Annotated in this window: 76 protein-coding genes and 2 tRNA genes; 31 read left to right on the top strand and 47 right to left on the bottom strand. The window is 72.3% G+C overall.

The genetic code is table 11. From position 1 onward, the window contains the following. Nucleotides 1–87: 87 nt before the first annotated feature. On the bottom strand, nucleotides 88–957 hold the full coding sequence (locus tag HBH26_RS16005) for an acyltransferase family protein (protein ID WP_168135649.1): 870 nt from the start codon (nucleotides 955–957) through the stop codon (nucleotides 88–90). 410 nt (nucleotides 958–1367) lie between these two features. On the opposite strand from HBH26_RS16005, the gene HBH26_RS16010 reads away from it, so the two are divergent. After that, nucleotides 1368–2267: an ATP-grasp fold amidoligase family protein gene (locus tag HBH26_RS16010; RefSeq protein WP_168135650.1), complete on the top strand. Its 900-nt coding sequence runs from the start codon at nucleotides 1368–1370 to the stop codon at nucleotides 2265–2267. 11 nt (nucleotides 2268–2278) lie between these two features. Here HBH26_RS16010 and HBH26_RS16015 read toward each other — a convergent pair. Beyond that, nucleotides 2279–2352, bottom strand: a tRNA-Gly gene (locus tag HBH26_RS16015). 80 nt (nucleotides 2353–2432) lie between these two features. Here HBH26_RS16015 and HBH26_RS16020 point away from each other — a divergent pair. Further along, entirely contained in the window at nucleotides 2433–3377 is a 945-nt protein-coding gene (locus tag HBH26_RS16020) for a DUF4886 domain-containing protein (RefSeq protein WP_209308618.1), read from the top strand. Further along, nucleotides 3377–4273, top strand: a complete 897-nt coding sequence (locus HBH26_RS16025) for an endonuclease/exonuclease/phosphatase family protein (protein ID WP_168135651.1) — start codon at nucleotides 3377–3379, stop codon at nucleotides 4271–4273. The genes HBH26_RS16020 and HBH26_RS16025 overlap by 1 nt, the downstream gene beginning before the upstream one ends. A gap of 36 nt (nucleotides 4274–4309) precedes the next feature. Here the strand turns inward: HBH26_RS16025 and recN are convergent, their stop codons facing one another. Next, nucleotides 4310–5962, bottom strand: coding sequence for a DNA repair protein RecN (recN, locus tag HBH26_RS16030; protein ID WP_168135652.1), 1653 nt, complete (start codon nucleotides 5960–5962; stop codon nucleotides 4310–4312). A gap of 76 nt (nucleotides 5963–6038) precedes the next feature. Next, the gene (locus HBH26_RS16035) at nucleotides 6039–7019 is read right to left on the bottom strand and encodes an outer membrane protein assembly factor BamD (RefSeq protein ID WP_168135718.1); all 981 of its coding nucleotides are present in this window, start codon (nucleotides 7017–7019) and stop codon (nucleotides 6039–6041) included. A 109-nt stretch (nucleotides 7020–7128) separates the two neighbouring features. Here HBH26_RS16035 and HBH26_RS16040 point away from each other — a divergent pair, with 109 nt between their 5' ends. Then, complete coding sequence (locus HBH26_RS16040; RefSeq protein ID WP_168135653.1) at nucleotides 7129–7953, top strand: class I mannose-6-phosphate isomerase; 825 nt, start codon at nucleotides 7129–7131, stop codon at nucleotides 7951–7953. Nucleotides 7954–8023: 70 nt separating this feature from the next. Then, on the top strand, nucleotides 8024–9199 hold the full coding sequence (locus HBH26_RS16045) for a glycosyltransferase (RefSeq protein ID WP_168135654.1): 1176 nt from the start codon (nucleotides 8024–8026) through the stop codon (nucleotides 9197–9199). On the opposite strand, the gene HBH26_RS16050 is transcribed toward HBH26_RS16045, so the two are convergent. From HBH26_RS16050 to yajC, 4 genes are read right to left on the bottom strand one after another with little or no spacing between them, the layout of a single operon-like run. After that, a complete protein-coding gene (locus HBH26_RS16050; protein ID WP_168135655.1) occupies nucleotides 9187–9564 on the bottom strand; it encodes an MTH938/NDUFAF3 family protein in 378 nt (125 codons plus the stop codon). The two genes, HBH26_RS16045 and HBH26_RS16050, sit on opposite strands and share 13 nt — an antisense overlap. A 6-nt stretch (nucleotides 9565–9570) precedes the next feature. Continuing rightward, on the bottom strand, nucleotides 9571–10542 hold the full coding sequence (gene secF, locus HBH26_RS16055) for a protein translocase subunit SecF (RefSeq protein WP_168135656.1): 972 nt from the start codon (nucleotides 10540–10542) through the stop codon (nucleotides 9571–9573). 16 nt (nucleotides 10543–10558) lie between these two features. Further along, entirely contained in the window at nucleotides 10559–12160 is a 1602-nt protein-coding gene (secD, locus tag HBH26_RS16060) for a protein translocase subunit SecD (RefSeq protein ID WP_168135657.1), read from the bottom strand. A gap of 13 nt (nucleotides 12161–12173) precedes the next feature. Then, entirely contained in the window at nucleotides 12174–12512 is a 339-nt protein-coding gene (yajC, locus tag HBH26_RS16065; protein ID WP_168135658.1) for a preprotein translocase subunit YajC, read from the bottom strand. A 166-nt stretch (nucleotides 12513–12678) separates the two neighbouring features. Here yajC and HBH26_RS16070 point away from each other — a divergent pair. After that, nucleotides 12679–12755, top strand: a tRNA-Pro gene (locus HBH26_RS16070). A 104-nt stretch (nucleotides 12756–12859) separates the two neighbouring features. Here the strand turns inward: HBH26_RS16070 and HBH26_RS16075 are convergent. Beyond that, entirely contained in the window at nucleotides 12860–13141 is a 282-nt protein-coding gene (locus HBH26_RS16075) for a hypothetical protein (protein ID WP_168135659.1), read from the bottom strand. A 138-nt stretch (nucleotides 13142–13279) separates the two neighbouring features. Between HBH26_RS16075 and HBH26_RS16080 the strand changes: the two genes are divergently transcribed. From HBH26_RS16080 to HBH26_RS16095, 4 genes are all read left to right on the top strand, one after another. Further along, nucleotides 13280–14068 carry a DUF1206 domain-containing protein gene (locus tag HBH26_RS16080; RefSeq protein ID WP_168135660.1) on the top strand — a complete coding sequence of 263 codons (789 nt, stop codon included), beginning with the start codon at nucleotides 13280–13282 and terminating at the stop codon, nucleotides 14066–14068. Nucleotides 14069–14098: 30 nt separating this feature from the next. Then, nucleotides 14099–14461, top strand: a complete 363-nt coding sequence (locus tag HBH26_RS16085) for a hypothetical protein (protein ID WP_168135661.1) — start codon at nucleotides 14099–14101, stop codon at nucleotides 14459–14461. 82 nt (nucleotides 14462–14543) lie between these two features. Further along, entirely contained in the window at nucleotides 14544–15368 is an 825-nt protein-coding gene (locus HBH26_RS16090) for a D-alanyl-D-alanine carboxypeptidase family protein (protein WP_168135662.1), read from the top strand. A gap of 64 nt (nucleotides 15369–15432) precedes the next feature. Continuing rightward, nucleotides 15433–15651, top strand: coding sequence for a hypothetical protein (locus HBH26_RS16095; RefSeq protein ID WP_168135663.1), 219 nt, complete (start codon nucleotides 15433–15435; stop codon nucleotides 15649–15651). A 23-nt stretch (nucleotides 15652–15674) separates the two neighbouring features. Here the strand turns inward: HBH26_RS16095 and HBH26_RS16100 are convergent, their stop codons facing one another. From HBH26_RS16100 to HBH26_RS16135, 8 genes are all read right to left on the bottom strand, one after another. After that, the gene (locus HBH26_RS16100; RefSeq protein WP_168135664.1) at nucleotides 15675–16355 is read right to left on the bottom strand and encodes a response regulator transcription factor; all 681 of its coding nucleotides are present in this window, start codon (nucleotides 16353–16355) and stop codon (nucleotides 15675–15677) included. A gap of 1 nt (nucleotide 16356) precedes the next feature. Then, nucleotides 16357–19038 (bottom strand): sensor histidine kinase, encoded by a 2682-nt coding sequence (locus HBH26_RS16105; protein WP_168135665.1) that lies wholly within the window; start codon nucleotides 19036–19038, stop codon nucleotides 16357–16359. Then, nucleotides 19038–19610, bottom strand: coding sequence for a potassium-transporting ATPase subunit KdpC (gene kdpC, locus HBH26_RS16110; RefSeq protein ID WP_168135666.1), 573 nt, complete (start codon nucleotides 19608–19610; stop codon nucleotides 19038–19040). Before kdpC ends, HBH26_RS16105 begins: the two co-directional genes overlap by 1 nt. 12 nt (nucleotides 19611–19622) lie before the next feature. Next, a complete protein-coding gene (kdpB, locus tag HBH26_RS16115; RefSeq protein ID WP_168135667.1) occupies nucleotides 19623–21650 on the bottom strand; it encodes a potassium-transporting ATPase subunit KdpB in 2028 nt (675 codons plus the stop codon). An 11-nt stretch (nucleotides 21651–21661) separates the two neighbouring features. Next, nucleotides 21662–23380 carry a potassium-transporting ATPase subunit KdpA gene (gene kdpA, locus HBH26_RS16120; protein WP_168135668.1) on the bottom strand — a complete coding sequence of 573 codons (1719 nt, stop codon included), beginning with the start codon at nucleotides 23378–23380 and terminating at the stop codon, nucleotides 21662–21664. A 10-nt stretch (nucleotides 23381–23390) separates the two neighbouring features. Next, nucleotides 23391–23480, bottom strand: a complete 90-nt coding sequence (gene kdpF, locus HBH26_RS16125; RefSeq protein ID WP_168135669.1) for a K(+)-transporting ATPase subunit F — start codon at nucleotides 23478–23480, stop codon at nucleotides 23391–23393. Between the two features lie 117 nt (nucleotides 23481–23597). After that, complete coding sequence (locus HBH26_RS16130; protein ID WP_168135670.1) at nucleotides 23598–24443, bottom strand: TorF family putative porin; 846 nt, start codon at nucleotides 24441–24443, stop codon at nucleotides 23598–23600. A 127-nt stretch (nucleotides 24444–24570) separates the two neighbouring features. Then, entirely contained in the window at nucleotides 24571–25650 is a 1080-nt protein-coding gene (locus HBH26_RS16135) for a patatin-like phospholipase family protein (RefSeq protein WP_168135671.1), read from the bottom strand. A gap of 200 nt (nucleotides 25651–25850) precedes the next feature. Between HBH26_RS16135 and glf the strand changes: the two genes are divergently transcribed. Further along, a complete protein-coding gene (glf, locus tag HBH26_RS21080) occupies nucleotides 25851–28151 on the top strand; it encodes a UDP-galactopyranose mutase (protein ID WP_275402982.1) in 2301 nt (766 codons plus the stop codon). Between the two features lie 2 nt (nucleotides 28152–28153). Further along, nucleotides 28154–30304, top strand: coding sequence for a sugar nucleotide-binding protein (locus HBH26_RS21085; protein ID WP_209308620.1), 2151 nt, complete (start codon nucleotides 28154–28156; stop codon nucleotides 30302–30304). On the opposite strand, the gene HBH26_RS16150 is transcribed toward HBH26_RS21085, so the two are convergent. Further along, on the bottom strand, nucleotides 30288–32486 hold the full coding sequence (locus HBH26_RS16150; RefSeq protein WP_168135672.1) for a glycoside hydrolase family 3 N-terminal domain-containing protein: 2199 nt from the start codon (nucleotides 32484–32486) through the stop codon (nucleotides 30288–30290). The genes HBH26_RS21085 and HBH26_RS16150 overlap by 17 nt on opposite strands. A gap of 159 nt (nucleotides 32487–32645) precedes the next feature. Between HBH26_RS16150 and HBH26_RS16155 the strand changes: the two genes are divergently transcribed. Both HBH26_RS16155 and HBH26_RS16160 read left to right on the top strand, forming a co-directional pair. Next, complete coding sequence (locus HBH26_RS16155) at nucleotides 32646–35249, top strand: TonB-dependent receptor domain-containing protein (protein ID WP_239024870.1); 2604 nt, start codon at nucleotides 32646–32648, stop codon at nucleotides 35247–35249. 76 nt (nucleotides 35250–35325) lie between these two features. Then, entirely contained in the window at nucleotides 35326–37401 is a 2076-nt protein-coding gene (locus HBH26_RS16160; RefSeq protein ID WP_168135674.1) for a hypothetical protein, read from the top strand. Here the strand turns inward: HBH26_RS16160 and HBH26_RS16165 are convergent. After that, complete coding sequence (locus HBH26_RS16165) at nucleotides 37343–38008, bottom strand: DUF6445 family protein (RefSeq protein WP_168135675.1); 666 nt, start codon at nucleotides 38006–38008, stop codon at nucleotides 37343–37345. The two genes, HBH26_RS16160 and HBH26_RS16165, sit on opposite strands and share 59 nt — an antisense overlap. Beyond that, the gene (locus HBH26_RS16170) at nucleotides 38005–39540 is read right to left on the bottom strand and encodes a tryptophan halogenase family protein (protein WP_338057437.1); all 1536 of its coding nucleotides are present in this window, start codon (nucleotides 39538–39540) and stop codon (nucleotides 38005–38007) included. Before HBH26_RS16170 ends, HBH26_RS16165 begins: the two co-directional genes overlap by 4 nt. Before the next feature lie 28 nt (nucleotides 39541–39568). On the opposite strand from HBH26_RS16170, the gene HBH26_RS16175 reads away from it, so the two are divergent. The 4 genes from HBH26_RS16175 (at nucleotide 39569) to HBH26_RS16190 (ending at nucleotide 44448) form a co-directional block, all read left to right on the top strand. Further along, nucleotides 39569–39910 (top strand): hypothetical protein, encoded by a 342-nt coding sequence (locus tag HBH26_RS16175; RefSeq protein ID WP_168135676.1) that lies wholly within the window; start codon nucleotides 39569–39571, stop codon nucleotides 39908–39910. A gap of 65 nt (nucleotides 39911–39975) precedes the next feature. Beyond that, nucleotides 39976–41931, top strand: a complete 1956-nt coding sequence (locus tag HBH26_RS16180) for a TonB-dependent receptor plug domain-containing protein (protein WP_168135677.1) — start codon at nucleotides 39976–39978, stop codon at nucleotides 41929–41931. Between the two features lie 82 nt (nucleotides 41932–42013). Next, nucleotides 42014–43027, top strand: a complete 1014-nt coding sequence (locus HBH26_RS16185; protein WP_168135678.1) for an NAD-dependent epimerase/dehydratase family protein — start codon at nucleotides 42014–42016, stop codon at nucleotides 43025–43027. 53 nt (nucleotides 43028–43080) lie between these two features. Beyond that, nucleotides 43081–44448 (top strand): cation:proton antiporter, encoded by a 1368-nt coding sequence (locus HBH26_RS16190; protein WP_168135679.1) that lies wholly within the window; start codon nucleotides 43081–43083, stop codon nucleotides 44446–44448. On the opposite strand, the gene HBH26_RS16195 is transcribed toward HBH26_RS16190, so the two are convergent. The 8 genes from HBH26_RS16195 to HBH26_RS16230 all read right to left on the bottom strand — a co-directional run bounded on the left by HBH26_RS16195 (nucleotide 44417) and on the right by HBH26_RS16230 (nucleotide 56086). Further along, on the bottom strand, nucleotides 44417–45478 hold the full coding sequence (locus HBH26_RS16195) for a substrate-binding domain-containing protein (protein ID WP_168135722.1): 1062 nt from the start codon (nucleotides 45476–45478) through the stop codon (nucleotides 44417–44419). The two genes, HBH26_RS16190 and HBH26_RS16195, sit on opposite strands and share 32 nt — an antisense overlap. Nucleotides 45479–45483: 5 nt before the next feature. Next, nucleotides 45484–46986, bottom strand: a complete 1503-nt coding sequence (locus HBH26_RS16200; protein ID WP_168135680.1) for a tryptophan halogenase family protein — start codon at nucleotides 46984–46986, stop codon at nucleotides 45484–45486. Beyond that, the gene (locus HBH26_RS16205) at nucleotides 46983–47993 is read right to left on the bottom strand and encodes a cupin-like domain-containing protein (protein WP_168135681.1); all 1011 of its coding nucleotides are present in this window, start codon (nucleotides 47991–47993) and stop codon (nucleotides 46983–46985) included. The genes HBH26_RS16200 and HBH26_RS16205 overlap by 4 nt, the downstream gene beginning before the upstream one ends. Next, nucleotides 47986–48696, bottom strand: a complete 711-nt coding sequence (locus HBH26_RS16210; RefSeq protein WP_168135682.1) for a SapC family protein — start codon at nucleotides 48694–48696, stop codon at nucleotides 47986–47988. Before HBH26_RS16210 ends, HBH26_RS16205 begins: the two co-directional genes overlap by 8 nt. Beyond that, nucleotides 48693–50225 (bottom strand): tryptophan halogenase family protein, encoded by a 1533-nt coding sequence (locus HBH26_RS16215; protein WP_168135683.1) that lies wholly within the window; start codon nucleotides 50223–50225, stop codon nucleotides 48693–48695. Before HBH26_RS16215 ends, HBH26_RS16210 begins: the two co-directional genes overlap by 4 nt. Before the next feature lie 67 nt (nucleotides 50226–50292). Then, entirely contained in the window at nucleotides 50293–53313 is a 3021-nt protein-coding gene (locus tag HBH26_RS16220) for a TonB-dependent receptor (protein WP_168135684.1), read from the bottom strand. A gap of 215 nt (nucleotides 53314–53528) precedes the next feature. Then, the gene (locus HBH26_RS16225) at nucleotides 53529–55217 is read right to left on the bottom strand and encodes an amidohydrolase family protein (protein ID WP_168135685.1); all 1689 of its coding nucleotides are present in this window, start codon (nucleotides 55215–55217) and stop codon (nucleotides 53529–53531) included. Continuing rightward, on the bottom strand, nucleotides 55214–56086 hold the full coding sequence (locus tag HBH26_RS16230; RefSeq protein ID WP_338057439.1) for an NAD(P)-dependent oxidoreductase: 873 nt from the start codon (nucleotides 56084–56086) through the stop codon (nucleotides 55214–55216). The genes HBH26_RS16225 and HBH26_RS16230 overlap by 4 nt, the downstream gene beginning before the upstream one ends. A gap of 51 nt (nucleotides 56087–56137) precedes the next feature. Between HBH26_RS16230 and HBH26_RS16235 the strand changes: the two genes are divergently transcribed. Next, a complete protein-coding gene (locus tag HBH26_RS16235) occupies nucleotides 56138–57379 on the top strand; it encodes a threonine ammonia-lyase (protein ID WP_168135687.1) in 1242 nt (413 codons plus the stop codon). A gap of 106 nt (nucleotides 57380–57485) precedes the next feature. Further along, a complete protein-coding gene (locus HBH26_RS16240; protein ID WP_168135688.1) occupies nucleotides 57486–58262 on the top strand; it encodes an arginyltransferase in 777 nt (258 codons plus the stop codon). Nucleotide 58263: 1 nt separating this feature from the next. On the opposite strand, the gene HBH26_RS16245 is transcribed toward HBH26_RS16240, so the two are convergent. Beyond that, nucleotides 58264–61602 carry a trifunctional glycoside hydrolase family 18/polysaccharide deacetylase/glycosyltransferase family 2 protein gene (locus HBH26_RS16245; RefSeq protein WP_168135689.1) on the bottom strand — a complete coding sequence of 1113 codons (3339 nt, stop codon included), beginning with the start codon at nucleotides 61600–61602 and terminating at the stop codon, nucleotides 58264–58266. A gap of 111 nt (nucleotides 61603–61713) precedes the next feature. Between HBH26_RS16245 and HBH26_RS16250 the strand changes: the two genes are divergently transcribed. Beyond that, nucleotides 61714–62484 carry a ZIP family metal transporter gene (locus HBH26_RS16250; RefSeq protein WP_168135690.1) on the top strand — a complete coding sequence of 257 codons (771 nt, stop codon included), beginning with the start codon at nucleotides 61714–61716 and terminating at the stop codon, nucleotides 62482–62484. Nucleotide 62485: 1 nt separating this feature from the next. Here the strand turns inward: HBH26_RS16250 and HBH26_RS16255 are convergent, their stop codons facing one another. Next, on the bottom strand, nucleotides 62486–63382 hold the full coding sequence (locus tag HBH26_RS16255) for an AraC family transcriptional regulator (protein WP_168135691.1): 897 nt from the start codon (nucleotides 63380–63382) through the stop codon (nucleotides 62486–62488). A gap of 150 nt (nucleotides 63383–63532) precedes the next feature. On the opposite strand from HBH26_RS16255, the gene HBH26_RS16260 reads away from it, so the two are divergent. Beyond that, complete coding sequence (locus HBH26_RS16260) at nucleotides 63533–64252, top strand: SDR family oxidoreductase (RefSeq protein WP_168135692.1); 720 nt, start codon at nucleotides 63533–63535, stop codon at nucleotides 64250–64252. 8 nt (nucleotides 64253–64260) lie between these two features. On the opposite strand, the gene HBH26_RS16265 is transcribed toward HBH26_RS16260, so the two are convergent. From HBH26_RS16265 to HBH26_RS16280, 4 genes are read right to left on the bottom strand one after another with little or no spacing between them, the layout of a single operon-like run. Beyond that, a complete protein-coding gene (locus HBH26_RS16265; RefSeq protein WP_168135693.1) occupies nucleotides 64261–64899 on the bottom strand; it encodes a response regulator transcription factor in 639 nt (212 codons plus the stop codon). Between the two features lie 23 nt (nucleotides 64900–64922). After that, nucleotides 64923–65396 (bottom strand): hypothetical protein, encoded by a 474-nt coding sequence (locus HBH26_RS16270; protein WP_168135694.1) that lies wholly within the window; start codon nucleotides 65394–65396, stop codon nucleotides 64923–64925. Nucleotides 65397–65429: 33 nt separating this feature from the next. After that, nucleotides 65430–65759, bottom strand: a complete 330-nt coding sequence (locus HBH26_RS16275; protein ID WP_168135695.1) for a hypothetical protein — start codon at nucleotides 65757–65759, stop codon at nucleotides 65430–65432. A 13-nt stretch (nucleotides 65760–65772) separates the two neighbouring features. Beyond that, a complete protein-coding gene (locus tag HBH26_RS16280; RefSeq protein ID WP_209308622.1) occupies nucleotides 65773–66282 on the bottom strand; it encodes a helix-turn-helix domain-containing protein in 510 nt (169 codons plus the stop codon). Between the two features lie 155 nt (nucleotides 66283–66437). Here HBH26_RS16280 and HBH26_RS16285 point away from each other — a divergent pair, with 155 nt between their 5' ends. After that, a complete protein-coding gene (locus tag HBH26_RS16285) occupies nucleotides 66438–67739 on the top strand; it encodes an Hsp70 family protein (protein ID WP_168135697.1) in 1302 nt (433 codons plus the stop codon). A gap of 16 nt (nucleotides 67740–67755) precedes the next feature. Here HBH26_RS16285 and HBH26_RS16290 read toward each other — a convergent pair whose 3' ends face one another. Further along, nucleotides 67756–68757: a glycoside hydrolase family 3 protein gene (locus HBH26_RS16290; RefSeq protein WP_168135698.1), complete on the bottom strand. Its 1002-nt coding sequence runs from the start codon at nucleotides 68755–68757 to the stop codon at nucleotides 67756–67758. Between the two features lie 91 nt (nucleotides 68758–68848). Between HBH26_RS16290 and HBH26_RS16295 the strand changes: the two genes are divergently transcribed. After that, on the top strand, nucleotides 68849–69703 hold the full coding sequence (locus HBH26_RS16295) for a MipA/OmpV family protein (protein WP_168135699.1): 855 nt from the start codon (nucleotides 68849–68851) through the stop codon (nucleotides 69701–69703). Between the two features lie 88 nt (nucleotides 69704–69791). Here HBH26_RS16295 and HBH26_RS16300 read toward each other — a convergent pair whose 3' ends face one another. Both HBH26_RS16300 and argS read right to left on the bottom strand, forming a co-directional pair. After that, nucleotides 69792–70532, bottom strand: a complete 741-nt coding sequence (locus HBH26_RS16300; RefSeq protein WP_168135700.1) for an SPOR domain-containing protein — start codon at nucleotides 70530–70532, stop codon at nucleotides 69792–69794. Next, nucleotides 70532–72259, bottom strand: a complete 1728-nt coding sequence (gene argS / locus HBH26_RS16305) for an arginine--tRNA ligase (protein WP_168135701.1) — start codon at nucleotides 72257–72259, stop codon at nucleotides 70532–70534. The genes HBH26_RS16300 and argS overlap by 1 nt, the downstream gene beginning before the upstream one ends. 164 nt (nucleotides 72260–72423) lie before the next feature. Here argS and HBH26_RS16310 point away from each other — a divergent pair, with 164 nt between their 5' ends. After that, nucleotides 72424–72714: a hypothetical protein gene (locus HBH26_RS16310; RefSeq protein WP_168135702.1), complete on the top strand. Its 291-nt coding sequence runs from the start codon at nucleotides 72424–72426 to the stop codon at nucleotides 72712–72714. A 32-nt stretch (nucleotides 72715–72746) separates the two neighbouring features. On the opposite strand, the gene HBH26_RS16315 is transcribed toward HBH26_RS16310, so the two are convergent. The 4 genes from HBH26_RS16315 to HBH26_RS16330 form a co-directional block, all read right to left on the bottom strand. Continuing rightward, nucleotides 72747–73547 carry a transglutaminase family protein gene (locus tag HBH26_RS16315; RefSeq protein ID WP_168135703.1) on the bottom strand — a complete coding sequence of 267 codons (801 nt, stop codon included), beginning with the start codon at nucleotides 73545–73547 and terminating at the stop codon, nucleotides 72747–72749. Between the two features lie 124 nt (nucleotides 73548–73671). Continuing rightward, nucleotides 73672–74607, bottom strand: a complete 936-nt coding sequence (locus tag HBH26_RS16320) for an alpha-E domain-containing protein (RefSeq protein WP_168135704.1) — start codon at nucleotides 74605–74607, stop codon at nucleotides 73672–73674. Continuing rightward, on the bottom strand, nucleotides 74607–76085 hold the full coding sequence (locus HBH26_RS16325; protein WP_168135705.1) for a circularly permuted type 2 ATP-grasp protein: 1479 nt from the start codon (nucleotides 76083–76085) through the stop codon (nucleotides 74607–74609). Before HBH26_RS16325 ends, HBH26_RS16320 begins: the two co-directional genes overlap by 1 nt. Nucleotides 76086–76172: 87 nt before the next feature. Continuing rightward, nucleotides 76173–78170 (bottom strand): protein-disulfide reductase DsbD family protein, encoded by a 1998-nt coding sequence (locus HBH26_RS16330; protein WP_168135706.1) that lies wholly within the window; start codon nucleotides 78168–78170, stop codon nucleotides 76173–76175. A 167-nt stretch (nucleotides 78171–78337) separates the two neighbouring features. Between HBH26_RS16330 and HBH26_RS16335 the strand changes: the two genes are divergently transcribed. Then, the gene (locus HBH26_RS16335) at nucleotides 78338–79972 is read left to right on the top strand and encodes an alkaline phosphatase family protein (RefSeq protein WP_168135707.1); all 1635 of its coding nucleotides are present in this window, start codon (nucleotides 78338–78340) and stop codon (nucleotides 79970–79972) included. Nucleotides 79973–79999: 27 nt separating this feature from the next. Here the strand turns inward: HBH26_RS16335 and HBH26_RS16340 are convergent, their stop codons facing one another. Then, entirely contained in the window at nucleotides 80000–80920 is a 921-nt protein-coding gene (locus HBH26_RS16340) for a right-handed parallel beta-helix repeat-containing protein (protein ID WP_168135708.1), read from the bottom strand. A gap of 125 nt (nucleotides 80921–81045) precedes the next feature. Here HBH26_RS16340 and HBH26_RS16345 point away from each other — a divergent pair, with 125 nt between their 5' ends. Continuing rightward, nucleotides 81046–82470: an aldehyde dehydrogenase family protein gene (locus HBH26_RS16345; RefSeq protein ID WP_168135709.1), complete on the top strand. Its 1425-nt coding sequence runs from the start codon at nucleotides 81046–81048 to the stop codon at nucleotides 82468–82470. 336 nt (nucleotides 82471–82806) lie between these two features. On the opposite strand, the gene HBH26_RS16350 is transcribed toward HBH26_RS16345, so the two are convergent. Both HBH26_RS16350 and HBH26_RS16355 read right to left on the bottom strand, forming a co-directional pair. Further along, the gene (locus tag HBH26_RS16350) at nucleotides 82807–86925 is read right to left on the bottom strand and encodes a translocation/assembly module TamB domain-containing protein (protein WP_420824996.1); all 4119 of its coding nucleotides are present in this window, start codon (nucleotides 86923–86925) and stop codon (nucleotides 82807–82809) included. After that, nucleotides 86925–88877: an autotransporter assembly complex protein TamA gene (locus HBH26_RS16355; RefSeq protein ID WP_168135710.1), complete on the bottom strand. Its 1953-nt coding sequence runs from the start codon at nucleotides 88875–88877 to the stop codon at nucleotides 86925–86927. The genes HBH26_RS16350 and HBH26_RS16355 overlap by 1 nt, the downstream gene beginning before the upstream one ends. A gap of 98 nt (nucleotides 88878–88975) precedes the next feature. On the opposite strand from HBH26_RS16355, the gene HBH26_RS16360 reads away from it, so the two are divergent. Then, a complete protein-coding gene (locus HBH26_RS16360; RefSeq protein WP_168135711.1) occupies nucleotides 88976–89146 on the top strand; it encodes a hypothetical protein in 171 nt (56 codons plus the stop codon). Here HBH26_RS16360 and HBH26_RS16365 read toward each other — a convergent pair whose 3' ends face one another. Then, entirely contained in the window at nucleotides 89147–89767 is a 621-nt protein-coding gene (locus HBH26_RS16365) for a S24 family peptidase (protein WP_168135712.1), read from the bottom strand. Nucleotides 89768–89856: 89 nt separating this feature from the next. On the opposite strand from HBH26_RS16365, the gene HBH26_RS16370 reads away from it, so the two are divergent. Genes HBH26_RS16370 through HBH26_RS16380 form a run of 3 tightly spaced genes read left to right on the top strand, consistent with a single transcriptional unit; the run spans nucleotide 89857 to nucleotide 91556 of the window. Then, the gene (locus HBH26_RS16370) at nucleotides 89857–90030 is read left to right on the top strand and encodes a hypothetical protein (RefSeq protein ID WP_168135713.1); all 174 of its coding nucleotides are present in this window, start codon (nucleotides 89857–89859) and stop codon (nucleotides 90028–90030) included. After that, on the top strand, nucleotides 90027–90329 hold the full coding sequence (locus tag HBH26_RS16375; protein WP_168135714.1) for a hypothetical protein: 303 nt from the start codon (nucleotides 90027–90029) through the stop codon (nucleotides 90327–90329). The genes HBH26_RS16370 and HBH26_RS16375 overlap by 4 nt, the downstream gene beginning before the upstream one ends. Before the next feature lie 24 nt (nucleotides 90330–90353). Beyond that, nucleotides 90354–91556 carry an MFS transporter gene (locus HBH26_RS16380; protein ID WP_239024872.1) on the top strand — a complete coding sequence of 401 codons (1203 nt, stop codon included), beginning with the start codon at nucleotides 90354–90356 and terminating at the stop codon, nucleotides 91554–91556. Between the two features lies 1 nt (nucleotide 91557). Here the strand turns inward: HBH26_RS16380 and HBH26_RS16385 are convergent, their stop codons facing one another. Continuing rightward, the gene (locus HBH26_RS16385; protein WP_168135715.1) at nucleotides 91558–92346 is read right to left on the bottom strand and encodes a hypothetical protein; all 789 of its coding nucleotides are present in this window, start codon (nucleotides 92344–92346) and stop codon (nucleotides 91558–91560) included. Further along, entirely contained in the window at nucleotides 92316–93542 is a 1227-nt protein-coding gene (locus HBH26_RS16390; RefSeq protein ID WP_168135716.1) for a TIGR04063 family PEP-CTERM/XrtA system glycosyltransferase, read from the bottom strand. The genes HBH26_RS16385 and HBH26_RS16390 overlap by 31 nt, the downstream gene beginning before the upstream one ends. Nucleotides 93543–93787 lie beyond the last annotated feature (245 nt).

Consider the following 93787-nt stretch of genomic DNA (forward strand, 5'->3'; position numbering starts at 1 on the left):
AATACCAGCATCCCGATCTCGCCGCCTGACACACCGCCAAGCGAGCAGCCTAGACCACCGGGATGAGGGGTCCTTTTTCGACGCCGATCACCCCGCTACCGGGGTCCCTTTTCCACGCCGATCCACAAACGTCATGGCGATCAGCAAGGCCACGCTACCGAGATTGTGGACGAAGGACGGCAGGAACGGCATCGGCGCCAGGCTGATCGCCAAGGCGGCCGCCACGAAGAGCCACTGCGGCATCGGCCGGCCCGCCAGCGGCAGATCGGCCGAATGCCGGCTGTGCCCCTTCAGCCAGGCGCCGAAGATGCCGCCCATGATGAAGTTGAGGACCAGCGGGTCCGTGACGATATAGTCGATGTTCACCCAGCTGAGCCGCTCGGCGTGGAAGCCGGTCACCCACGCCGCCAGGACGGGAACGCCGATCACGACGCATAGCGCGACGAGCAGGCGGGTGCCGTTGAAGAACAGCAGGCACGCGGCAAACACCACGTAGAAGTACATCTCGTAGACGAGGGTCCACGCCTGGCCGATGAACATGCCGTTCCGCTCGCCCGGCAGACCGGGCAGCAGGAGGTAGTTGCGGATCACCGCATCGGGCCACACCCTCACCCACAGGTGGCGCAGAAAGCCGGAACCCGCTGCCGCCGCCGCTACGATCATCGCCAGCAGGATGGACAGCCAGAGGACGTACACCGGATAGATGCGCTCCACGCGGGCGCGGAGGAACAGGGCAGCGGGCCGCGCCCCTGGCGTTGCCTGTCTGGTCGTGAGCACCATCAGCATGCCGCTGAGACAGAAGAAGGCCATGACGCCCAGGTGCGCCAGGTCCCCGATGCGCAGGATGTCGCGCAGACCGACGCCATTCTCCGGCGAGTGCCAGACGTGATTTGCTACAACAGCCGATGCAGCGATGCCGCGCAGGATCTGGAGAGCGGGATAACGATGCTTGTCCATCACGTAACCGGTAGCATGTGCCACTGACGCGGCAAGCAGATAGCCCGCGAAATCGGTGACCCCTTAGGTTCATCGCAGCGTCCACCATAGCGCCGTGCTGCTGTAATTGTAGAAATCTCATGATTTTCGCTGGAGCGACTTGTAAGGAATTTGCATCGCGGTGCATCCAGGCACAATCCACGACCAAGCGACGTGCTACGATTATTCTACTATTTCAGTACGATATGTGCGGTCGCGCTCTGACCAAGGATCCGGATGGGCAAGCGATGAGCCGGGTCGAGCCTGTCCTGCCGCCCGCGGGTGAGGAGGCGAATTCCGCTCGCCTGTCGTCATCGCGCCGATTGAACAGGGTGGCCTGCCGCCGCTAGCGACGCTACCCCCGCGCCGCAGCGACGCAGATCGCCGGGGGGATGATGAAGCGGCAATCGAGATGGTGGACGGCGGCCGAGCGGCTGGCCGGCAAGGTGTCCGACCGGCTATACCTGTCGATCCGCTACTATCGCCGCTTCGGACGGTGGCCCGCGCTGAAACCGCCGGCGGCGTTCAGCGAGCATCTGCTGGCGTTCAAGCTGGCATCGCGCGGCGACGCGCGGCTCCCGGTCATGAGCGACAAGGTCGCGGTCAAGGCCTGGGTCGCCGAGCGGCTGGGCGAGCGATACGTCATCCCCACCCTGTGGTCTGGCGCCACGCTGCCGCCGCGGGAGGACAGGATCTGGCCGATGCCCTACGTAATGAAATCGGCCCATGGGTCCGCGCAGACGATCTTCGTGCGCGACGAGGCCGACCAGCGCTGGGACGAGATCGAGGCCAAATGCGCGGGCTGGCTCGACGTCGACGAGGGATATGGCCGGCAGGATCGCGAGTGGCATTATGCCGCGATCCGGCCGCAGATCATCGTGGAGCCGCTGATCGGCGAGGACGGCGTGCCGCCGCCCGACTTCAAGTTCTTCACCTTCGCGGGCCAGGTGGGGATGATCGAGGTCGACATCTGCCGCTTCTCCACCCATCGCCGCTATCTGCTCGACCGGAACTGGGAACCGATGCCGTTCCACTTCAAGGTCCTGCCGGGACCCGATCCGCTCCCCCGCCCCGCCAACCTCGACCGCATGATCGAACTTGCCGAAAGAGCCGCTGCGGGCCTCGATTTCGTGCGCGTCGATTTCTACGACACACGCGACGGTATCTTCTTCGGCGAGGCCACGTTCTTTCCGGCAGGCGGGAACGGGCGGTTCATCCCGCCGGAAGCCGATTTCGTCGTCGGCAAGATCTGGACCGACCTCATGGCCGGGCGGGCCGAGGGTGGACGGTGAGGCCGGATCGGTGGAGCGGGTAGCGGGAATCGAACCCGCGTATTCAGCTTGGAAGGCTGCTGCACTACCATTGTGCTATACCCGCCCGCGCCCCCGCCCTTAGCGGAGAGCGTCGGCGCTGCCAAGCGGTTGACCGGTGGCGGCGGACACGGAAAAGGCGAGGCGATGCCGATCGCCCTCCGCGCCCTCCTCCTCGCCCTCCTGATCGCCGCCCCGGCCCGGTCGCAGCAGGTGCCCCTCGTGGTGCCGCCAAGACCGGTGACGCCTCCCGTCGTCGTGGCGGCCCCGCCGGTGACCGCGGCGACGCGGACGATCGTGTTCGTCGGCAACAGCTTCACCTTCGGCGCGCTGACGCCGGTGGAGCGGTTCCGCGCCGATACGGTCACCGACCTGAACGGCACCGGCGTCGGCGGCGTGCCCGCGCTGTTCAAGGCGTTCACGCTGGCCGTGGGGCTCGACTATCGCGTCAGCCTGGAGACGGTTGGGGGGGCGGGGCTGGACCTGCACTGGACGGAGAAGCGCGCGCTGCTCGACCGCGCATGGGACGTCGTCGTGCTGCAGGGCTACAGCACGCTCGATCGCGAGAAGCCGGGCGACGGCGCGTCGCACAGCCGCCACGCCGGATTGCTGGCGCGCATGGCGGAGGCGGCGAATCCGAAGGTGCGCGTGGAACTGGTCGCCACCTGGTCGCGCGCCGACCAGGTGTGGCAGCCCGAGGGCCATTGGTACGGCGAGCCGATCGAGCGGATGGCGGACGATCTGCAGCGCGCGACGGTGCGGGCGGTGCGATCGTCGCGCGCGATCGACGGCGCCATTCCCGTCGGCCGCGCGTGGAACCGCGCCTTCGCGACCGGGCTGGCCGATCCCAACCCGTACGACGGGATCGACGCGGGGCAAATCAGCCTGTGGGCATCCGACCAGTATCACGCCAGCACCGCGGGCTATTACCTGTCCGCGCTGGTGATCTTCGGCAAGGTGACGGGCCGCGACCCACGCTCGCTGACCCGCCACGAGCGCGCCGCGCGCGAGCTGGGGCTGCCGCCCGAGCAGGTCGCCGCGTTGCAGGCGATCGCGCACGACACGCTGCGTCGCGACGGGCGAGCGCGGTGATGCCGACGTGGCGTCGGCCGGGCGCGGTGATGCCGACGTGGCGTCGGCCGGGCGCGGTGAGGCCGACGCGGCGCGCGTGCCTGGGCGCCGCGGCGGCCGCGCTGCCTTCGGCGGTGTTCGCGACACGATCGCGGGCGCCGATGGCCGCGATGACCTTCAACCTGCGCGTGCCGGTCGACACCGCGCCCGAGCGGCGGTGGGAGGCGCGGCTGCCGGTCGCCGCGTCGTTGCTCCGCCGCCACGCGCCCGACGTGGTCGGCACGCAGGAGACGCTGCTGCGACAGGTCGGGGACCTGATCGACGCGCTGCCCGCCTATGGCTGGATCGGGCGAGGCCGGCGCGGCGGCGACGCCGACGAGCATATGGCGATCCTCTATCGCCGCGACCGCTGGCGCGTGGCGATGCAGGGGGACTTCTGGTTCTCCGACACGCCGCGGGTGCCGGGCAGCATGGGGTGGGGCAACGTCTATCCGCGGATGGTGACCTGGGCGCTGCTGGCGGGGCGCGGCGACGGGCGGCGCTCATACGTGGTGAACACGCACTTGCCCTATCGGGCGGAGGATGCCGCGGTGCGGACGCGCTGCGCGCGCATGCTGGCAGACTGGATCGCGGCGCTGCCGCGCGGCGTGCCGGTGGTGCTGACGGGCGACTTCAATGCCGCGCCGGACGAGCCCGCGCACGGCGTGCTGACGGCAACGCTGGCCGACGCCCGCGTCGTCACCGCGGTGCGCGAGGGGCCGGACGCGACATTCCACGACTTTACCGGGAAGGCCGACCGGCGCATCGACTGGATCCTGTGCCGCGGGCTGACGCCGCGTCGATGCGCGACGCTGACCGACCACGCGGGGGCGGTGTGGCCGTCCGACCACTTTCCGGTGCTGGCGGAGTTTGAATAAGGGAGGCGTGGTCGAAGGCGAAGCGAAGGGACGGCGTCAACTCTCCAGCAGCCGCGCCGCCTGCGCGCGGGCCTCGTCGGTGACGGTGGCGCCGGACAGCATCCGCGCGATCTCCTCGCGCCGCTCCCCCGCGTCGAGCGGGCGGACGCCGGTGCGGGTGACGATGCCGTCGGAGGACTTGGCGATCAGCAGGTGCGCCGCGCCGCGCGCCGCCACCTGCGGGCTGTGCGTGACGACCAGCAGCTGCGCCTTGTCCGCCAGCCGCGCCAGCCGGTCGCCGATCGCGCTCGCCACCGCGCCGCCGACGCCGCGGTCGATCTCGTCGAAGATCATCGTCGCGGCGCCCCCCTCCTCCGCCAGCGCGACCTTCAGCGCCAGGATGAAGCGCGACAATTCGCCGCCCGACGCGATCTTCGCCAGCGGGCCGAACGGCGCGCCCGGGTTCGTCGCGATCTCGAACTCCACGCGGTCGCGGCCCGCGGCGGACCAGTCGCTCTCCGCCAGCGGCGCCACCACGGTGCGGAAGCGCGCGGCGTCCAGCCTCAGCGGCGCCAGCTCGCCCGCCACCGCCGCGTCCAGCCGCGCCGCGGCGCGCTCGCGCTCCGCCGACAGCGCCGCCGCCGCCGCGGCATAGTCCCCGCGCGCGGCGGATACCCGCGCCTCCAGCCCGGCCAGCCCCTCCTCGCCCGCGTTCAGCCGGTCGAGGTCGCCGCGCAGGCGATCGGCCAACGCGGCGAGATCGTCGGGCTGGACGCGATGCTTGCGCGCCATGCCGCGCAGGTCGAACAACCGCGCCTCGTCCTCCTCCAGCGCGCGCGGGTCGAGCATCAGCGCGGAGGCGGCCTCGCGCAGCCGCTCCTCCGCCACCGCGCCCTCGATCACCGCGCGATCCACCGCGGCGAGCGCCTCGGCGAAGGCGGGATGATCCTCCCGCACCCGCTCCAGCACGCGTGCGGCCTGGCGCAGGTGCGACATGGCGCCGTCTGCGCCGTCGAGATGCGTCTCGATGGCGGACAGGTCGTCGGCGACCTTCTCGGCGCGCTGCATCAGGCGGCGGCGCTCCGCCAGCGCCTCCTCCTCGCCCGGCTCGGGCGCGAGCGCCTCCAGCTCGGCGACGGCGTGCTCCAGCCACTCGCGGTCGCGCTGCGCGGTGTCGATCGCGGTGCGCGCGGCGGCCAGCTCGCCCTCCGCCGCGCGCCACAGGCCGTGCGCGCGCGCCACGCCCGCGGCGTCGGTGCGCGCATAGGCGTCCAGCAGCGCGCGGTGCCCCGCGGGCGCCAGCAGCCCGCGGTCGTCGTGCTGGCCGTGGATCTCCACCAGCCGCGCGCCGATCTCGCGCAGCAGCGCGGCGGAGGCGGGCTGGTCGTTGACGAAGGCGCGGCTGCCGCCGTCCGCCTTCACCAGGCGGCGGACGATCAGCGGCTCGCCCGGCTCCACGTCCAGGCCATTCTCGTCGAGCAGCGCGATCACCGCGGCGGGCGCGTCGAACGTGGCGGTGACGACCGCCTGCGCCGCCCCGCTGCGCACCAGCCCGCTCTCGCCCCGGCGACCGAGTGCGAGGCCGAGCGCGTCGAGCAGAATCGACTTGCCCGCCCCCGTCTCGCCGGTCAGCACGCCGAGCCCGGCGCCGAACTCCAGCTCCAGCGCCTCGATCAGCACCACGTCGCGAATGGAGAGGGCGGTCAGCATCGGTGGCCGTCCTTAGCGCAATTTGCGGACGCGGTTACCCTTTTTGTTCTGCCGTCGCCGCGCCGCCGCCAGCGCGCTAGGGCGTCGGCGTGGTCGCGGCGTCGCTGGCGGTGCCGACGCCCGTTTCCGGCGCCTCGGCGTCGCCGCCGGTCGTCGCCGGCGTCGGTGCGGTGACCGCGCCGGTGGAGGGTGCGACCGCCGTCGCCTCGCCCGGCGGGCCCTTGGGGGCGGCATTGCCGACGACCACGGGCGCGCCCGGCGCCAGCGGCGCGATCGGCGTCGCCGGATTGTCGCGCATCAGCTTGTAGGCGCGACCGTACCAGTCGGAACCGGGGTAATTGGCGCCAAGGACCGCCGCCGCCTTCTCCGCCTCGCCGCGCACGCCGAGCGCCAGGTAGGTCTCCGTCAGCCGCATCAGCGCCTCGGGCGCGTGGGTGGTCGTCTGATAATCGTCGATCACCTTGCGGAAGCGCAGCGTCGCCGCCATCCACTGCCGTCGCCGCTCGTAGAAGCGGCCGATCTCCATCTCCTTGCCCGCCAGATGGTCGCGCACGAGGTCGACCTTCAGCCGCGCGTCGGCGGCGTAGCGGGTGTTGGGATAGCGGCGCACCAGCTCGCCCAGCGCATCCTGCGCCTGCGCCGTGATCTTCTGGTCGCGCGTCACGTCGCCGATCTGCTCGTAATAGCTGAGCGCGATCAGGTAATAGGCGTAGGGCGCGTCGCGGTTGCCGGGGTGGACCGACAGGAAGCGCTGCGCGCCCTGGATCGCCTCGGTATAGTCGCCGTTGAGATAATAGCTGAACGCGCCCATCAGCTGCGCCCGGCGCGCCCACACCGAATAGGGGTGCTGGCGCTCCACCTCGTCGAACAGCGCGGCGGCTTCCTTGTAGCGGCCGCTGTCCAGCCGCCCCTTCGCCGCGGTGTAGAGCGTGCCGACGTCGCGCGCCACGTAGGGAAGGTCGGTACGGGCGCCCCCGCCCCGCGCGCATCCGGCGACGGTGACGGCGGACGCGGCGAGCAGGCCCCATACGATCGGGCGGGCGAAGGAGGTACGCATCATCGCCGCCTTAGCGCAGGCCATGGCCCCGCGCCAAGCCTTCCGTCGCGCCGGAACGGCTGGCATGGAGGGCGCGTTTCCCGCCGATCCCCGCACCGAAGGAGTTCCGATGCCCGCCACCCTGCTCGCCACCAAGCGCGTCGAGAAACCGTGGGGGCGCCACCACCTCTATCCCGGGTTCGCCGACCCGGCGCCCGACGGCGAGCCGATCGGCGAGGTGTGGTTCCAGTCGCCGCATCCGGAAGAGCCGGAACTGCTCATCAAGTATCTGTTCACCAGCGAGAAGCTGTCGGTGCAGAACCATCCCTCGGACGAGGAGGCGCACCGCCGCGGGCTGCCGCGCGGCAAGGACGAATGCTGGACGATCCTGTCCGCCGAACCCGATTCGACGATCGCGATCGGTCCGCTGGCGCCGCTGACGAAGGACGAGCTGCGCGAGAGCGCGCTGGACGGGTCGATCGAGCACAAGCTGGACTGGAAGCCGGTGAAGGCCGGCGACTTCTTCTACTCGCATTCCGGCGTCATCCACGCGATCGGCGCGGGGTTGACGCTGATCGAGGTGCAGCAGAACAGCGACACCACCTACCGCCTCTACGATTACGGCCGCCCGCGCGAGTTGCACCTGGACGACGGCGTGGCGGTGGCGGACCTCGAGCCGTGGACAGCGCCCGCCGCGCCGGGCGAGGTGGCGCCGGGGCGCACGATCCTGGTCGAAGGGCCGAAGTTCGTGCTGGAACGCTGGACCGGGGGCAAGCGCGACATCGCGCTGCCCGAGGGCAAGCAGGGCTGGCTGGTGCCGATCCGCGGCGAGGGCGTGGTCGGCGGGGTGGCGTGGAAGGCCGGCGAGTGCGTTCTGGTCGAGGGGCCGGAACTGCTCCACGCCAGCGAGGATGCGGACCTGCTGTTCGCCTATACGGGCACGGCGCGGCTGTAGCGGGCGCCGGCCTGATGGCCCGGTGTCGCGCCGAAGGCGGGAGTTAACCGCTTCTCGCTACACCCGCGCGATGCTGCGCGTCGTCACGCTCTCCTCGCTGTTTCCCGACGCGAGCCGGCCGAACTTCGGCGTGTTCGTCGAGCGGCAGACGGCGGCGCTGGCCGCCGTTCCGGACACCGAGGTGCGCGTCGTCGCCGGCGTCGGCCTGCCGCCGCGACCGTTGACGCGCCACCAGCGATACCAGACGCTCGCCGCCCTGCCCGCGCGCGAGACGTGGCACGGGCTGGAGGTGGACCGCCCGCGCTTCCTGGCGCTGCCGGGCACCGCGGGCCGCTTCCACGCGGCGGCGCTCGCCCGCGCGGCGGCGCGGGTGCTCGATCCGCTGGCGGGGACGTTCGACGTCATCGATGCGAGCTTCTTCTTCCCCGACGGCGTCGCCGCGGTGGGGCTGGGGCGGCGCTACGGCGTGCCCGTGTCGATCAAGGCGCGCGGGGCGGACATCCACCATTGGGCGCGCGCGCGCGTCACGAGGGCGCAGGTGCGGCGTGCCGGCCTCGCCGCGGACGGGCTGCTCGCGGTCAGCGCGGCGATGCGCGAGGACATGGCGGTGCTGGGCCTGCCGCGCGAGCGCATCCGCGTCCATCACACCGGCGTCGACCATCGGCGCTTCGCCCCGGCGGATCGCGACTCGCTGAAGCGCGCGCTCGGCGTGGCGGGGCCGCTGGTCGTGTCGGTGGGCGCGCTGATCCCGCGCAAGGGACATGACGTGACGATCGAGGCGGTCGCCGCGCTGCCGGACGTGACGCTGGCCATCGCGGGCGAGGGACCCGAGCGCGCCGCGCTGGAGCGGCTGGTGCGGCGGCTCGGCATGGGCGATCGCGTCCGGCTGCTCGGCGGCGTGGCGCATGACGATCTGTCGCGCTGGCTGGCGGCGGCGGACGCGATGGCGCTCGCCTCCTCCTCGGAGGGGCTCGCCAACGCCTGGGTGGAGGCGCTGGCGTGCGGCACGCCGATCGTGGTTGCCGACGCGGGCGGCGCACGCGAGGTGGTGACGGCGCCGTCCGCGGGTCGCATCGCGGCGCGCGAGCCGGCGGCGTTCGCATCGGCGCTGCGCGCGCTCATGGCCGATCCCCCGGCCCCGGCGGTGGTGCGGACGCATGCCGCCGGCTTCACCTGGGAAGCGAATGGCGCGGCGCTGCGCGACCACCTGGCCGGGCTGGTCGCCCGGGCCGGTCAGAGGGGGTAGAGCGCCGCCGCGATCTGCCGGTCCTCCGCGCGCAGCACGCCCCAGGCGCGCGCGGCGGCGCGGCTGTCCATCGCCTCCACGCCGATTCCCTGCGCCTCCAGCGCGCGGACCAGCGCGCGGGGCGGGTGGCGCAGCTCCCGGCCGGTGCCCAGCAGCACGAACTCGGGTGCGGGATCGAGGATCGGTGCCAGCGCGGCGACGTCCAGCGCGTCCAGCGCGGGCGGCGTCCACGCGTCCGCGCGCACCGGCGTCAGCAGCAGCGCGGCGTAGACGCCGGTCACGCCCTGCGCGTCGTCCACCTTGAAGCCCTGCGCGGACAGGCCGTTGACGACCGGCCCGGCGGGCTGCGCCTTATCGATCCGCACGCATCGTCATCCGCGCGGGCCGACGCGTTCGGCCTGGTCGATCGCGCCCCTCGGCCGCTCGTCCGCCGCGCCCGGTTCGGCGCGCAGGCCGAGCGTGATGAGCAGCGAGGAGGAGACGTAGATCGACGAGTAGGTGCCGACCAGGATGCCCAGGATCATCGCCGCGGTGAAGCCGCGCAGCACGTGCCCGCCGAGGAAGAGGAGCGCGAACAGCGCCAGCAGGATCGTGACCGAGGTCATCACCGTGCGCGGCAGCGTCTCGTTGACGCTGAGGTTGATGATCTCGCGCATCTCCATCCGGCGATAGCGGCGCATGTTCTCGCGGATGCGGTCGTCGATCACGATCTTGTCGTTGATCGAATAGCCGATGATGGTCAGCACCGCGGCGACGATGTTCAGGTCGAACTCGAACTGCGTGATCGCGAAGAAGCCCAATGTCATCAGCAGGTCGTGGACGATCGCGACGATGGTCGACACGCCGAACTGCCACTCGAAGCGGAAGATCGCGAACAGGCCGATGCCGAGGATCGCGAGCACGACGGCGAGCGCGCCGTTGCGGATCAGCTCCCCCGATACTTTGCCCGACACCGTCGAGTAGCGGCGGAACTCGGCGCCCGGGAACGCCTGTCCCAGCGCCGCCTCCACCTTCTTCACCGCGGCGTTGGTCGCACCCTCGTTGCCGCCCTGCTGCACCGGCAGGCGGATGGTGATGGTGCGCGGGTCGCCGAAGGTCTGCAACTGCGCCTCGCCCACGCCCTGGCGATCCACCACCTCACGCACCCGGTCGAGGTCCGGCTTCTGCGCGAACCGCTCCTCGATCATCAGGCCGCCTTCGAAGTCGACGCCGAAGTTCAGCCCCTTGTAGAAGGTGATGCCGAGGGCGAGGACGCTGAGCAGCAGCGTCAGGCCGAACGCGAGCCCGCGCAGGCGGACGAAGTCGATGTTCGTGTCGTCGGGGACGAGTTTCAGGAGTTTCATTGTCCTCGCTCCCGCCTCAAATCGTAATCGTCTTGGGCTTGGCGCGGCGCAGATATTGCGCGACCAGCATCCGCGTGAAGAGCACGGCGGTGAACACGCTGGTGGCGATGCCGATCAGCAGCACCACCGCGAACCCCTTCACCGGGCCCGATCCCAACACGAACATGATGACGCCCGAGATGGCGTGGGTCACGTTCGCCTCGAAGATCGTGCGGCTGGCTTCCTTGTAGCCCAGTTCCACCGCCTGAACGACGTTGCGCCCGCGACGGCGTTCCTCCCGGATGCGCTCGTTGATCAGCACGTTGGCGTCCACCGCGGTGCCGATCGTCAGCACGAAGCCGGCGATGCCCGGCAGCGTCAGCGTGCCGTTGATGAGCGCGAGGACGCCGAGGATGATGAACACGTTGATGACGACGGCGAGGTTCGCGTAGACGCCGAACCGGCCGTAGGTGACCAGCATGAAGGCGACCACCAGCGCCACGGCCACCGCGGAGGCGAGGATGCCGGCGCGGATCGAATCGGCGCCGAGGTCCGGCCCGACCGTCGATTCCTCGACGATGCGCAGGTCCACCGGCAGCTTGCCAGAGCGCAGCGCGATGGCGAGCTGGTTCGCGCTCTCCACGGTGAAGCCGCCGTTGATCGCGGCGCGACCGCCCAGGATCGGCTCGTTGATGTTCGGCGCGGAGATGACGCTGTTATCCAGGATGATCGCGAACGGCTTGTTCACGTTCTCGCGCGTCACGCGGGCGAAGCGGCGGCCGCCCTGCCCGTCGAAGGTGATCGACACCTGCGGCGCGTTGGTCTGGGGGTCGAACTCCTGCCGCGCGTCGGAGAGCATGTCGCCGGTGATGATCGCCGAGCGCTTGACGGCGATCAGCGGCAGCCCGCCGGGGTTGTTGGGATAAGGCAGCACCTGGCTGCCCGCCGGCGCCTGCCCCTTGGCCAGCTGCGCCGGATCGGCGTTCACGTCGACCAGCTTGAATTCCAGCTTGGCCGTCTTGCCCAGCAGGTCCTTCAGCGCCTGCGGGTTCTGCAGGCCGGGCACCTGCACGACGATGCGGTTGTTGCCCTGACGGATGATCGTGGGCTCGCGCGTGCCCAGTTCGTCGATGCGGCGGCGCACCACCTCGGTCGCGAGGTCCATCGCGCTGTTCACCGCCTGCGTCAGCCCGGCGGAGGTCGGCGTCAGCACGAAGCGGCTCGAATCGACGACCTGGATGTCCCATTCGCGCTGGCCGGTCATGCCGGCGCCGCTGCCGGTGATCGACAGCAGCCGCTCGCGCGCGGCGTCGACCTGGCTGGGATCGCGCAGCAGGAAGGACAGCTTGCCGCCGCGGCTGGAAATCTCGCCGATCTCGATGCGCGGGTCCTGGCGGCGCATCTCCGTCTGCACCTGCTCGCGCATCTGCTCGACCCGGCTGGCGGCGACGTCGTTCGTGTCCGCCTCCAGCAGCAGGTAGCTGCCGCCGGCGAGGTCGAGGCCCAGGTTCACCCGCGGGGGGGTGATGCCCCACCCCTGCGTGTAGCGCTCGGGCAGGAAGCTGGGGATCGACAGCGAGACGAGCGTGACGATCACCAGCCAGATGCCGACGACCTTCCAGCGCGGGAAATCCAGCATGGGTCGGCTCGCCTCAGTCGTTCGCCGGCTTGCCGCCGGGCGCCGTGACCTCGGCCAGCGTCGCCTTCACCACGCGGACGCGGGTGTTGGGCGCGATCTCGACCTCCACCGTATTGTCCTCCACGCGCGTCACCTTGCCCAGCAGCCCGCCGGCAGTGACGACCGAATCGCCCTTCTTCACCGCGGCAACCGACGCCTGGAGCGCCTTCATGCGACGCTGCTGCGGACGGATCATCAGGAAATAGAAGACGATGAAGACGAGGAACAGCGGCGCGAGGCCGATGATGCCGCCGAGGGCACCACCCTGCGCGGCACCGTTGGCCGCTTGCGCGTAGGCGGGGGAGATGAGCATCTATATCCCGTGCATGACGAGGGCGCGGGCGTCGGTGGACCCCCGCATGAAGCGTCGAGCCGCTATCATCCCTTCCGCCATGGCGCAACACGCGCCCGCCGACGGCCTTGTGGCAGCGACGCCGCTTGCATCCGCGCCGGGCTGCGCGTAGAGGCGCGCGCTCGGTCGGGGCGTAGCGCAGCCTGGTAGCGCATCACACTGGGGGTGTGGGGGTCGCAGGTTCGAATCCTGTCGCCCCGACCAATCAATCATTCGGCAGGCGGCCGGGCGGCCATTCCCGCCGCGCGGCGGTATCGGGCGGATCGGGCGCGCGCCGTGGTGGCGCGCGACCGATCCGCCTGCGCGCGTCACATGCGGTTGAGAACGGGAACCGCCCGGTTCTCCACGCGCGCGTCGTCGTTGTCGTCGGCGGCGTCGGCGGCCTCGTCGGCTGCGTCGCGGACGTTGTCGGCGCGGTCCTCCAGCGCGTCCTCCACGGCCTCGTTGCCGGCGCGGTCCGCCTGGTCCTCCAGCGCGTCCGCGCGGTTCTCGCCGGCCGCCTCGATATTGTCCGCCGCGCGGTCGTCGGCGTTGCCGCCGCAGGCCGCCAGCGTCAGCAGCGCGGCCGCACCGGCCAGTTTGATCGCCATTCGCATCATCCGTTCCCCTGTTCGCCGCTCCTGTCGCGGCCCTCGTCAATGATCGCCGTGGAGCCGCGGTTCCACCGGCGATCACCCGCGGCGGAACGGCTGGCGCCAGCCGCTGTTCTGCGAAGCGAAGGAGATCGCATGAACGCCAGCGCGCGCCTGACGGCGCTGACCCGGATCGGCTTCGCCACGCGCGGGCTGCTCTACCTCGTCATCTCGCTGCTCATCCTGCGCACCGGCCGGGCGGAGGACCCGAGCGGGGCGATCGCCTATCTGGGGCGCGGCGGCGGGCAGGTGCTGCTGGCCGTGATCGCCGCCGGGCTGACGGCGTACGGCATCTGGCGGCTGGCCGATGCGACGCTCGACATCGAGCGGCACGGCGCGGATCGCAAGGGCGCGATGGAGCGCGCCGGCGCGGGCGTCAGCGGCGCCATCCACCTGTTTCTCGCGTGGCAGGCGGTGCAGCTGATGCGCGGCGCGGCATCGTCGGGCGATGGCACGCAGGAAGGCGCGCGCACGGCGCTGCAACTGCCGGGCGGCTGGGTCCTCGTCCTCGTCGGCGCGGCGCTGCTGGCGGCGCTGGGCGCGGTGCAGCTGGCGAAGGCGGCGAAGGGATCGTTCCTGCGCTACCTCGACCCGTCGGTCGCCTCGCGGTCCTGGGTGCGGTGGAGCGGCCGGGCGGGCTATGCCGCGCGGGGCGCGGTGTTCCTTCTCAGCGGCTTCCTGCTGGCGCGGGCGGGCATCGAGGAGCGGGCGGGCGAGGCGGGCGGCATGGCGCGCGTGCTGTCGTGGCTGACCAGCCCGTTCGATCTCGTCATCGGCGCCGGGCTGCTCGCATTCGGGCTCTTCAGCCTGGTCGAGGCGCGCTACCGGCGATTGCACGACGTGCCGGTGGACGGCGCGATCCGGCGGGCGACGGGCTGGCGCTGACGCGCCGTCCGCACAGACGAGGGGAAGGGCGTGAGCGACGCGGCGGTGGCATGGGACGGCGGGCGGGTGCGCACCTGGCTGGAGCGGCGGTCCGCCGCGGCGCGACTGGACCAGGCCGCCGCCGACCGGCGCGGGTACGAGGCGCAGGACGATTACGACCGGGCGGCGGCGGAGGAATGGGTGTGCCGGGCGTTGCAGGCGGGCGCGCATGCCGACGACCAGGCGGCGTTCGCGGCCCGCATCGCGGCGCTGCTGCGGCAGGAGGATTACGCGACCACGGGCATCTACGACGACCGCCGCTTCGACCGGAATGTCCGCGCCCACCTGCGCGCCATCGCGAAGATGACGAAGGCGAACGACGGGTTCGCGAACACGCTGCGCTATCGCCGCTGACCCGAGCGACGTTGCGGCGCCGCGGCCATTCGCTAAACGCCGGTCCTTCCCCGTTCACGCAGGATCGTACACGCAGCGCACGATGAACGTCCGACAACATCTGACACGGCTGCTGCTCCTCCTGGCCGCGGCGACCGCCCTCGCCTCTCCCGCGTTCGCCGCCGCCCCGGTGTCGGAGGTGGTGATCGATGCCGCCACCGGCCGGACCCTGTACGCCGCCCGCGCGGAGCGGCGGCGCCCGCCGGCGTCGCTGACGAAGATGATGACGCTGCTGCTGACGTTCGAGGCGATCGACGCCGGCCGCCTCCGGCTCGACAGCCAGGTCAGGATATCGCGGCGCGCGGCGCGGCAGCCGCCGTCCAGGCTCGGACTGGCGGCGGGGCGCACGATCGGCGTCCGCGCGGCGATGCGGACGGTCGCCGTCATCTCCGCCAACGACGTGGCCGTGGCACTGGCCGAGCGGGTGGCGGGGAGCGAGCCCGCCTTCGTGCGCGCGATGAACCGGCGGGCGCGGCAGCTGGGCATGGCGGACACCCGCTTCGGCAATGCCAGTGGCCTTTCCCCCGGCGGCGGCATGACGACCGCGCGCGACATGGCCACGCTCGCGCGGTACATCGTGCGGCGCCACCCGGCCCGCTACGCGATGTTCTCGGCGCGCTCGATCCGCTGGAACGGGCGAACGCGGCCGAACCACAATCGCCTGCTCGGCCGGGTGCGCGGCGTCGACGGCGTGAAGACGGGCTATACGGTGCCCGCCGGCTTCAACCTGGCCGCGTCCAGCCGGCGCGGCGACCAGCGCGTGATCGTCGTCGTCCTCGGCGCACGGACGGCGGAAGCGCGCGACCTGCTGGTGTCGAACCTGCTGGAGAGCGGCTTCTCCGCCCCGCGCGGGCGGAAGCGACGGTGATCGCGGCGGCGGCACCTGGCGGCCGCGCGTTCGTTGCCGCCGTACCGCGAACAAGGGGATGAGGATGCGCTTCGTTCAGATCGAGATCCTGCCCGCCGGCAAGGCGCTGGTCGACATCGACAAGCTGACCCATGCGGTGCCGCAGGACGGGGGCACGCGGCTGTTCCTGGGCGCGCAGCACCTGGACGTGCCGCACACGCTGGACGAGCTGGAGAACGTGCTGGCCGGGCGCGAGCGCGGCGACGCCGGGGAGCGCGGCGGCGCGGGCTTCCACGTGCGCTGAACGCGCGCCGTCCCGCGCGCGACCTACCGTGCGGCGAGCAGGCGGTAGCCGACGCCGAGTTCGTTGGCGATCACGCTGCCGATCGGCCCGGGTGCCTCCAGCTTCTGCCGCAGGTTGCGCACGACGATGCGCAGATACTCGATCCGCGCCTCGTCGTCGTCGGCCCAGGCGGCGGCGATGATCTGCTTGTGCATGACGACGCGGCCGACCTGGCGCGCCAGCAGCGCCAGCACGTCATACTCCTTGCGCGTCAGGTGCACCTCCTCGCCGCCGCGCCGCACCAGCCGCCGGTCGAGGTCGATCGACAGGTCGCCACGCGCCGCCACCTGCGCCGCGGCGGCGGCGGGGCGACGATGGCGCAGCGCGGCGCGCAGGCGGGCGAGCAACTCGTCGGTGTCGAACGGCTTCGTCACGTAATCGTCGGCGCCGAGGTCCAGCGCGGCAACCTTCTCCTCCGTGGCGTCGCGCGCGGACACGACCAGCACCGCGGCCCCGCCGGCGCGCAGCAGCGGGATGAGGCCCAGGCCGTCGCGGTCGGGCAGCCCCAGGTCCAGCAGCACGGCGTCGGGATGGTCCGCCGCGCCGCGTGCCAGCGCGTCGCGACCGTCGGCCGCCTCCACCACGGCATGGTCGGCGCGGACCAGCGTGTTGCGCAGCAGACGGCGGATCGCGGCATCGTCGTCGACGACGAGAACAATGGCCATGTCAGTCCAGCGCCTCCGGCACGGGGTCGCGCACCACCAGCGGCGAGGGGAATACGAGCGTGAAGGCCGCGCCGCCCCCATCGGCGCGGTTGGCGGCCGCCACGCCCATGTCCATCGCCGCCGCGAACGCCTTCACGATGGCGAGGCCCAGGCCCGTGCCGCCGCTCGCCCGGTCGGAGCCCTGCAACCGGCGGAACGTCTCGAACACCTCCTCCTCGCGCCCGGGCGGCAGGCCGGGCCCGCGGTCGAGGATCGACAGGCGGATCTCGCCGAAGCGGTTGCGCCCCTCGATCACGATCTCCCCCGCGCGCTCGCCGTGCCGCCCGGCATTGTCGAGCAGGTTGAGCAGGCAATGGTGCAGCAGCCGCGGGTCGGCACGGACCAGCGGCAGATCGGGTGGCACGTCCAGCAGCACCGCATGGCCCTCCAGCGCGCGGCGCGCGTCCTGCGCGGCGCCGGCGACCGCGTCGCTGAGGTCGACCGGCTCCACCGCCAGCCGCAGCGCGCCCGCCTCCACCCGCGCCATGTCGAGCAGGTTGTCGACGAAGCGGTTGAGCCGCGCCGCCTCGGTCTCGATCGTCGCGATCAGCTCCGGCGAGGCGCCCTGGTGCAGCTGCGCGGACGCGGCGATCACCGCGGTCAGCGGGGTGCGCAGGTCGTGGCTGACCGAGGACAGGAGCGCGGCGCGCAGCCGGTCGCGCGTGCGCACGGCGTCGACGTCGCGCATCTCCGCCTCCAGCCGCAGCCGCTCGATGACGAGCGTCGACTGGTCGATCAGGCTGCTGAGCAGGGGCAGCTGGTCCGCGCGCACCGGGGCGCCCGCGCGATCGCTGGCGACGCCCAGCACGCCCAGCACGCGGCCGCCCGCCGCCAGCGGCTGGAACAGCCACTCCGACGCGGCTAGCGTGCCCGATCCCCTGCCCGCCGGCCCGCCGGTGTCGAGCGCCCAGCGCGCCGCGGCGACGTCCACCGGACCGAGCCGGTAGTCGGGATCGCTGGCGGCGAGGATCGTCGGCCCTCCACCGACGTCCGCGTCGCCGCCGGGGCGGAGCAGCAGCACCTGCACGTCCAGCAGCCGGCAGATGTCGTCGCAGATCATCTGCGCCGCCTCCCGCGCGTCGTTGACCCCGGCGATGCGGCGCAGGAACCCGGCGAGCGTCGCGTTGGTGCGCGCGCCGCGGGCGGCGAGATCGGCCTGCGCGCGCACCCGCGCGGTCAGCTGGCTGGTGGCGACGGCGACGCCGAGGAGGACCACGATCGAAACCAGGTTCTCCGGATCGCTGACCGTCAGCGTGCCCGTCGGCGGCAGGAAGAAGAAATTGTACGCGAGGCTGGACGCGATGCCGGCGAACAGGCCGGTACGCAGGCCGAACAGGCTGGCCGCCGCCATCACCGGCAGCAGGTAGAGCAGCGCCACGTTGCCGAGGTCGAGGACGTGGAACAGCCCGCTCGCCACCGCCGTCACCGCCGCGACCAGCGCGGTGGCGACGACGTAGCCCGTGCGCGAACCCCACGATCCCCCGCGCTTCGCCGCCGACGACGGGCCGGCCGGCGCGTCGGCGGCCAGCGACAGGACGTGGACGGTCACGCCCGGCGAATCGCGTACCAGCCGGTCGACGACGGAGCCGTGGCGCCACTCGAACCAGCGCGAGCGGCGCGACTTGCCGAGCACCAGCTGCGTCGCGCGCGCATCGGCCAGGAAGTGGCGGATCCCCTCCACCACGCTGGGCGCGGGCACGGTGGCGACCGCGCCGCCCAGCTGCGCCGCCAGCGTCATCGTCGCGGCGACGCGACGGTGCTGCGCGTCGGTGAAGGCGGCGGCGCGCGGCGTCTCGACGAACAGCGCGGTCCAGGGGCCGTGCAGGCCGTCCGCCACCCGCTTGGCGGCGCGGACCAGCGCGTCGGCGCCGGGCAGCTCGCCGATCGCCACGACGATGCGCTCGCCCCCCGCCCATGTGCCGCCCAGCCCGAGCGCGCGCACGTCCTCCAGCATCCGCGCATCCACCGCCTGCGCGGCACGGCGCAGCGCCAGTTCGCGCAACGCCGACAGGTTGGAGCGCGAGAAGAAATGGTCGAGCGCGCGCGTCGCCTCCTGCGGCAGGTAGACCTTTCCCGCCTTCAGCCGCTCGATCAGCTCGTCGGGCGGAATGTCGACGACCTCGATCTCCGCCGCTTCCAGGATGCCGTCGGGCACCGTCTCGCGCACGCGGACGCGGGTGAAGCCGGCCACCACGTCGTTCAGGCTCTCGACGTGCTGGATGTTGAGGGTGGAATAGACGTCGATCCCGGCGGCCAGCAGTTCCTCCACGTCGCCGTGCCGCTTGGCGTGGCGGCTGCCCGGCGCGTTGGTGTGCGCCAGCTCGTCCACCAGAACGAGCCGCGGCGCGCGCGCGAGCACCGCGTCCAGATCCATCTCGAACAGGGTGCGGCCCTCGTAGGCGACGGCGCGGCGCGGCACGATCTCGTGCCCGCGGGTCAGTGCCTCGGTCTCCGCGCGGCCGTGCGTCTCGACCACGCCGACGACCACGTCCACGCCGTCGCGCCGGCGCGCCAGCCCTTCCGACAGCATCTCGAACGTCTTGCCCACGCCCGGCGCGGCGCCGAGGAAGATCTTCAGCCGCCCGCGCCCCTCCTGCGCGGCGGCGCGCAGCAGCGCGTCGGGATCGGGCCGCCCTGCCGCCATCAGCGCGGCAGGGCGTCCAGCGCGCGGTTCAGCGCCAGCACGTCGACGTGGCGCTCGCCGAGGAGCGGCGCCTCGACCTGCTGCTGGACGAGCGCGCGGACGCGGCGCGCGTCGATGCCGCGCACGCGCGCGACGCGCGGCACCTGCGCCAGCGCGGCGGCGGGCGACAGATCGGGATCGAGGCCCGACCCGCTGGCGGTGACGAGATCGGCGGGCAGCGCGCCGCGCACGCCCTCCCCGCGCCAGCGCGCGACGTCCGCCGCGGTGCGATCCGCCAGCGCCCGCGCGGTGGGCGCCAGGTTCGAGCCCGACGAGGCGAGCGCGTCATAGCCCTTGCCCGCCGCGGACGGGCGCGTGCGGAAATAGCGATCGGCGACGAACGCCTGCCCCACCACGGCCGAGCCGAGAACCCGACCGTCGGCGTCGCGCACCAGGCTGCCGTTCGCCCGCCACGGGAACAGCGCCTGCGCGATGCCGGTCATCGCCAGCGGATAGGCGAGCCCGAGCAGCACGGCGAACAGGATCGTCATGACGATCGCGGGGCGCAGCGCCGAGGTGAGATCCTTGCCCATGTCCAATCCTCCTTAAGCGAGACCGAGGCCGGCGACCACGAGATCGATCGCCTTGATGCCGACGAACGGCGCGACCAGGCCGCCGAGCCCGTAGACGGCCAGGTTGCGCGCCAGCAGCGGCCCCGCGCCCATCGGCCGGTAGGCCACCCCCTTCAGCGCCAGCGGCACCAGCAGCGGGATGACGAGCGCGTTGAAGATGATCGCCGACAGGATCGCGCTCTGCGGCGTTTCCAGCCGCATCACGTTCAGCACGCCGAGCGCGGGGTAGAGCGCCACGAACATGGCGGGGATGATCGCGAAATACTTGGCCACGTCGTTCGCGACGGAGAAGGTGGTCAGCGCGCCGCGCGTCATCAGCAGCTGCTTGCCCAGCCCCACCACCTCGATCAGCTTGGTCGGGTCGCTGTCCAGGTCGACCATGTTGCCCGCCTCGCGCGCGGCCTGCGTGCCGGTGTTCATCGCGACGCCGACGTCGGCCTGCGCCAGCGCGGGCGCGTCGTTGGTGCCGTCGCCGCACATCGCCACCAGCCGCCCGCCGGCCTGCTCCCGGCGGATCAGCGCCAGCTTGTCCTCGGGCGTCGCCTGCGCCAGGAAATCGTCCACGCCCGCTTCCGCCGCGATGGCCGCGGCGGTCAGCGGATTGTCGCCGGTAATCATCACCGTGCGGATGCCCATGGTGCGCAGCTCGCCGAACCGCTCGCGGATGCCCGCCTTCACCACGTCCTTCAGGAAGATCGCACCCAAAAGCCGCCCGTCCCGCGCCACCGCCAGCGGGGTACCGCCCGCGCGCGCGATCTCGTCGGTGACGCGCCGCAGCTCGGTCGCCGCCGCCGTTTCGCCCGCGCCGGGGTTGGCGCGCAGGATCGAATCGACCGCGCCCTTCTGCACCAGCGTGCCGCCCGCGCGCAGCCCCGACACGCGCGTCTGCGCGGTGAAGGCGATCACCTCCGCCCCGTCGGGCAGCGCGCGTTCCAGCCCGTGGCGCTCGCGCACCAGCCGAACGATCGAGCGGCCCTCCGGCGTCTCGTCGGCCAGGCTCGCCAGCAGCGCCGCCTCGGCGAGTTCCGCCTCGCTTGCCCCGCTGACGCTGCGCAGCTCGCTCGCCTGGCGGTCGCCGATCGTGATCGTGCCGGTCTTGTCGAGCAGCAGCACGCCGACGTCGCCCGCCGCCTCCACCGCGCGGCCCGACTTGGCCAGCACGTTGAAGCGTACCAGCCGGTCCATGCCCGCGATGCCGATCGCCGACAGCAGCGCGGCGATCGTCGTCGGGATCAGCGTGACCAGCAGCGCGGCGAGGATGACGACGGGGATGGCGCCGCCGGCGTAAGCCGCGAAGCCGGGAATGGTGCCCACCGCAATCAGGAAAACGATCGTCAGGCCGACGAGCAGGATCGTCAGCGCCACTTCGTTCGGCGTCTTCTGCCGCTCGGCTCCCTCGACCAGCGCGATCATGCGGTCGAGGAAGCCGTGGCCCGGATCCGCCGTCACGCGCACGCGGATCTCGTCCGACACGACGCGGGTGCCCGCGGTCACCGCCGAGCGGTCGCCGCCGGCCTCGCGGATCACGGGCGCGCTCTCGCCGGTGATCGCGGCCTCATTGACGGAGGCGACGCCGGCGATCACCTCGCCGTCGGCGGGAATCAGCTCGCCCGCGACGACCAGCACGACGTCGCCGGCGCGCAGACCGCTGGCGGGCACCTGCTGCGGCACGCCGCCGTGCAGCCGGGTGGCGACGAGTTCCGCCTTGGCGGCGCGCAGCGAGGCGGCCTGCGCCTTGCCCCGCCCCTCCGCCAGCGCCTCGGCGAAGGTGCCGAACAGCACCGTCAGCCACAGCCACGCCGCCAGCTGCGCCTTGAACGCCACGTCGAGGGCGTCGGTGCCGACGACCAGCAGCAGCGTGACCAGCGCGGCGACCGCGGCCGTCACGAACATGACCGGATTGCGGACCAGCACGCGCGGATCCAGCTTCAGGAAGGATGCCCTGATCGCGGGCACGATCAGGTCGGCGGTGAACAGGCGCTTCGCCTCGGTGGTCGCCACGATGGCCTCCGTCAGGACAGCTGGCCGCGGATCATCGCGAGATGATCGGCGACGGGACCGAGCGCGAGGCTCGGCAGGAAGGTGAGGCCGCCCAGGATCAGGATGATGCCCACGAGCAGGCCGACGAACAGCGCGCCGGTGGTCGGGAACGACCCCGCGCCCTGCGGCGTGTACGTCTTCGCGGCGAGGCTTCCGGCGATCGCCAGCATCGGCACGATGACGAAGAACCGCCCCAGCCACATCGCGACGCCGAGCAGACCGTCGTACCAGGGCGTGGCGGCGGAGAGCCCGGCGAAGGCCGAGCCGTTGTTCGCCGCCGCGCTGGTGAAGGCGTAGAGGATTTCGGAGAAGCCGTGCGGCCCCGCGTTCAGCGGCCCCGCCAGCCCTTGCGGCAGCACCGACGAGAGCGCGGTGAGGCCGAGGATCGCGAGCGGCAGGACGGCGATCGCCAGCACCGCCAGCTTCACCTCGCGCGCCTCGATCTTCTTGCCCACGTACTCCGGCGTGCGCCCCACCATCAGCCCGGCGACGAACACGGCCAGGATCGCGAACAGCAGGAAGCCGTAGATCCCCGCGCCGACGCCGCCCACCACCACCTCGCCCAATTGCATGTTGAACAGCGGGACGAGGCCGCCCAGCGGCGTGAAGCTGTCGAGCATCGCGTTCACCGCCCCGCACGAGGCGGCCGTGGTGACGACGGAGAACAGCGCGGAGGCGGCGATGCCGAAACGCACCTCCTTGCCCTCCATGTTGCCACCCTCCACGCCCAGGCGGTGGAGCAGCGGGTTGCCCGCCGCCTCCTGCCAATAGGTGACGGCGACGCCGGACAGGAACAGGATCATCATCGCGGCGAGGATCGCGCGCCCCTGCCGCGTGTCGCCCACCGCGCGCCCGAACGTCCACGTCAGGCCGGCGCCGATCGCGAAGATCGACAGCATCTGCACGAAATTGGTCAGCGCGCCCGGGTTCTCGAACGGGTGGGCGGAATTGGCGTTGAAGAAGCCGCCGCCGTTGGTGCCGAGCATCTTGATCGCCTCCTGCGAGGCAACGGGGCCGAGCGGCAGCGACTGGCGCGCGCCCTCCAGCGTGACCAAATCGACCGCGCCCGACAGCGTCTGCGGCACCCCGGCCGCGACGAGGAACAGGGTGTAGACGAGGCAGGCGGGCAGCAGCAGGTAGAGCGTGATGCGGGTCACGTCCGCCCAGTAATTGCCGATGCCCCCCCGACTGTCCTTCGGCGCCTCGCGCCGGGCGAAGCCGCGGAACAGCGCGAAGGCGAGCGCGATGCCGGTCGCCGCCGACAGGAAGTTGTGGATCGTCAGCGCCAGCATCTGCGACAGGTGCGACATCGTCGCCTCCCCGGCGTAGCTCTGCCAGTTGGTGTTGGTGGTGAAGCTGATCGCGGTGTTGAACGCCAGGTGAGGCGGCACGCCCGCCAGCCCCTGCGGATTGCCCGGCAGCACGCCCTGCAGCCGCAGCACGGCATAGGTGAGCAGCAGCAGCGCCACGTTGAAGGCGAGCATGTGCAGCGCGTAGCGGCGCCAGCCCTGCTCCGCCGCCGGATCGATGCCGGCGAGGCGGTAGAAGCCGCGCTCGACCGGGCCGAGCACCGCGTGGAGCGGCGTGCGGCGGCCCTCGTACAGCGCGAACAGCCACCACCCCACCGGCTTCGTCAGCGCCAGCAGGACGGCCACGAAAGAGAGGATCAGGAACCAGCCCTGGAGCGTCATGCGGGCCTCCTCAGAAGCGTTCGGGACGGATCAGCACCGCCACCAGGTAGACGAGCAGCCCGAGCGCGGTGAGCGCGGCCAGGCAGAGATCGAGCGTCATCGCCGGCCCCCTTCCGCCCGGTCGTGCGCAGTGTCGCACAGCCGTGCCCAGGCGAGCGTCAGCGCGACGAGGCCGGCGAGGATCGCGAGCCACAGGAGGTCGTCCATCGCCGCCTCCTCAGAACGACGCGGTGAGCGCGAGGACCAGAGCGCCGCCGGCGATGCTGCCGGTGCCGTCCTGCCCCCGGCTGAAGGCGGGTCGCAGGTACGCCGCCTCGCGGTCGGCGATGTCGGTGTCGACGTAGCCGAGGTTCAGCGTCAGGTTCCGCCACGTCGCCTCCGCGCCGAGCGACCAGTCGAGATAGCGCCCGGTCGGCGACACGGCGGTGGCGTTGGGGCCGAGGCCGTCCTGCCCGCGACTGTGGCCGACGTGCGCCTTCGCCGTCACCGGCGTGCCGGGCAGCGCGACCGCGCCGTCGGCGAAGAGGTAGAGATTGTCCCCCTTCGCGCCTGCGTCGGTATAGGTGCCCGCCGCCGCGTCCGCCCCGGTGCGATACCAGCGGCCGAGCGCCTGCTGCCGCGGCGCGTAGGCGACGCCCGCGGTCAGCGTGCCGGGGCCGGCGGTGCCGGTCAGCTTCGCGAAGGGTTCGACGAACGCGGTCCGGTCGGCGCCGCCCGGGTAGGTGTACCACGTCGCGCCGACGTCCAGCGTGCCTCCCCCGACAGGCAGGCGGACGCCGCCGATCAGGTCAAGCTCCAGGTTGGCGCCGCCGAACGTGCCCCAGCCGGCGAGGTTCGATCCCCACGCGCCGGCGTAGACGCCGCTCCTGTGCGAGAGCGTGATGCCCCCCTGCACCGCCATGCCGCGGTCCGACTGCGACACGCCGCGGAAGCGATAGTCGGAGACGATCGCGGCGGTGCCGCTGGCGACGAGCGCCGGGGTCTCGGCTCCCTGGGCCCGCGCGGCGGCGGGCAGCGCGACCAGTACCGCTCCCGCCACGGCAACCGGATGGATCAGCTTCATGATGGCTCCCGATCAGACAGGCAGTCGCCGGTCGGCGGCGGCTTTCAGGAGCGGGCGATTAGGTCCGCCGCGCGTAGCAATGCGAGGGCGGTCCGGCGCTTTCGCATATAGCGCGCATATAGCGCCGCTACACCGGGCGCGGTGCCAGCCGGTGGTGGACGGGCGCAAACCCGCCCGCGGGGTCGTCGCCGCGGGCGAACACGCGCAAGCCCGGCGCCGCCTCCGCCAGCCGCGCCGGCCCGATCGACGCGAGCGCGGCGGCCACGTCGGCGCGGCCCGCCCTCCAGCGCGCGCCCACGGTGGAGGGCGAGAAGTCGAACGCCTTGCCGCTGACGTCCTGCGCGGCGTTGCCCTGCTGGAGATGGACCAGCGTGACCGACCGCGCCATGCCCGCCCGCGCGCGCTCGTCGAACACCGCCTGCCACGCGGCCAGCGCGCGGCGCGACTGGGCGGCGAACAGCAGATCCTGCACCCGGTTCACCGCGTCGCCGATTGTGCGCGGCCGGGGACCACGCAGCGGCAGCAGGTCGACCGCGATGCACAGCAGCGGCCGGTCGTCCTCCACGTCGCCAAGCACCACGTCGAGCGGCAGGTTCAGCGCGATCCCCGCGTCGGCGAGCAGCCGCCCGTCCACCTCCACCGCAGGAAAGGCGGGCAGCAGCGCGCTGCTGGCGCGGACATGGTCGCCGCGCAGGCGGTGCACGCGCGTGTCGACGACCACGTCCTCGCCGCTCTCGACATCCACCGCGGTCACGCACAGGCGCAGATCGCCGCGGTTGAGCCGGTCGAAATCGACCAGCTGGTCCAGCGTGGCGTGCAGCGGCGCGGTGTCGAAGAGCGACTCCGTCCCGGCGAGGCCCGGCGGATCCCACCATGGCCCGTGCAGCCAGCGCGGCGAGAACAGCCCGGGCTGCCCCATGGTCAGCGTGGAGGTGGCGGCAGCGGTGCGCCGCGCGGTCTCGACCGCGCGCGGCGTCGCGGCGGCGCCCTCCGCCGGCGCGGGCCGCCAGAAGGCGCGCAGCCGCGCGACGCGCTCCTCGGGCGGGGCGCCGCAGATCAGCGCGCCGTTGACCGCGCCCGCCGAGGCGCCCACCACCCAGTCCGGCAGCCAGCCGGCCCGGTGCAGCGCCTCGTACGCGCCCGCGTGATAGGCGCCCAGCGCATTGCCTCCGCTCAGCACCAGCGCGACGATCGGCTTCGAATCCATCGCGCAACAACGCGTAGATCCCGTCCGGCTTCGCACCGGCACGCAAAAAACCGTGCGGCACCGTGCGGCAATGAACGGACGGCCCGATCGCGGCTGATCGGGATCAGTCAGAAATATTGCGATCAATATTCTACATCAGCAGGCACTTACGGATCTGCTGCTAGCAACGATGCCGGGCGGGGGCCCGTCAGGAGTTGTTGATGGCCACTGCCGTTCCCCCCGCCGCCCCAGCGTCCACATCCGGCGCGGGATTGCTGCTCTGCTTCTCGCACCTGCGCTGGGACTTCGTCTTCCAGCGGCCCCAGCACCTGATGTCGCGCTTCGCGCAGCGCGGGGCGGTGGTGTTCTGGGAGGAGCCCGAGGTGGGCGATACCGGGACGCCGGTGCTGCACGTCCGGGCCGACGGCGGCGTGCGGATCGCGACGCCGCGCCTGCCCGCCGGGCTGGACGAGGAGGCGACCGAGGCGGCGCTGCGCGCGCTGCTCGACCGCTTCCTGGCCGGCGAGGCCGCGGTGGCGGTACGCTGGTACTACACGCCGATGATGCTGGCCTTCTCGCGCCACGTCGCCGCCGGTTGTACCGTGTACGACTGCATGGACGAGCTGTCCGCCTTCCGCTTCGCGCCGCCGACGCTGCTCGCGCTGGAGGACGAGTTGCTCGGCGCGGCGGACCTGGTCTTCACCGGCGGCTACAGCCTGTACGAGGCCAAGCGCGCGCGACACGCCGACGTGCGCCCCTTCCCCTCCAGCGTCGACGTCGCGCATTTCGCGCAGGCGCGGAACCGGGCGGCAATCGGCCGGGACGAGACCGCGCGGCTGGGTTTCTACGGCGTGATCGACGAGCGGATGGACCTGAACCTGGTCGCCGCGCTGGCGGACGCGCGGCCGTCGTGGCGGATCGAGATGGTCGGCCCGGTGGTGAAGATCGACCCCGCGGACCTGCCGCAGCGGCCCAACCTGCACTATCCCGGCGCGCGCGCCTATGCCGACCTGCCGGCGGTGCTGGCCGGGTGGGACGTCGCGCTGATGCCCTTCGCCATCAACGAGGCGACGCGCTTCATCAGCCCGACGAAGACGCCCGAGTATCTCGCCGCGGGCCGGCCGGTCGTGTCGACCCCGGTGATCGACGTCGTGCGCCACTACGGCACGATCGAGGGGGTGCGTATCGCCGACGGCGCGGCGCGCTTCGTGCAGGCGTGCGACGAGGCGCTGGCGCTGGCGCGCGGCACCGACCGGTCGTGGCGGGACGAGGCCGACGCGCTGCTGGCCGCGGGATCGTGGGACGACACGGCGGCGGCGATGATGGCCGCCATGGCGGAGGCGACGGCGGGCAAGGCGGCGACGCATCCGGCGGCGCCGCGCACGCGCCGCCACTACGACGTGCTGGTCGTCGGCGCGGGCTTCGCCGGCGCGGTGATGGCGGAGCGGCTGGCGGCGGACGCGGGGCTGCGCGTGCTGGTGGTCGATCGCCGGCCGCACGTCGCCGGCAACGCCTATGACCGGAAGGACGCCGCCGGAATCCTGATCCACCAATACGGCCCGCACATCTTCCACACCAACTCCGCCGAGGTGTTCGACTATCTGTCGCAGTTCACCGACTGGCGCCCGTACGAGCATCGCGTGCTGGCCGAGGTGCGCGGGCAGCGCGTGCCCATTCCGATCAACCGCACCACGCTGAACCGCCTGTTCGACGCCGGGCTGGAGAGCGACGCGGACGCCGCCGCCTTCCTCGCCGCGCGTGCCGAGCCGGTGGCCGAGGTGAGGACGTCGCAGGACGTGGTCGTCTCCGCTGTGGGACAGGAACTCTACCGGCTGTTCTTCCGCGGCTACACGCGCAAGCAATGGGGGCTCGACCCGTCCGAGCTCGACAAGGCGGTGACGGCGCGCGTACCGACCCGCACGAACGCCGACGACCGCTACTTCACCGACACCTATCAGGCGATGCCCGCGGAAGGCTTCACCGCGATGTTCGAGGCGATGCTGGACCATCCCAACATCACGCTGCGCCTGGGCACCGACTTCGCCGCGATCGGGGACGAGGTGACGTACGACAAGCTGGTCTACACCGGGCCGATCGACGAGTATTTCGGCTGCCGCCACGGCAAGCTGCCCTATCGCTCGCTGCGGTTCGAGCACGCGACGCTGCCGGTCGAGCGGCACCAGGAGGTGGCCGTCGTCAACTATCCGGACGAGGCGGTGCCCTATACCCGCGTGACGGAGTACAAGCACCTGACCGGGCAGCGATCCGACGTCACCAGCATCACCACCGAATACCCGGCGGCCGAGGGCGATCCCTATTACCCGATCCCGCGTCCGGAGAACCAGGCGCTGTTCAAGCGGTACGAGGCGCTGGCGCTGGCGGAGCCGGACGTGCTGTTCGTGGGGCGGCTGGCCACCTATCGCTACTACAACATGGATCAGGTGGTGGGACAGGCGCTGTCCGTCTATCGCCGCATGAACCTGCGCGCGCCCGCCACCTACCCCGTCGCCGCGGCGGAATAGCCGTGGCTCCCGAGCTGTGGGGCGGGATCGAGTGCACGGTGAACCGCGTGGGCGATCGCTTCGGCGACCAGGTCGTCCTCAGCGGTCACCAGGACCGCGTCGGCGACCTGGCGCTGCTCGCCGGGCTCGGCATCCGTGCGCTGCGCTACCCCCTGCTATGGGAACGGATCTCGCCGCGTCGGGGTGCGGAGCCCGACTGGCGCTGGTCCGACCGGCGGCTGGCCGAGCTGCGCGCACTGGGCGTCCGTCCGATCGCGGGGCTGGTCCACCACGGCAGCGGCCCCGCGCACACCAACCTGCTCGATGACGGGTTCGCCGCCGGGCTCGCCCGCCACGCCGGCGCGGTGGCGCGGCGCTACCCGTGGATCGAGGAGTGGACGCCGATCAACGAGCCGCTGACCACCGCGCGTTTCACCGCGCTGTACGGCCATTGGTACCCGCACCGTCGCGACGAGCGGTCGTTCTGGTCGGCGCTGCTGAACCAGGTCGACGCGGTGCGCGGCGCGATGCGCGCGATCCGCCGCGTGGTGCCGGGCGCGCGGCTGGTGCAGACCGACGACCTGGGACACACCTTCTCCACCGCCCCCCTCGCCGGCCAGGCGGCGTTCGACAACATGCGGCGGTGGGCGGGGTGGGACCTGCTGTTCGGACGCGTGACCCCGGCCGATCCGCTGTTCGCCGTGCTGGCGCGGCACGGACTGGGCGACCGGGTGCGCGCGATCGCGGACGATCCGTGCCCGCCCGACATCGTCGGCGTGAACCATTACCTCACCAGCGACCGCTTCCTCGACCACCGCGTCGATCGCTACCCGTCATCGCTGCACGGCGGCAACGGGCGCGTCGCCTATGCCGATACGGAGGCGGCCCGCGTGCTGGACCCGCCCGCGGGCGGGATCGGCGCGGCGATCCGCGCCGCCTGGGCACGCTACGGCACGCCGGTCGCCATCACGGAGGTGCACAACGGGTCCACCCGCGACGAGCAGCTGCGCTGGGCGGCCGGGGCGTGGGACGCCGCGGTCGCGGCGCGGGGCGACGGCGTCGACGTGCGCGCGGTCACCGCCTGGTCGCTGCTGGGCAGCCACGGCTGGGACACGCTGCTGACCGGCGGCGGCCATTACGAGCCCGGCGTCTTCGACGTGGGCACCGGGACGCCCCGTCCGACCGCGCTCGCGCGGCTGTGGCGTGGGCTGCCCAGGGGTGAGGATCGCCACCCCGTCGCCATCGAGGACGGCTGGTGGCGCCGTCCCGACCGCCTGCTCTACCCGCCGCATCCGTCGGGCGAGGCGGCGTCGCCGCGCCTTCCACGGCCCTCGCGCCCGCTGCTGATCCTGGGTGCCGGGGGGATGCTGGGCGCCGCCTTCGTCCGCGCCTGTCGCGCGCGCGGGATCGCGCACGTCGCCGCGACCCGCCGCGAGCTGGACGTGACGAGCGCGGACCTTCCCGCGCTGATTGCGGCGATCGCGCCGTGGGGCGTCGTCAACGCCGCCGCGCACACCGCGATCGACGCCGCGGAGGAGAACGAGGACGCGTGCCGCCACGTCAATGCGGGCGGTGCCGTCGCGCTCGCGCGCGCCTGTGCCGGGCGCGGCATCCCCTCGCTCAACTTCTCCAGCGAGCTGGTGTTCGCAGGCGACCTCGACCGCGCGCTGGTGGAGAGCGACGCAGCCCGGCCGCTGGGCGCGCATGGCCGGATCAAGTCGGAGATGGAGCGCGGCTGCCACGGCGTGCCGGGCGCGCTGGTGGTGCGCACCGCGGCCCTCTACGCACCCGAGGCCGACCGCGGCTTCGCCGCCGCCGTGGTGGCGGCGCTGGCCGCGGGGCGCCCGGTTCGCACCACCGGCGACCACGTCGTCACGCCCACCTTCGTCCCCGCGCTGGTCGATCGCGCGCTGGACCTGCTGATCGACGGCGCGGAGGGCATCTGGCACGTGTGCGACGGCGAGCCGGTGACGCGCGCCGGCTTCGCGCGGCGGCTGGCGCAGGCGTGCGGGCACGATGCGGAGCGGATCGTGGCGGTGCCGGCGCACGAGCTCGGCTGGCGCGCGCCCCGCCCGGCGAACGGCGCCCTGGCCAGTGAGAAGCTGGCGCTGCCGGGATCGCTGGACGAGGGGCTGGAGCGCTTCGCCCGCGCGCGGCTCAGCCCGCTACGGTGAAGGCGGTGGCCAGGCGCGAGCCGGGACCCGCATCGACGAACAGGTCGAAGTCGCCCGGCTCCACCCGCCACGCCCCGTCCGCCGCGACCAGCGCCAGCTCGGCAAGCGGAATGGCGAGTGCCACCCGCCGGCGCTCGCCGGGGTCGAGCGTGACCCGGCGGAACGCCTTCATCTGACGGACCGGCCGCGTCCGGCTGGCGACGCGGTCGTGGATGTCCGCGCGCACGAAGGCGGTGCCGCGCCGCTCGCCGGCGTTCGCCAGCGTGACGCCGATCGCCACCCACTCGCCGGTCACGGCGGCGTCGAGGTCGGAGAGCGCGAAGCGGGTGTAGCCAAGGCCCGCGCCGAACTCGTACAAGGCGCGGTCCGGCGCGTCGCGCCAGTGGCTGCGTCCCGGCGCCATCGGATCGTCGTCGGGCGCGGGGCGGCCGGTCGCGCGGCGATCGTAGGACCAGGGCTGCTGCCCGGTCGCCAGGGGAAAGCTGACGGGCAGGCGCCCGGTCGGCTCGGCCACGCCGAACAGCACGTCGGCGACCGCGGGGCCGGTCTGCTCGCCGAGGAACCAGGTGGCGAGGATCGCGCGCGCGTCGCGTACCGCGCCCTCCAGCGCCAGCGCGCGACCGTGGCGCAGCAGCACGACCATCGGCGTACCGGTGGCCGCCACCGCCTCCGCCAGCGCCTGGTGCGCAGGGGGCACGGTAATGGCGACGCGGCTGTTGCCCTCGCCCGACATGTCGCCGCCCTCGCCGATCGCCAGCAGCACCACCTGCGCCGCGCGCGCCACGGCGGCGGCGCGCGCGGGATCGCTGCCGTCGTCCACCGTCAGGTCGCGCGCCAGCGCGCCGATGCCGGTGGCGAGGTCGATGCCGTCCGCGGGATCGCCGGCGAAGGACCACGGGCCGTTCAGGTTCGCCCGATCGCGCGCGAACGGGCCGATCAGCGCGATCCGTTGCGTGCGCGTCAGCGGCAGCAGCCCGCCCTCGTTGCGCAGCAGGACGATGGCGCGGGTCGCGACCTCGCGCGCCACCGCGCGGATCGTGGGCGCGTGCGTGACGCGCCGTTCCACCGCGGCGTCCAGCGAGCGCCAGGGATCGTCAAAGAGCCCCAGCGCCTCCTTCAGCGCCAGCACGCGCCGCACCGCGGCGTCGACCGCGGCGACCGGCACGCGGCCGCTCGCCACCAGCGCGGGAAGATGGCGGCGATAGAGCCCGCTCTGCATCGACATGTCGACCCCGGCCAGCATCGCCAGCCGCGCCGCATCCGCCTCGTCCGCGGCGACGCCGTGCGCGACCAGCTCCCGGTCGGCATCGTAATCGGAGACGCAGACGCCGGAAAACCCCATCTCACCCCGCAGGACGTCGGTCAGCAGCCGGCGGTTGGCGGCGGCGGGGATGCCGCCGACGTCGGTGAAGGACGCCATCGTGGTCGCCGCGCCCGCCGCGAAGGCGGCGGCGAAGGGCGGCAGGTGCGTCTCGCGCAGTTCCGCGTCGCTGAGGTCGACCGCGGCATATTCCATGCCGCCGCGCACCGCGCCGTAGCCGGCGAAATGCTTGGGCGTGGCGGCGAGCGCGTCGGCGCGGCTGAGGTCGTCGCCCTGAAACCCGCGGACGCGCGCGGCGGCGAGCAGGCGGTTCAGATAGACGTCCTCCCCCGCGCCCTCCGCCACCCGGCCCCAGCGCTGGTCGCGCGCGACGTCGACCACCGGCGCGAAGGTCCAGTGCAGCCCGCCCGCGCTCGTCTCCCGCGCGACCGCCCGCGCGGCGCGGCGCGACAGGTCCGCGTCGAACGCCGCCGCCTCCGCCAGCGGGATCGGGAAGATCGTGCGGCAGCCGTGGATCACGTCCGCGGCGAAGACCAGCGGGATGGCCAGCCGGCTGCGCAGCGCCGCCTCCTGCGCCCGCCGCGCCCCGGCGACGCCGTAGCCGTTGAAGAGCATGCCGACCTGCCCGGCCGCGATCTCCGCCAGCATGGCGGCGGCGCCGCGCGGCTCCACCGACGGGTTGAACGCGGTGCCGACCGGCCGCACCTCGTCGTTGAAGCAGCTGAGCTGCCCCGCCTTCTCCTCGATCGTCATCCGCGCGATCAGCGCGTCGATCCGGCGCGACGCGGCCATTGCGGGGCGCGCGGCCGCGCTCGCCAGCAGCAGGCCGATCGTTTCACGACGGTCCGGTCGGAAGGGCATTCGCGCCGTCATCGTTACGCCTCCGCAAAGAAGAGTGGCCCGCAGGCCACAGTTGATGCAAATCTATTTCATGGCGATTTCAAGCCATAGGCGGCCGTCACGCACAGGACTATGGCGCACACTGCTACGAACGTCCGACCGCGTTCGATGTTGGAGGGGATGATGAAGTTTTCGTGCCATCGCGCGCTGCGCGCGGCCATGCTGGCCGGCGTTTCGGCGCTGCCGCTTCCGGTGCTGGCGCAGACCGCGCCCGCCACGCCGCCCGTCAACGCGGACGCGCCCCAGGGGCAGCAGCCCGCCGGTGAGGGGAACGAGGATCTGTCCGACATCGTCGTGACGGGCACCACGTCGCGCGACCGTCCGCTCATCACCGCCTCGGCCGACATCACCTACGCCAACCGCGACGACATCGACCGCCGCGCGCCGCGCTCCACCGCCGACATGCTGGAGCTGGTGCCCGGCATCTTCGTCGAGGGCACCGCGGGCCAGGTGTCGAACAACTATTCGGTCCGCGGCCTCCAGGGCGGCGGGCAGCGGTTCGTGCAGCTGGAGGAGGACGGCCTGCCGATCCTGTACAGCGGCGGCGGCGCCGACTTCTTCTTCGACCAGGACCTGACGATCGAGCGGCTGGAAGCGGTGAAGGGCGGCTCGTCGGGCGTGCTGACCGTGAACGGCGCGGGCGCGACGATCAACTTCATCTCCAAGCGGCCCAACTTCGAGCGGGCGGAGGGCGCCGCGCGCGTCACCGCGTTCGACTATGGCCTCAAGCGCGGCGACTTCTACTATTCCGCGCCGATCACCGAGAACCTGGCGTTCAACGTCGGCGGCTACATCCAGTCCAGCCCGGGCGTGCGAGACAATCCGTTCGACTATGCCGGCTGGCGGGTGAAGGGGATGCTGGAATACCGCTTCGACGACGGCGGCTTCGTGCGCCTGTCGGCGAAGGGCGGCGACGTGGAGAACGCCTTCTACGCGACCCAGCCCTACCGCTACGAGAACGGCGAGCCGTCCGGCATCCCCGGCCTCGACACGCAGTTCGGCAACATCGGCGGCGACGCCTTCGCGAACATCGCGGTGCCGGTGTCGACCTTCGCGCACGAGAGCGGCTTCCGCTCGTTCCGCGGGCGCGACGGGATCAAGGCGAAGACCGCGCAGGTGCGGCTCGACATCGAGAAGCCGGTCAGCGATTCGATCGACCTGTTCGCGCGCGGCCGGTACCTGAAGTATTCCTACGACTTCAACGGCATCTTCGCCGGATCGGGCACCGGCAACGCGGGGCTGACCAGCGCAGTCAACTATCTGACGCCCGGTGCCGCCTCGCCGATCAACGACCTGCTCGGCCGCGGGGTGGTGGCGTTCCCGGGCGCGACGCGCTTCGGCATCAAGAACCTGCGCACCGGCGTGGTGCTCGGCTCGAACCAGACCGCCGCGCTGAACGCGCTGAACGGCAACGGCTTCCTCCAGCGCACGACGCTGAACCACGACTTCATCGACGGCAAGGACCTGGGCCTGAACGTCGGCGGTCGCTGGGAATATGAGGGCGAGAGCTTCAAGAACTCGCTCACCGCGGGCGTCATGTACTACAACGTCCGGCGCAAGCAGGACCAGTCGGCCACCGCCAGCGTCGTCAACGACGTTCGCTCGAACAGCGACATCTACGACATCGTCGCGCTGGACGCGGCGAACAACGTGGTCGGCACGCTGAGCGACAACGGCCTCGTCTCCTACGGCGACTGGGGCGCGGGCATCCGCGAGCGCAAGGATTCGACCGTTTCGCTGTACGTCAACGACGAGCTGGCGCTGGGCGACCTGCGCATCGACGGCGGCGTGCGCTGGGAGAGCGACCGGGCGACCGCGCTGGACGGCAACAACGCCAGCGCGGTGAACACCGCGGCCCGCATCGTCGAGATCCGCCCCGGCGTGTTCGAGCAGCTGGTGCCGCAGGGCACGGTGGGCGTGCTGCCGACCGTGGGCAGCACCTTCGACGGCACCTTCGCCACCCGCCGCGCGACGCAGCAGAAGGCGGCGTGGACGATCGGCGCCAACTACCTGCTGACGCCCGACTTCGCCGTGTACGCGCGCTACGCCAACGGCTTCCAGACGAACAACGTCGATCCGATCACCACGATCAAGCTGTACGAGGCGGGCGTCCGCTACCAGTACGGGCGGCTGTTCTCCGGCTCGGCGACGGTGTTCCGCACCGACTTCGACGACCAGAACTACAATTTCGCCGACCCGCTCAACCCGTCGCAGCAGACCAACCTGAACGCCGACCTGCGCACCTATGGCGTGGAGCTGGACTTCGTCGTGCGGCCGATCGACTGGTTCGCGCTCGACTTCCAGGGCGTGTTCCAGCGGCCCAAGCTGCTGAACCTGCAGCTGAACGGCGTCGATCAGGGGTCGGGCTTCGAAGGCAACCGGCCCGAGCGCACGCCCGCGACGCTGTTCACCGTCACGCCGACGATCACGCTGCCCGACGGCTGGGGCGAGGTGTTCGGCCGCTACAAGTACGTCGGCAAGATCTTCGCCGACAACGGCAACGGCGTGTCGCTGCCCAGCTACGGCGTCACCTCGGTCGGCCTGGCGCTGAACCTGAACGAGAACGTCCAGCTGACGCTGAACGCGGAGAACATCTTCGACGTCGTCGGCCTGACGGAGGGCAATCCGCGGCAGGGACAGACGCAGGCGATCACCGACGGCTTCTTCTACGCCCGCGGCATCGTCGGTCCGACCTACGGCGGAACGCTGACCTTCAAGTTCTGACGCACCTTGCGTGGATCATAACGGGGGTGTCGCGGCTTCACGGCTGCGGCACCCTTTTCTTTCAGTGAGGACATCGATGCGCCGCTTCGCCCGAGCCCTGCTCGCCACCGCCATGATCGCCGCGCCGGCGCTGGCCGCGCCCGACCTGTCCTATCGCCTGACGGAGGGGCAGAACGTCAACGCGCTGGTGCGCGAGGGCGACGTGGCGGCGCACCTGCTGCTGCGCAACGGCACCGACCCGCGCATCCTGGTCGCCTTTCCCGCGGGCAACAGCGGCGTGGCCGTCTGGTTCGCGTCCCTCGCCACGCCCGCGACCTGGCGGCTGGAGGGCGCGCCCCGCCCCGCCGCGGTGCTCGCGCCCGACGCCGCCCGGCTGAACGGGATCGAGGCGACCGCCACCATCGCCGCGCCGCGGCTGGCGGTGCGGCAGGCGGTACTCTCCAGCGTGCGCTACCTGCGCGACTATCAGTCGGTCAGCCGTTTCCCGAAGGAGGTGGCGACCGATCCGGTGATCGCCGGCGACACGATCACCTGGCACCGCCGGCGGCTGGACGGCGCGCCGGGCTACCTGCTGCGGCTCCGGGTCCTGGAAGGGCGGATCGACCGCGGCGCGATCGTCGCCGCGCCGGGCGGACGCATCCGCCTCGCCATCACCGCCGCGACGGGGGAGGCGCCGCTCCACGGCCTCACCGAGCGCGAGCTGCTGAACGCGCGCGCCGCGGCCGATCCCGCCGCGCGCCAGGCGCTCGGCTTCCTCAGCTATCGCGAGAAGTTCCTCGCCGGATCGTGGCGGTTCGACACCTATTTCGGGCGTGACACGCTGATGTCCGTCCGCCTGCTGATGCCGGTGCTGCGCCCCGCCGCGGTGGAGGCGGGGCTCGCCTCCGTCCTGGCGCGGCTCGACGGCGACGGCGAGGTCGCGCACGAGGAGGGGATCGGCGAGTTCGCCGTGCTCGACAACCGGCAGAACGGCAGAAGCGGCGACGGCGCGACGCTGGACTATGGCATGGTCGACGACGATTACATGCTGGCCCCGGTCGCCGCCGCCTATCTGCTCGACCACGCAGAGGCGGCGGGCGCGCGCCGCTTTCTCGACCGGGCCATGGCCAGCGAGGCGCGGCCGGGCACGCGCGAGACCGCGGGCGCGGCGCTGGTGCGCAACCTGCGCTTCGTCGTGGCATCGGCCCGCGCCTTCGCCGCGGCACCGCGCGCGGCCAATCTGATCGCGCTGCACGACGGCCGCCTGACCGGCCAGTGGCGCGACAGCGAGGAAGGGCTGGGTCGCGGCAAATACGCCTATGACGTCAACGCGGTGCTGGTGCCCGCCGCGCTGGACGCGGGCGCGCGGCTGCTCGCCGCGGGGCTGCTCGACCCCTATCTTGGCGCACAGGACCGTGCCGCGCTGGGCGAGGCGGCGCGGATGGCGGCGACCTGGCGCGAGCACGCGCCCGACCTGTTCCGCGTCAGCACGCCCGCCGCGGAGGCCGCGCCCGCGATCCGGCGCTACGCCCAGACGCTGGGCGTGCCCGCGGCGCCCGCGCTGGCGGCGCTGGGACGCGAGCCGCTGACCTACCACGCCATCGCGCTCGATCCGCGCGGGCGACCGGTGCCCATCGTCAATTCGGACGAGGGCTTCGCGCTGCTCTTCGCCGATCCCGCGCCCGCCGCGCTGGAAACCTACGTGCGCGCGCTCGTCCGCCCCTTCCCGGCCGGGCTGATGACCGACATCGGGCTGCTGGTCGCCAATCCCGCGCTGGCCGACCGGACGGTGCAGGCACGCTTCACGCCCGCGGCCTATCACGGCGCGGTGGTATGGTCGTGGCAGCAGGCGCTGTTCGCCGCGGGGCTGGAGCGGCAACTGGCGCGCGCCGACCTTCCGGCCTCCACCCGCGCCGTGCTGACCGACGCGCAGGCCAAGCTGTGGCGGGCCATCCGTGCCACGCGCGCGACGCAAAGCTCGGAACTGTGGTCCTGGGCGTTTCGCGACGGGCGCTACGTGGTCGTGCCGTTCGGCGCGGGCAAGCAGGACGTGGACGAATCGAACGCGGCGCAGCTGTGGAGCACGGTCTACCTGGCGGTGCAGCCGCCGCGCGCTACGTCGCCGACAGGAACGCCGTCACGGTCAGCCGCCCCGCGGCGGGGTCGGCGCTGAGCGTGTCGGGCCGCGCGATCGCGCCGGAATGGAGCATCGCGCTGCGATAGATGACGGCGCGGTTGAAGCGCGCCTCGACGTGGGCGGTCCGCTCGAACAGCAGCGTATCGTCGTGGACGTAGCCCATCGGTGGCGCGGCGGCGACCTCGCGCGCCAGCACGGCGTGGTAGCCGGGCGCGCGCGCCGCGTCGATCGTCTCGAACCCGGTCGCGCGGTGGCGGAAGAAGGCCGTGCCGTCTCCGCCGCCGGGCGAGAGATAGTGGACCAGCGCGATCCGTCCCGGCTCCACCGCGTCGACGTGGGGCAGCCGCTGCGCCGGGGTCAGCCGGTCGGGCGGCGTCGTCACCAGCGAGAAGCTGGCGTCCAGCACGTCCAGTCCGCCGGTGACGCCCAGCACCTCGCGCATCACCAGCGCGATCACGGCGCGCACCCGCGACAGGTAATCGCCCGGCAACGCGGCGCGCAGCCCGGGATAGTGGCGCCGCGCCGGCTGCCAATCGGCGGCGACGGCAGTGGTGCGGAGCGCGGCGGGATCGGGATGGAAGCCGTCGACGATCGCCACCGGCTGCGCCTCCGCGCCCACCCGGCGGGCGGTGATCCCGGTCACCGGGCGTGTTCCAGGATCGCCGCCAGCGCCTCGTCGTGGCGCGGCAGCGTCGGCGCGGCGCGCGCGATCACCTCGGCCACCTGGCGCACCTGCGCGCGGTTGGTGGCGGCGTCGAGCCCGTCGGCCAGCGGGTTGTAGCCCGCCGCCTCGATCCCCTGCCCGTTCAGCACGGCGAGCCAGCTCGCCTCCCGGAACAATTCGTCCGCGTCCAGCATCAGCCGGCCCGAGCGGCGATACTGCGCCTCGCGTGCGACCAGCGTGTCGGGCAGCGGCATCGTGCGGCAGTGGCGCCACAGCGGGTCCTCGTGGCCCTGGGTCGCGTGATAGTGGAGGATCAGGAAATCCTTGATGCCGTCCATGTCCCTGGCCATCAGCGCGTTGAAGCGGGCGGCGAGGCCAGGATCCATGTCGGCGTCGGGAAACAGCGTCAGCAGCTTCGCGATGCCCGACTGGATCAGGTGGATCGACGTCGATTCCAGCGGTTCGAGGAAGCCCGCCGCCAGGCCGATCGCCACCACGTTGCGCGTCCACGCCGCGCGCCGCGTGCCGGCGACGAAGCGCAGGAAGCGCGGCTCGGCCAGCGCCTCCCCGTCCAGGTTCGCCAGCAGCGTCCCCGCCGCCTCGTCGTCCGAACAGAAGCGGTGGCAATAGACGTAGCCGTTGCCGGTGCGATGCTGCAGCGGGATGCGCCACTGCCACCCGGCGGGGCGGACGGTGGAGCGGGTGTAGGGCGTCGTCTCGGCCACGCGCGCGCTCGGCACCGCGACGGCGCGGTCGCAGGGTAGCCAGTGCGACCAGTCCTCGTAATCCGCGCCCATCTCCCCGCCGATCAGCAGCGCGCGGAAGCCGGAACAGTCGACGAACAGCTCCGCCGCCAGTCGCTCTCCCGCCTCCGTCACCAGCGCGGCGACGCTGCCGTTCGCCGCCCGCTCGACATGGCCGAGCCTGCCCTCCACGCGCACCACGCCGCGCGCCTCCGCCAGCGCGCGCAGGTGGCGGGCGTAGAGCGAGGCGTCGAAGTGATAGGCGTAGCCGAGCGTCGACAGGATCGATCGCGCCTCCCCCTGCGGCCTGGCGAAGCGGTTCTCCGCCGCCAGCCGGGTCGCCAGCGACAGGTCGGCGAGCGCCAGGTCCTCGCCGTCCGCGCGCGCCTTCAGCCAGCGGTGATGGAAGGCGACGCCGGGCAGCGTCGCGCCGTACTGGCCGAACGGATGGAAGTAGCGGTGGCCGGGGCGGCGCCAGCCCACGAACTCGATCCCCAGCTTGAACGTCGCCTTCGTCGCACGCAGGAACTCCGGTTCGTCCAGTCCGATCAGCTCGTTGAACCAGTGGATCGTCGGGATCGTCGCCTCGCCGACGCCCACGGTGCCGATCTCCTCCGATTCCAGCAGCGTGATCGACAGCGCGGGGCCGAAGCTGGCGGCGAGCGCGGCGGCGGTCATCCACCCCGCGGTGCCGCCACCCAGGATCACGACGCGTGTCACCCGTCCGCTGCGATCGTCCACCACGCCGTCCTCCCAATCACGCCGCACGCCTTACGCCAGCGCGCGCGCGGACGCGATGGCATCGTCGCGCGCGAGCGGCTATGCCGTCGCCATGCGCGCCGCGTTCCGCCTGCTGGTGATGGCCTGCCTGGTCTGGTGCGCGATGGGCGTGGCCGAGCCGGTGCAGGCGCATGGCGGGGCGGCGGTGGAGCATGCCGACGCGTTCTCCCCCGCCCAGTCCGACCCCGCCGATGCCGCGGGCGAGGCGCACCACCACCATTGCCCCGTCGCGCCCGACCTGCCGGTCGCGCGCCTGTCCGACCCCGCCGTCGCGGCCGGCGACCCACCGGTCGCGCCGCGCGCGGTCGCGCTCGCCTCCCTGACGCGCGCCCCGCCGCTGCCGCCGCCTTCCGCCTGAGGACGATCGAGCGCGCGCCCGTCCGGCGCGCGCCCCACGTCCTTCAGGTTCAGGAAGCCATCGTCATGTCCGTCCTCTCGTTCGCCCTCCTCGCGGGGGCGCTGTCGGCGCAGGTCGCGCCCACCCCGCCGCCCGCCGCGCCATCCGCCGAACCATCGTCCGACGAACCGGAGATCGTCGTCCAGGCCACCCGCTCGAACCGGCGCCTGGGCGACGAGCCGCTGCGCGTCGAGGTGCTGGACCGCGAGGAGATCGAGGAGAAGATCCTGATGCGCCCCGGCAACGTCGCCATGATGCTGAGCGAGACCAGCGGGCTGCGCGTGCAGGTGACGGCGCCGGCGATCGGCGCCGCCAACATCCGCGTGCAGGGGCTGGACGGCCGCTTCACGCAATTGCTCGCCGACGGTCTGCCGCTGTACGGCGGGCAGGCGAGCTCGCTCGGCCTGTTGCAGATCCCGCCGACGGACCTGGGCCGCGTGGAGGTCATCAAGGGTGCGGTGTCGGCGCTGTACGGCGCGTCGGCGCTGGGCGGCGTCATCAATCTGGTGTCGCGCCGCCCCGGCGCTGCGGCGGAGGCCGAGGCGCTGCTGAACGCCACCTCGCGCGACGGCGCGGACGCCACCGCCTATCTCGCCGCGCCGCTGGGCGGCGGCTTCGGCGTGTCGCTGACCGGCGGATGGCACCGCCAGTCGGTGCAGGACCTGGACGGCGACGGCTGGATCGACATTCCCGGCTACCGGCGCTGGACCGTGCGCCCGCGCCTCTTCTTCGAGCAGGCGGGCGGCGCGCGGGTGTTCGCGACCGGCGGGATCATGGAGGAGACGCGGACCGGCGGGACGCTGGCCGGGCGCATCGTGCCCGACGGCACCGCCTTCGCGCTGCGGCAGCGATCGGTGCGCCGCGACCTGGGCGTGGTCGCCAGCGCGCCGCTCTCCGGCGACCTGACGCTCGGCTTCCGCGCCGCCGGCACGGTGCAGGACCACCGCCACCGCTTCGGTGCGGTGAGCGAGCGGGACCGGCACGACACGCTGTTCGCCGAGGCGTCGCTGGCGGGCGGCGCCGGCGGGACGACGTGGGTGGGCGGCATCGCCTGGCAGCGCGACGACTATCACTCGCGCACCTTTCCCGCGTTCGACTATCGCTACGAGGTGCCGGGCGTGTTCGCGCAGGCGGAGCACGATCTGACGCCCGACGTGACGCTGGCGGGCAGCGCGCGGCTGGACCTGCACAACCGTTTCGACACGCGGCTGAGCCCGCGCCTGTCGCTGCTGTGGAAGCCGGGGCCATGGAAGGTGCGCGCCTCCGCCGGGCGCGGTTTCTACGCGCCGACGCCCTTTGTCGAGGAGATCGAGGCGGCGGGGCTGTCGCGGCTGGAGCCGCTGGACGGACTGGAGGCGGAGACCGCGACCACCGCCACGTTCGACCTCGGCTACGCGCAGGGAGCGTGGGAGGCGAATGCCACGCTGTTCGCTTCCGACCTTCACCGGCCGACCGAGCTGGTCGCCGTGGCGGCGGATCGCGTGCGGCTGGTGAACCTGGCCGGTACCACGCGCATCCGGGGGGTGGAGACGCTGCTGCGCTGGCGGCGCGGGGCGTTCGTCGTCACCGGCAATTACGTCTTCACCGACGCGCACGAGCCCGATCCGGCCGGCGCGGGCCACCGCTGGAAGGCGCTGACGCCGCGCCATACCGCCGGGCTGGTCGCGATGGTCGAGCGCGCGGGCGCGCACCGCATCGGTGCCGAACTCTACTTTACCGGACGCCAGCGCCTGGACGACGACCCGTACCGCACCCGCTCGCGCCCCTATGTCGAGCTCGGGCTGCTGGCGGAGAAGACGCTGGGCGCGGTGACGCTGTTCGTCAACGCGGAGAACATCCTGAATGTGCGGCAGACGCGCTACGACCCGATCCTCCGCCGCCTGCGCGCGCCGGACGGCCGCTGGACCGTCGATGCGTGGGCGCCGACGGAAGGGTTCGTGCTGAACGGCGGGGTGCGGCTGCGGCTCGGCCCGGCGGGCTGAGCCGAACCGGGGGTGCGGCGTGACCGCTTTTCTTCGCCGCGCCGACGCCGCATAGAGACGCCCGGCAATCAAGGGGTTGGTCGTGGATCGCGTATTCGTCACCGGCAGCGCGGGGTTCATCGGCTTCCACCTGTCGCGCCTGCTGCTGGAAGAGGGGCACGCCGTCCACGGCTACGACGGCATGACCGATTACTACGACGTCGCGCTGAAGCGCGACCGGCACGCGCTGCTGCACCGCCACGACGGCTTCGCCGCGACGGAGGCGATGCTGGAGGATGCCGCGGCGCTGGACGCCGCGATCGACGCCTTCGCACCCGACGTCATCGTCCACCTCGCCGCGCAGGCGGGCGTGCGCTACAGCCTGGAGAACCCGCGCGCCTACGTCGAGGCCAATGTCGTGGGCACGTTCAACGTGATGGAGGCGGCGCGGCGCCGCAAGGTGCGGCACCTGCTGATCGCCTCCACCTCCTCCGTCTACGGCGCCAACGAGGAGATGCCGTTTCGCGAGACGGACAAGGCGGACACGCCGCTCACCATCTACGCCGCGACGAAGAAGGCGACGGAGGCGATGAGCCACGCCTACGCGCACCTGCACGACCTGCCGACCACGCTGTTCCGCTTCTTCACCGTCTACGGCCCGTGGGGACGGCCCGACATGGCGCCGATCCTGTTCGCCTCCGCGATCGCCGCCGGGCGCCCGATCAACGTCTTCAATCACGGCGAGATGTACCGCGACTTCACCTACGTCGACGATCTGGTCCGCGCCATCAGGCTGCTGATCGACGTGCCGCCCGTCCGCCCCGCCAGCCCGGCGGAGGTGCCGGCGGGCGATTCGCTCAGCCCCGTGGCGCCGTGGCGGGTCGTGAACATCGGCAATTCGGACAAGGTGCGGCTGACCGACTTCATTGACGCGATCGAGGAGCACATGGAGTTGAAGGCGGTGCGCAACCTGCTGCCGATCCAGCCGGGCGACGTGCCGGCGACCTGGGCGGATGCGACGTTGCTCCAGCGGCTCACCGGCTATCGCCCGCAGACCGGGTTTCGCGACGGCGTCGCCCGCTTCGTCGCGTGGTACCGCGACTATTACGGTCGCTAAGTCGCTGGCGCAGCGCTAGGATCATCGGCGGGGAAAAGGGGAGAGGGGCGGGAATGTTCGAGAGCTTCTGGCAGACGCTGACGGGACTGCTGTCGCCGCACGGCCCTGTCACCGCCGCCGGCGCGACGAGCTACGCGCCGGGCGATTACAGCATCCACTTCTTCCTCCAGCTCGCGATCATCATCCTCACCTGCCGCGTGGTCGGCTGGCTGGGGCAGAAGTTGCTGGCGCAGCCGCAGGTGGTGGGAGAGATGATCGCGGGCGTGGTGCTCGGCCCCTCGCTCCTGGGCCTCGCCTTTCCCGATCTCCAGTCGGCGATCTTCCCCAAGGAGACGAAGAACGTCCTCTACGTCGGCGCGCAGCTGGGCGTGGCGCTGTACATGTTCCTCGTCGGCCTGACGCTGCGGCTCGATCATTTCGAATCGAAGGCGCGCAGCGCGGCGGTGGTATCCGCGTCGGGCGTCATTGCGCCGTTCCTGATCGCAGCGGCGATCACGCCGTTCCTGCTGACCGTGCCGGGGCTGTTCGCGCAGGGGATCGGCACCGGCAGCGCCACCCTGTTCATGGGCGCGTGCATCGCGCTCACCGCCTTTCCCATGCTGGCGCGCATCATCAACGAGCGCGGGCTGGCGAACAGTCCGCTCGGCACGCTGACGCTGACCGCGGGGGCGTTCGACGACGCCGCGTCCTGGTGCGTGCTCGCCGTGGTGCTGGCGACGTTCGGGGGCGGCAGCGGGATCGCGACGGTCGCGATCGGCGGCGCGATCCTGTACGCCGCGTTCCTGACCCTGTTCGGCCGCCGCCTGCTCGCGCCGCTGGGCCGCGCGGTGGAGGCGAAGGGCGAGATGAGCATGACGGTGCTGGCGATCACGCTGGCGCTGTTCGCGCTGTCCGCCTTCATCATGGACGCGATCGGCATCCACGGCATCTTCGGCGGCTTCATCCTGGGCGTCTTCATGCCGCGCGGGCTGTTCGTCGACGAGCTGAAGCGAAAGGTGGAGCCGCTGGCCGTGGTCATGCTGCTGCCGATGTTCTTCACCTATTCGGGGCTCAACACGCGGATGGACATGGTCAATTCGCCCTCGCTGCTGCTGGTCGCGCTGGGCGTGCTGGCGGCGTCGATCGCGGCGAAGTTCGGCGCCTGCTACCTGGCGGCGCGGGCGTGCGGGGAGGACAATCGCACCGCGCTGGGCATCGGCGCGCTGATGAACTCGCGCGGGCTGATGGAACTCATCATCATCAACATCGGCCTGCAGAAGGGCATCATCGGACCCACGCTGTTCTCCATGCTGGTGATGATGGCGATCGTGACGACGATGATGGCCAGTCCGCTGTTCGAGTGGGTGTACGGCCGCCGCGCGCGCGAGACCGGCGAACTCGACGCGCTGCCTACGACTGCGGTGGCCGCGGGGGGGCGGTAGAGCCGCGCACCGCCAGCGACGCGGGCACCACCACGGGTCCGTGCGGCGTCTGGCGCCCGGCGTTCTCGTCGATGATGAGCGCGACGGCACGCGCGGTCACTTCCGCGATCGGCTGCACCACCGCGGTCATCGGCGGGTGAGCGAAGCGCGCGATCGGCGTGTCGTCGAAGCTGACCAGCGACAGGTCGCCCGGCACGCTCAGCCCGCGCGCGCGCGCCAGTTCCAGCGTGGCGAGCGCCATCTGGTCGCTGCTGGCGACGATGGCGGTGACGGGATCGGCCAGCGCCAGCAGCCGCTCCGCCGCCAATCGGCCCGAGGCGTAGCCGAAGTCGCCCGCTGCCAGCAGGTCGCCGGTGGCGAGGCCCGCCGCCGCCATTGCCGCGGTCCAGCCTTCGACACGCCACTGGCTGAGGCCATAGTCCGCGTCGCCCGCGATGAAGCCGATGCGGCGATGGCCCAGCGCGATCAGATGCTCCGTCGCCAGCCGCGCCGCGCCCTCGTCCCCCATCGTCAGCGCGAAGCCCGCGCCGTCCTTCAGCGAGCCGATCCGTGCGAAGCTGATCCCCTGTTCCGCGAGCAGGCCGGTGATGAGCGGGTTGTCCGAGTGCGGCGGCGTCAGCAGCACGCCGTCGGGCTGGAGCGCGGCGATCGCGCCCATCAGTTCGCGCTCGATATGGTCGGAATGCGTATCGACCAGCTCGAAGATCAGCCGATAGCCGTGCTCGGCGCATTTCAGCATCCCGCCCAGCAGCATCTGGTCGACCCAGTCGGTGCCCTGCCGGTTGGTCCAGTCGGCGATGGTGCGGTCGCGGTCGTTGAGCGCGAGGATCAGGTAGGAGCGCGACCCGCCCATCCGCTGCGCCGCGATCGAGGGGACGTAGCCGAGTTTATCGATCGACGCCTGCACCCGCGCCATCATCTCGGGCCGGACGTTCGGCTCCTTGTTGATGACGCGGCTGACCGTCTGCAACGACACGCCCGCGTCCGCCGCGACGTGCCGGATCGTCACCGCCTGCCTGCGCCGCGCCACGATCGTCAGGCCGCCGCGCCGCAATAGTGCGCGACATAGTCGCCGTGCGCGGGGAGGCCCGCGACGGTGGACGCCACGTCGTCGCGCAGGCCGGAAAGGAAGCGCTCCAGTTCCGCCTCGCGCAGCTTCGCCGCCACCGGGTGCCACGCGCGCGGCACGATGCCCTGCCCCATCATCACCTGCACCCAGCTGTTCTCGGCGAACAGTTCCTCGTTGCGGCGGAAGACGCGGCCGGTCTCGCTAAACAGCTCGATCTTCTGCCGCAGCGTATCGGGCACGTCCATCGCCGCGCACTGCCGCCAGAACGGCGAGTCGCGCCGGTAAGTGACGTGATAGTGGAGGACCAGGAAGTCGCGGATCTGCTCCATGTCCTGCATCTGCTGGTCGTTGAACTCCGCGACGTCGCGCGGGCTGATGTCGCGCAGCGGCATCATGCGGATCAGGCGGATCACGGCGCGCTGGATCAGGTGGATGCTGGTCGATTCCAGCGGCTCCATGAACCCGCCGGCAAGGCCGATCGCCACCACGTTGCGATGCCACTGCCGCCGCCGCGCGCCGGCCTTGAAGGACAGATGGTTGGGCTGGGTGAGCACGTCGCCGACGACATCGCCCATCAGCCGCGCCAGCGCCGCCTCGCGCGACAGGTAGCGGCTGCACCACACGATGCCGTTGCCGGTGCGATGCTGGAGCGGGATGCGCCACTGCCATCCCGCATCGTGCGCGGTCGCGCGCGTGAACGGCACCGGCGGGCCGACGTTGGCGGTCTGCACCGCGATCGCACTGTCGCACGGCAGCCAGTGCGTCCAGTCGTCGTAGCCGGCGTGGAGCGCGCCCTCGATCAGCAGCGCGCGGAAGCCGGTGCAGTCGAGGAACAGGTCGCCCGCGATCCGCGCCCCGCTCTCGAGCGTCAGCGCGGCGACGTCGCCGCTCTCGCCGTCCAGCTCGACCGCCGCGATCTTCCCCTCGACCCGGCGTACGCCGTCGCCTTCCGCCATGCGGCGCAGGAAGGCGGCGTAGAGCGAGCTGTCGAGCTGATAGGCGTAGTTGATCCGGTCGCCCGGCAGGTGCGCGAACTTCCCCGCCTCCGCCGCGCGCAGCTCCAGGCAGTAATCGTCGTAGGGCCGGGTGTCGCCCTCTGCGCGGGCGTGCAGCCAAAAATGCTGGAAGCCGGCGGACCAGTGATCCTTGCCGGTCGTGCCGAAGGAGTGGAAGTAGCTGCTGTCGGGTGTCTTCCACCCGTCGAAGCGGATGCCCAGCTTGAACGTCGCCTGGGTGGCGCGCATGAACTCCGCCTCGTCGATGCCGAGCAGGCGGTTGTACGTCACGAGCGGCGGGATGGTGCTCTCGCCGACGCCGACGGTGCCGATCGCCTCCGATTCGACCAGCGTCACCTCCACCGTGCGCCCCATCGTGCGCGCGATGGCGGCGGCGGCCATCCAGCCGGCGGTGCCTCCGCCCGCAACGACGATGCGGCGGAGCAGGGGGCGGCGGATGCGGTGGTCGGTCATCGGCTCAACTGCTGCAGGAGGAAACCGCGGATGCGCGCCGCGCTGTCAGGCGTCAGCGGCGCGAGCACGCTGCGCCCCTCGGCGGGGATGTGCGCGGCCGCCGCCTCGGCGTCGCCGAAGACGTAATGGTCGAACATGGCGCGCCAGTGCGCCTTCTGGTCGTCCGGCAGGTCGCGGATCGCCAGCAGCGCGTGAAGCATCGCGTCCTGCGGCTGCGCCATCCAGCGCGGCGTGTCTCGCCACCAGTAGTTGACGAGGACGTTGAAGGCGTCGCGCCCCTCCACGTGGTGCCACCACAAGGCGGGCACGAACACCGCGTCGCCCGCCTCCAGCTCCGCCACCTGCGCGTGCGCCAGCGCCTCGCGGAAGCGCGGATGGGCGGCGAAGTCGGGATCGTGGAAATCGACCATGGAGATGGTGCGCCCCGCGGGCGTGTTGTCGACCGGGCCGAGGTAGAGGTTCGCGAACTGGTCGCGCGGGAACAGCGTGAAGCGCCGCCGCCCCACGGCCACGCACGCCAGGTTGTCCGGCGTGTCGTTGTGCGCGGCGATGCGGCTCTGCGTGCCGATCCAGATGCTGGCCAGCGCGTCGCGCGCGCCGAGATCGACGTGATTGTCCTCGTGCAGGCGATCGAAGAAGGCGCGGACGTCGACCGAGCCGAGGTAGATCGCGGGGGCGTCCTCCCGCCCCTCGGCGGCGTCGATCTGCGCGAAGATGTCGGCGAGCTTCGCACGCGCCTCGCGAAAGTTCATCCGCATCGCGCCGTCGTAGAACAGCCGCCCGCCGCTCCCCGGCGCCCCGACCGACACCGCGAAGGCGGTGTCCCGCGCGCGCGACAGGAGGTAGGCGCGCGCCTCCCGCGCGGAACGGCGCCCGGCCTGCACCAGCGGCCAGTCGGCGACGAGGCCGCGCACGACGAAGGGCGCGTCCGCCGCGGCGAGATGCCGGTCGAGGTCGCCCGGCGCCACCTCGGCGACCGGCGGCAGGGAGGCGAGCGCGTCAGCCACGCGCCGCCTTCGCGTTCTTGCGCTCCACCAGCCGTCCGATGTTGCCGATCGAGGCGACCGCCATGAACAGCGGCATCAGATGCCCCGCCGCGTGGAGCTCGCCCAAGGCGCTCGCGTCCAGCGCGCGCAGCCGCTCCTCGTCGACGTGGTGGAAGCCGAGCAGGCGGTTGGTGGCGCCGTCGTCGAGCGTGATCTCCAGCGTCAGCGGCTCGATCAGCTGGTGCCGCTGGAGCGCGGCAACGAAGCCGGTGGCGGCGTGATAGCCCTCGTCCAGCGCGCCGAGCCTACGCACCTTCTCCTCGAAGAAGGGCGTCGCGCGGCCGAGTTCGTCGAACATGCGCACGCCCTCTGCACCGCCCGCCGCGCGGGGATGCCCGGGATCGAGATGCACCTGGCCGCCCCCGGCCCCCCGGCCGATCAGGAACGGCGCGATGTCCATCGCCAGCGGCACGTAGCCCGCGTCCCAGCGGTCGCCGGCGAGGAACAGGTTCTCGCCGTTCTCGAAGCCGAGCAGCGCGTAGGCGTCCATGCGGTCGCGTGCAGCGTTCCAGCGGAACAGGATGGGATAGTCGCCCTGCGCGCGGCGGAACTCGTCCGGCGTCAGCAGGCACGCCATCTGCGCATCGCCCCACGCCGCCCCACGCGCGGTGGCGATGCGCAGGTCGCGATGGGTGTCGGCGTTGAGGATCTGGTGCTCGGTCATGGGGCGGTCCGGTCCGGCGAGAGGGCGAGCGCGTCGAGATAGGCGCGATGGGTCGGCAGCGCGGCGGCCAGCACGCGCTCGCGCTCCGCCACCTGCCCCCGCAGCCGGGCCTCGGCCTGCGGGTCGGTGCGCAGCGCGGCGCCGGGGGGCGGCGGAAAGCCCATGCCGTAGAGGACGTGCTGGTAGCTCGCCGCCGGGAACACCTCCTCGCGGTCGGCGAAGTCGGCGTCGGACGGCGGCTGGTGCCGCCAGGCGTCGATCAGCTCGGCGAGCCGCGGCGGCACGGTGGCGGGATTGCGGTGCGCGCGCCAATAAGGCTCCTCGCGCCGGCTGAGGACGTAGTGGAGCTTCAGGAACTCGACGATCCGGTCCCAGCGATAGCGGAACGCGGCATTGAACCGCGCTGCCGCGGGGGCCAGCGCCGCGCGGGTCGGCGGCAGGTTGGCGACCAGATGGTCCAGCGCCAGCTCGATCGTGACGATCGCCGACGCCTCCAGCGGTTCGAGGAACCCGGCGGACAGGCCGATCGCGACGACGTTCCCGTCGAAGAAGCGCGCGCGGTGGCCCGAACGGAAGGCGAGCCGGCGGAACGGCGGCAGCTCGCGTTCCGGCATCGTCCGGCGCAGATGGTCGGTCAGCAGCGCCGCCGCCGCGTCGTCGTCGATGAAGGCGGAGGCGTAGACGCAGCCGACGCCGCGACGCGTCGGCAGGCCGATATCCCATATCCAGCCAGCGCGATGCGCGGTGGCGAGGGTAGTGCTGGCAACTGGCGACGCCGGTTCCACCGGCACCTGCACCGCCAGCGCGCGATCGTTGAACAGCACGTCGGAGCGGTCCACGAACGGCACCGCCATCGCTCCGCCGATCAGCAGCGCGGCATGGCCGGTGCAGTCGAGAAACAGGTCGCCCGCCATCGCCCCGTGCGCGCGGGTGTGCACCGCGGACACCGCCCCGCCCGCGTCGCGCACCACGGTGTCGACATGATCGCACACGTGCCGGACGCCCAGCCGGCGCACCGCGTGGTCGCGCAGCAGCACCGCCAGCTTCGCCGCGTCGAGATGATAGGCGTAGTTGAGCGCGCCCGCATATCCGGGCATCGCGCGCTGCCGCGGGGCCAGCGCGCGCTCGGCGATGCGCGCCTGTACGCCGACCGCGTCGGCGAAGGCGCCGCCCTGCGCCTGCCACGCTGCCACCAGGTCGCGCGGGGCACCCTCGGCCGGGGCGGTGAAGGGGTGGTGGTAGCGGTCGTCCGCCGCGCCGGTGACCCACCCGTCGAAGGTCGACCCCTGCTTGAACGCCGCGTCGCAGGCGAGGAGGAAATCCGCCTCGTCGATCCCGATCGCCGCCAGCGTGCGGCGCATCGTCGGCCACGTGCCCTCGCCCACGCCGATGGTCGGCACGTCGGGACTTTCGACCAGCGTGACCGACAGCGTGGTCGCCGCCGCCAGCCGGCACGCCGCCAGCCACCCCGCCGTGCCGCCGCCGACGATCACGACCTGTTGAAGGGGCTGGCTTGCGTTGTCCGGCATGATCGGCCCGCTGATTATCGGAAGCGCCGGCCGGGCGGAAGCGTCCGCACCGGCCGGCACGCCGTCATCAGAAGCTGAACCGCACCCCGGCCGAGTAGCGGGCGAAGCCGGGCTGGGCGAAGGTCGTGAATTCGTCCGACCGCCGATGCCCGCGACGCCCTTCGCCGGTCAGGTTGATGCCCTCGGCGAACACGGTCAGCCCTTGCCTGAATTCATAGCTGATGCTCGCGTCGAACTGGCCGTAGGCGTCCACGTAGGTGGGGTTGGGATTGCCGCCGGCATAGAATTCCGCGCGCCAGTTATATGCCGCACGCGCCTGGAAGCCGTATTTGTCGAAGAAGAGAACGGCGTTGGCGCTGTCGGACAGACCAGCCAGCGCGAACTGGCCGACGTTCGGATCCAGCGCGTTGTTGAAGCGCGCGTCGCCGTTGACGATCGTGTAGTTCAGGATCGTGCCGAAGCCGGTATCCCAGAAGCTGTGCTGGATCGCGAATTCGAACCCGTCGATCGTCGCGGTCTGATCCGAGTTGAACGGCGTCGACACGCGGAAGTTGACGAAGCCGTCCTCCGGCAAGCCGAGGATGCGCCCCTGGTAGAGGCCGTTGGCGAGCTGCGGCGTCCCGTCCGGATTGCGCAGCACCTCCACCGAGGCGGGATAGTTGCGCAGGATATAGTCGCGGATCAGCGCCACGTTGGTGGTGCCACCCAGTGCCGCCTGCGCCGCGCGGAAGCGCGGGCCGTTGGCGGGGTTGCGCAGCTCGAACGCGCTCTGCTCGATCTCCTGCGAGTTGATGAAGTTGGACACCTTCTTCCGGAAGTATCCGGCAGAGACGTAGCTGTCGCGGCCGTAATACCATTCCGCCGACACGTCGATGTTCTTCGACAGGAACGGCTGCAGGTTGGGATTGCCGCGGTTACCGCCGCCGCCCGCGATGCCGAACTGGCGGTTCAGCGTCAGGCCGCCCTGGAGCGCGTTATAGTCCGCGCGGGTGATCGTGTGGCTGTACGACGCGCGCAGCTTCACGTTCTCCAGCGGCTGGATGTCGACGTCGATCGCCGGCAGCCAGTTCTCGTAGCTGCCCTTGTTCGTCAGGAACGAGCTCTGGCTGGAATAGATGATGTTGAACTCACCCTCCGCGGCCCAGGCCGTGCCCACCGGCACCGGCGTCAGCGACGAGGCGCTGACGGTCGTCTGGTCGTAGCGCACGCCGCCGACGATGTGCGCGTCGCGCCCGAACAGGTCGAACTTGGTGTTCACCTGCACGAACGGCGAGATCGTCTTCTCGACCAGGCGCCGGTCGGTGTCGAAGGTGGCGAGACAGTTGCCGTCGCCGCCGCAGATGCCGAAGCGGCTGTCGAGCAGGTCGACCATGCGCTCGAAATCGAAGCGGTAATAGGCCGGGATGATCCCCGCATTGGCACCCGACACGCCCTTGAACTTGTCGGGCAGCGACACGCGCTCGAACAGGTCGTCGGGCAGGTCCGCGGGCGTGCCGACGCCGCTCCACGTGTCGTTCTGCACGAAACCGTAGGCGGAGCGCACGCGGTTCTCGATGAACGAGAAGCCGAAGTCGAGCGAGTCGAGGAAGTTGCCGTCATGCTCGTACCGGCCCTTCAGCTGGACCTGGTTGATCTCGTCGCGGACGTAGGCGTTGCGGAACGAATTGCCGGTGGCGTTGATGTTCGCCGGGTTGAGCGCGTCGACGCCGGGCCGCATCTGATAGGAGATGACCGGCAGGTCGTTCTCGAAGTTCAGCGTCTGCTCCTGCACGCCGAACACCGCACTGCCGACCGACGTGCTGGTGCCGAAGCGGTTGCTCGGGCGCGACTCGGCGGTGGAGTGATGCGCGTCGAGCGAGACGGTGACGTTGCCGGGCGCCTCCCACGTCAGGTTGCCGCCGAACGACTTGTTCTCCGACAGGTTGGCCGTCAGCGAGCCGCTGTACGACAGGTCCTTGGTCGAATTGGCGCCGAACCGCTCGGTGTAGAAGATCGGGCCGGCGACGGGGCCGTCCGTCCACGCGCTGGACGTGTCGCCGAAGTTGAACCAGACGCCGACGCTGCTGTCGCGCGCCTCGATCTTGTTGCGCGAATAGGTGAAGTCGAACGTGGCGGTCAGCGCGTCGCTCGGCTTGAACTGCAGCACCGCCTGGCCGTTGATGCGCTCGCGGTCGATGTTCGTCAGGTTGTACGCGGCACTCTGCGGTACTTCGTAGACGTCGGTCTGGTCAGGCCGGTTGGTGACGTTCTGCGATCCCGGCGTGCCGTTCTGCGGCAGCGTGCCCCAGTCGTTTTCCGAGCCGAGGAAGGAATTGCCGAAGCCGACCGAGCCGGTGTTCACGCTCGCCTTGCGCCGCTGGTAGATGCCGCTGACCAGGATGCCGACGCGGTCGTCGGCGAAGGTGGTGGAGAAGATGCCCGACACCTCGGGCGTGATCTCCGTCCCCTCGTTGTAGGATTCGTCGTAGACGCCCTTCACCGCCAGGCTGCCCCGCATCCCCGGCTTGTCCAGGGGACGCGGCGTGCGGATGTTGATGGCCGAGCCGATGCCGCCCGACGGCACCGCGGCGCGGCCGGTCTTGTAGACCTCCACCGCGGAGATGCCCTCGGACGCCAGGTTGGCGAAGTCGAACGAGCGCGACGCGGGCGGGCTGGCGCCGTCGCCCAGCGTGGCGGTCGGCATCTGGCGGCCGTTCAGCGTGACGAGATTGTATTCCGGGCCGAAGCCGCGGACGGTGACCAGCTGGCCCTCGCCGTTCTGCCGGTCGATCGACACGCCGGTGATGCGCTGGAGCGACTCGGCGAGGTTGGTGTCGGGAAACTTGCCGATGTCCTCGGCGGAAATCGCGTCGACCACGCCCTGCGAGTTGCGCTTGATGTCCACCGCCTCGCGCAAGCTGGCGCGGATGCCGGTGACGATCAGGTCCTCGCTCGCGTCCTCGGTGGTGGCGGCGCCGTCCTGGATCTCCGACGGCCCGGGGTTGCCGACCGTGGCGGCGGCGTCCTGCGCGGCGGCGGGCGCCGCGATGGCGAGCGCGGAAACGCCCAGCACGAGTTGCGAAACCTTGCGAGCGGTGAAGCCACGCATCCCCATTCCTCCCCTGTCCGGCGCCGTCCCTGTCGCGCCTTCATCGTCGTTGAGAACGTTCACCTGTTTGGTTTGTGTTTTGGAGTCAAGCTTCTTCCCCTGACGAATCCGGGTGCAATCGATGGAAACCCCGAACCTATGAGAACGTTCTCACAGAAAGTTCACGGCTGTTGCAGCCGTGCAACATGCTCGCACTCAGCTTTCGGGGCTGTCCGCTAGCGGCGCTGCCACACCCGTTGCGCGCCGACCCAGGTCTCCTGCACCGCCACGCCGCGCAGGGCGGCGGGCTCGATCGTCGTCGGATCGCGATCGACGACGATGAAGTCCGCCTTCTGTCCGGGCTGGAGGCTGCCGAACTTCTTCTCGGCGAATCCGGCATAGGCCGCGCCGCCCGTCATCGCCCACCACGCCTGCTCGCGCGTCACCGCCTCCGCGGGGTGCCAGCCACCCGGCGGCTGCCCCTGGGCATCCTGCCGCGTGACCGCAGCGGCCCAGGTCGCCCAGGGGTCGGGCGGCTCCACGGGGAAGTCCGTGCCGAAGGCGAGCGGGGCGCCGGCCTGCATCAGCGATTTCCACGCATAGGCGCCGGCCAGCCGTGCCGGCCCCAGCCGCGCCTCCGCCATCGTGCGGTCGCTGGTCTCGTGCACCGGCTGGACCGAGGCGATCGTGCCGAACCGGCCGAAGCGCGGCAGGTCGGCGGGATCGACGATCTGCGCGTGCTCGACTCGCCAGCGGCGATCGCCCTTGTACGTCTCGCTCAGCACCTGGATCGCGTCGAGCAGCGTGCGGTTGGCGCGGTCGCCGATCGCGTGGACGGCCAGCTGGAAGTCGTCCATCGCCGCGCGGCTCATCTGGTTCTGCAACTGCGTGTCGGACAGCAGCGTCAGCCCGCGCTGCCCGGGCGCGTCCGCGTAAGGAGCCTCCAGCGCCGCCCCGCGCGAGCCGAGCGCGCCGTCCGCCACCAGCTTCACCCCGCCCATGCGCAGCCGGTCGTCGTACAGCCACGGCGTCGGCCCCTTGCCGGCAACCATGCTGGCGGTGTCGACCCCCGCGGCGTAGCTCATGATGCGGACGCGCAGCGCGCCGATGTCGCCCATGCGGCGATAGCTGAGCCAGTCGTCGAGGCTCGTCCCCATGTCCGCCACCGCGGTGATGCCATCGGCGAGCAGCAGCGATTGCGCGGACAGGAAGGCGGCGTCGCGCTCCTTCGCCAGCGGTCTGGGCACCGCGCGCTCCACCAGCGCCATGGCATTGTCGACGAAGACGCCCGCGGGGGCGCCGCCCGCCGCCTTCTCGATCCGCCCGCCCGCGGGCGCGGGGGTGGCGGCCGTGACGCCCGCCGCGGCGATCGCGGCGCTGCTGGCCCAGCCCGCGTGCCCGTCCGCGCGCGCCAGCCACACCGGGTGGCCGCCGGCCACCGCGTCGAGATCGGCGGCGGTGGGGAAGCGGCCGAGGCCCCAGCGCTCCTGGTTCCAGCCGCGGCCGAGCACCCATTTGCGCTCGGGATTGCGCTTCACGAAGTCGGCCACCTTGGCCTTGGCCTCTTCCAGCGAGCGGGTATCGCCGAGGTCGAGCGAGAGCGAGGCGAAGCCCAGCCCCATGACGTGGCCGTGCCCGTCGATGAAGCCGGGCAGGACGGTGCGCCCGCCCATGTCGTAGCGGTAGTCCCAGATCGGCTTGTTGCCGCGCTTCTTCAGTTCCTTTTTCGTGAAGAGCTGCGGCTTCTCGCCCACCGGCACCAGCCGGACGACGCGGCCCTGCGCGTCGACGACGATCCCCTGGAAGCGCGTGACCGTGCCGTCCGCGGCGACGGTGAGGCCGCGCAGATTGTCGATCAGCCCGTCGGCGTGCGCCGGGGCGGCGAGCGCGATCGCCACGCCGGCGGCGAGAACGCGGCCGATCACTTCGCCAGCCTCCGCACCAGCGCGCTGGTATCCTGTCGCCCGCCGCCCATCGCCTGCACCTCGGCGTAGAATTGATCGACCAGCGCGGTCATCGGCAGCGTGGCGCCGAGCCGCGATCCTTCCGCCAGCGCGAGGCCCAGGTCCTTGCGCATCCAGTCGATCGCGAAGCCGAAGTCGAACTCGTCCTTCACCATCGTCGGCCAGCGGTTCACCATCTGCCAGCTCTGCGCCGCGCCGCCGGAGATCGCGTCGAGCACCTTGTCGGTGTCCAGCCCCGCCTTCTGCGCGAAGCGTACCGCCTCCGCCACGCCCTGGAGCACGCCGGCGATGCAGATCTGGTTCGCCATCTTCGTGCGCTGCCCCGCGCCCGCCGCGCCGACGTGGACGATGCGCGCGGCATAGGCCTGCATCACCGGCGTCGCCGCCGCCACCGCCGCGTCGCTGCCGCCCGCCATGACGGCCAGTCTCCCCGCCTCCGCCCCGGCCTGCCCCCCTGACACGGGCGCGTCCACCACCAGCGCGCGCGCGTCGGCCAGCCGCTCCGCCAGCGCGGCGGAGACGGTGGTGTGGTCGATGAACACCGCACCATCGTCCATCGCGGCGAAGGCGCCGTCGGCGCCGAGCGTCACCTGCTCCACATCCCTGTCGTTGCCGACGCAGGCGACCACCGCCGCGGCCCCCGCCGCCGCCGCGGCGGGCGTGTCGGCGACGGCGAGGCCCGTCGCCTCCGCCCGGGCGCGGGTGCGGTTGTACACGGTGACGTCGTGGCCGGCGGCGGCCAGGTGCCGCGCCATGGGCGCACCCATGACGCCGGTGCCGATGAATGCGATCCTCATGCTCCTGGCTCTACGGCGCGGGCGGGGCGGCACGCAAGGCGCCGCCGGGTTTCCTTCGCGGCGCCTTTGGCCTAGGCGCGGGCCATGGCTACGCAGGTTGCGCTCGATCAATCCCTCCCCGTGTCGCTCGCCGACGTCGAGGCCGCGCACGCGCGCATCGCCGACAGCGTGGTGCGCACGCCCACGCTGGTCAGCCGCACGCTGTCGGAGATGACCGGCGCCACGGTCTACCTGAAGTTCGAGAACCTGCAGTTCACCGCCGCCTACAAGGAGCGCGGCGCGCTGAACACGCTCGTGCAATTGTCCGACGAGGCGAAGGCCAAAGGCGTGATCGCGGCGTCCGCGGGCAACCACGCGCAGGGCCTGGCCTATCACGCCACCCGGCTGGGCGTGCCGTCAACCATCGTCATGCCGCGCAATACGCCCATCGTGAAGGTGGTGCAGACGCAGGGCCACGGCGCGACGGTGATCCTGGAAGGCGACACGTTCGACGCCGCCTACGCCCACGCGCGCGTGCTGGAGGCGGAGCGCGGCTTCACCTTCGTCCACCCGTTCGACGATCCGCGCATCATCGCCGGGCAGGGCACGGTAGCGCTGGAGATGCTGGCCGACGTGCCCGATATCGACACTCTGGTGGTGCCGATCGGCGGCGGCGGGCTCGCCTCGGGCATGGCGACGGTGGCGAAGGCCGCGCGCCGGCCGATCGAGGTCGTGGGCGTGGAGGCCGAGCTCTACCCGTCGATGTACAACCGCATCAACGGCACCGACATGCCGTGCGCGGGCGACACGCTGGCGGAGGGCATCGCCGTCAAGGAGCCGGGCGGCCTCACCTCGCACATGGTGCGCGCGCTGGTGGACGACATCGTCCTCGTCACCGAGCGCAGCCTGGAGGAGGCGGTCAGCCTCCTGTTGCAGATCGAGAAGACGGTGGTGGAAGGGGCGGGCGCCGCCGGCCTCGCCGCGCTGCTGGCGCATCCGGAGCGGTTCCGCGGCAGGACCGTGGGCGTCGTGCTGTGCGGCGGCAACATCGACCCGCGGCTGCTCGCCTACGTCCTGCTGCGCGATCTCGCCCGGTCGGGCCGCATGGCGCGGCTGCGCATCCGGTTGCAGGACCAGCCCGGCGCGCTCTACAACGTGGCGCGCATCTTCGATTGCGAGCGCGTCAACATCCTCGAACTGTCGCACCAGCGCATCTTCACCAACCTGCCCGCCAAGGGGCTGAGCCTGGATGTCGAGTGCGAGACGCGCGACCGCGCGCACCTCGACCGGCTGATCGCCGCCCTGCAGGAGGCGGGGTATGAGGTGCGGATGGTGGAACTGGCCTGAACGCGCACGCGAATCATGGTAAAGGCGCTTTTCAGCATCGCCCGCGCGCGCCATATCGTCGGCTGTCCCGCGCGCATCGGCGAGCGGCAAGGAGGATGACTGGGCTGTGACGGCGCCGTTTCGATTCCCGCGCTTCTTCGTCACCAGCCCCTCGCCCTGCCCGTACCTGCCCGGCCGGCAGGAGCGGAAGGTGTTCACCGAACTGTCCGGGCCGCACGCGACCGAGCTGAACGACGCACTGGGCCGCATCGGCTTCCGCCGCAGCCAGTCGGTCGCCTATCGGCCGAGCTGCGCGGGCTGCGCCGCCTGCGTCTCCGTCCGCGTCGTCACCCGCGGCTTCCACCCCAATGCGACGCAGCGCAAGCTGATGCGGCGCCACGCCGACCTGGACGTCGCCGCCTGCCGCCCCTGGGCCACGGACGAGCAGTATCAGCTGCTGCGCCACTATCTCGCCTCGCGCCACCCCGGCGGCGGCATGGTGGGCATGGACGACATCGACTATGCCGACATGGTGGAACAATCGCCGGTCAATTCGGTGATCGTCGAGTATCGCGAGCCGTCGGACACGGGAATGCCGGGGCGACTGCTCGGCGCCTGCCTGACCGACCGGCAGGCCGACGGATTGTCGATGATCTACAGCTTCTTCGCGACCGACGTGGCGGATCGGGCAGGCCTCGGCAACTTCATCATCCTCGACCACATCGCGCGCGCGCGCGAAGCGGGATTGCCCTATGTCTACCTCGGCTATTGGGTGAAGGGGTCGCCGCGCATGGCGTACAAGACCCGCTATCGCCCACTGGAGGTGCTGGGGCCGCGCGGCTGGTCGCTGATGCCGGAGGACGCGCTGGAACCGGCCGTCGCGCCGCCGCCGGGCTGGCGCTAGGCTACGCCGCCTTCGCCAGCGCCGGCGGGGTGGCGGCGAGTGGCATCGGCGCCACCACGCTGCCGCTGCGCTCCAGCTTGCCCCACCCCACCTTCGGTCCGCACAGCGCGGCGAACAGCGCGCGCAGCACCACGACGTAGAGCAGCTGGCGATAGCCGAAGCGCTGCGACAGCATCCGCCACACCGGCAGCCGCCCCTCGCGCGCGTCTAGCCGATAGGCGAGCCACCCGCTGGCGAGGTCGACCGCGGCGAAGGCGAACCAGAACCCCGCGATCCACAGCGCGTCCGTCCCCGCCAGCGCCCAGCCGCGGTCGGCGACGCGCCACGCGGTGCCGGCCACGCTGCCGACCAGCGCCACGTCGATCAGCGGCGCGGCCAGCGTGAACAGCAGCTGGAAGAGGATCGCCTGCGGCAGGCCGATCCACGCCAGCCCGCGCGGTCGCGCGCGCGCCAAAAGGGCGCGATGCTTCCACAGGCATTGCAGCGTGCCGTAGGCCCAGCGATAGCGCTGCCGAAACAGCGCGCGCGCGGTCTCCGGCGCCTCGGTCCAGGCCACGGCGTCGACGTCGCACGCCACGCGCCAGCCGGCACGCTGGATCGCGATGGTCAGGTCCTGATCCTCCGCCAAAGTGTCGACCGGATAGCCGCCGACCGCGTCCAGCGCGGTGCGCCGCCACGCGCCGACGGCACCCGGCACCACCGTGACCGCGCCCAGCGCGTCCAGCGCGCGCCGCTCCAGGTTCTGCGCGGTGACGTATTCCACCGCCTGCCAGCGGGTGACGATGTTCACCGCATTGCCAATCTTCGCGTTCCCCGCGACGGCGCCGATCGCGGGATCGGCGAACCAGCGCAGCAGCTTCGCGATCGTGTCCGCCTCGAACTGCGTATCGGCGTCCAGCGCCACCACCACGTCGCCGCGCGCGATGCGCAGCGCGGCGTTCAGCGCGCGCGCCTTCCCGCCGTTGGCGAGCGTCAGCAGGCGCACGCGCGGGTCGATCGCGAAAGCGGCGCGCACCACGTCGGACGTGCCGTCGGTGGAGCCGTCGTCGATCACGATCACCTCGATCCGCGCATCCCGGCTGGCCAGGATGCGGCGCACCGACGCCTCGATCACGCGCGCCTCGTTGAAGGCGGGGATCAGCACGGAGACGAAGCGCGGCACCAGGTGCGGCGCGGCGGCGGGCGGCGCCACGCGGCGGTGGCGCAGCGCCAGAACGGCGAGCGCGGCCGACCGCGCCATGCCGATCGCGATCACGGCGAGGAACAGCGCGGCCAGCGCGTCGCGCAGCCACGCCAGCCCCTCGAACAGGCCGCGCGTTCCCGCCGCCCTGCCCGCAGCGGCGCCGTCCAGCCGCGGCATCACCGCGGCGCGCGGCAGCCCGGCGAGGCGCGAGACGCCCACCAGGTCGTAGCCGCGCGCGCGCAGGCCGCGCACGATGCCGGGCAGCGCCGCCAGCGTGCGGCTGCGGTCGCCGCCCGAATCGTGCAGCAGCACGATCTGCGCCGGTCGCTCGGCGGTGCCCGCCTCCACCTGCGCGATCGTGCGCGCGACGATCTGGCGCGGCGAGGGCGACTGCCAGTCGAGCGGATCGACGTTGAGGCCGACGGTGACGTAGCCGAGCGACGCCGCCACGCGCGTCGCGTGCAGCTCGTCGCGCCGGTCGGGATCGGCATCGCCCAGGAACGGCGGACGGAACAGCCGCATCGCATGTCCGGTATAGGCCTCCACCAGCCGCTCGGTCGCGTTCAGTTCCAGCCGGACCGCGTCGGGCGAGCGGTGCGACAGGTCGGCGTGCGAGGTGGAGTGGTTGCCCAGCTCGCTCCCCTCGGCCAGGATGCGGCGGAGCAGCGCCCCCTGCCCCAGCGCGTTGGCCCCGGTGACGAAGAAGGTGGCGGGCGCGCCCTCGCGCTTCAGCACGTCGAGGATGCGCGGCGTCCACGCCGGGTCGGGTCCGTCGTCGAAGGTCAGCGCCACCATCCGCCGCCGCCCGCCGGTGCGCTGGACCGTGTCGGCGCCGGGCAGCCGCTGCATCGCGGCGGCGTGGATCAGGCCGTCGCCCGCAGTGTGCAGCGCCCGCGCCCCGCCGCTCGCCGCCGCGTCGAGGCGCAGAATCTCCCCCGCGCCCTCGATCGCCACGCCGCCGGGCATCGGCAGGGCGGAGAGCGCGGCGGGCGCGGCGCCCGCCACCGCGTCCCACCAGCGCGGATCCTCCGTGCCCATGCGCCACAGCGCCACCGCGGCGGCGCCGGTCCGCATCACCGCGCGGCGCTGATTGTGCGTCGTCACCGCGTCCAGCATCCACACGCGGTGATCGCGGCCGCCGCGGCGATAGGCGAAGTGCCAGTTGCCGCTCGCCGGGTCGAAAGCGGGGCGGGTGCCGGCGCGGCGCGCGAGTGCCCACGCCTGCTCCACGCCCATCGGCACGGTGGCGCCGTCCGCCCAGTCATAGGCGTAGTTGCCCAGCGCCACGATCGCCTTGTCGCGACCGGCGGCGGCCACCGCATCGGCGACGACGCGCGCGAACCAGGGCTGCGACGCGATGGGGCCGGGCGCGCCGCCCATCCAATGCTCGTCATAGGCCATCAGCACCAGCCGGTCGGCCACCGCGGCGTAGGCGGCGAGATCCCAGGCGGGATCGGCCACCGGCACCGCCAGCGCGACCTGCCAGCCGCGCGGGGCGAATCGCGCGCGCAGATCGCGCAGAAAGCGGCGATAGTCGCCGTGCGCGCTGGCGGGCAGGCTCTCCAGGTCCAGCATCACGCCCGCGCCGCGCTCCGCCGCCACCATCGCGGCCAGCCGATCGGCGAAGCGCGCGGCGGCGGCGCGATCGGCCAGCAGGCGGGCGGTGCCGGTGCCGTCCCACTCCCCGTCCTCGCGCGCGTTCTGCACCATCGGCCACACCGCGGGCCGGCGCCGCGCGCGCGCGACCACGCCGCGGAGGAAGGCGTCATGCTCGTAGCGGAAGCGGTGGTCGGCGCCCGACACGGAGGCGAGGCCGGGCACCAGCCAGTCGACCTGCCCGACATGCTCGGCAAGCGAGCGGCGCGACGGCGCGTCCCACGGCATGTAGAAACCCAACACCGGCAGCCGCGTCGTCGTGGCAGCGGCGTCGCCGCGCGGCAGCCAGGCGCCCTGATCGCCCGCGGGCACCCGATCGGCGATGCCGCGCGGCCGCGCCGCATCCTCGCGCAGCGCGAGCGGTGCGCGGACGGTGGCGGTCGACACGGTGATCGCCAGCAGCGCCGCGACGGCGACCACCGCGACGACGAGGGCGACGACGGCGGCACGCACCCAGCGCGCGCGACGACCGGTCGCATCGTAGAAGATCGGCTTTGACAAGGGGAAACGCTGCCTCGAACGGGTTCGCCCCGCTCTTAGCGACGAAGCGGCGAAGATAGCGTTAACCACGCCGCGGCGGGACACGTTCGCGCGCGCGGGGGTTGTCGCGCCATGACGGGCGCGCTGACTGCCGGATTGTGGGGATTGCTGGGCGGGTCGGCGCTGCTGCTGGGCGCCGCCGTGGCTTGGATGGCGCGCTTGCCGCAGCGGCTGATCGCGGCGGTGATGGCGGTGGGATCGGGCGTGCTGATCTCCGCCGTCGCCTTCGACCTGATGGACGAGGCATATCGGCAGGGCGGGTTCGCCGCGAGCGCACTGGGCTTCGTGGCCGGCGCGGCGGCCTATACCGCCGCCAACGTCGCGCTGTCGCGCCGCGGCGCGCGCCACCGCAAGCGGTCCGGCGCCGTCGATCACGCGCGCCAGCCGGGCGCCGACGAGGCGGGCACCGGCCTCGCCATCGCGGTCGGCGCGCTGCTGGACGGGATACCCGAATCGGTCGTCATCGGCGTCAGCCTGCTCGACGGATCGGGCGTCAGCGTCGCCACGGTCGCCGCGGTCTTCCTGTCCAACGTCCCCGAGGGCCTGTCGAGCGCGGCGGGCATGAAGAAGGCGGGGCGGAGCGCGGCCTATGTCTTCGGCCTGTGGAGCGCCATCGCGCTCGCCAGCGGCATCGCGGCGATGGTCGGCAACGTCGCACTGGCGGGCGCCGCCCCCGCGACGCTGGCCGCGGTGACCGCGGTGGCGGCGGGAGCGATCCTGGCGATGCTAGTCGACACGATGATACCCGAGGCCACCGCGGAGACGCACGACTATTCGGGCCTGATCGCGGTGGTCGGCTTCCTCGCCGCCTTCGTGCTGACCAAGTCGGGCGGCGGGGGCTAGGCTAGACCGCCCCGACCAGGTCGGTGGCGCGGGTCAGCCGCTCGATGTCGCGGCGCGGCGGCGCGCCGTAGAGGCGGGCGTATTCGCGGCTGAACTGCGAGGGGCTGTCGTAGCCGACGGCGAAGCCCGCGGTGCCCGCGCCGACGCCCTCCGCCAGCATCAGGCGCCGCGCCTCCTGCAGGCGCAGCTGCTTCTGGTATTCCAGCGGCGTCATCCGCGTCACCGCCTTGAAATGCTCGTGGAGCGAGGACGCGCTCATCCCCGCGGCGGCGGCGATGTCGCCGATGCGCAGCTGCTGCTGGAAGCCGCGGCGGATCGTCGCGATGGCGCGGCTCACCTGGCTGAGGTGGCTGTCCGCCACCGCCATGTGACGCAGCGCCGGGCCGTGCGGGCCGGTGAGCAGGCGATAGAGGATCTCGCGCTCGATCAGCGGGGCAAGCGCGGGGATCGATTGCGGCCGGTCGAGCAGTGCGATCAGGCGACAGGCAGCGTCGATCAGTTCGGGCTCGCTGCGATAGGTGGCGAGCGCGGGAAGCTCGGCGCGCGGCGCCTTCTGCCCCTCGGCCAGGATCAGCTCGGCCAGCGCGGCCTGGTCGATGTCGATCTTGCAGCACAGGTACGGCGCGTCGGCGCTCGCTTCGATCACGTGGCCGACCAGCGGCAGGTCGACCGACACGAGCAGATAGTGCGCGGCGTCGTAGACGAGCGAGCGTTCGGCCAGCGACACGCGCTTCGCCCCCTGGGCGATCAGGCAAAGCGAGGCATCGTACACCGCGGGCAGCGGCACGGTGGGCGCATCGGCGCGGAACAGCGACAGCCGCGCGATGGCGGTCGGCGTCATGCCCTCGTGCGGCAGGTGGCGCGCGACGCGCGCGGCCAGATCGGCGATTCCGTCCATGACCGACCTATCGCCCCCGGCTCACTGTCCGGCAAGCGCGCGCGGGCGGTTTCGGAGGATCGTGCAAGAGCTCCGGCGGATCGCGCTACCGCTCGCGCCCCTTCCAGCGCCATCTCCGCCAAGGTCATCGAGAGCGAAAGGAAGACAAACATGACCATCGACCAGACCATCCTCGTCACCGGTGCCTCCAGCGGGATCGGCGAGGCCGCGGTGCGCGAGCTCGCCGGGCGGGGGGCGCGGCTGTTCATCGGCGCACGCCGGACCGAGCGGCTGGAGGCGCTGTCGCGCGAGCTGGGCGGCGAGATCGGCTGGCACGCGCTGGACGTGACCGACGCCGCCTCCTTCGACGCGTTCGCCGACGCCGCCGAGGCGCGGTTCGGACGCATCGACGCGCTGGTGAACAACGCCGGCGTGATGCCGCTGTCGCCGCTCGCCAGCCTGAAGCGCGACGAGTGGAAGCGGATGTTCGACGTCAACGTCCACGGCGTGCTGAACGGCATCGCCGCCGTCCTGCCGCGCTTCGTGGCGCAGGGAGGCGGGCACGTCGTCAACGTGGCGTCGATCGCCGCGCACCTCGTGCTGCCGAGCGCGGCGGTCTATTGCGCAAGCAAGTTCGCGGTGTGGGCGATCACGGAGGGGCTGCGGCAGGAGCACGACGATATCCGTGCGACCATCATCTCCCCCGGCGTCGTCGCGACCGAGCTGGGCAACGACATCACCGATCCCGCCATCGCCGACGCGCTGGTCGGATGGCGCCGGCAGTCGCTGACGCCGGACGCCATCGCCCGCGCGATCCGCTTCGCGATCGAGCAGCCCGCGGGTGTCGACGTGAACGAGATCGTGGTGCGGCCGACCTCCGCCAACATGTGACGCCCGTGCTATGCCTCGCCGTCCGCGCCCAGCAGCGGCCGGACGGCGAGCAGCGCCTGCGCCCGGTTGGTGACGCCGATCTTGCGGAAGACGGCAGTCAGGTGCGCCTTCACCGTCGCCTCGGTGATCGACAGGTCGTGCGCGATCCGCTTGTTGGCATGGCCGTGCGACAGCGCCAGCAGCACGCCGTACTGCGCCTTGGACAGGTCCTTGATCCGCGCCCGCGCCGCCGCGATCGACGTGTCCGCCGCGACCCCGGCGGGGAAGTGCGACTTCCCTGCCAGAACGCGGCGCAGGATGTCGGCAAAGGCGTCCAGGGGCATGTTCTTGAACGCGAAGCCGGCCGCGCCCAGCGCCTTGGCCGCCTCGATCAGGTGCGGCTCCTCGTGCGCGGTCACGACGACGATCGGTGCCGCCGGGTCGATCTGCTGGAGCCGCAGCATCCCGGCGTAGCCGTGCGCGTCGGGCAATTGGAAATCGAGCAGGATCAGCCGAAAGCGCCGACGGTTGGCCATCGCCGCCACGCCCTCGGCGATGGAGCCCGCGCCCACCACCACCGCGCCGGGCAGCGCGGCGCGCGCCGCCAGCGACAGCCCCTCGCGCGTCAGCGGGTGATCGTCGACGATCAGGATGCTGCTACCGGCCATGCCGCGCCTCCGCCGCAACCGCGTCAGCTCGGGTAGACGCCCTCATCGCCCCGCCCCCCGCGCGACCACGACCATTCGGGCAGCCCGGCCGCCAGCCGCCGGCGATGCCGCCACGTGCCGGCGAACAGCAGCAGCAGCATGGGATAGGCGATCTTCGTCGTGACCAGCCAATAGGCCGCCGCCCACAGCGTCGGATCGATCGCGCGCACGCCATGCGCGCCCAGCGCCACCAGCTGCAGCGCCGCCAGCCACATCGGCCAGAAGCGATCGGCGAACGCCGCCACCGCGGCCAGCCCGAGGAACAGCGCAAGGTCGATCCACATCACCGCGTAGAAGACGGTGAAGTAGCTCACCCGATCGATCGTCGGCGTGGCGATGGTGGCGAGCGACGCCGCCAGCAGCAGCGCCGCCACCGCCCGTTCCGGCCCGCCGCCGCGCCACAGCGCATAGCCGGTGATGCCGAGCTGGGCGAGGTTGAAGGCGACGATCACCGGCATGGCGGGCACCCCCGCGCCGTCCGTTCCGCACCATCACGCGACGACGGAAAGGCGGCTGCCGTCGGCGGAGGTGAAGGCGCCGTCGCCGGGATATTTGTGATTGTCGCCATAGGCCTGCACGTCCTCGCCCATGCGGCGCGCCAGCGTTTCCAGCAGCCGGTGCGCCTCCGCCGCGCGGCCGATGGCGTCGCCGACCTCGGCATTGGCGCCGGCCAGCGCGGCGAACACCTGGTGCCCGCAGGTGACGGACAGCCGGCGGCTCGCCTGCGCCTCCGCGGCGGCGGCGGACAGGAGGCCGCCCGCGGCGAACGCCTGGCGCAGCGCCTGCTCGTAGGTGTGGAGCCGCTCGACCAGCGTCGCCACCGGATCGGCGGCGTCACGAGCGCAGGGCGCGGATGAGGTCGCTGGTGACGCGAAGTCCGGTCGCGAGCATGCCGAACCCGACGGCGAAGAGGATGGCGAGGAGCGGGATCCACGCGAGGCGAAGGAGGATACCGAGGTCATTGTGGCGGGCGCCTTTCCTGCGAAGCGGAAGCAGCGCTCGCGGATCGAACGCCGGTTCCGCCGGCATCGCTGCCGCCGCCTGCCCCCTCTCGAACACCCCTTCGGATTGGGGCTGCACCTTGAAGGGGGTGCCCCCTGCGCCCGCCACGGCCGCTTCGTGGGCGTGCAGCATCTCCGCCGCGTCGCGCCGGTTGCGCGCGCCCAGGATCGCGATCGCCTCCGTGCAATAGCCGTTCACCGTGCCCACGCCGAGGTTCAGTTCCGCCGCGATCTCCTTCGTCACGCGGCGGTCGTAGGCGAGCCGCAGGCACTGCTTGTGGCGCGGCGAGAGCCGGCGAAAGGCATCCCCCGTCGCCGCTACGGCATCCTGGCCCCGTTCCATCCGGCGGGCGCTCCCCCTGCTTCGATCCCCAACCGCTCCATTATGAGTAAGCGTACCGCGAACGCAAACGATCGCGGCGGAAAACCGGGCCGCGTTGCGGTGGCGTGGCGTGTCTGACATAGCGCGACGATCCCCCTTGTCGTTGGAGTCCGCCCATGGCGAGCGAGCCGGCCGCCGTGGCGCTGGGTCTCGATTTCGGCACCACCAACACCGTCGTCGCGCAGGCGACCGGCGGCGGGGACGCGCGGCTGATCGACTTCGCGGGCGACGACGGGGGCAGCCCCGTCTTCCGCTCCGCGCTGTGCTTCTACGAGGACGAGCGCGGGTGGAACGGCATCGCGCACGAGGCGGGACCGTGGGCGATCGCCGAATACCTGCAGTCGCCGCTCGACAGCCGCTTCGTGCAATCGTTCAAGAGCGTCGCCGCCAGCGCCTCGTTCGAGCGCGCGCTGATCTTCAACCGGCCGTTCCGGTTCGAGGACCTGGGCCGGCTGTTCCTGCAGAAGCTGGTGGCGCACGCGGGCGGCGCGCTGGACCGTCGTCCGCGGCGGGTGATCGTCGGGCGGCCGGTGGAATATGCCGGCGCGCGGCCCGACGCGGCGCTGGCGCGGCAGCGCTACGACGCGATGCTGCGCGAGTTCGGCGCGGAGGTCCACTACGTCTACGAGCCGCTGGGCGCGGCGCACAGCTACGCCGCGCGGCTGGCCGAGCCCGCGACGATCCTGGTCGCCGACTTCGGCGGCGGCACGACCGACTTCTCGCTGGTGCGCGTGGCCGCACCGGGCGCGGCGCGGCGCTGCGTGCCGCTGGCCTCCACGGGCGTGGGCATCGCCGGGGACCGCTTCGACCAGCGCATCGTCACGCAACTGGTGCTGCCGCTGCTGGGCAAGGGCGGGCAGTATCGATCGTTCGGCAAGCTGCTGGAGATTCCCGGCGGCTATTTCGCGGACGTCGCCGACTGGTCGCGGCTGGCGATGATGCGCAATCGCCGGACGCTGGACGAGCTGCGCCGGCTGCAACGCGACGCGGTCGATCCCGCCGCGATCGGCCGCATGATCGCGCTGATCGAGCACGAGCAGGGCTTCCCGCTGTACGACGCGGTGGGACGGCTGAAGCGCGCGCTGTCGACACGGGGTCGCGCCGACTTCGCCTTCTCCGGCGGCGGGGTGGAGATCGGCGCGGAGGTGACGCGCGAGGCGTTCGAGCGCTGGATCGCCGACGACCTCGTCCGCATCGAGGCGGCGCTGGACGCGGCGCTGGCGCGCGCCGACGTGCCCGCCGACCGCGTCGACCGCGTGTTCCTGACCGGCGGCTCCTCGCTGATCCCCGCGATCCGCGCGATCTTCGACCGCCGCTTCGGCGCGGACCGCATCGCCACCGGCGGCGAGCTGACCTCGATCGCGCACGGCCTGGCGCTGATCGGCGAGGAGGAGGACGTCGCCGCGTGGGAGGCGTGACCCGGCGGCGTACCGGCTAGACCAGCGCCAGCAGCGCGTCCCGCCTGGCGAGCAGCGCCGCCATGTCGCCCGCCGGTGCGGTGCGCGACGCCATCGCCGCGTCCAGCCGCTCGCGCGCGCGCGGCGCGATGTCGCCCAACCGGGCGGCGATCTCCTCCATCTCCGGCATCCGCGCCCAGCAGTCGAGTACCAGGTCGCAGCCCGCCGCAATCGCGCCCGCGGCCTTCTCCCCCGCCGTGCCGGACAGCGCCTTCATGTCGATGTCGTCGGTCATCAGCAGGCCGTCGAAGCCGATCCGGCCGCGGATCACCTCCTCGATCACCACCGGCGACAGCGTCGCGGGGCGCTCGGCATCCCATGCCTCGAACACGATGTGGCTGGTCATCCCCATCGGCGCGTGCGCCAGCGCGCGGAAGGGGGCGAGGTCGTCCTCCAGCTCCTCGGCGGAGGCGGTGACGGTTGGCAGCAGGTGGTGCGAATCGACCAGCGCGCGGCCGTGGCCGGGCATGTGCTTCACCACGCCGACGACGCCGCCCGCGGCCAGACCCTCCAGCGTGGCGCGCCCCATCGCCGCGACGCGCATCGGCTCGCTGCCATAGGCGCGACAGGCGATCGCCTCCGTCGTGCCCTCACGCGCGACGTCGAGGATGGGGGCACAGTCGACGGTGATGCCCGCTTCCGCCAGCATCAGGCCGAGCGCCTGAGCGTTGGCGCGCGCCGCCTCCATGCCGGAGATCGGCGCGACCTCGTACAGCCGGTCGAACTCGGGTCCACCCGGAAAGGCGGGCCACTCGGGCGGGCCGAGCCGGGCGACGCGCCCGCCCTCCTGATCGACCAGGATGGCGACGTCGTCGCGCGCTTCCAGCTCGCGCAGCGAATCGGTCAGCGCGCGCACCTGTCCGCGATCGACGACGTTGCGCTTGAACAGGATGTAGCCGGCGGGACGGACGGCGGCGAAGAAGGCGCGCTCCTCCGGCGTGAGCGCGGGGCCGGACAGGCCGAAGATGACGGGCTTCATGGCGCGCGTGGTAGCGCGAGGCGAGCGCGCGGGAAACCGCGCGATGCAACCCGGGGGCGTAACGATCGTTGGACCGTTCGAAGGGGAGATCATGACCGCCGCATCCGCCCGCCTTGCCGCCGCCTCGCTGGCCTTGGCCTTCCCCGCTGCCGCCGCCGCGCAGGACGCGCCGCCGCCGGACGCCTCCGCCGAGACGCAGCGCGTCACCGTGCCGACGGACGGACCGACCGAGGAGGAAGGCAGCCGCCGGTGGCGGTACCGCGTCACGCTGGGTCCGCGCGTCGGCGGCGGCTTCCCCGGCAACGACCGGATGCAGCTGCTGCCGTTCTTCGGCCTGTCGCGCGCGCGGGGGGACGAGCCCTATCGCTTCGGCGGGGTAGGCGAGGGCGCGTCGATCCCGCTGCTGCGCGGCAAGCAGGTGGAGGTGGGGCCGATGTTCCGCTTCGAGGGGCGGCGCGACCGCGACGACATCGGCGGCGGCGTCAACCGCGTCGGACGGACGGTGGAGCTGGGCGGCTTCGCGCAATATTGGCCGCGCGAGACGATCCGGCTGCGCGCCGACGTGCGCAAAGGGATCGGCGGGCACAAGGGGTGGGTCGGCTCGCTCGCCGCCGACCGCGTGTGGCGAGACGGCGACCGCTGGCTGGTGTCGCTGGGCCCACGCGCGGTGATCTCCGACGGCCGCCGCCACGACGCCTTCTTCGGCGTGGACGAGGCGACGTCGCTGCGCACCGGCCTGCCGCGCTTCGACGCGAAGGGCGGGGTCGAGTCGCTCGGCGCGCAGAGCCGGGTCGTCTACGCCTTCGACGAGCGGTGGGGCGTGCAGGGGTTCGTCACCTACGCGCGGTTGATCGGCGATGCAGGGTCATCGCCGCTGATCCGGCGAGTCGATTCGCAGGACCAGGTGACGGCCGGACTGGGGCTGACGTACACCTTCTCGCGGTGAGCGACGGTGGCTGTGCTTCGACTGCGCTCGGCACGAACGGAGATGGGAGTTCGCCTGAGCGCAGTCGAGAACCGCGCGCCACCACGCCTCAGCTGGTGACGAAGCACCCCTCGCCCGCCACCTTCAGCCGGGCGCAGATGTCCGCCGCCGCCCCCGCGCTGCCCGCGTTGACGCGCAGGCGGAAGACGGTGCGGCCGTTCACCTCCGCCCGCGCCACCGATTTGCCGAGCTGCGCCACATAGCCGAAGCGGCGTGCAATCGCGCTCCACGCGGTGTTGGCCGCGGCCTCGGTCGGGAAGGCGCCGAGCTGCACCAGCGATCCGCCCGACGCCGCGCCGGGCACGGGAGCGGTGGGCGCCGCCATCGGCTTCTGTGCGCGCAGCGGGGCGGCGGCGGGGGGCACGCTGGCGGTGGTGTTCGCCTTGCCCGCGGCGGGGGACGCCGCGATCGTCGGCGTCGCCGCGGGCGCGCGCCGCGTCACGGGGGTTTCCGGCACCGCGCGCAGGTCGATCGCCGCGCTCTGGTTCACCCCGGCGCTGGCGGCGATGGCGCTGTCGCCCTCGCCTTCCACCTTCAGCCCGCCGGGATCGTCGGGCCGCACCTTGTAGTCGCCCTCCTGCGCCGCGATCAGCTCGCCCGATCCGCCGCCGCCGCGCGAGCTCTGCATCCGGTAGATGCCGTAGATGATCGCGCCCAGCAGCACGAGGCCGAGCACGACCAGCAGTAGGATGCGGCCGATGCCCGGCCCTTCCGGCTGCTCGGGCTCCGCCGACTCGAGCCAGGGCAGGCGATCCTCGTCGCGAAAGCCGTAGTCGTCGGCCGCCGTCATCAATGCATCTCCGTCACCGCCTCCACGCCCATGATGGAGAGTCCGTTCCGGATAATCCGTCCGATCGCCGACGCCAAGAACAGTCGCGCCGCCGTCAGCCCGGCATCGTCGATGACGAGGAAGCGGCGGTCCGGCCGATCGTTGCCGACGTTCCAGGCGGCGTGGAACGCGGCGGCCAAGTCATAGAGATAGAAGGCGATTCTGTGCGGCTCGCGCGCCGCCGCCGCGGTTTCCACCACGCGCGGGAATTGCGTGGCCAGCTTAGCCAACGCCAGCTCCTCCGTATCAAGCCGGGACAGGTCCGCCGCCTCCGCTGCGATCCCCGCCTCGGCCGCGCGGCGGTGGAGCGAGTGGATGCGCGCATGGGCATATTGCACGTAGAAGACCGGATTGTCCTTCGACGCTTCCACCACCTTGGCGAAGTCGAAGTCCATCTGCGCGTCGGACCGGCGGGTCAGCATGGTGAAGCGGACGACATCCTTGCCCACCTCGCGCACCACGTCGGCCAGCGTGACGAAATTGCCCGCGCGCTTCGACATCTTCACCGGCTCGCCGCCGCGCAGCAGGCGCACCATCTGCACCAGCTTTACGTCGAATCGCACCCGCCCCTCCGTCAGCGCGGCCACCGCGGCCTGGATGCGCTTGACGGTGCCGGCATGGTCGGCGCCCCAGATGTCGATCAGCTCGTCCGCACCCTCGGCCTTCTGGTAGTGATAGGCCATGTCGGCGCCGAAATAGGTCCACTGGCCGGTGGACTTGCGGATCGGCCGGTCCTGATCGTCGCCGAACTGCGTCGAGCGGAACAGCGGCAGCTCCACCGGTTCCCAATCCTCCGGCGTCTCGCCCTTGGGCGCCTCCAGCGTGCCGTCGTAGATCAGGTCGCGCGCGCGCAGCGCCGCCTCCGCCGCCTCGGGCTTGCCCGCGGCCTGCAACGTCGCCTCCGACGAGAAGACGTCGTGGTGGATGCCGAGCAGCGCCAGGTCCGCCTTGATGAGCGCCATCATCGCCGCCACCGCGCGGGTACGGAAGGTCGCCAGCCACTCGCCCTCCGGTGCCGTGGCGTAGCGGTCGCCGAATTCCTGCGCGAGCGCCTGTCCGACCGGCACGAGATAGTCGCCGGGGTACAGTCCCTCGGGCACCGCGCCCACGTCCTCGCCGAGCGCCTCGCGGTAGCGCAGGTGGGCGGAGCGGGCGAGCACGTCCACCTGCCCACCGGCGTCGTTGACGTAATATTCGCGCACCACCCGGTGCCCTGCCCATTCCAGCAGCGTCGACAGCGCGTCGCCCACCACCGCGCCGCGGCAATGGCCCATGTGCATCGGCCCGGTCGGGTTCGCCGACACATATTCGACGTTCACCGTGCGCCCCGCGCCCGCGGTGGAGCGGCCGTAGTCCGCGCCCGCGGCGACGATCGCGCGCAGCTCGTCGCGCCAGACGTCGTCCTTCAGCGTCAGGTTGATGAAGCCCGGTCCGGCCACCGCCACCGCGGCGATCTCGTCCAGCTGCTCCAGCTCCGCCTTCAGCGCCTCGGCCAGCGCGCGCGGGTTCGTCTTCGCCGGCTTGGCGAGGACCATGGCGGCGTTCGTGGCAAGGTCGCCGTGGGTCGCGTCGCGCGGCGGCTCCACCGTCACGTTGCGGCGGTCGACCCCGGCGGGCAGCGTGCCCGCGGCGGTCAGCGCATCCAGCGCGGCATCGACATGGGCGGCGAAACGGGGAAACAGCGTCATAGGCGCGGCGCCTTAGTCGAAGTCGGCAGGGGGTGCAAAAGCACCGCGGTTGCGCCGCGTGCAATCGTTCCGGCGCAGCAATCAATTGCCCATGCCGCAGTGCAGCAATATCTCCGGTCGGGAAAGCGGGAGAGGATCGGTCAACCCATCAGGAGTCCGTTTCCATGCGCATTCTGCCTTTCCTCGCCGCCGCCTCCGCCGCGCTGGTCTCCACCGTCGGCATCGCGCAGTCCCCCGCCGAGCAGCGCTTCACCCGTGGCGGCCGCACCTACGTCTACACCACCGCCGCGCGCGAGGACGGCCGCACCCTGATCGTCGGGCGCGAGATCAACACCAACGCGCGCTTCCGCCTGCTGGTGAAGGGCGACCAGGTGAGCGGCTACAGCAACGGCGTGCCCGTGCGCTTCCGGGCCGAGGCGCCGGCGGCGCCCGCGACGATGGCCGCCAGCAACTGATCCGTTGATGCCGCCGGGCGCGGCGTCGGACGTCAGGCCTCCGCGCTGACGCTGACGTCGACGTCCAGGCACTCGCGTCCCTCGCCCAGCCGCGACCCGGCCACGGGCGAGGAGCCGGCGGCGTCGAGCGCCACTGCGACGCGGACGTGGTGGTCCTCCGGCGACACGCCGAGCGTCGGGTCGAAGCCGACCCAGCCGATCCCGTCGACCCAGGCGTCGGCCCAGCCGTGCGGCGTCGGCCGATGATCGTCGTGCAGGTCGCAATAGCCGGTGACGTAGCGCGCCGGCAGGCCCATCGCGCGCGCCGCCGCGACCAGGATCTGCGCCAGGTCGCGCGAGGTCAGGTCGCCGCCGGCGAAGGCGTCGGCGGCGGACAGGCCCGGCTGCGGCCGGCCCCCCGCGGCGTCGAAGCGGTCGTGCAGCGCGCGGTTCAGCCGGTGCAGGCTCTCCAGCGGCGCGCCCTCGTCCCATCGCGCGGCGGCGAACTCGCGGATCGCGCCGTCGGCCAGCGTCGCCGGCGTGGTGCGCAGGAACACGCGCGGCGGCAGCGGCTCGAACGCGCCGTGCAGCACGCCGCTGGAATGCGTGGTCACCACCTCGCCCGTCACCGCGATCTCGACGCGGTCCAGCGGCCCCTCGGCATAGAGCATGGTCGTGCGGTTGCCGAAGCCGTCGCGGTGGTCGCGCATCCGCGCGTCGCAATCCACCGCGATGTGCCAGTCCGCCACGGTCTGGTCGTGCGTGTTGGGCGGCGTCATGCGCAGCAGTTGCACCACGCGGCCCTGCGGCGCGGTGAAACGATAGGTGGTGCGGTGGTCGATCGTCAGGCGCATGATGATGATGTCCCGCTTAGATTTGAACGCGCGGTCCCAACCCCCGTTCGGCCTGAGCGAAGTGGAAGGCCACGCGGCGTGGCTGTGCTTCGACTTCGCTCAGCACGAACGGGGGTTTGTCCGGCTACCCGAACTTGAACTGCCGGCCGATGGCGAGGTGCAATTGCGCATTCTCCTCGATCACGGTCTGTAGGTGCTGATGCAGCCCCGCCGCGATCACGTCGCCGGTGCGGGTCTTCACGACGCGGGCGTAGCGGTTGCGCGCCATGCGGTCCGCCTCCCCTTGCGTCCCGCTGGACTTGGCGAGCGCGTTGAGCGCGGTGACCGTCTCCTCCGCCGAGGCGGCGACGCTGCGCGGCAGCTCGGCGCGGGTCAGCAGCAGATCGATGACGTTGGCGGGGCGCAGGCCCTCGCTGTAGAGCCAGCGATAGGCGGTGACGGCGGAGACGGTCTGCAGGATCGTGGTCCATTGATCGCGATCGACGATGCCGCCGACGATCTCGCCCTCGGGCAGCAGGATGTGGTATTTCACGTCGAGCAACCGCGCGGTGTCGTCGGTGCGCTCCACCGACTGCCCCAGGCGGATGAACTGCGTCGTCTGGTTGCGCAGCATCCGGTGGACCGCGCCCTCGAACCCGCGCGTCTCGTTCTTCACCGCGTCGACGACGGCGAGCGTCGCGTCGGGATCGAGCCGGCTCATGCGGCGGTCGAACACCAGCCACGCGCCGTTGATCGCCGCCCAGGCCTCGCGGCTGAGCGCGGTGCGCACCGCGCGGGCATTGTCGCGCGCCTGCGCGAGGCAGCGCAGGATCGAGCCGGGGTGCGAGGGATCGCCGATGAGGAAGCGCGCCACCTCCTCCCGCGTCAGCGCGGCGCCGGTCGCCTCGAACGCGTCGAGCGTGTCGGTGACGGCCAGCGCGGAACGCCACGCCGCCTCCCCCGCCGGGCGCGGGGACAGCACGTCGAGGCGGAGCGTCGCCTCCACCAGCCGGGCGATGAAATCGGCCCGCTCGACGTAGCGGCCGAGCCAGTAGAGCGAAGCGGCGGCGCGGCTGAGCATCAGAACCCCATGCTCTGCGACATGCCCGGCATCGTCTGCGTCATGCCGCCGCCGTCCATCAGCACGAAACTGTCCTTCGTCCCCCCGCCCTGCGAGGAATTGACGACCAGCGACCCCTCGCGCAGCGCGACGCGGGTCAGCCCGCCGGGCACCACCTTCACCCCCTTCGATCCGGTCAGCACGAAGGGGCGGAAATCGACGTGGCGCGGCGAGACACCCTGTTCCACCAGCGTCGGCACGGTGGAGAGCGCCAGCGTCGGCTGCGCGATGTAGCGCTCCGGCGTGGCGACCAGAGCGGCGCGGAACCGCTCGATCTCCGCCTTGCTGGCGGTGGGGCCGACCAGCATCCCGTAGCCGCCCGACCCGTCCACCAGCTTCACGACGAGCTGGTCGAGGTGCTCGAGCACGTATTTCAGCGCCTGCGGCTCGCGGCAGCGATACGTCTCGACGTTGGGCAGCTTCGCCTCTCCGCCGGAATAGAAGCGCACGATCTCCGGCATGTAGCTGTAGATGGCCTTGTCGTCGGCGATGCCGTTGCCCGGCGCGTTGAGGATCGCGACGTTGCCCGCGGCATAGGCGGCGATCAGGCCGGGGACGCCCAGCATCGAATCGGCGCGGAAGACCAGCGGATCAAGGAAGTCGTCGTCGACGCGGCGATAGATCACGTCCACCTTCACGCGGCCCGCGATGGTGCGCATGTAGACCACGTCGTCGTCGACGATCAGGTCCGCCGCCTCCACCAGCTCGATCCCCATCGAATCGGCGAGGAAGCTGTGCTCGTAATAGGCCGAATTGTAGTGGCCGGGCGTCAGAACGACGCAGGTCGGCGCCTGCCCGCAGCCGCGCGGGGAGACCGACTTCATCGTTTCCAGCAGCATGTCCGGATAGCTGTCCACCGCGGCGACGCGGAACTTGGCGAACAGCTCGGGACACAGGCGCACCATCGCCTCGCGGTTCTCCAGCATGTAGCTGACGCCGCTGGGCGTGCGGGCATTGTCCTCCAGCACGAAGAAGCTGTCGGGCCCGGTACGCACCAGGTCGATGCCGCAGATGTGCGCCCACACGTCGTGCGGCGGGCGGATGCCGGCGATCTCCGGCCGGAACTGCGCGTTGCCCAGGATCAGGTCCTCGGGCAGCACGCCCTCCTTCAGGATGCGGCGCTCGCCGTAGATGTCGACGAGGAAGGCGTTGATCGCCTCCACCCGCTGCACCAGCCCCTCGGACAAGCGCGCCCATTCGTCGGCGAGAAAGACGCGGGGGACGATGTCGAAGGGGATGATGCGCTCGCTGGCGTCGCTCTCGCCGTAGACGGCGAAGGTGATGCCGAGCTGGCGGAAGGTCGTCTCCGCCGCTTCCTGGCGGCGGCGCAGCTCGTCGGCCGGCGTATCGTCGAGCCAGTGGCACAAGGCGCGCAGCTCGGGTCGCGCGCCATCGCCGCTGGCCGGACCCATGATCTCGTCGAACGCCTGTATCCCCATCGTCCCTCGTAACGCCTGTGTGACGATTTGGACGCATCGTGATCGACATTGCTGCACCGCACAAGGGGCAAGCGGGTCGGCGCCAGATCAGCGGCGGGCGAGTTCGGTCAGCATTCCCCGCGTCAGCACCTGCGGCAGGACCCGCGGCTCGCCCACACCCGCCGGGTAGAACAGGTACAGCGGCACGCCCGCGCGATCGTGGCGCGCGATGAAGCGGCCGAGCGCGGGATCGCCGTCGGTCCAGTCGCCGACCAGCACCGCGACCTTGCCCCTGGCGAAGGCGTCGCGCACCGCGTCGGTCTCGATCGCCGCCTTCTCGTTCACCTTGCACGACAGGCACCAATCGGCGGTGAAATAGGCGAAGACCGGCCGCCCCTCGGCGCGCAGCGCGGCGAGGCGCGCCTCGCTGAACCGCTCCGCGCCCGCCACCGCGGCCGCCGCCTCGGCGCGGGCGGCGGGACGGATCGTCGCGACCATGGCGATGGCGAGCAGCGCGGCGGGAATGGCGGCCGGGGCGATCCGCCTTCCCGCCAGCTGCCGCCGCCCGCCGGCCCACAGCCCGAGCGCGAAGACCAGCACCGCGCCCAGCGCCAGCGTCATGCCGTCCACGCCCGCCTGCCGCCCCAGCACCCAGGCGAGCGCCAGCGCGGTGAGGAACATCGGCACCGCCAGCACGCGGCGCAGCGTCGCCATCCACGCGCCGGGACGCGGCAGCCGCCGCCGCAGCGCGGGCACGAAGCCGATCAGGAGGAACGGCAGTGCGATGCCGAGGCCCAGCCCCGCGAAGACGAGCAGCGCCGCCGCCGCGGGCAGCACCAGCGCCGCCCCCAGCGCCGCCCCCATGAACGGGCCGGAACAGGGCGTCGCCACGAACGCCGCCAGCGCGCCGGTGGCGAAGGCGCTTCCCCTCCCACCGCGATCGACCAGCGGCGGCATCGGCAGCTCGAACACCCCGGCCAGGTTCAGCGCGATCCCCGCCGTCAGCAGCAGCAGCAGCCCGATGACGCGCGGATCCTGCAACTGGAACGCCCAGCCCGCCGCGCTGCCCCCCGCGCGCAGCGCGAGCAGCATCGCCCCGAGCGCGAGACAGACGGCGACCACGCCCGCGGTGTACGCCACCGCCTCCGCCCGCGCGTGCGCCGCGCTCTCGCCCGATCGTGCGAGGCCGAGCGCCTTCAGGCTGAGGATCGGGAAGACGCAGGGCATGACGTTCAGCAGCAATCCGCCGAGCAGCGCGCCGGCGAAGGCGAGCGCGGCGGTGCGCCATGGCGGTGCCGCCTCCGCCGCCGCGACCGCGCCGGGCGCGGCGGCGAGCGCCAGGCCGGTGCCGGTGCCGGTCGCGAGCACGCCTTCCACGCGCCCGTTCGGCGCCTTCGCCTTCGTCTCGATCACCAGCCGGTCGCCGTCGCGGGTGGCGACCTGCGGCGCGGCCATGTCGATCGTGCCGGGCGCGGCGGGGTAGAAATAGGGCCGCTCGCCCAGCGGAGCGTCGGCAGGATAGGGCACCGACAGGCGGAAGCGGTCGCCGTCCTTGGCCCAGGTCGCACTGCTGCCCAGCGGCCGCGGCAGCGCGCGGCGCCACGTGTCGAAGCGCGCGCGCAGGTCCGCCGGCACCGCCGCATCGCCGACCCGGACGCGGGTGCGCAGCGTCTGCGACTCGGGCACGCACACCTCGCGCGTGCAGACGAGATAGTCGAGCTTCACTTCGACCCGCACCTCGCCCGCGCGCTGGCCGGGGGGCACGGCGAGGGTGACGAGGTAGGCGAAGGGCCGCTCGTAGACGTAGTTCATCAGCCCGGCGACGATCAGCCGCTCGGGCACGGGATAGCGCAGCACGCCGGCGCGCCACCCGGGGGGAAGCGACCACGTCGCGGTCGCCTCGATCCCCGCATCGCCCGGGTTCTTCCAATAGGCGTGCCAGCCCGCCGCCGGCGTGGCGGCGATGGCAAGGGTCAGGTCGCCGCCGGCGGCGGGGGCGGCGCCCTCGGCCACGAGATCCAGCGCCACGTGCTTCGGTTGGGCGTAGACGGGAAGGGCGAGGAGCAGGAGGACTGCCGACAGCAGGCGCGTGACGATTCCGCCCATCGTCACTCCGTGCCGCGCACGTCCGCGCCGTCGCACCTGCGGTGCGGTGGGTGCCGGGACGCGCCCGGCAGGACGGCGCGGGCAGGAGGATGGGAGACGTCTTGCCGCTGTCATCGCCGCGTTCCATAGCCGCGCGCGTGCCCCGTTGCATCAAGGTTCACGCAAGCATGAAACTCCTCCTCGCCGCGCTGCTCGCCTCCACCCTCGCCGCCCCGGCGCTCGCGCAGACGCAGGCGACGCCCACCGCCCCCGCCTCGCCGCGGCCCGCGCCGACGCTGATCGTCGCGATCAGCGTGGACCAGCTGTCCGCCGACCTGTTCGCGCAATATCGCAGCCGCTTCACCGACGGCATGGCGCGGCTGCTGACCGGCGCGGTGTTCCCGTCGGGCTATCAGAGCCACGCCGCGACGGAGACGTGCCCGGGCCACTCGACGATCCTGACCGGCTATCGCCCGGCAAAGACCGGGATCATCGCCAACAACTGGATCGACCAGAAGGTCGGCCGCGCGGACAAGATGGTCTATTGCGCGGAGGACGAGCGCGTCCCCGGCATGGACCACAGCAATTATCAGGTCGCCGACCTGCACCTGAAGGTGCCGACGCTGGGCGAGCGGATGAAGGCGGCCAATCCGGCGAGCCGCGTCGTCAGCGTGGCGGGCAAGGATCGCGCCGCGGTGATGATGGGCGGCCACAAGGTGGACGAATTGTGGTGGTGGGACGGCAAGACCTATGCCTCCTACGCCGGCCGCGCCGTGCCCCCGGTGGTGCAGCGTACCCGCGACGCCGTGGCCGCGCTGGTCGCCCGGCCGCAGGAGCCGCTGCCGCTGCCGGGCTGGTGCAAGCCGCTGGACCGGGCGATCGAGGTGGGCGGACAGACGCTGGGCAACGGCCGATTCGCGCGGGCGGCGGGCGACCTGAAGGCGTACCGCGCCTCTCCCGCCGCCGACGCGGCGGTGCTGGCGATGGCCGCGGGGCTGGTGCAGGACATGAAGCTGGGGCGGGGCCAGGCGCCCGACCTGATCGCGGTCGGCCTGTCCGCCACCGACTATGTCGGCCATTCCACGGGCACGCAGGGCACGGAGATGTGCCTCCAGATGGCGGAACTTGATCGCTCGCTGGGCGGCTTCTTCGACGTGCTGGACAAGACCGGCGTCGATTACGAGGTGGTGCTGACCGCGGACCACGGCGCGCACGACATGACCGAGCGGCAGATCGAGCGCGCGATGCCGATGGAGAGCCACGTCGAGCCGGGCGTGCTGGCGAAGGCGGTGGGCGCCGCCATCGGTCGCGACCTGAAGCTGTCCGGACCGGTGCTGCTGGGCGGCGAGGGCGACGTATGGCTCGACGCCGCGCTGTCCCCCGCCGACCGCCGCCGCGTCCTGGACGAGGCGGTGCGCCGCTATGCGAAGATGCCGCAGGTCGCCGCCGTGTTCACCGCCGCGCAGCTCGCCGCGCAGCCGCGCCCGACGACGCCGCCCGAGACGTGGACGCTGATCGAGCGGGCGAAGGAGAGCTTCGATCCGGCCCGCTCGGGCGATCTGGTCGTGCTGCTGGCGCCGCGCGTGTCGCCGATCGAGAAGCCGGGGCCGGGCTATGTCGAGACGCACGGCAGCCCGTGGGATTACGACCGGCGCGTGCCGATCGTGTTCTGGCGCAAGGGGCTGGCGGGCTTCGAGCAGCCGCTGTCGGTCGAGACGGTGGACATCGCGCCGACGCTGGCCGCGACGATCGGCATGAAGCTGGACGGCGTGGACGGGCGCTGCCTCGACCTCGATTCGGGTCCAGCGGATACGTGCAAGTAGGTTATCCTCTCCGGCAAGGGGAGGATATCACCGCGCCTCGTAGGGCCTGATCCCGGCGCCGAGCCGGTTCTTGCCGAGCGCCAGCCGCTCGCCGCTGGCGTTCGCGACGAAGGCGGGGTTCTTCGCCTGTCCCGGCGCGAGGGTGGCGGTATTGCCCGCCACCGCCAGCCCGGCGGAGCGGAACTTGCGTGCCTCCGCCGCGACGACGATCAGGCCGGACCAATTCTCCTTGTGCGTCCCCTGCACGAAGACGTTGTCCGCGATCCGCCCCGTCGCCCCCTCGGGCAGGTCGATCATGTAGTTGGTGTTGCGCCCGGCCGTGTCGTCGAAGCTGTTGCCGGCGATGTCGACCCGCGGACTGCGCAGCTTGACGTAATGGCCGCCGCGCCCGCGCTCGAAGCGCGAGCGCGCGATCGTCACGCTGCCGGCAGTGCCGAGATAGATCGAATGCGCGCAGTCCGGCGTCTCGTCGCACTGGCCGAGGCCGGAGAAGGTCGATCGCTCGACGCGGATCCGCGTCGGCTGATCGGTGGCGCCGAGGATGCCCTCCTGGCTGTCGAGGAACATCGAATCGACCACGGTCAGGTCGCCCAGCTCGATGCGGATGCCCGCGCCGTTGCCGTCGGGCACGCGCAGGTTGCGGAAGACGATGCCGTCCACCGTCGACCCCTCCCCGCGCAGCACCAGCGCCGCCTTGCCCTCGCACGCCACGCCGTCGAAGACCACGCTGCCGGGCTGCACCGCCTTGAACGTGATGCGGCCCGCCTGCTGGATCGCGCATTCGCGATAGACGCCGGGCGCGATCAGCACGGTCGCATCCTGCCCGCGCACCGCCATCAGCGCGTCGTCGAGGTGCGGGTACCCCTCCCCCGTGGCGGCGATGACGAACGGCTGCGACGGCGCGGCGCCGATCAGCAGCAGGGCGGGCAGGAAAGCGGGCGGGCGCATGGCGCATCCCTGCACCGGCACGGGTTAACGCAGGTTCAAGCCGCTGCCGCGCGTTTCGCCTTGCAACCGATCGGCGCCGGCGGCACAACTTTTGTTACGTCCGGCACGGGGCATGGGAGAGCGAGATGCAGAGCTACCTGAAGCATTACATCGATGGCGCGTGGGTCGGGAGCGAGGGCGGCACGACCTATCAGGTGATCGATCCCGCGACCGAACAGCCCTGTACCGAGATCACGCTCGGCACCTCCGCCGACGTCGACAAGGCGGTCGCCGCGGCACGGCGCGCGTTCGAGACGTGGTCGCAGACCAGCGTCGACGAGCGCAAGGCGGTGCTGATGCGCATCATCGACGAGTACAAGAAGCGCATTCCCGACCTCGCCAGGTCGATGGCGCAGGAGATGGGCGCGCCGATGGCACTGGCCAGCGCGGCTCAGGCGCCGACCGGTCTCGCGCATTTCGCCGCCACGCTGAAGGCGCTCGACGCCTTCCAGTTCGAGGAGACGGTCGGCAAGGCGAAGGTGGTGCACGAACCGCTGGGCGTCGTCGCGATGATCACGCCGTGGAACTGGCCGCTCAACCAGATCTGCGCGAAGGTCGCGCCCGCGCTGGCGGCGGGCGACACGATGATCCTGAAGCCGAGCGAGGAGGCGCCGGGCTGCGCCGCGATCCTGGCCGAGGTCCTCGACTCCGCCGGGGTGCCGGCGGGCGTGTTCAACCTCGTCAACGGCGACGGCCCGGGTGTGGGTGCGGCACTCAGCGCGCACAAGGGCGTCGACATGGTCAGCTTCACCGGCTCCACCCGCGCGGGCATCGCGGTGGCGCAGGCCGCGGCGGCGACGGTGAAGCGTGTGCACCAGGAACTGGGCGGCAAGGCCGCGAACCTGGTGCTGGAGGGCGCGGACCTCGCGAGCGTGCTGCCGCCCACGGTGGCGGGGGTGCTCGCCAATTCGGGGCAGAGCTGCATCGCGCCGACGCGGCTGCTCGTCCACAAGAGCCAGGTCGATCAGGCGACGGCCATCGTAAAGTCGATGATGGAACAGACGAAGGTCGGCAACCCCCTGGACGAGGGCGGGCATATCGGCCCCGTGGTGAACAAGGCGCAGTACGAGAAGATCCAGTCGCTGATTCAGTCGGCGATCGACGAGGGCGCGACGCTGGTGACGGGCGGGCCGGGGCGACCGGACGGGCGCAATTCCGGCTTCTTCATCCAGCCCACGCTGTTCGCCGACGTGACGCCCGACATGCGCATCGCGCGCGAGGAGACGTTCGGCCCGGTCGCGACGATCACCACCTACGACGCGCTGGACGAGGGCATCCGCATCGCCAACGACACCGAATACGGCCTGTCGGCCACCGTCAGCGGCGACCCCGCCAAGGCCGCCGAGGTGGCGGGCAAGCTGCGCGCGGGCCTCGTCACGATCAACAGCTGGTCGCCCGACATCGCAGCGCCGTTCGGCGGCTACAAGCAATCGGGCAACGGTCGCGAGAACGGGAAGTACGGCCTGACCGACTTCATGGAGGTGAAGACGGTGGTCGGCGCCCCAGCCTGATCCGTCACGGGCGGCGGCGTTGCGGGCGCCGCCGCCCGCCGATAAACCTCGTCGCACCTGAGTGGAGCGACGCCGATGAGCGAGTTCACAAAAGACATTCGCCACCGGGGACGATGTTGCCGTGGAGCTTCCTCCCGATAGCGGGATCGTTCCTGGCCAAAGCCTGTGCCTCGAACGCACCGGCGACTGCTTGAGAATCTACCTTGAACCTCCCGAGGATCAGGAAGCGGATCGATCGTGACGCGACAAGGCGTGAACATCCTCCGGTCGTGCTGAGCCTGTCGAAGCACGAACGGAGGCGAGGCGTGCCGCTTGCCGGCCGAGCGCTGCCGAGCCTCAATAATCCCGCGACACGCGCACGTTGGCGCTCTGCCGGCCGAGCGTGGAGATGGACGACAGCAGCGACAGCCAGCGCGTCACCTGGAATTCGACGCGGGTGGCGGAATAGCCCTGGCCGTCGGTGATGATCTCCGCGTAGAGCCGCCGCGTCACGTATTTGCCCGCCGCGATCGACGTGGCCTGCCCCGTCTGCGGATCGGCCGGCAGGATGCGCAGCCGGTCCAGCCCCGCCGCGCGGCGCACGGCGTTGATCGGATTGAGCCCGTTGCCGCCGTCCTGCAGCGCCGCCACCGCGGCGGCGAGCTGCAGCGCCTCCGGCGCGGACAGGTTGGTGATCGAGGTGCCGAACAGCAGCCGGGACAGCAACTCGTCCTGCGGCAGCGCGGGGACGCTGGCAAAGGTGATCTCCGGCTTCTGCGCGACCCCGGTCACGCGGATCGACGCGTTGATCCCCTGCGTGTTCGCCACCGCCTCGATATCCAGCGCGGGGTTGGCGGGCACCTCCCCGGCGAAGCGGATGATGCCGCGCGACAGCTCGAACTCGCGGCCGGCGAACTCATATTCGCCGCGCACCAGATCGGCGCGGCCGGTGATCGCGGGGTTGGTGGGCGTGCCCGCGATCTGCACCTGCGCGGTCCACTCGCTGCTGAGGCCCAGGCCGCTGACCATCAGGCCGTTGCGCGCGCGCGCCTTGATGTCGAGCGTCCAGGGCGCGGGCGCGTCGTCGTCGCTGTCGGCGCCCGGCGGCAGGTTGATCTCACGCACGTTGAGCCGCGGCACCGCGCTGGCCGCGGTCGCCTGTCCCAGGCGATAGCGGCTGGAATCGAGCCGCACGTCGCCGGAAATGACGCCGCCGAACCCGTCGGCGGAACGGAAGCGGATCGGCCCCGTCACCGTCGCGCCAATGTCGTCGCGGTCGATCAGCAACGCGCGGTTCGCCTCCGTATCGATCGTGAAGGCGACGCCCTTCGTGCCGGCGAAGTCGAAGCTGCCGGTGCCCGTCACCCGCCCGCCGGTGCCCGCATTCGCGGTGAAGCGGTCGATGCGCAGCCGCGATCCGGCGAAGCTGCCCTGCGCCTCCACCTGCGTCAGCAGCGTGCCCGTGGTCGCCGACTGGATCCGCCCGCCGCTGGCGCGCACCGTGCCGCGGATCTGCGGGGCGGCGAGCGTGCCGGTGGCGTCGGCGGCGATCGCGACGGGACCGGTCAGGTCGAACAGCTCCACCCGCGTCAGCCGCCACAGCGTGTCGGCGGGACCGCTGTAGCGCAATTGCGCGAACAGCGGCGCGCGCCGCAGCCGCTCCACCAGGTCGCCGCCGCCCGCGGGCTTCAGCAGCGCCTGCGCGCGGCCGACGATGCGCCCGCCCGACGCCATCACCGCGCGAAAGCCGGCGCGGTCGGCGGCGAGCACCCCGGCGATGCCGAGATCGATCGGCGCGGACGTGCTGAGCAGGCCCGAGCGGGTGATGCCGCGCACGGTCAGGTTCGCGCGGCCCGTGGGCGCCGCCCCGTCGGCCAGCGCCAGCGTCACCGTCCCCGACGCGGCGCCGCCCAGCCCCAGGCCCGAATAGCCGATGTCGAGCACGCTGAGCGGCAGGTTCGCCAGCGTCGCGTCGAGCGCGGTGCGCTCCGCGCCGAAACGGCCCGACAGATCGGCGCTGCCGCCCGCGAAGGCGAGGCGCGTGGGCGCGAGCACCCAGTCGACGCCGTCGCGGGTGATCCGCGCCGGCGTTTCCAGCCGGATCGGTCGGCGGCCGACGTTGCCCTGTGCCTCGATCGTATAGCCGTCCGGCGAGAGGCGGACGAGCGACTGGATCTGGAAGCCGCCGGCGCGCTGGCCGGCGATGGAGGCGCGCACCTCGCCGCTCTCGCCCGCGAGCTTCGCATTGGCGGCGACCCGGGCGATGCTCAGGCTGCCGCGGCGCACGCCGGTGGCGGTGGCGGTCGCCTCGATCCGCGGGCCGGCGGGATCGAGCAGCACGCCGAACTGGACGCGCCCCTGCCGCACCGTCGTCGCCGGGCCGAGCCGCGCGCCGCGCGCGTCGATCGCGCCGTCGATCCGCTGCACGCTTCCCTGCGGCGCGAAGTCGAGCGCGCCGGACAGTCCGCCGCCCGCCACCGTCAGCCGGCCGCGAAAGCCGCCCGGCACGATGTCGAGCGCGCCCGACGCGCGCGTGCCGCTGACGTCCAGCCGCGCGACCTGGATGCGCGCCTGTCCGCCCGCGGGAAGCAGGATCTGCCCCTCCGCCGCGAAGGGGCCGAGCCGCGATCCGCCCGCCGCAGTGAAGGCGAACCCGGCGGGCGTCGGCAGCAGCCGCGCGCGCACGTCGCGCAGGCCCAAGGCCGCATTGGGCCGGTCGAACATCAGATCGATCGTCGGCCGCTCGATCCGACCGTCCAGCACCAGCCGGACCGCGCCGTAGCTCGCCTGCCGCCCCGCGCCTTCGAAGTGGAAGGTGCCGTCGCGGCGGCGATAGCCGTTGCCGGCGAGGCGCAGGGCCGGCGCGGTGAGGACGAGGTCGCGAAAGTGGAGGATGCCGTCGGGCGTCCGTTCCAGCGCAGTCTCGATCCGCGGCAGCCCGCCCGCCAGGCTGGCGAAGAAGCCGTTGTCCAGCCGCAGCATCCGTGCCGCGCCGCGCCCGACCACGCGCGTGCCCCTGCCCCCCGGCCCCGGCACGACCCGCAGGCGCGACGTGACGTCGACCACGCCCAGCCCGGGGATCAGGTAGCGGCCCAGCGCGCCCTCCACGCCGACCTCGAACCGACCGGTGGCGAGGTCGAGCTGGAGTCCGACGCGTCCCGTCAGCCTGTCCGAGCGGACGCGGATGCCGTCGCCCGTGACCAGGCGGGAGGTGACGCGCAGCACGCCGTCGGCGGAAAGGTTGCGCAGGATGCCGCCCGCCACGTCGCCGACGCCGGTGACGCGCGCGGCGGTGAAGCGGACGGGAAGCGACACCGGGCTCCTCGACCAGCGCCCGCGCCCCGCCGCCCGCGCCTGTTCGAACCCGGTCTGGTCGAAGGAGAAGCGGGTGGCGAGCAGGCGATAGTCGAAGCGGAAGCTGGAGAAGCCGCCGTCGAGGATCGCGCGCAGCTCCATGCCGGTCGCGCGCATGTTGCCGAACAGCGCCTCCGGCCGCAGCAGGCGCGCGCGCAGCCGCAGGTTGCGCAGCGCACTGCCGGCGAGGTCGACCGCCCCCTCCATCTCCGCCGCCAGCGCGCGCGAGCGCAGCGCCAGCGTGCCCTCCAGCCGGCGCGAGACGAACGTGCCGCCCCCGTTCACCGTCACCCCGCCCGCGGTCAGCGCGCGCAGCTTGCCCTTGGCGATCGGTTCGGGATCGAGCCGCCCGACCAGCGTGTAGCGCCCCTCGCGATTGCCGAGCGCGAGGTCGCCGACGCGCGCCGCGCCGGCATCCAGCACCGCGCGCCCGTTCCAGCGGCGCCAGTCGCCGTCGCCGCCCACCTCCAGCGCCAGCGGACGGCGCAGGCCGGTCAGCCGCGCCAGCACGCCGTCGGCGCGGCCGCGCGCCGACACGGCAAGGTCGAAGCGGCCGGCGTCGGGCACGGAATCGATCCGCGCGCGCAGGCGGTCGCTGCCCTGCACCAGCGCGGCGAGGTCCACCTCCGCACGCCCCGACCGGATATCGGCGCGTCCCGCGATGCGCCCCTGGCGCACACGTCCCGTCACCGCGGGAAGCACGGTGAGCCGCTCCACCGTCAGCCGCCGGATGACGATGTCGAAGCCCGGCAGGATCGGGCCGCGTTTTCCGGTGTCGCGCGTCTTCGGCAGCTTCGCCAGCGTCGCCTGCGGCACGTCCAACGCGGTGATGTGGAGCCGGTTGGACAGCCAGCGCAGCGGCGACCAGTCCAGCCGCGCGCGCGGGATCGACAGCACCAGCCCCTGCGGATCGTACAGGCGGAAGTCGATCAGCTCGGCCTTGCCGTAGAGCGAGCCGTCGATGCGGCCGAGGCGGAAGCGCAGGCCGTTGTCGGGCTTCAACGCGTTGATCCGGTCGGCGACGATGCGGTGGCCGATGCCGGTGTCGATGACGACCGCGGTGATCGCGACCAGCGCCAGCAGCGCGGCGATACCGAACGCCAGCCAGCGCAGCATCCGCATCAGAACGCCTGCCCCAGCGACACGTAGACGGCGAGGCGCGAATCGCCCGGCTGCGGGTTGATCGGCGTGCCCACGTCGACGCGGATCGGGCCGAAGTTGCTGTAGTAGCGCACGCCCAGCCCGGCGCCGTAGCGGAAGCCGGAAAGGTCGGGCAGCCCGCCGGTGTAGATGTTGCCGCCGTCGAGGAACGGCACCAGGCCGAACGCACCGAACAGCCGCACCCGCGCCTCCAGCCCGAATTCGGCCAGGCTGCGCCCGCCGATCGGATCGTTGTTCGGATCGCGCGGGCCGATCGACTGGAAGCCGTAGCCGCGAACCGACGCGCCGCCGCCGGCGTAGAAGCGCCGCGACGGAGCCACCTGGTCGCGCGGCGCGCCCAGGATCGTGCCGACGCGCACCCGTCCTGCGGCCACGACGCGCGGCGTCACCGCCTGGTACGCGCTGCCGTCCAGCTGGACGCGGGTGTAGCCGAAGGCCGCGCCCTGCAGCGACAGTTCCGGACTGAAGCGGCCCGACAGGCGGAAACCGCGGGTGGGATTGAGCAGGTCGTCCGATCCGTCGTACCCCAGGCTGGTCGGCAGCGCGCCGATCAGGAAGGTGCGCCGCCGCGGCTCGCCGGTGGAGGCGATCACGTCGCGCTCGTCCGACGCGAGCAACTCGCCGCCCAGCGACCAGGTCCACGCCTTCTGGAAGAAGATCGTCGTCTGCTGTTCCAGGCTGGCGGAGAGCGACAGCGTGTCCGCCTCGAACGCGTCGCGCTCCAGGTGCGCGGCGGCGACCTGCGCGGTCAGCACGCGGTCGCGGCCCTGGAAATTGTTGCGACGGAAGACCAGCGAGCCGAGCTGCTCGCGCGTGCCCGCCACGCCGCGCACCGTCAGCGCGCCTTCCGGCGGGAACAGGTTGCGGTGGGTCCAGCTCAGCTCCACGCGCGCGCCCTCGCCGGTGCCGTAGCCCGCCTCCGCCGCCACCGTGCGCGGCGGCGCGGGTTCCAGCCGGAAGCGCACGTCGACGGTGTCGGGCGTGGCGCCGGGCACCGGCGTCACCTGCGCGGTGGAGACCAGTCCGGTCTGCACCAGCGCACGGCGCAGGTCGTCGACCTCGCTGGTGCGATAGGTGTCGCCCGGGCGGAAGCGCGCGATGTCCGCGACGTGGTCGGCGTCGAACAGGCGGTTGCCGGGGTCGGCGATCAGCCGGCCGAAGGTGCGCTCGCGCCCGGGATCGACGGTCACGTCCAGCGTGGCCGTGCGCGCGGCACGATCGACGACGATGGCCGGCTCGCCGACCGTGGCGAAGGGGAAGCCCTCCTCACCGATGCGGGTACGCAGCCCCGCCTCCGCCGCCGCGATGGTGTCGGCGTTGACGGGATCGTCGGCCTTGACGGGAAACGCCTCGCGCAGCGTGCCCGCCTTGGCGCCCGCGGCCTCCACCCCGGCGACGGTGACGCCGGCGAAGCGGTAGAGCGCGCCCGGCTCCGCCTGGAGGACGATCATCGGGCGCGGGCGGTTCGCCGTCTCGACCGCGGTGGCGACGGCGGCGTCGTAATAGCCCTCGCCGCGCAGCAGCGTGACCAGCAGTTCCGCATCCTCGCGCGCGCGACGGTCGAGCTGCGCCGGATTAGCTTCCCGCCCGTCGTTCTGCACCAGCACCGACAGCTCGCGGAAGCGCTGGTGCAGCAGCGCGGAGCCGATGCCGTCGATGCCGTCGATGCGCCAGTCGTAGCGCGTCTCCGCCGCCACGGTCGCCTGAGTCGCCGGACTGGCGGGGGCGGCGGACAGGTCCGGCCAGTCGAGCCCCAGGTCCGGCAGGGGCGCGAGCGGGGCGGCGGGGTCGATCTGCTCCGCCGACGGCAGGTCCGACGCCGGAAGCTCCTGCGCCGCGGCGCCCGCCGCCGCCGTGATCGATCCCGCCAAGGCGCCCAGCACGACGCCGCAGCGCCCCGCCGTCCGCCACATTTCCTCGCCTTAGACGGCGTTTCGCCGCAGCGACAGGGGCGTCGCGGCGAAAGTGCGGCGCGGTTGCGCCGAATCGCGCGTGGTGCCATGCGGCGGCCATGGCACCGCCCCCCTCCCGCTCCCCCGTCGCCGGCGGCTTCCCGATCGCGCTGGGGGCGATCCTGGGCACGGTCGGCGGACTGGTGGCGGGGCAGCCGACGATCGGCTTCCTGGCGGGCCTCGCCATCGGCGCCGCGCTGGCGCTGCTGATCTACCTGCGCGACCGGTAGCTACAGCCCACGCCATAGCAGGCGTGCGCGGCCGATGACCGTGACCGCGGCGGCGGGTTCGACCAGCGCGGGATAGGCGGGATTGTCGCTGACGATCGCCAGGTCGCGCGCGGCCGGGCGCAGCCGCTTCACCGACAGCGCGTCCTCGCGCCGGATCACGAACACGCCGCCCGCGGCGGGCACGCGGCGGTCCGCGCCGTCGACCAGCAGCCGGTCGCCGTCGAGCAGCGTGGGCGCCATCGAATCGCCCGCCACGGCGATGACCGAGACGTTCGCCGGCGCCACGCCCAGGTCACGCAGCAGCGCGTGCGGCACCGGCAGGCCGCCCAGCCGCCGTTCCTCCGGCGCGAGCGCGCCCGGCCCGGCGGACGCGGCGACGGTGAGCCACGGCACGCGAGCCTCCGCCTCCTCGCGCACCGGGCCGCCGAGCACCGCCTCCTCCACGCCGAGATAGGCGGCGAGCCGCGCCCGGTCGCGCTCCGGCAGGACGCGCGGAGTGCCGCGAGCGATGTACTGCTGCAGGTAGGCGACGTTGCGGCCGAGCACGCGCGACAGCGCAGACAGGCTCTGCCCCTGCTCCTCCGCCAATCTTGCCAATGCCTTGCGCGGATCGCCGTCCATCGGCGCACCTTACCCGCAGGAAAAATCCTAGACAAGTTGGAAATCATTTGAGAACGAATGGGGAACAGAGAATCGGAAGGGCGAGAACGATGACGTTGCTGAGGGACATCGAACGCTATCTCGACCGCACCGGCGTGGCGGAGACCACGTTCGGGCGGCGCGTGGTCAACGATCCGCGGCTGGTGGGCGACCTGCGCCGCGGACGCGAGCCTGGGCCGCAGCTGGTGCGGCGCGTGCGCGCGGCAATGGGAGGGATCGCGTGAGCGCGGTGTTGCGCTTCGAGCGCGCGCTGCTGCGCGCCGCGACCCTCGCCGGCGCGGACATCCGCATCGAGCGCCACGCCAGCGAGGCATGGCACAGCGCCACCTTCGCGGGCGGACGCCACCGGGTGGAGGCGAGCGGCCGGTCCGACGTGCGGCTGGATGAGTGGCTCGCGCGGCTGGGCGACGAGGCGATCGAGGTGCCGGGGCACGTCGTCGCCGACCTGACGGTCGCCACGTGCGAGCGCGCGGCGGGCGTCACGCGCTTCCGGCTGGAGGGCGTGACGGTGGCGCGGGGTTGACCCCTAGACGCGCCGCGGCCTTTGATGCGGCCGGGGGCGACGATGCAGGTGACGGGGGTACGGCGGGGGTGGGGGTGGCCGGTGCTGGCGGCGCTCACGCTGTCGACGATCGGCGACGAGATCTCGCTCGTCACGCTGATGCTCCGCACCGCCGCCCACGATCCGCCCTTTGCGGTGCCGATGCTGCTGGTGGCGGAGTTGCTGCCCGGCCTGCTCGCGGCCCCGTTCGCGGGCCGGCTGGTCGACACGCGCGACGCCGTGCGACTGCTGGTCGTGGCGTCGCTGGCCGAGGCGGCGGTGATCGCCTGGATGGCGACCCACGCCGACCTCTCCTCCACGATCATCGGCGCCGCGGCGCTGGGCGTCTCCTTCGCCGTCAGCGGCGCGGCGAGCTTCGCGCTGATCCCGGTGCTGTCGACCGCACTCGGCATGCCGCTGGCGCGCGCCAACGCGCTGCTGGAGTTCGTGCGCGGCGCGGGGATGCTGGCGGGGCCGGTCGCGGGCGGCGTGCTGGTGGCGTGGGGGGGGACGACGGGCGCGCTGCTGATCGACGCCGCCAGCTTCGCGCTGCTCGCCACGGTGTTGCTGGCGAGCGGATTGCGGCGGCCGGTGGCGGCGGCGGACGCGCCCGCGGCGCAAGGGGCGCTGCTGGCCGACTACCTGCCGCTGCTGCGCGAGTCCCGGATCACCGTCATGATCGGCGCGCTCACGCTGGAGGTCTACGCCACCGCCATCGCCGACGTCGCCTTCGTCTTCCTCGTGACGGTGGCGATGGGTGCGGGCGCGACCGTCTTCGGCGCGCTGACCGCGTGCTGGGCGGGCGGAATGCTGGCGGGAGCGGCGTGGGGCGGCACGCTGGCGATGCGCCGGCCCGCGCCGCTCGCCTTCGCCGCCGCGACGGTCATGGGTGCGACGATGCTGGCGATCGGCGCCGGCTGGACGTGGGGCGTCGGGTTGGTCGGTGGCGCCTTCGCGATCGGCGGCGCGGCCAACAGCCTGCACAATGTCGCGGTGCGCACGATGCTCCAGCGCGAGAGCCCGGCCGCGATGCACGGCCGGGTGGCGGCGATGTACGGCGCGGCGACCAGCAGCGCCGCGATGATGGGCTATGTCACCGGCGGGCTGTTCGTGCCCGCGGGCGCGGTGGAGGCCTATTGGCTCGGCGGCGCGCTCGGCATCGCGGCGGGCGTCGGCGGGTGGTGGCTGTTCACGCGATCGCGGCGCTAGGTCAGCCCGTCGCCAGCTGCCGCAGGCGGGCGAGCGTATCGTCGAGCGAGGGCTGGCGCTCGGCGCGGGCGCGCCGGTCGCGGGCGGCGTCGCGCGCCACCTTCTCCAGCCGGGCGACCAGCGCGCCGATCGATTCGGGCGTCGGCACGACGGGCGCGACGATGCGCGGTTCGGCATCGGGCGCGCAGGCGACCGGCGCCAGCGAGAAGGCGGTGATGCGCGCCGGCTCCTCCGCCACCGCGTCCAACGGCGGCAGCGGCACGACCTTCGCCACGCGCGTCAGCGGCGCGACGGCGCGCACCGGCTCCTGCGGCCGCGAGGGGATCGCGTCGGGATCGAAGGCGCTGAGCGGCTGGTCGAGGTCGGCCGGGACGTCGCGGATCGCGGGCGGAACCGGCGGCTCGGACGCGATCGGCAGCGGCTCCGCCGCGTCCTGGACGGGGATCGGCGCGCCCAGTTCGTCGTTCGCGCGCAGCGGGCGGCATGGCGGGGCGTCCGGATGCGAATCGGCACGCCGCGCCGTCATGCCGGCGGGGCGGCGCCACTGGCTTGCCAGGCCCAGCGCGACCACCAGCGCACCGACCGCCAGCGCGATCAGCGTCCGCCCGGTGACGCCCACGGGGGGTGCGGCCTGCGGCAGCAGCGCGGAAAGGCCGCTGCGCGCGACCACGGCGTCCAGCGTCTCCGCCGGCGCGGTGGCCAGCCCGGCGGCGACGCCGAGCCCGGCGAGTACCGCCAGCGTCGGGACCAGCCGGCCCGTCAGTGTTGCAGGGAGGGTATACGCGACCATGTCCTGTTTCCTTCCGCGGCCAGTGCAAGGCGTTGGTAAACAGGTTGGTAGCGACGAATGTTTGACGACCAGTTACGCTGTTCGCGAACGAACGCCTCCGCCCGCGCCCGCCGTTCGTCCCAGCGGGAGCGATCGGCGAGCAGCGCGGCGAGCGCGCGGGCCGCGGCGGCGGGATCGTCCGCGGCGAACAGCGTGCCCGTCCGGCCGTCCTCGATCAGCTCGCGGTGCCCGCCGACGTCGGACGCGGCGACCAGCTTGCGCTGCGCCATCGCCTCCAGCGGCTTCAGCGGCGTGACGAGATCGGTCAGCCGCATCCGCTTGCGCGGATAGGCGAGCACGTCGACCAGAGAATAGTAGCGTTCGACCTCGGCGTGCGGCACGCGGCCGACGAAGCGGATGCGATCGGCGACGGGCGAGGCCGCCGCCTGTGCGCGCAGCGCCGCCTCCATCGGCCCGCCGCCGACCAGCAGCAGCTGCGCCGCCGGGCGCGCCGCGACCAGCGCGGGCATGGCGGCGATCAGATCGTCCAGCCCCTCGTAATCGTAGAAGCTGCCGATGAAGCCGACCACCTCGTCGCCGAGCGACAGATCGGCGGCGAGGCCCGCGTCGCGCGGCAGCGGCGCACCGAAGAGGCCGAGGTCGACGCCGTTGGGCGAGACGAGCACGCGCGCCGGATCGATCCCGCGCGCGATCAGGTCGCCGCGCAGCCCCTCGCAGATCACGGCGACATGGTCCGCGCGCCGCGCCGCCCAGGTCTCCAGCGCGCGCGTGGCGCGATAGCGCAGCGATCCCTCGCGCCCCGTGCCGTTCCCCACCGCCGCATCCTCCCAGAAGGCGCGGATCTCGTAGACCAGCGGCAGTCCGCGGCGGCGCGCGGCGTGGAGGGAGGCGAGCGCACCGATGACGGGCGAGTGGGCATGGATCACGTCGGGCCGGAACCGGTCCGCCACCGCGCCGACCCGCGCCGCCAGCGCCGCGATCTCCCCCGGCAGGCCCGGCAGCGGACCGGGGCCGGTGCGGTGGAAGGCGATACCGTCGATCGTCTCCGCCGCGTCGGCGGCGCTTCCCTGCCGCATCCCGGTCACCGCCGCCACGTCCCACCCCTGCGCCATCTGCGCGGTCAGGATCGCGCGGGTGCGGAAGGTGTAGCCGCTCTGCAGCGGCAATCCGTGGTCGAGGACGTGGAGGATGCGCATGGGGCGCGGGTGTAGCGGGAGGTGGTTTGATGCGGAGTTAAGCCTGTCACCCTCCCCGGTCGTGCCGAGAAGGCACCGAACCCGTCGAAGCCTGTCCTCAGGACGAACGGCGAGGACGTTTAGGGTCAGGACCCATTGATGTGGGAGGCGCGATCTGATTCAGGCTCCGTGAGGAGAGAGTGGATGAGCGACCTGTACTGGCTGACGGATGAGCAGATGGCGCGTCTGCAACCGTTCTTTCCCAA

The organism is Sphingomonas corticis, from assembly GCF_012035195.1.
Lineage (GTDB): Bacteria > Pseudomonadota > Alphaproteobacteria > Sphingomonadales > Sphingomonadaceae > Sphingomonas > Sphingomonas corticis.

What these genes read in the sequence shown, in the direction of transcription:
- recN (WP_168135652.1), bottom strand. Translation starts at nt 5,962, where the DNA reads ATGCTGACCGCCCTCTCCATTCGCGACGTGGTGCTGATCGAGGCGCTG.
- HBH26_RS16045 (WP_168135654.1), top strand. Translation starts at nt 8,024, where the DNA reads ATGCTGCGCGTCGTCACGCTCTCCTCGCTGTTTCCCGACGCGAGCCGG.
- HBH26_RS16130 (WP_168135670.1), bottom strand. Translation starts at nt 24,443, where the DNA reads ATGAAGCTGATCCATCCGGTTGCCGTGGCGGGAGCGGTACTGGTCGCG.
- HBH26_RS16095 (WP_168135663.1), top strand. Translation starts at nt 15,433, where the DNA reads ATGCGCTTCGTTCAGATCGAGATCCTGCCCGCCGGCAAGGCGCTGGTC.
- HBH26_RS16255 (WP_168135691.1), bottom strand. Translation starts at nt 63,382, where the DNA reads ATGGACGGAATCGCCGATCTGGCCGCGCGCGTCGCGCGCCACCTGCCG.
- kdpC (WP_168135666.1), bottom strand. Translation starts at nt 19,610, where the DNA reads ATGGGCAAGGATCTCACCTCGGCGCTGCGCCCCGCGATCGTCATGACG.
- HBH26_RS16155 (WP_239024870.1), top strand. Translation starts at nt 32,646, where the DNA reads ATGATGAAGTTTTCGTGCCATCGCGCGCTGCGCGCGGCCATGCTGGCC.
- HBH26_RS16360 (WP_168135711.1), top strand. Translation starts at nt 88,976, where the DNA reads ATGGCACCGCCCCCCTCCCGCTCCCCCGTCGCCGGCGGCTTCCCGATC.
- HBH26_RS16300 (WP_168135700.1), bottom strand. Translation starts at nt 70,532, where the DNA reads ATGACGGCGGCCGACGACTACGGCTTTCGCGACGAGGATCGCCTGCCC.
- HBH26_RS16320 (WP_168135704.1), bottom strand. Translation starts at nt 74,607, where the DNA reads ATGCTCAGCCGCGCCGCCGCTTCGCTCTACTGGCTCGGCCGCTACGTC.
- HBH26_RS16310 (WP_168135702.1), top strand. Translation starts at nt 72,424, where the DNA reads ATGCGCATTCTGCCTTTCCTCGCCGCCGCCTCCGCCGCGCTGGTCTCC.
- HBH26_RS16040 (WP_168135653.1), top strand. Translation starts at nt 7,129, where the DNA reads ATGCCCGCCACCCTGCTCGCCACCAAGCGCGTCGAGAAACCGTGGGGG.
- HBH26_RS16280 (WP_209308622.1), bottom strand. Translation starts at nt 66,282, where the DNA reads ATGGAACGGGGCCAGGATGCCGTAGCGGCGACGGGGGATGCCTTTCGC.
- HBH26_RS16150 (WP_168135672.1), bottom strand. Translation starts at nt 32,486, where the DNA reads ATGCCCTTCCGACCGGACCGTCGTGAAACGATCGGCCTGCTGCTGGCG.
- HBH26_RS16100 (WP_168135664.1), bottom strand. Translation starts at nt 16,355, where the DNA reads ATGGCCATTGTTCTCGTCGTCGACGACGATGCCGCGATCCGCCGTCTG.
- HBH26_RS16350 (WP_420824996.1), bottom strand. Translation starts at nt 86,925, where the DNA reads ATGCGGATGCTGCGCTGGCTGGCGTTCGGTATCGCCGCGCTGCTGGCG.
- HBH26_RS16250 (WP_168135690.1), top strand. Translation starts at nt 61,714, where the DNA reads ATGACGGGCGCGCTGACTGCCGGATTGTGGGGATTGCTGGGCGGGTCG.
- HBH26_RS16355 (WP_168135710.1), bottom strand. Translation starts at nt 88,877, where the DNA reads ATGTGGCGGACGGCGGGGCGCTGCGGCGTCGTGCTGGGCGCCTTGGCG.
- secF (WP_168135656.1), bottom strand. Translation starts at nt 10,542, where the DNA reads ATGAAACTCCTGAAACTCGTCCCCGACGACACGAACATCGACTTCGTC.
- HBH26_RS16090 (WP_168135662.1), top strand. Translation starts at nt 14,544, where the DNA reads ATGAACGTCCGACAACATCTGACACGGCTGCTGCTCCTCCTGGCCGCG.
- HBH26_RS16235 (WP_168135687.1), top strand. Translation starts at nt 56,138, where the DNA reads ATGGCTACGCAGGTTGCGCTCGATCAATCCCTCCCCGTGTCGCTCGCC.
- HBH26_RS16365 (WP_168135712.1), bottom strand. Translation starts at nt 89,767, where the DNA reads ATGGACGGCGATCCGCGCAAGGCATTGGCAAGATTGGCGGAGGAGCAG.
- yajC (WP_168135658.1), bottom strand. Translation starts at nt 12,512, where the DNA reads ATGCTCATCTCCCCCGCCTACGCGCAAGCGGCCAACGGTGCCGCGCAG.
- secD (WP_168135657.1), bottom strand. Translation starts at nt 12,160, where the DNA reads ATGCTGGATTTCCCGCGCTGGAAGGTCGTCGGCATCTGGCTGGTGATC.
- HBH26_RS16180 (WP_168135677.1), top strand. Translation starts at nt 39,976, where the DNA reads ATGTCCGTCCTCTCGTTCGCCCTCCTCGCGGGGGCGCTGTCGGCGCAG.
- HBH26_RS16315 (WP_168135703.1), bottom strand. Translation starts at nt 73,547, where the DNA reads ATGCGCCTGACGATCGACCACCGCACCACCTATCGTTTCACCGCGCCG.
- HBH26_RS16080 (WP_168135660.1), top strand. Translation starts at nt 13,280, where the DNA reads ATGAACGCCAGCGCGCGCCTGACGGCGCTGACCCGGATCGGCTTCGCC.
- HBH26_RS16285 (WP_168135697.1), top strand. Translation starts at nt 66,438, where the DNA reads ATGGCGAGCGAGCCGGCCGCCGTGGCGCTGGGTCTCGATTTCGGCACC.
- glf (WP_275402982.1), top strand. Translation starts at nt 25,851, where the DNA reads ATGGCCACTGCCGTTCCCCCCGCCGCCCCAGCGTCCACATCCGGCGCG.
- HBH26_RS16385 (WP_168135715.1), bottom strand. Translation starts at nt 92,346, where the DNA reads ATGGTCGCGTATACCCTCCCTGCAACACTGACGGGCCGGCTGGTCCCG.
- HBH26_RS16210 (WP_168135682.1), bottom strand. Translation starts at nt 48,696, where the DNA reads ATGACCGAGCACCAGATCCTCAACGCCGACACCCATCGCGACCTGCGC.
- HBH26_RS16005 (WP_168135649.1), bottom strand. Translation starts at nt 957, where the DNA reads ATGGACAAGCATCGTTATCCCGCTCTCCAGATCCTGCGCGGCATCGCT.
- HBH26_RS16290 (WP_168135698.1), bottom strand. Translation starts at nt 68,757, where the DNA reads ATGAAGCCCGTCATCTTCGGCCTGTCCGGCCCCGCGCTCACGCCGGAG.
- argS (WP_168135701.1), bottom strand. Translation starts at nt 72,259, where the DNA reads ATGACGCTGTTTCCCCGTTTCGCCGCCCATGTCGATGCCGCGCTGGAT.
- kdpA (WP_168135668.1), bottom strand. Translation starts at nt 23,380, where the DNA reads ATGACGCTCCAGGGCTGGTTCCTGATCCTCTCTTTCGTGGCCGTCCTG.
- HBH26_RS16135 (WP_168135671.1), bottom strand. Translation starts at nt 25,650, where the DNA reads ATGGATTCGAAGCCGATCGTCGCGCTGGTGCTGAGCGGAGGCAATGCG.
- HBH26_RS16020 (WP_209308618.1), top strand. Translation starts at nt 2,433, where the DNA reads ATGCCGATCGCCCTCCGCGCCCTCCTCCTCGCCCTCCTGATCGCCGCC.
- HBH26_RS16380 (WP_239024872.1), top strand. Translation starts at nt 90,354, where the DNA reads ATGCGGCCGGGGGCGACGATGCAGGTGACGGGGGTACGGCGGGGGTGG.
- HBH26_RS16370 (WP_168135713.1), top strand. Translation starts at nt 89,857, where the DNA reads ATGACGTTGCTGAGGGACATCGAACGCTATCTCGACCGCACCGGCGTG.
- HBH26_RS16325 (WP_168135705.1), bottom strand. Translation starts at nt 76,085, where the DNA reads ATGGGGATACAGGCGTTCGACGAGATCATGGGTCCGGCCAGCGGCGAT.
- HBH26_RS16295 (WP_168135699.1), top strand. Translation starts at nt 68,849, where the DNA reads ATGACCGCCGCATCCGCCCGCCTTGCCGCCGCCTCGCTGGCCTTGGCC.
- HBH26_RS16160 (WP_168135674.1), top strand. Translation starts at nt 35,326, where the DNA reads ATGCGCCGCTTCGCCCGAGCCCTGCTCGCCACCGCCATGATCGCCGCG.
- HBH26_RS16200 (WP_168135680.1), bottom strand. Translation starts at nt 46,986, where the DNA reads ATGACCGACCACCGCATCCGCCGCCCCCTGCTCCGCCGCATCGTCGTT.
- kdpF (WP_168135669.1), bottom strand. Translation starts at nt 23,480, where the DNA reads ATGACGCTCGATCTCTGCCTGGCCGCGCTCACCGCGCTCGGGCTGCTC.
- HBH26_RS16345 (WP_168135709.1), top strand. Translation starts at nt 81,046, where the DNA reads ATGCAGAGCTACCTGAAGCATTACATCGATGGCGCGTGGGTCGGGAGC.
- HBH26_RS16260 (WP_168135692.1), top strand. Translation starts at nt 63,533, where the DNA reads ATGACCATCGACCAGACCATCCTCGTCACCGGTGCCTCCAGCGGGATC.
- HBH26_RS16220 (WP_168135684.1), bottom strand. Translation starts at nt 53,313, where the DNA reads ATGCGTGGCTTCACCGCTCGCAAGGTTTCGCAACTCGTGCTGGGCGTT.
- HBH26_RS16035 (WP_168135718.1), bottom strand. Translation starts at nt 7,019, where the DNA reads ATGCGTACCTCCTTCGCCCGCCCGATCGTATGGGGCCTGCTCGCCGCG.
- HBH26_RS16010 (WP_168135650.1), top strand. Translation starts at nt 1,368, where the DNA reads ATGATGAAGCGGCAATCGAGATGGTGGACGGCGGCCGAGCGGCTGGCC.
- HBH26_RS16175 (WP_168135676.1), top strand. Translation starts at nt 39,569, where the DNA reads ATGGCATCGTCGCGCGCGAGCGGCTATGCCGTCGCCATGCGCGCCGCG.
- HBH26_RS16390 (WP_168135716.1), bottom strand. Translation starts at nt 93,542, where the DNA reads ATGCGCATCCTCCACGTCCTCGACCACGGATTGCCGCTGCAGAGCGGC.
- HBH26_RS16265 (WP_168135693.1), bottom strand. Translation starts at nt 64,899, where the DNA reads ATGGCCGGTAGCAGCATCCTGATCGTCGACGATCACCCGCTGACGCGC.
- HBH26_RS16330 (WP_168135706.1), bottom strand. Translation starts at nt 78,170, where the DNA reads ATGGGCGGAATCGTCACGCGCCTGCTGTCGGCAGTCCTCCTGCTCCTC.
- HBH26_RS16215 (WP_168135683.1), bottom strand. Translation starts at nt 50,225, where the DNA reads ATGCCGGACAACGCAAGCCAGCCCCTTCAACAGGTCGTGATCGTCGGC.
- HBH26_RS16270 (WP_168135694.1), bottom strand. Translation starts at nt 65,396, where the DNA reads ATGCCGGTGATCGTCGCCTTCAACCTCGCCCAGCTCGGCATCACCGGC.
- HBH26_RS16075 (WP_168135659.1), bottom strand. Translation starts at nt 13,141, where the DNA reads ATGGCGATCAAACTGGCCGGTGCGGCCGCGCTGCTGACGCTGGCGGCC.
- HBH26_RS16340 (WP_168135708.1), bottom strand. Translation starts at nt 80,920, where the DNA reads ATGCGCCCGCCCGCTTTCCTGCCCGCCCTGCTGCTGATCGGCGCCGCG.
- HBH26_RS16335 (WP_168135707.1), top strand. Translation starts at nt 78,338, where the DNA reads ATGAAACTCCTCCTCGCCGCGCTGCTCGCCTCCACCCTCGCCGCCCCG.
- HBH26_RS16105 (WP_168135665.1), bottom strand. Translation starts at nt 19,038, where the DNA reads ATGGCGGCAGGGCGGCCCGATCCCGACGCGCTGCTGCGCGCCGCCGCG.
- HBH26_RS16025 (WP_168135651.1), top strand. Translation starts at nt 3,377, where the DNA reads ATGCCGACGTGGCGTCGGCCGGGCGCGGTGATGCCGACGTGGCGTCGG.
- HBH26_RS16190 (WP_168135679.1), top strand. Translation starts at nt 43,081, where the DNA reads ATGTTCGAGAGCTTCTGGCAGACGCTGACGGGACTGCTGTCGCCGCAC.